The organism is Arthrobacter sp. JZ12, assembly GCF_035189165.1.
Classification (GTDB): domain Bacteria; phylum Actinomycetota; class Actinomycetes; order Actinomycetales; family Micrococcaceae; genus Arthrobacter_D.
Genome location: NZ_CP045246.1, coordinates 1,430,526 through 1,545,251, shown reverse-complemented (window position 1 = coordinate 1,545,251; position 114,726 = coordinate 1,430,526). Strand labels below are relative to the sequence as shown.

Sequence of the window (114,726 nt, the reverse complement as noted above, 5' to 3'; positions counted from 1 at the left end):
GTCCGCCGCACAATTCCAGGATGGGAACCCGCGAATGCCGCAGGCGCTGAAACGACAACTTGGCGGGTTCGACGCCACCACCGTCGGCATCGGTTCCATGATCGGCGCCGGTGTCTTCGTCGTCTTCGCACCGGCCGCAGCTGCCGCCGGTCCCCTGCTGCCGATCGCCGTCGTCCTGGCAGCCATCGTCGCGTATGCCAATGCCGCAGCCTCGGCGCAGCTTGCCGCCATCCATCCGGTCAGCGGCGGCACCTATATCTACGGACGCAGGCAGCTGGGCGAGTGGCCCGGCTTCCTGGCCGGATGGTGCTTCCTCACGGGCAAGCTCGCCTCCTGCGCCGCGATGGCCCTGACCTTCGGCCTGTATGCCGCGCCTGAAGTGGCCAAGCCGGCGGGAGTCGCCGCCGTCGTCGCACTGACCGTCGTGAACCTGCTCGGAGTGACGCGGACCGCGCTGATGACCCGGATCATCGTCTCGCTGGTGGTTCCCGTGCTGGGCTTCGTAGTGGTCGCCGCCTTCGCCCAACCGGGCGAAGGCGGCACGACGCCGGACTCCCCCGGCACGGGTGTGTTCCAGGCGGCGGCCCTGATGTTCTTCGCCTTCGCCGGATACGCACGCATCGCCACAATGGGTGAGGAGGTGCGTGAACCGGCGCGGAACATCCCCCGCGCCATCTTCGGCGCCCTGGGCTTCACGCTCGCCCTGTACCTGTTTCTGGCCTTTGGGCTGCTGCACGCGGTGGGAGCTGAACGGCTCGCCGCTTCAACAGCGCCCCTGGCGGAGGTCTTCGCAAACGGGAACTTCGCTGCGGGAGAAGCCGTCCCCCTGCTCGCAGTCGCCATCGCGGCGGCGCTGGCAAGCCTCGGCGCGCTGCTTGCCCTGATCAGCGGCATCGCCCGTACTTCCCTGGCGATGGCCCGGGAAGGTGACCTGCCACGGATCTTCAGCTTGGTCTCACGCCGGCGCGCCACTCCGTTCGTCTCAGAACTGGCGATCGCCGCCGTCGTCATCACACTGCTGCTGACAACTGACGTACTCACCGTCGTGGGATTCTCCAGCTTCGGCGTTCTGCTGTACTACGCGGTGACCAACCTCTCGGCACTGACGCTTTCGTCCCGGCCGTGGTACGCGCCCCGCGCGCTCAACATGCTCGGGCTGGCAGGGTGCCTGCTGCTCGCCTTCACCCTGCCCGTTCAGTCTGTGGTGACCATGCTGGTAATTCTCGCCGTCGGCCTGCTGGGCCGCGCCGCCGTGGTGCTGGCACGACGACGGCGCGGTTGAAGTCATTCGCGGAGGCTGCTTCAGCCCTTCGGCAGGACTGCAGGCCACAGGTCCTCGGCCGGGGGGTCCACGACAGCGGATCGGCCGCAACCTGCTCGCCCGATCGGATGTCCTTTACCTCGTGCGTGCCGTCCTCGGCGGTGAACCACACGAAAGGAATGCCGCGGCGGTCAGCGAACTTGATCTGCTTGCCGAACTTCTCTGCGGAAGCCGCAACCTCCACCGGAATTCCCCGCTCCCGCAGGCTTGCCGCCACATCCTGGGCGGCTGACCACGAGTCGTCATTCGCCAGGGTGACGAGTACCGCCGTCGGCACCTGCCGGGAAGCGGACGCGAACTCCTGGCTGAGGATCCTGGTCACCAGTCGGGTGACGCCGATGGAAAGTCCGACGCCGGGGAACGTCCGGTTGCCCTTGCTCGCCAGGGCGTCGTAGCGGCCGCCGGAGCAGATGGAGCCGAGTGACTCATGACCGACCAGCACGGTCTCGTAGACGGTGCCGGTGTAATAGTCGAGGCCACGGGCGATGCTGAGATCCGCGATCACCCGACCAGGCGCGCGCTTGGATGCCTCCCCGATCACCTGTTCCAGTTCGGCGAGGCCCTCATCCAGCAGCTCGTCCTGAACTCCGAAGGCGCGGACCTGCTCAACGAAGGAGGTGTCCTCGGTACGGATGGCCGCGAGGTTGAGCGCCGCTTCCGCTTGCTCGTCGGTCGCGCCCAGCTCACTCTTCAGCAGCGCGGCAACCTTTTCCCGCCCGATCTTCTCCAGCTTGTCGATGCTGCGCAGGACTCCCGGGGTGTCGGTCAGTCCGATTCCCCTGTAGAAGCCTTCGGCGAGCTTGCGGTTGTTGATACGCAGCTGGAAGTCGGGAATGGGCAGGGCACCCAGGGCCTCTGCGATTACCAGGGCAAGCTCGACGTCGTAGCGGAAGGGCAGGGCGCCGTCGCCCACCACATCGATGTCGGCCTGGGTGAACTCGCGCGCCCTTCCCTCCTGCGGGCGCTCGCCCCGCCACACCTTCTGAATCTGGTAGCGCCGGAAGGGGAAGGCAAGATGCCCGGCGTTCTCCACCACGTAGCGGGCAAAGGGAACAGTCAGGTCGAAGTGCAGCGCCAGGGCATCCTCACCGGCCGCGGCCGAGGGCTCGTCCTCCTGTAGTCGTGATACCGCGTAGACCTCTTTGTCGATCTCGCCCTTCCGAAGAAGCTGTGCCACCGTCTCGACTGCCCTGGTCTCGACGCTGGAGAACCCGTGCAGCTCGAAGGTCCGCCTCAGGGTATCCAGGATGTGCAGCTCCACGAGGCGCTCTGACGGGAGCCATTCGGGAAATCCGGACAATGAGGACTTACGTGCCATGCGGCAACTCTCCTTGGGGACGAGGATGCGGGTTCCCCAACCGAGCGGTCCGGGATCAGCGGTGAAGCACGGCAGCTGTCGGTGACTGTGCCTACACTGTCTGCGGCATTCATTTTAGGGGTTCGCTCCGGGGCAGGCTAACCGGCCCGGAGCGTTCCCGCCGAACCCGGGAGGATACGTGGCCGCCGACCGACGCGGACGCGAGATGCGCCGTCAGCTGAGCCAGATCGAAGCGAAACGGGCGCTGGGCCGGTCGCAGCAACAGCGCCGGCGGAGGGACAACCGTCTGGCTGCGCTGGCCGCGGCGGTGGTTTTGGTGCTGGCAGTCGCCCTGCAGGTTTTCTGGTTCAGCTCCAACCCGACGCCTGCGGAGATGGCCGCGCTCGAGGAAGCAGCCGGCGACGCCGAAGCAGCAAGCGCTGAGCCAACGGGAAACGGTCCGAACATCCCCGATCCGTCAACCGCTGAGGGCCGTGTCTTCACCGGAACCCTCGCAACGAGCGCCGGCGAGATTGGGGTGAAGCTCGACGGGAACGTTGCGCCACAGGCTGTTGCGGTCTTCTCCTCGCTTGCGGAGGACGGCTTCTTCGCCGGGAAGAACTGCCACCGGTTGACCACGGCCCCCACCATGGGCGTCCTGCAGTGCGGCTCGGTCAATGGCGACGGTGCCGGCGATCCCAGCTATCTTTGGGGGCCCGTCGAAAACAGTCCGCAGGATGGCTCCTACCCTGCAGGAAGTATCGCTGTTGCCCGTGGATCGGAAACGGACACCAACGGCACGCAGTTCTTCATCGTCTACAAAGACTCGCAAATTCCGCAGAACACCGGTGGATACACCATCATGGGATCGGTGACGTCGGGCCTGGACGTTGTCCAGGAGATCGCCGAGGGCGGTGTCGAGGGCGGCGGGCAGGACGGGCCCCCGGCAACGCCTGTGACGATAGACTCGTTAACCCTGCAGTAATCAGCCAAGCGATAAGTAAGACGGCAGCCCGGCCATCCAACCAGCGAAAGAGTTTTAGCGGTGACAAACAGTCAGAAATCCGACGAAACCCCCGTAACAGAATCCACCGAAGGACAGCCAGAGCCCGCAGAAAGCGCTGCAGCCTCTACGCCGGAGGAGACGCCGGAACAGACAGCCGATTCAGCGGCCGAACCTGCGCAGCAGCCTTCGCCGATCCCAGGCCCGAAGGGTGCAAGCCCCCGGCCAACCCCGGCAGCCCTGGGGCCCCGGCCCAACGGTGCAGCCGCCCCGAGCGTCGTCGCCACTCCCCCGATCCACACCACGCCGCTGTCCGAGGCTGAGAAGTTTGCCCGCGTGGAGGACGACGGCCATGTCTTCCTGATCGTGGACGGCGAGGAATTCGCCGTCGGACAGTACCCCGACGCATCCCGGGAGGAAGCGCTCGCCTACTTCGTGCGCAAGTACGACGAGGTCGCCGGGCAGGTAACGCTCCTGGAGCAGCGCGTGCATGCGAAAGCCCCCACCACCGATATGCGCAAGACCGCTTCCCACCTTCGTGAGCAGATTGCGGAGCGGAAGATGGTTGGTGACGTCCGGGCGCTTGAGGCCCGGCTGGATGCACTGACCTCGCTCGTCACCGAACTCGAAGCCGCTGAGAAGGCAGAGCAGGACGCCGCACGTGCGCGCGAACTGCAGGCGCGGGAGGCGATCGTTGCTGAAGCTGAGGAAATCGCCGGGCGTGATCCCTCCACCGTGCAGTGGAAGGCCAGCAGCAACCGCATGAACGAATTGTTCGAACAGTGGAAGGCTGCGCAGAAGTCCGGGCTGAGGCTCGGTCGCGGTACCGAGGACGCACTCTGGAAGCGGTTCCGTTCCGCCCGCACCGTGTTCGACCGGCACCGCCGCGCATACTTTTCCCAGCTGGACAATGACAACGCTGAAGCGAAGCGCGCAAAGGAAGAGCTGATCCGTCGTGCTGAGGAGCTTTCATCCTCCACGAACTGGGGGCCTACAGCAGCGGAGTACCGCCGCCTGATGGACGAGTGGAAAGCGTCCAAGCGTGCAAGCCGCAAGGACGACGACGCCCTGTGGTCGAGGTTTCGGGCCGCACAGGACACCTTCTTCGCCGCCCGCAAGGCTGCCAACGAAGCCATTGACGAGGAGTACGGCGCCAATCTCGCTGTGAAGGAAGCGCTGCTGGCCGAGGCTCGGCAGTTGTTGCCGGTCAAGGATGCCGGGGCGGCCCGCAAGGCGCTTCAGTCGATCCGTGACCGCTGGGAAGACGCAGGCAAGGTGCCGCGGGCCGACATGGGGCGGATCGAAGCCCGCCTGCGCGAGGTCGAGGATGCTGTGAAGGCCGCTGAAGACGAGCACTGGCAGCGCACCAACCCTGAAACCAAAGCGCGGACGAATAGCGCGCTGAGCCAGCTTGAGAGCACCATCGCCTCGCTCGAAGAGGACCTCGCAGCCGCTGAGAAGGACGGTGACGCCCGTCGCATCACGGCAGCGCGCGAGGCGCTGGACGCCCGCCGCCAGTGGCTGGACATGTTGCAGCGGTCGGCGCAGGACTTCTCCTAGAGTTCTGCAAGAGAGAGTCTGCAAGAGAGAGTCTGCAGGAGAGAAAGTCCCGGCCGAACCGTTATCCACAACGGTCCGGCCGGGACTTTCTCTTTGGTCCCAGGACGGGAAAGCTTGATTCATGCCACTACCGCCAGGAACCGCAACAGGGCTGAGGCCGGGTCAACGAAACCTTTCCATCAACTCCACCGGCGGCGTGCTTTTTCACGGCGGAAACCTATTCACCCATGCCGAACTACAGGCGATGCGTATGGACGGACTGATGACGCATGTGTGTGGCAAGTCCTACGTGCGTACTGACCAACCGGCGACACCGGCCATCCGGGCGCAGTCGGCCATCAACTCGGTACCCCGCTCGCTGCACCGACGCGTCGCGCTGGCTCGCCAGAGCGCGGCCTGGGTCTACGGGTGCGCCCCGGCTCCGGCACTCGTCAGTCTGGTCACCGATCACCGCCGCCGAACCACGGCTCTTCCGGCTTTCAGCGACGCGGTAATGCATCAGGTCACCCTTGGCCCCTGCGATTTGCGGTCAATCGGCGGGGTGGAGGTAACGTCGCCGCTGCGGACAGCACTGGACATCGCAATTCACGGCCAGGACCCATGGGCGGTGGTCGCCCTGCAGAACATCGCAGCTTCGCCGGAGCTGCGATGTCCGCTGCACCTCGTGGTCCTCTCGCTTGAGAGCTCCTCGCGTATCCCCGGAAAGTCGCGAGCTCTTGGCCGGCTGCGGGAAGCGCTACGGGGCGTTAGCTAGATTCGGCGGTTTGCGCCCGTGGTGCGGTAGACGTCGAAGACACCGTCGATGCGGCGCACCGCGTTGAGGATGTGGTTCAGGTACTTGGGATCGCCCATCTCGAAGGCGAACCGGGACATCGCCACCCGGTCAGTGGAAGTGTTCACGCTGGCCGCCAGGATATTGACGTGGTTTTCCGACAAAACCCTGGTGACGTCGGAGAGCAGGCTCTTGCGGTCCAGTGCTTCCACCTGGATCTCGACCAGGAACACGCTGGACTGCGTGGGCGCCCATTCCACATCCACCATCCGGTCGGGCTGGTCCCGCAATTCCACGACGTTGCGGCAATCGTGCCGGTGCACCGAGACACCTGAGCCTCGAGTTACAAAGCCGACGATGGGATCCGGCGGCACAGGGGTACAGCACCGTGCAAGCTTCACCCAAACGTCGCCCACCCCTCGCACCGTCACGCCCGAGTCCGAGAACTTGGGGCGGCGGGGCTGGGTGGAGACCGTGGCCTCGGCGATGTCATCCTCGGCCCCTGCATGGCCCCCCATCAGGGTGATCAGGTGCTCGATGACATTCTGTGCTGAGGTGTGTCCATCGCCCACGGCAGCGTACAGCGCGGAGATGTCGGCGTGCCGAAGTTCCTGGGCAACCGCGGTCAGTGCCTCGTGGGTCATCAGGCGCTGCAGGGGCAGATTCTGCTTGCGCATGGTGCGCGTCAGCTGGTCCTTGCCCTTTTCAATGGCCTCTTCGCGGCGTTCCTTGGTGAACCATTGCCGGATCTTGTTGCGCGCACGCGGGCTCTTGACGAACCCCTGCCAGTCCTGGCTGGGACCGGCGCCCTCCGCCTTGGAGGTGAATATCTCAACCCGGTCGCCATGGTTCAGTTCACTGTTGAGTGGAACCAGTTTCCCGTTGACGCGCGCGCCGATGGTGCGGTGGCCCACCTCGGTATGGACGGCATAGGCAAAATCGACGGGCGTGGACCCCGCGGGCAGGGCCATGACCTCGCCCTTGGGGGTGAAGACGAACACTTCCTGGGCGTTGATCTCGAAGCGAAGGGAATCGAGGAACTCGTCCGGGTCGGATGTCTCCTGCTGCCAGTCCACCAGGCTCCGGAGCCAGCCCATGTCACTGTTGTCGGGCGCGCCTCCTGACCGGACACCGGCGGAATTCTTGTACTTCCAGTGGGCTGCCACACCGTATTCAGCCCGCCGATGCATGTCGTGGGTACGGATCTGGATCTCCACCGGCCGGCCGCCCGGTCCGATCACCGTGGTGTGCAGCGACTGGTACATGTTGAACTTCGGCATGGCGATGTAGTCCTTGAACCTGCCGGGAAGCGGGTTCCACCGCGCATGCAACTGGCCGAGGGTTGCGTAGCAGTCACGCACGCTGTCCACCAGGACCCGCACGCCCATGAGGTCGTGGATGTCGTCGAAGTCCTTCCCACGAACGATCATCTTCTGATAGATCGAGTAGTAGTGCTTCGGCCGGCCGGTGATCGTGGCCTTGATTTTCACCGACCGCAGGTCTTCGTCGATCTGCCCGCGCACCAGGTTGAGGTGCTTCTCCCTTTCGGGCGTGCGGTCCCCGACCATCCGCACGATCTCCTCGTAGACCTTGGGATGCAGGGCGGCGAAGGACAGATCCTCAAGCTCCCACTTGATCGTGTTCATACCCAGGCGATGGGCAAGCGGGGCGAAGATCTCGAGGGTTTCGCGCGCCTTGCGGGCTGAGGATTCCGGGGAGACAAAGCGCCAGGTACGGGCATTGTGCAGCCGGTCCGCAAGCTTGATCACGAGCACCCGGATGTCCTTGGCCATTGCCACGACCATCTTCCGCACAGTCTCTGCCTGTGCGGCGTCACCGAAGGAAACCTTGTCCAGCTTGGTGACGCCGTCCACGAGCATGGCCACTTCCTGGCCGAAGTCCCGGCGGATGTCCTCCAACGTGCAAGTGGTGTCTTCAACGGTGTCGTGCAGGAGCGCGGCCGCAAGCGTAGTGCCGGTCATTCCGAGTTCGGCGAGAATGGTGGCGACCGCTACAGGGTGGGTGATGTACGGGTCGCCGCTCTTGCGCTTCTGCCCGGCATGACTGCGCTCGGCCACCTCATAGGCCCGCTTGATGAACTCCAGGTCTTCTTTGGGGTTGTTGGCCCGCACGGTGCGCAACAGTGGTTCGAGGATGGGCGAATAGCCCGAGGTTGTACCGCGTCCTGCCAGTCGGGCCAGACGCGCCCGGGTGCGCTCGCGCCGGCCGGGCGCGCTGCTGGGCTGGTCGGGTCCGGACAACGACGGCGACGAGCCCGGCCTCACAGTGGCAGGCGCGGCTGCCCTGGCCGTTTGCACGCGCGACTCCATGCCGGCTCCGGTTTGACCGGTGCCGGACGGGCGTCCTGAACCATTGGCTTCAGCCACCCATAACCCCTCTTCTGTTGCAGCTACTACCTACCCCACCGGGTTTGGTTAAGGGCTACAACATCCCACACTCCAGGTTGACTCTCCAAGTTTATCTGCCGCGGGCCCGCGCTGCGGCCCTTTCCCCCGACCGCGTAACGGACGGCACCTATTGAACAACCGATGAAATGTCAGCGGCCCGGCACCAAGGGTGCCGGGCCGCTGATGTGCTGAATTCAGGTACCGGTCGGACTTCGTGTGGCGACCGCTTACGCCCGAACCGTACCTTCGGCTTCCTTGGCCTCGAGCGACCGCCGCTGCAGCACGCGCTTTTCCTGCTTCCGGATCTCGGGTTCCTTCATGCGAAGCATCGCGTACATCGGAGCCGCAATGAAGACCGTAGTTACGGTGCCGATGATGATGCCCACGAAGAGCGCCAGGGAGAGGTCGCGCAGTGTGCCGGCACCGAGCAGCATCGCACCGATGAACAGAATCGCCGCGACGGGCAGGACAGCGACCACGGAGGTGTTGATCGAACGGACCAGCGTCTGGTTCACGGCAAGGTTCACCTGTTCAGCGAACGTGCGCTTCGTGGACACGTCCTGGTCCGCGGTGTTCTCCCGGATCTTGTCGAAGACCACCACAGTGTCGTAAAGGGAGTAGCTGAGGATAGTCAGGAAACCGATGATGGCCGACGGCGTCACCTCGAAGTCCACCAGGGAGTAGATTCCAGCGGAGGTGATCATGACAACCACGAGCGCGGTCATTGCCGCGACGGACATCTTCCAGGTCCTGAAGTAGATCGCCATCAGGAGCGCTGCAAGAACTACGAACACAATCAGGCCGATGACGGCCTGCCGGCTCACGTCCTCGCCCCAGGTGGGTCCGACGAAGTTGGAGGTGACTTCCTCCTCGGTGACCCCGTAGGCGCCGATCAGGGCATCGCGAACGGCCAGCGTCTCATCGTCACTGAGCCGTTCGGTCTGCACGCGCACGGTTTCCGGCGCTATGTTCGTCACGCGGGGAACGGCCTCGGGCACTATCCCGGTCACAGCCTGCTCGCCGGCCGAGATACTCGTGTCCTGCACGTTGGAGACCGTGAACTCGGATCCGCCCCGGAAGTCGATACCAAGGTTGAACCCACCCTTGATGACGGGGATCAGCAGGGACAGCAATACTGCGGCCCCGGCGATGATGAACCACAGGTTGCGCTTTCCCACGAAGGGGTAGGACCGCTTGCCGGAGTAGAGCTCATTGCCGAATTCGGCGAAACTGAAGCGGCTCATCGCTTGTCCCCTTCCTCGGGTCCGTGTCCGCGTGCGGAGACGGTTTCCTGCTGTCCGTCACCCGCAGGTGCCCCATTGCTTTTCTGCTCGACCTTCTGCTGGGCCGCCTTCTCCTGGGCAGCCTTCTGCTCAGCCAGGCGCCGTTCGGCGATCGTCATCCGCCGTTCAGCCTCTCCCGCTGCAGCCTTGTTGCGCCCGCGCAGTTCTACTGCCGGTCGTTCAACCGGCTTGTGCCGCACACGACCGGCGCCGCGGTACAGGGGCAGCGCACCGAGCCTGGTCGGGTCCAGGCCGGACCAGCGGTGGCCCTCGCCGAAGAAACGCGTCATCGCGAGCAGGCGCATGGTCGGGTGGGTGAACAGGAACACCACAATGAGGTCGGCGATGGCTGTCAGACCGAGCGTGAAGGCGAATCCACGCACGTTTCCGACCGCCACGAAGTAGAGCACGACGGCGGCCAGGAGGTTCATTGCCTTGGACGCCAGAACCGTACGCTTGGCCCTGCGCCAGCCGTTCTCGACGGCGGATACCAGGCCGCGTCCGTCTCGGAGCTCATCACGGATGCGTTCGAAGTAGACGATGAACGAGTCGGCTGTCTGGCCGATGGCCACGATGAGACCGGCCACACCTGCCAGCGACAGGCGGTAGTTTTCCGTCCACCCCAGGATGCAGATGGCCAGGTAGGTCAAGCCGCCTGCCACGACGAGTGATGCAATGGTCACAAGCCCAAGCATCCGGTACTGGAACAGGGAATAGACGGCAACAAGCACAAGTCCGATGACGCCGGCGATCAGGCCCAATCGAAGCTGGTCGGCGCCGAGCGTTGCCGAGATCTGCTGTTCACTCTGGATCTCGAAGCTGATCGGCAGCGCACCGTACTTCAGCTGCTCGGAGAGCGCGGCTGCGGACTCTTCAGTAAAGCTGCCGCTGATCTGCGGGCGCCCGTCTGGGATCACCGCGTTGGTGGTCGGGGCAGACACGATGACGCCGTCGAGCACAATGGCGAACTGGTTCCGGGGATCTCCGGCTCCGATGGCGAACAGACGCTCGGTTACGGCGCGGAACGTCTCGGTTGCCTCATCGTTGAAGTCGATGTTGACAACCCACTCATTCAGCGACTGGCCCTGGGCGCTGCGTGCCATGCCATAGTCGGCCGACTCGATCTCGGTCCCACGCACCTCGACGGGGCCCAGGATGTACTTCCCCTGGGTATCGGGCTCGCACGCAATCGTCGGTTGGTCGCCCGCCGCGGGCTCGACCGCGGGCTCCAGCGCTTCCGGGCTGGTGCAGTCGGTTGCCTCAAACTCCTGCAGGAGCTCGGCGGTGATCCAGTTGGGGTCGCTCGCGTCGGTGGGCTCAGCGCTCGGGGTGGGCAACTGGTCTTCCGGGGTGGGAGTCTGCGCTGCCGGAGCCTGTCCCGGTCCGCCGAAAAGGACCGGACGGAACTCCATCTGCGCGGAGGCCTGGATGAGCTCCCGGGTTTCCGGTTCGGGGATGCCGGGAAGAGCGACGATGACATTCTGTCCCGATTGGGTACTGATCTCCGCTTCGGCGACGCCGCTGCCGTCGACGCGCTGGCGGATAATCTCAACCGCCTGGTCCAGCTGTTCGGGGGTGATCTCGCCTGTGCTGCTGCCCTGCACCTCAGGGGCAAGGATCATCTGGGTGCCGCCCTCGAGGTCGAGGGCGAGCTTTGGGGTCCAGCTGGCGTTGCTCCAGAGCGAGCCGCCGCCAAGCAGCAGCGCGAGGAGTGCAAAGACTACGCCAAGCCAAACGAGAGTCCGTTTGGCCGCCGAGCCCGGGCCGGTTCGTGCCATGGTAGGTGAATCCTTCAGGTGTTGGATCGTCGGAACGAAGCCGCCGACAGGCAGCGGCTGTCGGTTTACTGGTCCTTGTCGTTACGCTCGCGGTCGTTGCGGTCGCGTTCCCGAGCGTTCTCGCGGTTGAGCCGCTCCACGGTTTCCTCGGGGGTCTCCTGGTGTACGGGTCGCTCAGTGTCAGCATCCGCGGGATGGGTCAGTGAGGATGCGTCATCGGGAACAATTCCAGGCTCCTCCGCGGCCGGCTCGGGAGTGACCACCTTGCTGAGCGTCTGCGAGTGCACCGTGGCGGTCACGCCCGGTGAGATCTCGATGAGGGCCTTGTTGTTGTCCTCATCGAGGGAGACGATCGTGCCGAAAAGGCCGAAGTTGGTCATCACCTCGGTGCCGGGAACCATCTGCGTCCGCTGCTCAGCAACTTCCTGCTTCATCTTCCGCTGCTTCCGGAACATCGTGAAGATGAGGAAGATGAGGGCGAGCGGGAGAAGCAGGCTGAAAATATCGAAACCCCCGCCTGCCGGCTGGGTGGACTGGGCAACTACGTTTGCGAGCACAGAGAAGATCCGTTCCTAAGTTGGTCAGCGCGGCCGGAATACATGTATGTACATCCGACGCCGGGTCCGCGGCCAAGGCGCGATTCGCCGGGTAACTCCCTCTACCGTATTGGTTGGGGGCCGAATCCACGACAACAATCGCGCGGTGTGCCGCGCGTCATATCAGTTTACGGGCATTCCGGCCCGAACAAGCACTAGCGCTTGTTCCTGCTCCACTCCGTCTCGTCACCGAGTTCCCCGTCGTGCTCTTCCTGGTACACCGAAAACAGGTCCTCGGGCATCGCGGCCGCGACGGTCGGCGGCATCATCAGTCCCAGATGCTCCCACGCAGCAGCTGTCGCAATCCGTCCGCGCGGGGTACGGCCGAGCATGCCTTCGCGGACCAGGTAGGGTTCGGCAACAGTCTCGACGGTTTCAGGTTCCTCGCCGACAGCTATAGCGAGGGTAGACAAACCGACAGGTCCTCCATTGAACTTGGTCACCAGCGCGGTCAGCACGGCGCGGTCCAGCCGGTCAAGGCCCTTTGCGTCAACCTCGTACATGTCCAGCGCCGCACCGGCACTGCCGGCATCGATGACGTCGACGGCGTGAACCAGTGCCCAGTCGCGAACCCGCCGCAGAAGACGGTTGGCGATACGGGGTGTTCCCCTGGATCGGCCGGCAATCTCCGCAAATGCCGCCGAGTTGACCCGCATGTCCATCATCATGGCCGAACGGCGCAGCACCAGTTCGAGCTCCTCGGTGGAGTAGAACTCCAGATGCCCGGTGAAGCCGAACCGGTCGCGCAGCGGTCCCGGCAGGAGCCCGGCCCGTGTTGTTGCCCCGACAAGGGTGAACGGCGGGAGGTCCAACGGAATGGCGGTGGCTCCGGGCCCTTTGCCCACCACGATGTCTACCCGGAAGTCCTCCATGGCCATGTAGAGCATCTCTTCGGCCGGCCGGGACATTCGGTGGATTTCATCGAGGAACAGCACCTCGCCGTCCGTCAGTGAGGACAGGATCGCGGCAAGGTCCCCCGCGTGCTGGATCGCCGGGCCGGAGCTGATACGCAGCGGCGCGTTCATCTCGGCGGCAATGATCATTGCAAGAGTGGTCTTGCCCAGTCCGGGCGGACCGGACAGCAGGACGTGGTCCGCGCTGCGCCCCCTCAGGCGCGATGCTTCCAGCACCAGGGACAGCTGCCGTCGCACACGAGCCTGTCCCACAAAATCGTCAAGGTTCTTCGGCCTGAGCGCCGCTTCGACTGCGCGATCCTCAGGATCCACCGCGGGAGAGACCAGCGGCTGTTCGTTGTCCGCCGCCATCAGCCCACCGACGTCCGGGCAGAGCTGCGGGCGCCGTCCTGGCCGAGCCTGCGCAGGGTGAGCTTGAGGATTGATCCGACGTCACCGGAGGCTGCGGTCTCCGGTGATTCCTTGATCGCCGCGTCGATGGCCGCACCCGCGTCCTTCTCCGACCAGCCCAGGCCCATCATCGCGGCAAGAACTTGACCCTGCCACGCATTCCCGGGCGTAGCCGGAGAGCCGGATTCCAGCGGAACCAGCTTGTCGGCGAGCTCAAGAACAATGCGTCGGGCTCCCTTCGGGCCGATACCAGGCACCTTGCTGAAGGCCTTGTCGTCACCCGATGACGCCGCTATCCGGATGGCTTCCGGGGTGTGTACCGCAAGAACAGCAAGCGCTAGCCGCGGCCCCACTCCGCTCACGCCCAGCAGGGTCTCGAAAACCTCGCGCTCCTCGGGCCCCGCGAAGCCGAACAGCGTCATTGAATCCTCACGGACGATCAGCGCGGTGGATACAGTGGCCTGCGCGCCAACATGCAGGCCGGAAAGTGTCTGCGGCGTGGCCTGGACCTGCATGCCGAACCCGTTGACATCGATGACGGCGGAATGAAGGCCCACGTGGCTGACGGTTCCGGTCAGAGAGCTGATCATGCGCTGGTGCTCCAAGGTAAGGCTTGACGATGCAAGAAGTGGGTGCGGGAAGTCGTGTGAATATCACCGAACATATCTACGAATGAGCCTACGGCACCGTCCCACAAAAGATGAGCGCCACACCGGCCGCCGGTGAATCCGGAGATTTAGCGCCGCCGTCGTGCTTTTGCTTCCGCTTCCGCCCACAACCGCTGCGCGGGGGTCTGCCCCGAACCGCCCTGCGCGCGGGCCGTGGCGGAAGCTCCGGTCCGCCAGGCATGCGTGATCGCCAGGGCAAGCGCGTCTGCAGCGTCCGCAGGAGTGGGCGCGGTTGTCAGCCGAAGGATCTTGGTGACCATCTTGGTGACTGCGGCCTTGTCCGACTGCCCGTTTCCGGTGACCGCAGCCTTGACCTCAGTGGGCGTGTGCAGCGCGACCGGTATGCCGCGTCGCGCGGCTGCAGCGATGACGACGCCGGACGCCTGTGCGGTGCCCATCACGGTGCTCACGTTCAGCTGGCTGAAAACGCGTTCGACGGCGAGGACCGCCGGTGAGTGGGAATCCAGCCAGGATTCAACGGACTCCGCGATCATGAGCAGCCTGCGGTCCAGGCTGACGTCGGCGGGTGTACCTACTACGCCGACGGAAACGAGGGTAGCGCGCCGGTTCGGCTCCACGTCGACCACCGCGAGGCCGCAGCGCGTCAGTCCCGGATCCACGCCCATGACCCTGAGAGTCACGGCGCGGATCCGGGGAAGGCCGAACTAATCGTCGCTCTCCAGCTGGGCGAGTACGTCATCGCTGAGATCAGCGTTCGAGTACACGTTCTGGACGTCGTCAAGGTCCTCGAGAGCATCGACGAGCTTGAGGAACTTCCGTGCAGCGTCGGCATCCAACTCCACCTGCATGGAGGGAACGAACTCGACCTCGTCGGTCTCGTACTCGATCCCGGCATCCTCGAGACCGGCGACGACGGCGCGCAGGTCGGTGGGCTCGGAGTGAACGTCGAAGCTGTCACCGGATTCCTTGACCTCCTCGGCCCCCGCGTCGAGGACCGCCATGAGGACATCGTCCTCGCTCAGGTCCTTCTTCGGCAGCGACACGACGCCCTTGCGCGAGAAAAGGTAGGCAACGGACCCGGGATCGGCCACGGTACCGCCGTTGCGGGTGATGGCAACGCGCACCTCTGATGCGGCGCGGTTCTTGTTGTCGGTCAGGCACTCGATGAGCAAAGCCGAACCCTGGGGACCGCGTGCTTCGTAGATGATCTCGGAGTAGTCAATGACCTCACCGGTGAGGCCGGCGCCGCGCTTGATCGCACGGTCGATGTTGTCATTCGGGACCGAGGTTTTCTTGGCCTTCTGGACGGCAAGTTCCAGCGCGGGGTTACCTGAGAGATCTGCCCCTCCTGCGCGGGCAGCAACTTCGATGTTCTTGATCAGCTTGGCGAAGGACTTGGCGCGCTTGGCATCAATGACCGCCTTCTTGTGTTTGGTGGTAGCCCATTTAGAGTGCCCCGACATGCTCTGCCCTTCTCTTTGCGATCATGGATAGGAAAAGCTCGTGAACGCGGTGCTCGCCTGTGACTTCCGGATGGAAGCTCGTGGCCAGCAGGTTTCCTGAGCGAACTGCAACAATTCTAGCGACCGGCCGTGCATCGGCCTGCCCGACGCCGTGCTCGGCGGGGGGTGTCTCCGGCGCATCCACCTGCGCGAGGACCTGCACGGACTCTCCGACCTTCTCCACCCAGGGAGCGCGGATGAAGACCGCATGAACAGGATCCGGGCTGCCGGGAAGCTCTGCGAACGCGAGATCGGTCTCGAAGGATTCACGCTGCCGGCCGAAAGCGTTCCTGCGCACCACGATGTCCAGCCCGCCGATCGTCTGTTGAGGGCTGCCCGACAGGTCGAGGGAAGGATCGGCGATGGTGTCGGCGAGCATGATCATTCCCGCACAGGAACCGTAGACAGGAAAGCCGTCCCGGACTCGTTCACGCAGCGGTTCGGCAAGGTCGAAAGCGCGGGTCAGCTTGTCCATCGTGGTGGACTCGCCCCCGGGAATGATCAGTCCTTCGATGTCTGCCAACTCTGAAGGGCGGCGGACTGCCGTTGCTGATCCGCCCAGGGATTCAATCACCCTCATGTGTTCGCGGACGTCACCCTGCACTGCCAGGACGCCTACGCGCAGCGGGTTGTCCGCAGATGTATTTGTGGAAGTCACCGAACTATTCTAGTTTGGCCGTGCGCAGCGCCCGAATTCGAAGACCGGCCGGCTGAGCGGCACTCCCGGCCCGGCCCGGAAGGCAAGCGCGTATGCCGGTTGAGGAACCAAATCGCGATAAGTTAGACGTCATGTCTGGTCTGTCTAGCTTGAGCGTGCCCCTGGGCAAAGCAGTCCGAGCCCTGTCACGCCTGCGCGGCGGCGGCTCTGCCTTCCCCGGCCTGGTGGTGGAACGGATCGACCCCGGTTTCATGGCGAGGGCACTACGGGACCTGCCCCGCGGCGTCGTCGTTGTCAGTGGCACCAACGGCAAGACAACCACCACCAAGATGGTGGTGGAACTGCTTGAGGGTCAGGGCCTGAAGGTGTTCACCAACCGGACGGGAAGCAATTTCACCCGCGGAGTGGCTGCCGCCCTGTTGGGTGACGTGGACTGGCGCGGCCGCTTGAAGGCCGACGTTGCCGTACTTGAACTCGACGAGGCCCACGCCGTCCACTTCGTGAACCTGGTTCCACCGACCCACTGCCTGCTCCTGAATGTGCTGCGCGACCAGTTGGACCGGTTCGGCGAAATCGACAAGACCACCAGACTGCTTGAGCAGATTGCGGTCAAGACCACGGGCACGGTAGTGCTGAACCGGGAGGATCCGCGCGTCGCTTCAATCGCATCTTCGGTGAAGAACGCAACGGTTGCCTACTTCGGCCTCAACGAGGGTCTCCGGGACACGTTCCCCAGCGACGACGAGCTTCGGGGTGCAACCGGCACGGCACCGGCCTCGCGCCTGCCGGCAGACGTGGTTCTTGAGACCGTCGACTCGAACACGGCGTCCTTCTCGATGGACGGAGAGTCGAGCACCGTCGAACTGAGCCTCCGTGGTGTCTACAACATCTTCAACGCTGCCGCCGCCCTTGCCATGGCTCGGGTGGTCCTGGGCAAGGACGCCCGCCGGGAAGCGTTGCTCAATTCCCTGGCCGCGGTTGAGCCGGCCTTCGGCCGCGGTGAGTCGCTGGTGGTTGACGGGCAGCCGCTGGAGCTTGTGCTGGTGAAGAACCCCAGCGGGTTCCGGCTTGGCCTCAAGTCCTTCGATGCCACCGGTTACGCAACCATGATCGCCATCAACGACAACTACGCCGACGGCAGGGACATGTCCTGGCTCTGGGACGTCGATTTCGACACCCTTCGTGAAGCCGGTGTTGACATGGTCAGCGGCGTGCGCGCATATGACATGGCCCTGCGCCTGAAGTACGACGACGTTTCGGTCGCCGACATCGACACCGACACCGGTTCCGCGCTGCGCACCTTCATCCACAGCGCGAAGGGCCGGCCCAAGCGGATCTTCTGCACGTACACCGCCATGTTGGCAATACGCAGGGATCTGTCCCGAATTACCGAAGTGAAGGTGGTGTCATGACCCACGACGCTCCAACGAGCAAGGGCACAATCCGCATCCTGCAGCTCTATCCCCGGGACATGAATATCTACGGAGACTGGGGTAACGTCCTGGTTCTCAAGCAGAGACTGGCGTGGCACGGCTACGAAGCCGAGGTGCTTGAACACAACGCCGGCGACGCCTTCCAGGAGGATGTCGACATCCTTATCGGCGGCGGCGGACAGGACAGCGGGCAGGTGGTCATCCAGGAGGACCTCCAAGCCAACGCCGCGCGCCTGCGTCGACTGGCGGAAGACGGCGCTCCGATGCTGGTGATCTGCGGCCTCTACCAGCTGTTCGGAAAGTTTTTCAAGACCCATGACGGGATGCTGATTCCCGGGATCGGCATCCTCGACATCGAGACCCACGGCGGCAGCGAACGGCTGATCGGCAACGTGGTCGCCAACAGCGAGGAGTTCGGGGAAATCCACGGCTACGAGAACCACAGCGGCCAGACCTACTTGGGCCCCGGCGTCCGGCCGCTCGCCACGGTCACGAAGGGCGAGGGCAACAACTCGAGTGAAGACCATGAGGGTGCCCGGTACCGGAACATCGTGGCCAGCTACCTGCACGGCTCCCTGCTGCCGAAGAACCCTGCCATCGCAGACTTCCTCATCCGCGAAGCCGCGATCCGCAAGTACGGCTCGTTCGAGCCCGGCAACCTGGACGACAGTCTGGCCGAACTCGCCCGCAAGCACGCCGGCGCACGTCCCCGCTGAGGGAGCAGAAATCTACTTCTCCTCGGACACCGTCCACTGGCGCGCACCGTGGTCGGCTGCTCCATAGGTCTCCACCGTCGCGAGAGTGCGCGCTTTCACGGCTGCTTCATGCTCCGGCGTCGAGCAGGAGCCGGGCTCCTGGTCCGGGGCCAGCGAACACCACCGGTACGGGTCGCGGACGATCACCGAGGGAACCCATGCCAGGTCGCTCACGGTCCATTCGCCTGACTCATCGGCCGCAAACTGGGCCCGGATGGTGAGTCCCTCATTGTTCACGTCGTAGACCGGCGATAGCTCGGTCACGCCATTGCCCAGCCCGTAGACGATCCAGGTGTCGTTGTAGTACTCGATCGGCAGCACCGAGTGCGTGTGGTGGCCATAGATGAAATCGACAGCGCCGCTGTCAGCGAGCGTATGCGCAAGATCGACTTGCTGCTGATTGGGCAGCGAGGCGTATTCGTCGCCTGCGTGAATAGCGGCAATTACGACGTCGGCGCCCTCCTCGCGTGCGCGCTCTGCCTTTTCGATCATGGTCGCGGCGTCCAGCATGTCCACCTGCCAGGGGAACTCCGGCACCAGTCCGTTCAGCCCGTAGGTGGCCTCGATGACTGCCACACGGGCAGCGGGAGTCTCGAGGATCATCAGTTCCTGAGCCTCCTCCTCGGTGCGGTAGGACCCTGTATGCTCCAGGCCAAGCCTGTCGAGTGTGTCCAGCGTGCGCACCAGGCCCTCTGTCCCGGCATCGATCGTGTGGTTGCTAGCCGTAGTGCAGGCCTGGTAGCCCACCGCCTTCGCGGCGTCCAGGATCTGCGGCGGGACGTTGAACATCGGGTAGCCGCTGTACGGGCCTTCCGGCGTCGCGACGGGTGTCTCCATGTGGCACATGGCGATGTCGCTGGCTTCGATGTAGGGCCGCTGGGCGGCAAGCAACGGTTCGAAGTTGAGGGTTCCTTTGCCGGTCTCCTGCGCGTCCACGGCCGCCTGGTCCCACAGTTGCGGGTGGACCAGCAGGTCTCCGGAAGCCATGAAGGAAAAGCACCGGTCGGTGGGGCAGTCGGGACCCTTGCCGGGCGTCGGCTCGGGCGAGGGTTCAGGAGTAGGCGAGGCGGACGTCGTCGTCGCCTCCGGGCTGGTTGAGCCCTCAGGGGTACCGGATGAGCTTCCCTCGACGGTGCGGCCCTCCCCGGCCCCCATGCAGCCTGAGCAGGCCAGCGCGAGCGCGAGCCCCAGCGCCGCCCATTTCCCGGTGGTCTTCCCCCGAACAGCCATCGTTCTCCTCCCTCGTACGGTGCCCCTTCATGATAGGTGCGGGATCGGTTATTTCCGGTGATGTTGTGGAAGAGGTGCCGCCCGCTGTGCCAAGGTTGGTTTCCATGAGCAACCCTTTTGCAAGTCCCAGCACGCTCCCCTACCAGTTGCCTCCGTTCGCCGAGATCCGGGAAGAGGATTTTTTGCCCGCCTTCGAAGCCGGGATGAGCGAACACCTTGCCGAGATCGACGCCATCCTGGCTGGTAGTGAGCCGGCAACATTCGACAACACGATCGTTGCCCTCGAGCTGGCCGGACAGACCCTGCGCCGGGTTGCGCTGGTGTTCCATAACAACTCGTCGGCCCACGCCACCGAAGGAATTCAGGCGGTGGAGCAGGAGATCGCCCCGCGGCTGGCGGCGCACCAGGACGCCATCAACCTCAACGCTGCATTGTTCGCGCGGGTTTGCGAGGTTGATACCGCCGGGTTGGATGCCGAATCTGCACGGCTCGCCGATGAGTACCGGAAGCGCTTCATCCGTGCCGGAGCCCAGCTCGACGAGGTAGCCCAGCAGCGCCTTCGCGAACTCAACAGCGAACTGTCACGCCTGAGCACGGAGTTCGGGCAGCGGCTCCTTCGGGACACCAACGACTCCGCGCTGCTGGTGGAGGATCCTGCCCAGCTCGACGGGCTCTCGGGCGACGACCTGGCCGCGGCGGCAACTGCTGCTGAGAACGCCGGCCATCCGGGAGGCTACCTCCTGACCCTGATTCTGCCCACCTCCCAACCCGCAATGGAGGTTCTCACCAATCGCGAGACACGGCGGCGGCTCCACGAGGCATCGATCAGCCGCGGCTCGCGCGGAAATGAGAACAACACCGTGTCGGTGGCAGCACAGATGGCTGCCCTCCGTGCTGAGCGGGCCGCCCTCCTCGGTTTCGGGAACCACGCCGAGCTGGCCACCGACGACCAGACGGCACCGTCGCTCGAGGCGATTCACGACATGCTCGACAGGCTCGCCAAGCCTGCGGTGAGGAACGCCCGGGCGGAGGCCGAGCTCCTTGAGAAGGCCGCCGGGCACCCGATCGAGGCATGGGACTGGGCCTTCTATTCGGAGAAGGTCCGCGCGGAAAAGTTCGACGTCGACCTTGCAGCGTTGCGCCCCTACTTCGAATTGGATCGCGTGCTGACCGACGGCGTCTTCTTTGCGGCTAACCGCCTCTACGGGCTGACGTTCCACGAGCGGGAGGACCTGCAGGGCTACCACCCCGAAGTTCGGATCTGGGAGGTCCGTGAGGAGGACGGCACCGGTCTTGGCCTTTTCCTCGGCGACTACTACACGCGCGACACCAAGAACGGCGGCGCGTGGATGAACTCCTTCGTGGAGCAGTCCCGGCTGGAAGGCACCCGCGCCGTCGTCGTCAATAATCTGAATGTCCCTCGCCCGCCGGCGGGCGAGCCCACCCTCCTGACCTATGACCAGGTTCGGACCGCCTTCCATGAGTTCGGGCACGCGCTGCACGGGCTCTTCTCCGATGTGACCTATCCGCTCTTCTCCGGGACCAGCGTTCCGCGCGACTTCGTGGAGTACCCGTCCCAGGTGAACGAGATGTGGATGCTCTGGCCCGAGGTGGTCCGGAACTACGCGCGCCACCACCAGACGGGCGAGCCCCTGCCCCAGGAGACGATTGACAAGCTCGTCGCTGCCCAGCAGTGGGGCGAAGGTTTTGCCACCACCGAGTACCTCGGGGCCGCGCTGCTTGACCTCGCCTGGCATGAACTGCCGCCCGGGACGCACATCGAGGACCCGCTGGCCTTCGAGAAGCAGGCGCTGCACGACGCGGGCGTGGACTTTGCGCCCGTCCCTCCCCGATACCGCACCGGCTACTTCAAGCACATCTTCGCGGGCGGCTATTCCGCTGCCTATTACGCCTACATCTGGAGCGAAGTGCTCGACGCCGACAGCGTCGAATGGTTCAAGGAGTCCGGCGGCCTCACCCGCGAGAACGGCGAACACTTCCGCAGGACCCTCCTCTCGCGGGGTTACAGCATGGACCCGCTGGAAGCCTTCGCGTCCTTCCGGGGGCGCGCTGCCAGCATCGACCCGCTCCTTGAGCGGCGCGGGCTGACTGACCAGTCATGACGACGATCGCCGGTTGCCAGCGGCTGCAGCGGGCTTGGTTTGCCGCTCTCGCACAGGCGACCGGCGGCCGCACCTTCTCGACGCACGGATGTGACTGGATCTGGCTGCCGGCGCGTTCGGAGCTCATGTTGATGTTTCCTACGGTCCTGTCCGGCGCAGGTCTGCGGCCAGGGCTGGCGGAGGGTGTTCGGCTGGGTGCGCGGACGGTCGGCGTGTGGCTCAATGCAGCGGTACGCGCACCGGAGCTTGCATCGTTCGGCTTCGAACCCGGGTGGCAGCCCTGGTGGATGAGCGCACCAATAGACGCAGACGCCGTGACCGGATGGGCGGCGGTGCCGGGATCGGCGACGGCCGAGGTGTCGGTCCTTCCGAAGGTGTCCGAATTCGAGGGCCACGTGCTGCCGAACTCGCGATAGCCCGAAGCGAACCGGCGCGCGCCTGGCACGCACTCGCCCGGGTTGGTCAAAAACCGGTGGGCGCTGCCTACTCCTTCTTCGACAGTGCCGCAGATAGCGGCACCCTCGGTGGGATCTTCAATATGGAGGTTGCTGCCGTGCATCGGAGGCGGGGTATCGGTACAGCCCTGCTGGCCGCGGCGACACAGTGTGCCGCTGACGCAGGTGCCACCGAGCTTGCACTCAACGCCACTCCCGAGGGCTACGAACTGTACTCCCGTCGCGGGTTTGAGCTCATCGGCCGGGGCTCGACCTGGTGGCTCCACCTGAGCTAGGGCGGGGGCCACTCCACAGCCCCGGCTTCGGCTGCCCCCATTGACTCGACCGTGGCTTTGGTGCGGGCGCGGCTGGCTGCGTCCTCCTCCGGCGAGACGCACGACTCGCCCGAGGCTGCCATCTCGTCGAGCCGGTACTGCGCCACCGGGCACCAGCGGTGTCCGGGGCCGTTCCAGGTGGCAGGCAGCCAGCGAAGCTCACGCACCTGCCACGCGCCGTCGTCGTCCTGCTGGAAATCCACCCCGACCATCAGGCCTTCGGTGTCAGGATTGTGGGCGTCAGGTGGGCCGCGATCGTGTTGCCCAGACCGTAGACGATCCAGACGCCGTTGTACTTCTCGATCGGCAGTACCGAGTGGCTGTGGTGTCCGTAGATGAGGTCGAATTCGCCGCTGTCCACGAGCGCATGCGCAACCTCCTGCTGCTGCGCGTTGGCGTAGTTCACATACTCATCACCCGCGTGGACGGCCGCCAGTACGACGTCGGCGCCCGCCTCACGGGCCTGCCTTGCCTTCGCGATCATCGCCGCCGGGTCCAGCGGGTCGACCTGCCAGGGATGCTCCGGAGCGATTCCGTTGAGTGAGAAGGTCCCGGTGACTACGGCGACGTGCGCCTCGCCGGTGTCCAGCACGAGCGGCTGTGCAGCTTCCTCCGCGGTGCGGTAGGAACCGGTGTGCGCCAGGCCGGCACTGTCCAGGGTGTCGAGAGTGCGGGTGACACCGATTGTTCCGGCATCCAGCGTGTGGTTGCTCGCCGTGGTGCAGGCGTCATAGCCAAGAGCCGCAACTGCTTCGGCTACCTGGGGCGGAGCGTTGAAGACCGGGAACCCGGCAAAGGGACCGGCAGGATCGGCAAGGGGCGTCTCCTGGTGGCAGATCGCCAGATCCGCCGGGTCCACAAACTTTTCCTGAGCCGCGAGCATAGGGACGAAGTCGAGGCTCCCGCCGCCGTCGTACGCTGCCTGCTCCCAGAGACCCTCGTGAAGCAGGAGATCACCTGTGAGCACCACGGTAGTGCAACCGTCGCCCGGGCAGGCAGGCTGCGTCGGTTCGGTCTCGGGAGCGGCAGTGGCTGCCGTAGTCGGGGATGCAGTAGGTGAGGGCGACGCAGTACCCCCCGGGGTGCCGGGCGAGGCAGTCTCGCCCGGTGTGCCGGGCGACGGGTCGGCGCCGGAGTCCGGCGCCGGCGTCGAGCAGGCCGAGGCGCCCAGCACCGCTGCCAGCACCACTGCGTTCCGGCGTCTGCCGCCCAATGTAGCCACAGTGCCAGCGTAGACGCATCCGTAAACGGCGGAAGGGCCGGACTTTCGTCCGACCCTTCCGACTAAACCCTTACGACCGGGCGGTGCTCAATAAGCAGGGAGCTCTACCAGCCGCGCTCGGCGAGGCGGTGAGGCTGCGGAATTTCGTCGACGTTGATGCCGACCATCGCTTCACCCAGACCGCGGGAGACCTTGGCGATCATGTCGGGATCGTCGTGGAAGGTGGTGGCCTTCACGATGGCCGCGGCACGCTCGGCCGGGTTGCCGGACTTGAAGATGCCGGATCCGACGAACACACCGTCGGCGCCCAGTTGCATCATCATGGCGGCATCAGCCGGAGTTGCGATACCACCGGCCGTGAAGAGCACTACCGGCAGCTTGCCGGCGGCGGCAACTTCCTTGACCAGTTCGTAGGGAGCCTGCAGTTCTTTGGCGGCAACATACAGCTCGTCCTCGGGCATGGAGGTCAGGTGGGCGATCTCGGCGCGGATCTTGCGCATGTGCATTGTCGCGTTGGAGACGTCACCGGTGCCGGCCTCGCCCTTGGAGCGGATCATCGCCGCGCCCTCGTTAATGCGCCGCAGCGCCTCACCGAGGTTGGTGGCACCGCAGACGAAGGGGACAGTGAATTTCCACTTGTCGATGTGGTTGGTGAAGTCGGCCGGAGTCAGAACCTCGGATTCGTCGATGTAGTCGACGCCGAGGGACTGCAGCACCTGCGCCTCAACAAAGTGGCCGATGCGGGCCTTCGCCATCACTGGGATGGAGACGGCGTCGATGATTCCGTCGATCATGTCCGGATCGGACATACGGGATACGCCGCCCTGCGCGCGGATGTCGGCGGGCACGCGCTCGAGGGCCATCACGGCGACGGCGCCGGCGTCCTCGGCGATGCGAGCCTGCTCCGGGGTGACAACATCCATGATGACGCCGCCCTTGAGCATTTCGGCCATGCCGCGCTTGACCCGGCTGCTGCCGGTCACGGGCGCGGTGGTCGAAGTTTCTTCAACAGTGGACACAGTTTGGCCCCTTGGGTAGAGAAAAGATGACAATCCATGATACGCCCGCGGATGCCCCGAAAGCGCCGGTCGGAAACTGCACGTAACACCGCCGGTGCTGTGCAGGTGGACAGTGTCCCTTTTCGATGGAGCCTGCCTGATCAGGCAGCGGCCGCCTGCACCCTCACAGCCATGATCCGCTGGATGATCGTCACGACGCTTGCCAAGGCCAGCAGGACGAGGACAGCCAGCAGCACACCTTCCGGCAGCCCCAGCCCGGTCAGGCCGGTGACGACGAGCACCGAGACCAGCCGCTCGGCGCGTTCGGCGATCCCCACGTTGGCGGAATACCCGAGGGACTCGGCCTTGGCACGCGCATAGGAAACAATCATGCCGAGCACCAGGCAGGCCAGCGCGGAAACGGCGATTGCGCTGTTGTCCCCGCCCTGGAAGAACCAGATGGCGACGCCGGCGAACACCGCGCCGTCGGCCATCCTGTCCAGGGTCGAATCAAGGAAGCTGCCCCAGGAGCCGCTGCGTCCCTGAATACGCGCCATGATGCCGTCGAGGACGTCCGAGAACACAAAAAGGGTGATGAACAGCGTGCCCCAGAACAGTTCGCCGAGCGGGTAGAACAGAAGGGCCCCGCCGGCCACGCCTACGGTCCCGACGACGGTCACCGCGTCGGGCGAAACACCCCACTTGAGCAGGATGTTGGCAAGGGGGGTGAACAGGGAGGTGAAGAATGTCCGGGCATACCTATTCAGCATGGCTGTCCGCCGATCCGGCTACGGCCGCCGCAGCCTCATCCCAGGCCGCCGCAAGCTGCGTCCGTACCTCGTCGAGGGTCTGCGTGATGGCCTTGGTCTGCGCAATGATGGGGAAGAAATTGCCGTCGCCGCTCCAACGCGGAACCACGTGCTGGTGAAGGTGGGCCGCAATGCCCGCTCCCCCTGTGACGCCCTGGTTCATGCCCAGGTTGAAGCCGGTGGGCCGGGCGACGCTTCGCAGGGCGTGCATGGCCGCCTGCGTGAGCTGCCCGATCTCAACCGTCTCCTGGTGGGTGATGTCGGTGTAGTCCGGCACGTGACGGTATGGGCACACCAGCAGGTGACCGGGGTTGTACGGGAACAGATTCAGGACGACGTAGGCGCTTTCCCCCCGGTGCACAATCAGGGACTCCTCATCGGAACGCTGGGGAGCGGCGCAGAACGGGCAGTCCTCCTGCTTGTTGAACTGCCCCTGCCCGCCCTTTATGTAGGCCAACCGGTGCGGCGTCCACAGGCGCTGGAACGCGTCGGGAACTCCGGGCAGCTCAAAGCCGTCCGTTATCTCCCCGTCTTCGCGATGAAGTTCTCCAGCGCCCACGTCGTTGTGCATCCGGCGTTACTGCTCCCTGTTGCGAACTGCTTCCACAATTCGCTTCACGGCTTCCTCAACCGGCACCTGGTTGTCCTGGCTGCCGTCGCGGAAGCGGAAGGACACGGCACCGGCGTCGACGTCGTCACCTCCGGCGATCAGGACGAAGGGAACCTTCTCCTTGCTCGCCGTACGGATCTTCTTGGGGAACCGGTCAGAGCTGATGTCCACCTCGGCACGGACACCCTGCGCACGAAGCTTGTCGACGACGTCGTACAGGTAGTCGTTGAAAGCGTCGGCTACCGGAATGGCAAGCACCTGGACGGGGGCCAGCCAAGCAGGGAAGGCTCCGGCGTAGTGCTCGGTGAGAACGCCGAGGAACCGCTCGATGGAACCGAACAGTGCGCGGTGGATCATCACCGGCCGCTGCCTGGACCCGTCTGCCGCCTGATACTCAAGCTGGAAGCGCTCCGGCAGGTTGAAGTCCAACTGGATGGTGGACATCTGCCAGGTCCTGCCGATCGCGTCGCGCGCCTGCACCGAGATCTTCGGCCCATAGAAGGCGGCGCCGCCCGGATCAGGCACCAGGTCCAGCCCGGAGGCTTCCGCTACCTCGGCCAGGGTGCGGGTTGCCTCCTCCCAGGTCTGGTCATCTCCGACGTACTTCTCCGGGTCCTTGGTGGACAGTTCCAGGTAGAAGTCATCGAGCCCGTAGTCCTTCAGCAGCCCGAGGACGAAGTTGAGCGTCGTGGTGAGCTCATCCTTCATCTGTTCGCGGGTGCAGTAGATGTGGGCGTCGTCCTGGGTCATGCCGCGCACACGCGTCAGGCCGTGCACCACACCCGACTTCTCATACCGGTACACCGAGCCGAACTCGAAAAGCCGCAGGGGCAGTTCCCGGTAGGACCGTCCCCGCGACCGGTAGATCAGGTTGTGCATGGGACAGTTCATCGGCTTCAGGTAGTAATCCTGGCCGGGCTTGCGGACCTTGCCCTCGTCGTCGAGCTCGGCATCCACGTGCATCGGCGGGAACATGCCGTCGCGGTACCAGTCCAGGTGGCCTGAGACCTCGTACAGGTGTCCCTTGGTGATGTGCGGCGTGTAGACGAACTCGTAGCCGGCCTCGACGTGCCGCTGGCGTGAGTAGTCCTCCATCGCCTTGCGGATGATGCCGCCCTTCGGATGGAACACGGGAAGGCCTGAGCCCAGTTCGTCCGGGAAGGAGAACAGGTCCAGTTCGCTGCCAAGCTTGCGGTGGTCCCGGCGCTCGGCCTCCGCCAGCCGCTCCTGGTATGCCTTCAGGTCATCCTTGGTGGGCCACGCGGTTCCGTAGATACGCTGCAGCTGCTTGTTCTTCTCGCTGCCGCGCCAGTAGGCAGCGGCCGACCGCGTGAGCGCGTAGGCGTTGGAGATGAGCTTGGTGTTGGGCAGGTGCGGACCGCGGCACAGGTCCTTCCACACAATGTCTCCGGACTTGCGGTCAACGTTGTCGTAGATGGTCAGCTCACCCGCGCCGACCTCCACGGAGGCGCCGTCGTCGTCGGTGATGTCTCCGCTACCGCCCTTGAGGCCAATGAGTTCCAGCTTGTAGGGCTCGTCCTTCATCGCCTCACGGGCCTCGTCTTCCGTCACTACCCTGCGCTGGAACAGCTGGTTGGCGTTGACGATCTTCAGCATCATCTTCTCGAGCTGCTTCAGATCTTCGGGGGTGAACGGGTCGTTGACGTCGAAGTCGAAGTAGAAACCGTCCGTGATGTACGGGCCGATGCCAAGGGTGGCGTCCGGACGCAGCTGCTGCACTGCCTGCGCCATGACGTGGGCGGCGGAGTGCCGCAGGACGTTCAACCCATCCGGGGAGCTGATGGTCACCGACTCCACGGCGGCGCCGTCCTCGAGCTCACGGCTGAGGTCCCACAGCTCGCCGTTGACCCGGACTACGACGACGTCGCGCTGCTCGGCGAAGAGGTCGGCACCCGTGGTCCCGGTGGTCACCCGCTGCTCTTCGCCGTTGACGATGAGGGTGATGGAAGGGGGCGCTGACACTGGGGTCTCCTCTGGATATGGGCACTGCTTGGGTTCGGCACCGCTGTTTCGCACCGATCGGTCAACCGTACCGGCGAATGGAAGTCAGGGACGGCCCGACACTCCCCGCCGCGGTCTCCTCGATGGTATCCGCTGCGCGATCTGCCAACCAACCAGCACAGGCCGGGAATGTAGCGTGCGGCGCCGACGTTACATACGGCGATACATCCCAACCCAATAAGGAGCGCTGTGGACTACACACCAGCCGCCGGCACCATCACCATGTTCTCCACCACCTGGTGCGGATACTGCCGCAGGCTTAAGTCCCAGCTCGATGCCCAGGGCATCGGCTACCAGGAAATTAACATCGAAGAGGTCGAAGGAACGGCTGAACTGGTCGCGTCCCTGAACGGGGGCAACCAGACGGTGCCGACCGTCATCTTCCCCGACGGCAGCTCGGCGACCAACCCCTCGGCCGCTGAAGTGAAGGCTCGCGTAGGGGCTTGATGTTCCCGCCCGGACGCCGGGTGTCCGTCAAATACGACAACGTCAGACGCGGTGCATAAGCTGGAGTCGTCTCAGAACCCAGCGATAGGACAAGTAGTTTTATGGCACACAGCGTCAAGGCCGTCGTCGTTATGGAGAAGGACGCACCGGCGTCCGTAGTCACAATCAACGTTCCGGATCCGGGTCCGGGAGAGGCGCTGGTCGACATCCTGACCTGCGGCGTCTGCCACACGGATCTGCACTACAAGCAGGGCGGCATCAGCAATGACTACCCCTTCCTGCTGGGGCACGAGGCAACGGGCGTGGTCAGCGCTGTCGGCCCGGACGTCACCAACGTTGTACCCGGCGACCGGGTAATCCTCAACTGGCGCGCAGTCTGCGGCCAGTGCCGGGCCTGTGAACGCGGCGAAGCCCAGTACTGCTTCAATACGGCGAACGCCACCCAGAAGATGACCCTGGAAGATGGCACCGAGCTCTCACCCGCGCTCGGGATCGGCGCCTTCGCAGAGAAGACCCTGGTCGCGGCGGGACAGTGCACCAAGGTTGATCCTTCGGCCGATCCGGCCGCGGTGGGTCTCCTCGGCTGCGGGATCATGGCCGGCATCGGGGCGGCCATCAACACCGGAAACGTCCGCCGCGGTGACTCCGTGGCAGTCATCGGGTGCGGCGGTGTGGGCATCGCCGCCATCGCAGGAGCCAAGCTCGCGGGTGCAACCCGCATCATCGCCGTGGACATCGACAGCCGAAAGCTGGACCTAGCGCTGGGTCTCGGCGCCACTCACGCAGTGAACTCGAAGGAGACCGATCCGGTCGAGGAGATCCGGAAGCTTACCGACGGATTCGGCGCCAACGTGGTGATCGACGCCGTCGGGCGCCCGGAGACCTACAAGCAGGCGTTCTACGCACGGGACCTCGCCGGCACAGTGGTACTGGTGGGCGTGCCCACACCGGAGATGACGCTGGAACTGCCCCTCCTTGATGTGTTCGGCCGCGGCGGCTCGCTGAAGTCCTCCTGGTACGGCGACTGCCTGCCGTCAAGGGACTTTCCAATGCTGGTGAGCCACTACCAGCAGGGCAACCTGGACCTCGACGCCTTCGTGACGGAGCGCATCAAACTGGACCAGGTGGAAGAGGCATTTACGAAGATGCACGACGGCGTCGTGCTGCGTTCAGTGGTGGAGCTCTGATGGGCGCGCGGATCGACCACCTCGTCACTTCGGGAACGTTCTCGCTCGACGGCGGAACCTGGGACGTGGACAACAACGTCTGGATCATCGGCGACGAGACGGAGTGCATCGTCATCGACGCTCCCCACGATGCGAACGCCATCGTCGAGGAGATCAACGGCCGCCAGGTGCGGGCCATCCTCCTGACCCACGGGCATGATGACCACATCAGGGCCGTGGGTGACCTTTTCGACGCCGTCCGCGCGCCGATCTACCTTCACCCGGATGATCAGATGCTGTGGAACGCGGTCTACGCGGACGCCGCGCCCACGCGACCCATCGCGGACGGCGATACGTTCACGGTGGGCGGGGTAACGCTGGAAGCTATCCACACCCCGGGCCACTCCCCCGGTTCCGTGTGCTTCTACCTGCCCGACGCCGGCGTCCTTTTCAGTGGCGACACGTTGTTCCGCGGTGGTCCGGGAGCTACAGGCCGTTCCTACAGCGACTTCCCCACCATCATCGAGTCCATCCGGACCAGGCTGCTCACTCTGCCTCCGGACACGGTGGTGCGGACCGGCCACGGTGATTCAACCAGCATCGCGGAAGAAGCGCCGCACCTTGAGGAATGGATCGCCAGGGGTCACTGAGCGCGCCCCGCGGGGGCTATAGTCCCTCGAGAACATCGGTGAGAAGCGTGGCCCTCGGCTTCGTCGGGGGCCACGCGATCATCATGCTCTCCCGGCTCACCGTCCGCTCCCACTGCTGGTCCGAGCGGTCCAGCTCATAGATCACATGACGCTGGCTGCGGTGCTCCTTCAGTCCGGCAACAATGCGGTGCGCCACGGAGAAGTATCTACCTCCACTCCGATCGTCTCGTCCGGCACTCCTCATGTGATAGACGCGCGTCGGATCCCACGGACCCAATCCGATAGCAATGTGGTTCGGATGTCCGGTGATGCCGCCCGGCCCGAAGGTGGCGACGACGTCGGGAACCTCCTCGCGCATGATCGCAGCCAGCCTCGCGACCAGCTCGTCGAAGGCAACGTCCGCAACCGCGCCGTCGTCGTAATCAAGCCAGTCATGCCTGCGGGGATCAGCCGCGTGCAAGGCAACGGTGCCGGCGAGACCATAGGCGTCGTCGTCGGGATGGGCAACTACCAGCATGAGGGTTCTGGCGGCGCTGGAAGCCATGGCTCACATAGCTCCGCGCCTGGAAGCAATCCAGAGCAAGCGACGGATCGTGCCGATGCTACTGGACGTCCAGCACGGTCTTGATCCAGCCTTCTTCCCGCCGGTCAAAGGTACGGTAGGCGTCGATTGCAGCGGTCACCTGCTCGTGCTGGGTGATGAACTTGGTGGGATCGAACGCGCCGGTAGCAACGAGGTCCACCAGCGGCGGCGTCACTGACTTGTGGTTGCAGTTCCCCATCCGGATGGTGAGGTTCTTGTTCATGGCCTGGCCAATTGGAAAGCTCGTCATTGTGGGTGGGTAAACGCCGATGATGCCCATCCGACCATGCTTCGCTACCGATTGGATGGCCCACTGGACAGCCTGGCTGGGCGCGTCTCCCGGCACCCAGTTACCGCCCTGGACGTTGGTTTGCGGAGCGACCTGGCTGAGCTCCTGCTCGAATTGCTCCCTTTCATCAGTGGACGGGGCTGCCGGACCGGACGACGGCGCCTGCGCGTCGACACCCACAGCGTCGATGACTGCGTCCACGCCGCCGCCTAGCGTTGCCTCCTGCAGCACTTCCACCGGATCCTCCCGATTGAAGTCAATGACTTCGGCGTTCTGTTCCAAAGCGGCGACCAACCTTGTTTCCACGCCATCGATGGCCCAAACGCGTGCTGCGCCCTGACGGAAAGCGGAGGCGACGGCCAGTTGACCAACGATTCCGGCACCGAATACGGCAACTGTGTCTCCCCTCCGAACGCCGGCAAGTTCCGCTCCAAACCACGCCGTGGGGAAGATGTCGGACAGCAGGATCGCTTGGTCGTCAGATACCTGTTCCGGCAGGGGCACCAGTGTGTTGTTCGCGAAGGGCACGCGGGCATACTCGGCCTGCAGTCCATGAACGGGGCCCGTAGCCTGAGGCCCGCCGAAGAAGCTCGTTCCCGCCTGCGGACCGTTTGGGTTCGAGACATCGCACTGCGCGGTGTGGCCCTGGCGACACTGCGGGCATACTCCGCAGGACATGGTCGAGCAAACGATTACTCGGTCGCCTGCGCTGAAGCCGCGCACGCCGGGGCCGGTCTCCTCAACCACCCCGACTGCTTCATGTCCCAGGATGGTCCCTTCCCGCATTCCCGTCATTGTTCCCCGGACAAAATGCAGGTCGGTACCGCAGATTGCACTGCGAGTGATCCGGACAATCGCATCATTGGGATCCTTGACGGTAGGTTCCGCTACGTCGTCGAGGCGAACATCGCCCTCGCCATGCCACACAACAGCCTTCATGGTCCTGCTCCTTCGAGGTGCTGGAGATGAAAAGCGGCAGGCGCCGCTGTTGTGCCACGCTACGGATTGCCAGTCCGGACCACAAGGTCAGGAGGCTTAGGATCTGAAAGGCATCTCCTGAGCCTAGCGCGCCGCCTCGTCGTACACGGCGACTACCGCGTCGGACACTTCGTCCACCGTGAGCCCGGGAAGGAGATCGTCGGCGGCGCCGGCCGTGGCAGGATCCCACGACAGCCCGAGCGCGGCGTACGTGTCTTCGAGTACCGCGCGGATGGGTTCCGAATTCTCGACAACGACGACGGACGAGAACAACCAGGCCCCCGAGATGACCCGTTGGGCCGTGCCCACCAGTTTGATCTGCACAGCGCCGTTTCCGTGCACGCTGAACTCGCCGGGACAGTACTCGCCCGGGATTTCGCCGACCGCCGCGTCCACGCCCACCTTCCGCAGCGCGGCCGCAAGGATTTCCCCCAGCAGGCCGAAACGCACGCGGGATCCGGCAATCGCGTCCTCGTGGGATTCGATGTGGTCCACGATGAGGCATCCCGGGTGGTAGGCGGCCGCCCTTCCACCGGCCTTGCGGATGAGCGGTTCGAAGCCGTGCCGGCGGGCAGCTTCACTGGCCGCATGGAATCCGGGCAACCGGGCGTCCCGCTGCCCGAAAGCCACTGTGGGGCTTGGCCGATAGAGCCGAAGGGTCGGTGGAAGCTCTCCGGCGGCGGCGGCACGGAGGAGCTCCAGCCCGCGCTCAAGGTCGGCAGCGGCGCCCCTAGACGGATCCCGCACCAGCGCCAGCGGACCGTTCGACCAGGCCTGCGTGCTCATCCCGACCGGGCTCCTGTCCATGCGTTCAGCAGTTCTTTCCCTCAGTTATAGCGCTGGGCCACCGACTGTTCATACTTCGATAAGGGCCTCGACCCGAACGGCGTCGCGCTGGTCACAGTTCCCTGATTCAGGCTGTAATGTCCGCCGCTGCGTCAGCCCTCGATGGGAGAATGCCTCAGTGACACTCCATGCTCCCCAATTGCCAGGGCTCTCAGCCGCGCCCCCGACACGGACGCTCATCGATATTCTCACGGCTACGGCTGAGGTCCACCCGGACGCTTACGCACTGGACGACGGCGACAACCGACTGACGTACACCGAACTGCTCGATGCCGTGCGGGCGGTTGGACGGAAACTGCATGCCAAGGGGCTGGGCGCGGGCGACCGGATCGGCATCCGCATTCCTTCGGGGACCGCTGATCTGTATATCTCGATTCTCGCCACCCTGATGATCGGCGCAGCGTACGTGCCTGTGGACGCCGACGACCCGGACGAGCGGGCCAGGCTGGTGTTCAGCGAAGCGGGCGTGGCCGGCGTAATCCTGGCCGACGGCCGGATCAAGGTGCACAAGGACCGCAAGGGCCCGTTTGCCGCGCCGCGTCAGCCCCTTCCCGACGACGACGCGTGGATCATCTTTACGTCCGGCTCCACCGGAACCCCCAAGGGCGTGGCCGTCACCCACCGTTCTGCCGCAGCCTTCGTGGATGCTGAAGCCCGGATTTTCCTGCAGAAGGAGCCCGCCGGACCCACTGACAGGGTTCTCGCCGGACTGTCGGTCGCGTTCGATGCCTCCTGCGAGGAGATGTGGCTGGCATGGCGGCATGGCGCATGCCTGGTACCGGCTCCCCGGGCACTGGTACGCACTGGCATGGACCTCGGGCCGTGGCTTGTCACCCGCGGCGTTACGATCGTGTCCACTGTGCCCACGCTCGCCGCGCTGTGGCCGGTTGAAGCTCTTGAATCGGTGAGGCTCCTCATCTTCGGTGGTGAGGCCTGCCCGCCCGAGCTCGCCGCTCGGCTGGCCGATGGCGAGCGGGAGGTCTGGAACACGTACGGACCCACCGAAGCAACGGTCGTCGCCTGCGCTGCGCCGCTGACCGGCACCGGCCCAGTCCGGATCGGGCTGCCGCTTGACGGCTGGGACCTGGCCGTGGTCGATACCAACGGCATCCCGGTTGCCGAGGGTGGAATTGGCGAGCTGATCATCGGGGGCGTTGGGCTTGCGCGCTACCTGGACGCCGGCAAGGACCGCGAGAAGTACGCTCCCTTCCCGACGCTCGGCTGGGAACGCGCCTACCGTAGCGGTGACCTTGTCCAGTTCGAGCTCGAGGGGCTCATTTTCAAGGGCCGGGCTGATGAGCAGGTGAAGCTCGGGGGGCGCCGAATCGAGCTCGGCGAAGTGGATGCGGCCCTCCAGGCCCTGCCCGGTGTTTCCGGTGCGGCGGCTGCGGTCAAGGACACTGCTGCCGGCACGCAGGTGCTGGTGGGGTACCTTGTTCCGGCCGCCGGTGCACTGGATCTCATGGCCCTGCGTGAGCAGCTGACCGCGTCGCTTCCAGCTCCGCTCATCCCGCTGCTGACCGAAACCCATTCCCTGCCCACCAAGACCAGCGGCAAGGTGGATCGCGCAGCCCTCCCCTGGCCGCTGCCGGGCGCCCAGAACGACGACGACGCCGCGAGCCTGGATCTCGACGAGACCGGCAAGTGGGTGGCAGACCAGTTCGCGGCGGTCCTGGGCACCTCCGTGACCTCGCTGGACGCAGACTTCTTTGCCCACGGAGGCGGAAGCCTGTCCGCCGCGCAACTGGTGTCCGCGCTCCGCCGACGCAACCCGACAATCACCGTGGCTGACATCTACGCCCACCCCCGCGTCGGCGCCCTTATCGACCTCGTGCGGCAGTCCGACACGGGAGACGGCGACGCTCCCCCTCGGCCCGTCGCCCGCACGCGGCGCAAGGCCCAGATCTTCCAGACCGTTATGGGTGTGCCGCTGCACATCCTGGTGGCCATGCGCTGGCTCACCTACCTCATGGTGGCCAACAACCTGCTAGCCGCGTTCGGAGTCTTCACCGGCCCGCTTTCGGTTTCCTGGTGGTGGATCGCAGTGAGCTGGGCAATCTTTGTCAGTCCCTGTGGCCGGATGGTGATCGCTGTCTGTGCCGCCAAGCTGCTGCTTCGCGGAGTGGGACCGGGGAGCTATCCCCGCGGCGGCCGGGTTCACCTGCGGCTCTGGCTCGCAGAGCAGATCGCCGATATGGCCTCAGCAGTCAGCCTCGCCAGCGCCCCATGGATCACCTACTACGCACGTGCGCTGGGGGCGAACGTGGGGCGGGACGTGGACCTGCACTCGGTTCCGCCCGTGACGGGCATGCTCAACCTGGGCAGCGGAAGTTCGGTGGAACCCGAGGTGGACCTTTCCGGGTGGTGGGTGGACGGAGACCTGGTCCATATCGGACGAATCAGCATCGGAACAGGGGCGACGGTCGGAGCCCGGAGCACCCTCATGCCGGGCGCGAAAGTCGGGTCCGGAGCAGTCGTGGCGCCCGGCTCCGCAGTTTCGGGCAAGGTGAAGCCGGGCCAGCACTTCTCCGGCTCGCCAGCGGCGCGTGTGGGGAAGGCGCGGCAGGAATGGCCTGCCCTGCCCTCTCGACGACGTCCCCTGGGCTTCGTAGCCTACGCGGCGGGATCCATCGCCCTGGCCGGCATACCATTTGTCGCGGCCGCAGTAGCGGTCCTGCCGCTGGTTCCGGCTCTGGAGGGCCTGACCACCTTCTCCGAAGTATCCCCGCAGATCCTTCTGCAGCTCCCACTGGCCGCTGCCCTCTGGTTCCTGACTCTGATGCTGTTGGTCCTGGTGACCGTACGCCTGCTGGGTCTCGGATTGCGCGAGGGCTGGCACCCTGTACGCAGCCGCATCGGTTGGCAGGTCTGGGCTACGGAACGGGTGCTCGATCTGGCCCGGGACCTGCTCTTCCCGCTCTATGCCAGCCTCTTCACCCCCGTGTGGCTCCGCCTGCTGGGCGCAACGGTGGGCCGTCACGTCGAAATCTCGACCGTGCTCCTGGTGCCGAAAATGACGACGATCGGTGACGGCGCCTTCCTGGCTGACGACACGATGGTGGCCTCGTACGAGCTCGGCGGCGGGTGGATGAAGATCGCGCCGGCCAAGATCGGCAAGCGGGCCTTCCTGGGGAATTCAGGCATGACGGGCGCAGGCCGCCGGGTGCCGAAGAACTCGCTGGTCGCAGTCCTGTCCGCCACCCCGGCCAAGGCCAAAGCCGGCACGTCCTGGCTCGGCTCCCCACCTGTCCGCCTACGCCGGACGCAAATGCTCGCCGACGAGGAGCTGACTTATGCTCCATCGACCCGCCTCCGCGTAGCCCGTGGTGCCTGGGAAGTCACGCGCTTCGCCGCAACCGTGCTCACGGTCGCTATCGCGGGGCTGGTCCTGTTCCTGCTCGACCTGATTGCCCACCAGTGGGGCTACGGCGTGGCGGTTCTGGCCGGTGGCGCTGTGATGATGCTGGCCGGCGCAGTGGCGGCGGGCAGCGCCGTCGTCGTCAAGTGGCTGCTGATCGGCAGAATCCGTTCAGGTGAGCATCCACTGTGGAGCTCGTTCATCTGGCGGAATGAGGTGGTGGACGCGTTTGTGGAAACTGTGGCGGCACCGTGGTTCGCCCGGGCGGCCAGCGGCACGCCGGCGCTGGTGTGGTGGCTGCGGGCACTGGGCGCGAAGATCGGCCGCGGGGTCTGGTGCGAAAGCTACTGGCTGCCCGAGGCTGATCTGGTGCACCTGGGCGACAGCTCCACCGTGAATCGGGGGTGCGTCGTCCAGACTCACTTGTTCCATGACCGCGTCATGGCTACGGACACCGTAACGTTGGAGGACGGCGCGACCATGGGGCCGCACGGAGTGATCCTTCCCGCTGCCCGGCTCGGCGCAGGTTCCACGGTAGGGCCCGCATCGCTTGTCATGCGGGGCGAGACTGTTCCGGCCGGCAGCTACTGGATGGGCAATCCGGTGAGCCCCTGGAAGCGCGTCCAGTCCCAGCCTCCGGAAGCAGATCCGGCAGCAGATAAGGTCTTGGTTTCCTGATGGCACAACCCACCGACAGTCTTCCCCAAGATGCAGGGAACGCCCTCGTCGACCCGTATGCTCCCCGGCACGGCAGCTGGGACTACTCGGTCAGCTCGTACGACATCGAGCTCGAGTACAGGGTGGCCAGTAACCGGCTGGAGGGTCGGGCAGTTCTCACCGGCGAGGTGAGCGGGGCACCGTCGGACAAGCTGCGCACGCTGGTGCTCAACCTTGACGGACTGCGCGTTGCCCGCGCCGTACTGAACGGCGAGCGGGTGCGCAAGGTGGGAACAGCCAACGGGCGCCTCACCGTGACCCCCGCCGAACCGCTGGCCGGCGGTAGCCACTTCACGCTAGAGGTCAGGTACGGGGGCAACCCGGCGCCCATCTCCGGCACCTGGGGCGATGTTGGCTGGGAGGAACTGACGGACGGCGTTCTGGTTGCAGGACAGCCGACGGGTGCACCGTCCTGGTTCCCCTGCAATGACCACCCCCGCAGGAAAGCAGCCTTCAGGATCAGCGTGACGACGGACGCCGGGTACCGGGCCGTGTGCAACGGCGAACTGACCTCCCACACCGTCAAGTCCAGCCGCGAAACCTGGGTCTATGAGACCGACGCTCCCATGGCCACCTACCTCGCCACCGTGCAGATCGGGCGCTACGGGCTGGCACAGCTCGACGACGGCGGCACCGTGCCTCAGTACGTCGCCGCGCCTTCCGCCCTTCTCCCCGCGGCACGCAAGGCGCTGGCGCGGCAGGGGGACATGATCGACGCCTTCTCGCGCCGATTCGGGCACTACCCCTTCTCGACCTACACCGTCGTGGTTGCGGACGACGTACTCGAGATTCCGCTCGAAGCCCAAACCCTATCGGTGTTCGGCCGCAACCACCTCAGTGCTGAGTGGGAAGCGCAACGCCTTGTTGCCCATGAACTGGCGCATCAGTGGTTCGGCAACTCCGTGACTGCCTCCTCCTGGCAGGACATCTGGCTGCATGAGGGATTCGCCTGCTACGCCGAGTGGATCTGGTCGGAAGAGTCCGGATCCCTTACTGCCGCAGCCCGCGCCGAGCAGGCCTGGCAGCGGCTCGCCTCAGCAAAGCAGGACCTCGCGATCGGTGCACCCGGCGCCGCTGACATGTTCGACGACCGGGTTTACAAGCGCGGCGCCTGCACGCTCCACGCTCTTCGCATGGTGGTGGGCGACGAGCTTTTCTTCCGGACGTTGCAGTACTGGACCTCGCAATTCCGGCACGCGAACGTGAGTACGGTGGACTTCGTCAGTCTTGCCGACGAAGTGTGCGCAGGCCTGGACGGGTTCGATGCGGCCGCCCTGCTCCAGCCGTGGCTGTACCAGGCACGGCTTCCGGCCTTGCCTTGATGGAGCACCTCCCTGATGGAGCATCGCCTTGATCGAACACTCCTGATCGAGCCCGCTACCGACCTCGGGCGAGCGCGACGACGAAACCCTGCGGCAGCCCCAGTTCTTCGGGGTCCAGATTGGAAACCGAGTAGCTGCAGGATTCCACCGTCACCGTATCGGCGAGTACATCGACCTCTCCGGGTTCAATGAGGAGTCCGGTGCCGGCCGCCTTGAGGACGGCCTCCTTCCGGGACCAAAGGACTGCGCGCACGTCCGGCCGCCGGTCCTCATCCGCGGCGCGGACGGCAGCGCGTTCGGCCGGCGTGAAGATGTCCAGGTCCAGCCCGTTGCCCTCAAAGCGGTCAATCTGTTCAAGATCAATCCCCAGGGATTGCTGGGCGCCGGACCTGTCAAGTACGGCGACAGCCCATCCGCCGCTGCGGCTAAGGCTCACGGAGACCGGAACCTCCTTACTGCCGACGAAGAATCCGGGCCTTCCATGGTTATCCTCGGCGCATGCAGGGCAGACTGAGCGCGAGACCAGCCTCCCGGCGGGTTCCCCCGACGCGCGGCTCACAAGCCCGCGCAACCAGGAGCGGCCTGCCAAGAACCGATGCCGTACTGCAGGGTCCACCAGCATCCCGCCGCGAACGCGTTCGCCGTCGTCCAGCTCTTCGACAGGATGTCCGTCAAGCCGGACGGCATGAATCTCCATAGGGTCAGCGGCCGCCGTCGATCCGCCGGCTGCGCTGCTCAATGCCCGGCCCGCCGTAGGGGTAGTCCGCGAAATCGGGAGCGCTTACTTCGGACAGACGCTGGACGTCCTCGGGCGACAGCTGCAGAGTTGCCGCCGCAAGGTTGTCGGCCAGCTGTTCCGTGGTGCGCGCGCCGAGGATGACGGAGGTAACCGCAGGCTGCTGTTCTACCCAGGCGAGCGCCACCTGTGAGGCGCTGACGTCCCGGGCGTTGGCGATCTCAAGCACGACGTCGATAATCGCCCACGTGCGCTCCTGCGCATTGCGCTTCTTCCACGCCTCCATGCCGCGTTCAGGGTTCTCGCCCAGCCTGGTGGCCCCCTGCGGGGCGGTATCCCGAAGGTACTTGCCGGTAAGCCAGCCGCCGCCCAGCGGTGACCAGGGCAGGAGCCCCATCCCGGCGTCGAGCGCAGCGGGCACGATCTCCGCTTCGATCCCCCGGACCAGGAGGCTGTACTGGGGCTGCAGGGTGACCGGCAGGTCCCATCCGCGCGCACGGGCAATCCCCACAGCCTTCGTCAGTTGCCATCCGGTGTAGTTCGAAAAGCCGTAGTAGCTGATCTTGCCGGCGGCCACAGCGTCGTGCAGGAAACCCAGCGTCTCCTCCAATGGAGTGAGCGGATCCCAGGAATGCATCTGGTAGAGGTCGATGTGGTCCACGCCCAGCCGCTTGAGCGAAGCGTCCAGGGCCAGCCGCAGGTGCCTGCGGGAGAGCCCGAGGTCGTTGACGTCCTTGCCCATCGGGAAGCGACCCTTGGTGGCGAGAATCATCTCCCCCGCCGCGGCGCTTTTGGTCAGCCACCGTCCGATGATCTCCTCGGACGCCCCGGCCGTATAGACATCGGCGGTGTCGATGAAGTTGCCGCCGGCGTCCGCGTAATCGTCGAGGATGCCGTGGGACGTTGCCTCATCGGCTTCCGCGCCGAAGGTCATGGTGCCCAGCGCGTAGGTGGACACGGAGGTTCCGCTGCTGCCGAGTTTCCTGTACTGCATGCCGCTCCTGACTTGTGCTTGGTTGTTCCTGCTTGGCCTGTTCCTCGTCGGTATGCCTACTCGCTTACCGTCACTCCACGCCAGAACGCTACGTGGTCCTTGATGTTGGCTGCTGCATCCTTGGGCGCCGGGTAGTACCAGGCGGCGTCCGGGTTGGTCTCGCCGTTCACCTCCAGGGTGTAGTAGCTTGCCTCGCCTTTCCAAGGGCAGGTGCTGTGGGTGTCGCTGGGACGGAGGAACTGCTCCTTCACGCTTTCCTTCGGGAAGTAGTGATTCCCCTCGACCATCTCGGTCGAATCGGACTCCGCGATCACCTGATTGTTCCAGACTGCCTTGGGCATGATCTTCCTCGATTCTGTGCACGGCTTCGCGCTGGTTGCGCTGGAAGCGCGATACAGGGACAACGACGGCGCCGCCTGCCCGATTCCCTCAGGGAAGCTTCCGGAGGGTCAGGATCTGTTCGCTGCGGCCGAAGGGCCCGTCGAGGTCGTGGAGTACGGCGGAAGTAAGGCCTACCCCGTCGGTCCCGAACGTGACCCGGGTGTCCAGGCCAAGCCACCTGCCGGAAGGTTGGCGGTGAATGTGGACCTGCAGGTCCACATTCGGGAAGGCCCAACTCCCCTTCCCCGGACGGACGCGCGTTGCAACTCCGTTGGCCGTGTCGATCAGCCCGGTGAGGCGCGCCATGTCCGACGACGGCTCCCCCTCCACCAGCGCGTGTCCGGTACGCAGCCAGACGCGCGCCCTGCCGGGGCGGCGCTCCGGAAGATTGCGTACCTCAATGGACTGGATGTACCCGCCAGGCCACTCCGCGGCGGCATCGTATGCTTCTGCATCGTCCGGTCCGGGCATCGTTTCCTCTTCCACTGCCGCGACCGAGGCAGTGTCGCTGGTTGCCAACCTCCATGCGCGGGCACGAATCGCAGTCCTGCCGCCGTGGTTCATCTCCGCCTCGAGCAGCTCGATGGTGCGACCGGGACGGACCATTTGCGCCGTGACCTCGATCGTGTCGAGCGGGATGAGTCCGAGGATCTCGTACGAGATTCGGGCGATCCGGAGGTCCTTCCGAGGCTGGAACAGTTCGAGGCAGTGGGCTATCAGGCCGGACGCCGGCGCCATGTGCTGTTCGTGCGTGTTCCAGGCTCCCTGGGCGTGAATCGTGGCCTCGAAACGGCCGCCGCCAAGGTTGCGGTAGTAGGAATCTGCCATGCACGTATTGTGCATCGTCCAGCGGTGTGAAATTACCAAGCAGGCTTAGTAGGTCTAGAGTGCTGACATGAGCTTCAATGACAACGCACAGTTTGACCCGTCCCGTGTGAGCGACCGTCGGGGCCGCGGTCGGGGTGTAGCCATCGGTGGCGGCCTCGGCGGCGGGCTCATTCTCCTGCTGTCACTGTTCTTCGGGCCGGGCGTCGTTGACCAGTTGGGGCTGGACGGCAGTGGTGGCAGCGCTCCCGGAATCGGCGCGAACGAAGACCCTGCCATCGAATCCTGCAGGACAGGCGAGGACGCCAATGAGCGGCTCGACTGCCGCATCCTGGGGACGGCGGAAAGCCTGGACAGCTTTTGGGGGCCGTACCTTGAGCCCTACGGCGTGCAGTACACACAGCCGGGCGTTGTCCTGTTCAGCGGTCAGACGAACACCGGTTGCGGGGCGGCGACCAGCGCAGTCGGGCCGTTCTACTGCCCGGCGGATGAGCAAACCTACTACGACACCGCGTTCTTCGACGATCTGGTGGCACGATTCGGGGCTTCCGGAGGTCCGCTCGCCCAGGAGTACGTGATCGCCCACGAGTTCGGGCATCACGTCCAGAACCTGACGGGCACGCTGGGTGCTTCACAGCAGGACCCGCGGGGCGAGGAATCCGGCGCTGTCCGTGTCGAACTGCAGGCAGACTGCTACGCAGGCATGTGGGCGGCGCACGCGACGAGCGTCCCCGATCCTGAATCGGGTGTGCCCTTCCTGCGCGAGTTCACCCGGACGGACCTACAGGACGCTCTGTCGGCGGCGTCGGCCGTAGGAGATGACCGCATCCAGGAATCAACCACGGGGCAGGTCAACCCCGAGGTCTGGACCCACGGCTCCAGCGAACAGCGTCAAACCTGGTTCCTCCGGGGTCTCGAAACCGGCGACATTGAAGCGTGCGATACTTTCGCAGCACGGGACCTCGACAACCCCTAGGTCCCGCGCTTCCCGGCCTGTACTAGCTTAGGTGCCGCAGAACGTGCGGTAGCATCCGAAGGTTGGCGGCGCAGCTACGGCATAGCGTTCCAAACCGGGACGCTCGGTAAAGGGATCGCTGACCGCCGCCAGCAGCCTCTCCATCGGGCCGACGTCGCCCTCCACCGCACTGGCGAGAGCCTCCTCGACGAGGTGGTTGCGCGGAATGTAGACAGGGTTCACGCCGTCCATGGCGTCTGCATCCGGGCTATGGGCGAGCCACTTCGCGAGCCAGGCATCAAAGCGGTCCGGCTCGCCGAAGAACGCACGAGCTGTCTCGGCGTCCCCACGGGCAGCTGCGCCGAGACTCCGGAAGAGGGACGTGTAGTCGACCTGCTGCTCCTGAAGCAGGGTGAGCAGGGTGTCGGCGAGCGCTGTGACCGCGTCGTCGTCGACGTCGTCCGTGAGACCGAGCTTGGCGCGCATTCCCGCCAGCCATGCGCCGCTGTAGAGGGCAGGGAACCTGCCCAGCGAGTTCTCGGCGAGCGCAACCGCCTCATCCAGGTCTTCGGCGAGTAGCGGCAGAAGCGTCTCGGCGAAGCGGGCAAGGTTCCATTGCGCGATGACGGGCTGGTTGCCGTAGGAGTAGCGGCCCATGGCATCAATCGAGCTGTAGACAGTGGCCGGATCGAACGTATCCATGAAGGCGCAGGGGCCGTAGTCGATCGTTTCCCCTGAGATGGTCATGTTGTCGGTGTTCATCACACCGTGGACGAAGCCCACCAGCATCCAGCCGGCAACCAGTGATGCCTGTGCTGCGATAACGCGGTCCAGCAGATCCAGGTACCGGTTGGGGCTCCGAGTAGCCTCCGGGTAGTGCCGGTTGATGGCGTGGTCGGCGAGCCGCCGTAGGAGATCGGCGTCTCCGGTGGCGCGCGCGTACTGGAAACTCCCCACGCGCAGGTGGCTCGAGGCTACCCGCGCAAGCACGGCGCCGGGCAGCATCTCCTCACGGCGCACCATCCCGCCGGTGCCGACGACGGCGAGCGAGCGCGTGGTGGGAATGCCGAGAGCGTGCATGGCCTCGCTGACTATGTATTCGCGCAGCATGGGTCCGACTGCTGCGAGGCCGTCGCCGCCGCGGGCAAACGGAGTACGGCCTGATCCCTTGAGGTGGAGGTCGCGACGTTGGCCGGAGGGATCAACGATCTCACCGAGCAGCAGAGCGCGGCCGTCACCCAGGCGGGTGAAATTACCGAACTGGTGACCGGCGTACGCCTGTGCAACCGGGTTGGCGTTTTCCGGCAGGCCGTTACCCGTCAGAAGTCCTATGCCCCCGGACGTGCGCAGGAACGCGGGGTCCAGTCCGAGGTCAACGGCCAGCTTCTCGTTGAGGATGATGAGAGTCGGATCGGACACCTTCCCCGCATGCCAGGCGACGGCCATATCCGGCAGATTGGCAGCGAAGGTGGATTCCAGGGTGATCGGCAGTGTGAGTACAGCAGTCATTGCTGGATACAACGGAAGTGTCGCCGTCGTTATTCCTCAATCTGCTGCTTTGTCCCGGCGGAAAAAATATCGCTTTCCGAAAGTGGCGGGCGTATTTTTGAAGTATCGCGGCGACCGGCTCCGCGGCCGGTTGTCGCCTTGGCCAGGAGTGGAAAAAGGAGCCGGACATGTCCATCTTCCGACGCAAGGGCGCCACCTTCGAACGCAAGCAGGCAGCTGCGGCGTCTGCCAGCCAGAAGGACTTCCGAGAGGGCTACGTGCACGTCCAGGGCGACGAAAAGAAAGCCAATGAACTGGCAATGCGGGCCTACGGGGACAAGGACGGGGACGGCAAGCCCGACGTACCGTTCATGCCGTTCCCGGGATAGTGCCCCTAGCCGCCCGGATTAGCGGTTAGACCCTCAGCGGTTAGCAACGAGGCCCTTGCGGGAGTCCTTGCCGGTTCCCGCATGTGCTGCGGCTTCTTCCCGGCGTTCCGACCAGACCGTTGCTACGCGGTGGCCGGGATTGAGATAGGCGTGATTATCCGAAATGACTGCTTCCGCACTCTTTGTTGAAACCGACCACGTGCCCCCGCACGTCCTGCACCGCATCTGCCCCATGATTCGCCCCTTGTTCTGCCCCGCTCCCATCAGCAGGTAACTTCAGGATCCGCCGACCATCAGGCGCGGTCAATGGCTTTCATCCACTCTTGAGATAAACCAGAAGTGCCCTTGATTTTGGTGTAATCCAGCAGGGAGAAGGCTCGTTTCCGACACATCGGCCAGATGAAGTCTGTACTTCACCTGACTGCCGTAGCATGAGCGCGTCCATCCGCTCCTACCCAACCTCGGGGGAATCATGACTCATCCGCAGTACCAGGCGCCCGGCGTACCCGGCGCCGCGTCCGAACCGCCGCTCTGGGCACCCTACTACGGCGCACCGTTCAAGGTCGCTATACAGCGTTTCTTCAAGAAGTACGCAACCTTCCACGGCCGCGCCAGCCGCAGCGAGTACTGGTGGTGGGCGCTTGTCTCCGTACTGGTGAGCTTCGTCATCAACATCATCTCGGGCGCAGGCGCCGCAGCAACCACTGACCTTACAACCGGAACCGGCGGTGCCGGCAGCATGTTCGGGATCATCCTCGGATTCCTCTGGTTCGCTGCAACGATCGTCCCGTCCCTGGCACTTGTGGTCCGTCGGCTTCACGACGTCAACCTCAGTGGCTGGTTCCTCCTGGTGGTGTTGGTACCGTTCCTGGGCGCCATTGCACTGATCGTGATGATGATCCTGCCGTCCAACCCGGCCGGACAGCGCTACGACCGCCCTGAGGGCCAGCCGGTCGGATACTGATCTTCTTCGCGGCTGATCTCAATCATGAAAGAACCCCGGAAGGAACTTCCTTCCGGGGTTCTTTTGCGTCCGCCGGCACAGCCGATGCCATGCAGGACTTGAACGACCTCTACGGGAACACCGCCGTTGAGACCCTTAGGCGGCTTGAGCTTCCCAGACCGTGATGGTCCGATGACCGGGATTGAGGTAGGCGTGGTTCTCCGCGATGACCGTCTCGGTCTTTTCGGACGAGACCGACCACGTCTGCCTGCAGGTCTTGCACCGGATGTTTCCCATATCCGTTCCCTCCATCGGCTGTGCTGCTGTCATCCCAGCATTGGGCAGGCGAATTCGGGGTCAAGGCGGTTCGCCCATTCATGAGACATACTTGTCGGGACCTTGAAGTTACCTTGCAGTAAGGCCTCATTTCCGACGAGAACAGGTACATGCGATGCCCGAAGGTGATACCGTGTTTCGGCTCGCCGTGCGGCTGCGGAAGGCACTCGACGGGCAGATGCTCAGCCGCGGGGACCTCCGCGTTCCCGCACACGCCACCGAAACCCTCGACGGCATGCGGATCCTCGAGCATCAGACGCACGGCAAGCACCTTCTCACCCGGTTGGACGCCGGCCTCACTCTGCACACGCACCTGAAGATGCAGGGCTCCTGGACGATTACTGCCGCTGGGCGCCGACTACCCCGCACACTATTGCCGGAGGTCCGGGTACTCCTTGAGGTTGGAGGTGGACCCACCGTGTACGGCTTGAACCTGCCGGTCGTCGACCTCCTTCCCACCAGGGCCGAGGCCGACGTCGTCGGTCACCTTGGCCCCGATCCGTTGAGGGAGGACTGGTCAGCGGACGAAGCCGTCCGGCGGCTGCTGAGCGACCCGCTTCAGCGCGTCCCGGCTGCGCTCCTTGAGCAGCGCAATATCGCGGGCCTCGGCAATCTCTGGGCCAACGAGCTGTGCTTCCTGCGTGGAATCCACCCTGACACTCTCATCGGCGATGTGGACGTTCAGGCACTGGTGAGCCTCGGAGCACGCTGCCTTCGCTTTTCGGCCACCCAGCCCGGGGCGCTTCAGGTCACCACCGGCAACAGGCGTAAAGGTGAGCAGCACTGGGTAGCCGGCCGGGCAGGAAAGCCATGCCTGCGGTGCCGCACCACCATCGTCGTCCGCGCCGAGGTGCCGGGCGATCCGGGCCGTCGTCGTACGTGGTGGTGTCCGCACTGCCAGCCGGAACGGAATTGAATGCGCCGGTAGACCGGTGGTTACGCTGGGCAGATGGCAACCGTTCTTCTCGTGCGACATGGGCGCACCACTGCGAATGCGTCCGGGCTGCTGGCAGGTCGTGCCGACGGCATCGAGCTCGACCAGATTGGGCGTGACCAGTCTGCCGTAACCGCTGAGCGGCTAGCGGCCGTGCCCGTTGTCGGCGTGGTGTCCAGTCCGCTTGAGCGCTGCCGGCAGACCGCCCACTTCATCGTTGAGAGGCAGACGGGCGCCCCGCAGGGTCAGGACGGGATTGAATTTGATCCGGATCTGACGGAATGCGATTACGGCCAGTGGCAGGGCCGGACGCTTGAGGACCTCGCAACCGAGAAGCTGTGGCCGATTGTCCAGTGTCAGCCCTCTGCCGTCACCTTTCCCGGCGGTGAATCGATGGCTGCCATGCAAGCCCGGTCCGTGGCGGCGATACGACGCCGTGATGCCGGCTTCGAGGCTCAGCATGGCCCGGAAGCGGTGTGGGTGGCGGTGAGTCATGGCGACATCATCAAGTCGGTACTCGCCGACGCGCTCGGGATGCACCTTGACCTGTTCCAGCGCATCAATGTGGGCCCCGCGTCCGTGTCGATTGTGAGGTATGGCGCCAGCCGTCCGACGGTTTTCGCGACCAACACCGAGGCCGGGGACCTGTCCTGGCTCTCCAACAGCGCCGGCTCCGAGGATGCGCCCGTGGGTGGTGGCGCGGGACACGCGCCACCACCCAGCCGGTGAGCCTAAGATAGTCGCATGCCTCCTACCGTTCACGACTTCGCGTGGCCTGACCGTGTGGTCATCGGCACCATCGGCGTCCCGGGAGCCCGCACGTTCTACCTGCAGGTGCGCACGGGTAAGCAGATCGTGAGCATCGCCCTTGAGAAGCTGCAGTCTGCGCAGCTCGCCGACAAGATCGACGAGGTGCTCGACCAGCTTCTCACCGTTGACGGGAACCCGTTCAGCGTCCCCACGAGCACTCCCCCCGAACTCATCGACGATGACCAGCTTGAGCCGGTTCAGGAACAGTTCCGGGCAGGGATCATGAGTTTGGGGTGGGATCCAACGACGGCGCAGATTGTCCTCGAGGCCTATCCGCTCACCGATTTGGAGGAGGACGCCGAAGGTGAGGTGGTTCTCGACGAGGCCGATGTGTCCGAGGTACTGCGGGTGCGCATGCCGGTCGGCACCGCCCGTGCCTTCGCCAAGCGCACCCGGGAAGTGGTAGCTGCCGGGCGCCCCATCTGCCCGCTCTGCGGTGAGCCTATCGACGCCGACGGACACATCTGCGCAATCTCCGAGTCCTGATGTCGGCACCCGACCTCGTGGCTGCCGAGCTGACTCTCATCGGCCGCATTACGACGGCGTCGAACGCCACGTTCGTAGGCAGCATCGACGGCGCGATGGTGGTGTACAAACCGATCGCAGGCGAACGACCGCTGTGGGACTTTCCCGACGGTGCGCTCGCCTACCGCGAGGCGGCCGCCTACCTGGTCTCCGAGGCCTTCGGTTGGAACATCGCACCCCGCACCTGGCTGCGGGATGGCCCGCTGGGGGAAGGAATGGTGCAGCTGTGGCAGGAGGCAGATGCCGCCCAGAATGCCCTGGACCTGGTTCCAACCGACAACGTACCGAAGACCGGCTGGAAGCAGGTTCTCGAAGGTCAGGATGAATCAGGCCGAATGGTTGCCCTCATTCACGAGGACTCCCCCGCACTTCGCCGCATGGCGGTGTTCGATGTGATTGCCAACAACGCCGACCGGAAAGGTGATCACATCCTTCCGATGCCCGACGGACACCGGTACGGCGTGGATCATGGGCTCACCTTCCACAGCGAGCACAAGCTGCGCACGGTGCTGTGGGGCTGGCTTGGGGAACGGCTCAGCGACGAGGAACTCGACGGCGTCGACCGGGTGAGCGAGGCTCTGCGCGGTGAGCTGGGCCGAGACCTAGCGGACCTGCTTACCGCTGAAGAAATAGCTGCGCTCGCCGCTCGTTGTGACCGGTTGCGCGCGAAGGGGCGCTTCCCGGGTCCCAGCGGCGATATGCCGGCGGTTCCATGGCCTCTGTTCTAATACGAAATAATCAGCAGGCTTCCTATCTGAGTGGACGCTTGTTACGGTTAGGTCACGGAAGGCCGGAAACCCGGCGGATCGTTGACGAAGGAGAACAGCATGATTTCCGAAAACAACATTTCCCAGATCCTTGAAGCTGGCGGAAAGGTAATCGACAGCGACGGCGACAAGATCGGTTCTGTCGGACAGATCTACCTGGACGACCACACCAACAACCCGAGCTGGGTCACAGTCAACACCGGACTGTTTGGCTCGAACGAGTCTTTCGCACCGCTCGAGGGAGCCACCCTTGAAGGCAACGACATCCGGGTGGCCCACCAGAAGGCAAAGGTCAAGGACGCGCCGAACGTGGCACCTGACGGACACCTGAGCGAGCAGGAAGAGGCTGAGCTTTACCGCTATTACGGCCTGGCTAACGGCTTCGGCAATGTTGAATACAGCAACGGCGAGCACACCAGCGGTGAAACCTTCACCGGAACCGCTGGGACCACCGGGAACTTCGAATCGGATCGCGCCACCGTCGGTCACGACACCTCCGGCCCGACCACCGATGACGCCATGACCCGCTCCGAGGAGCAGCTCCGCGTCGGTACCCAGAGCGTCGAGACCGGCCGGGCACGCCTGCGCAAGTACGTTGTCACCGAGAATGTCACGCAGACCGTTCCGGTGCAGCGTGAAGAGGTCCGGATCGAACGCGAGCCGATCACGGATGCCAACGTGGACGCAGCCTACGACGGCCCTGCCATTAGCGAGGAGGAGCACGAGGTCATCCTCCACGAGGAGCGTCCCGTCGTCGCCAAGGAGGCCGTGCCGGTCGAGCGCGTTCGCCTCGATAAGGAGACCGTTACGGAGCAGCAGACGGTGAGCGAGGAAGTTCGTAAGGAACAGATCGACACCGACGACGTCGAAACCACTCGCGACGGACGTATCTAGCCTTCGCGCTCCAACCCATCGTCTGAAGACGTAGTCAGGCCCGCAGCTCCAACTGGAGCGGCGGGCCTGACGCTTACCCGGATGGGAACCGGGGGGACCGAATGAGTCGCGGCGCGACGACCGGCAGCCGCTAGGATGGCGCCGTGAAGCTTCTTCTCACCTCGGCAGGCGTCACCAACACAACAATCCTCGCTGCGCTGGAAGAACTTATCGGCAAGCCGATCAGCGCGTCCACGGCACTGTGCATTCCCACCGCCCAGTATGGTCACCCGTGGGTGGGTCCCGGCGTCAGGGCATGGGAATTCATCAGCGGAAAGTCCGAGAACCCCATGGTCGACCTGGGGTGGAAGTCAGTCGGCGTGCTGGAATTGACCGCGCTGCCGAGCATCGATGAAGAGCGGTGGAAGCCACTCGTACTCGAGACCGACGTATTGCTCGCGGCGGGCGGTGACGCCCTATACCTGAATCACTGGGTGCAGCAGTCGGGGCTGGCCGAGATGTTTCCGTCGCTGACAGGTACCGTGTGGGTTGGAATGAGCGCCGGCAGCATGGTGATGACTCCTCAAATCGGCCGAGAATTCATCGGCTGGAAGCCGACGACGGGCGGCGATAGCGCACTGGGAATGGTTCACTTCTCGATTTGCCCGCATCTCGCGCCTGATGGTGCACCCGGGAACTCCCTCGCAGCAGCAGAGAAATGGGCTGCCGGTATACGCCACCCGTCCTACGCCATCGATGATCAGACGGCCATCAGCGTGACCGATGATGCCGTGGACATCATTACAGAGGGCACCTGGCGGTACTTCCCGAAGGGAGCGGCCCACGGCTGCTGACTCGACTCAGGAATCAGCGTACGTACTACAGTTGATGCATGGCTCCCAGCCGCCATCCGCTTGACGAACTGCGCGAAACCATCGGGCATCTGGCCGATCAGCTCAAGCTGCCCGGCTCCGAGCGCGTCGACGACCTGGTCGGCGATCTCATCGGTCCGAGGTCCGGGCCGGCCCGACCACTCTCCGACGTGCAGGCCGAGCTCGACTCGCTGGTCGGGCTGGAGAGCGTAAAGGAACAGGTCCGGGCGCTCGTGGCGCTGCTCCAGGTCCAGGCCCGCCGTAAAGCGCACGGTTTGCCGGAGGTCGCAACCTCACAGCATCTGGTGTTCCTAGGAAACCCTGGCACAGGCAAGACCACCGTCGCACGGCTCCTTGCCGAGATGTACCGGGCGGTTGGCCTGCTACAAAAAGGCCATCTGGTTGAGGTCGACCGTTCAGGCCTGGTCGGGCAGTACGTTGGTGCCACCGCCATCAAAACAGATCGGGTGATCCGGCGTGCGCTAGACGGCGTCCTGTTCATCGACGAGGCCTACGCGCTGGCGCCCGAGGACGGCCGCACGGACTTCGGACCGGAAGCTATCGAGGTCCTGCTCAAGCGGATGGAGGACCACCGCCACCGCCTGGTGGTGATCGTTGCCGGGTACCCGCGGTTGATGGAGTCTTTCCTGCTCTCGAACCCCGGACTACGCTCGCGGTTCGCTCGAGAGATCACGTTCCCCGACTACTCAGTCGACGCACTCCAGACCATCTTCCACCAGATGCTGGCCCAGCACGAGTACACGCTGGAACCGGGTGCGGACCAGGTGCTGCGCCGTATCTTCACCGGGCTTCACGCGGGCGAGGACTCCGGCAACGCACGCTTTGCCCGCACCCTATTTGAGCAGGCGCTCAACCGCCAGGCGTTGCGGCTGTCCCTCAATGAGAATCAAAGCCTCGACGCACTCGACCGTGAGGCCGTCATGACGCTGACGGCGGACGACCTTGTTGAGGCCGCACAGGCTCTGGGTGAGGAACCGGAACCGACGCCAGAGCCGAAGCGGGACCAGCCGCGCTGGTGGCGCTGGCTGATGGAGTGAGCGCGTGGAGTGAGCGCGGAGGACGCCTCGAGCTCACGCGAAGTCAGACGGGAGGATCGCCTCAAGGCAGTCGATGGTGCCCTCGCGCAGCCCTTCATCGTCATTTGCCGGGTAACCGGTAGCGGCGAACACCTCAGCGACGTCGCTGCTGGCATCCCGGTCGGGCTTGTCCTCGTCGTCCAGGCGAAGGACGGTGAAGTTCAGCGGCCTCCCCTGCTTCATCCGGTGTTCAGCCAGGCGGACCAGACCTTCAGCTGCCTTGCGGCGCGAGGTGAAGAACTGGCCGGCGGCGCTGCCGATCTTTACTTCCCACAGCGGCTCAGCTTGGGCCGTGCCTGCGGTGTCGAACGCTTGTGCTGTCATGCCCACTATGTGTGCGGCGCATCGCTGTTGGTTACCCAACTGGGCGGCAAAACAGATCACATTTTAGACAAAACCCGTCGCACTCCGCATCCACCGGGAGCGGGGTGATTGACGAGGCCCGTCAGGGGTCAGTTCTTGCGCCTCCGCGCTGCCGTTACGGGCACACACCCCCATGCCATTGCGAGCACACCGGCGACGACGAAAACCACGCCGATCAGCCACACCGCGTCCTTCCAGAGGAAAGCGCCGGCTGAGAGCGCGCCCATGAAGCGCCCGAAGTCTTCGGGGAACTCGGTGATGCTTCCACCGTCACCGAAGTTCCAGAGCACGATCCCCAGCATCGTGGCTCCGAGGCCGCAGAAGACGAACGCGGTTGTCGGTGCTCGTTGTTCGGCGGCTACCGATTCGATGTGCGAACCGCTCGACACAACGCTGGGTGCCCGCAGGGACAAGATCGGCAGAGTCAGGATCATGCAAGCGAAGAGCGCCACACCCATGCCTGCTGCCCAGCCTGCGAACGGGATGAGGAGCAGCTGGATGCCAAGACCCTCGGACCAGTAGTGGTGGTTTCCGCCGTTGTTTTCGGCTGCGTTCTCGATCATTTGTCGCATGCCAGGGAAGATCAGGGCGATTCCCTGGACGGCTGCGATCGGAACAACTACGAGCCCTGGTGCAATCAGGAAGGCCGATGCCAGTCGCATCATCACCGACCCCGTGCTCGTGTTGCGGCGCAGCGCCGGCTCTAACATGCACCAGCCGGCATAGACCATCGGGGCGGCAAAGATGAGGCTTCCTCCGAAACGATCGCCTCTAGCGTCCGCCATGCCGTCAAAGACTCCCCACACACCGGCAGCAACGGCAATGACCAGTACCGCCGAATTGACCCCGGTGATGAGTGATCGAAGTTCCGCGCGCCACAGACCGGTGTCATTCCCTGATACTTCTTGCTGCTCCTGCTGCGTCATTTCGTCCCCCATGACCGCCACGCTACCGCACGCCGCGATGAGCTAAACGCAGAAGAGCCAGTAGGCAACTCGCCAACTAGTGGTGGAGTTGCCTACTGGCTCCTGGTGGAGGATCTAGAAGTCCCAGTCCTCGTCTTCGGTGTTCACGGCCTTGCCGATGACGTACGACGATCCCGAACCCGAGAAGAAGTCGTGGTTCTCGTCCGCATTCGGTGACAGCGCAGACAGGATGGCCGGGTTCACATCGGTCACGGAGGACGGGAACATCGCCTCGTAGCCCAGGTTCATCAGGGCCTTGTTGGCGTTGTAGTGCAGGAACTTCTTGACGTCCTCGGACAGGCCGACGCCGTCGTACAGATCGTGCGTGTACTGCACCTCGTTCTCGTAGAGCTCGAACAGAAGCTCGAAGGTGTAGTCCTTGATCTCCTGGCGGCGCTCCTCGGACACAGTCTCCAGTCCGCGCTGGAACTTGTAGCCGATGTAGTAGCCGTGCACGGCTTCATCCCGGATGATGAGGCGGATCAGGTCGGCCGTGTTTGTCAGCTTGGCCCGCGAAGACCAGTACATGGGCAGGTAAAAGCCCGAGTAGAACAGGAAGCTTTCCAGCAGTGTCGAGGCGACCTTGCGCTTCAGCGGGTCGTCACCCTGGTAGTAGTCCATTACGATCTGAGCCTTCTTCTGAAGGTTCTCGTTTTCTGTGGACCAGCGGAACGCGTCGTCGATCTCCTTGGTGGAGCATAGCGTCGAGAAGATCGAGGAGTAGCTCTTCGCGTGGACGGCCTCCATGAACGCGATGTTCGTGTAGACCGCTTCCTCGTGCGGAGTGAGCGCATCCGGAATCAGCGAGACCGCGCCCACGGTTCCCTGGATGGTGTCCAGCAGGGTCAGGCCCGTGAAGACGCGCATGGTGAGCTGCTGCTCCTGGGGCGTCAGGGTGTTCCAGGACTGGACGTCGTTGGACAGGGGCACCTTCTCGGGCAGCCAGAAGTTGTTGACCAGACGGTTCCAGACCTCTACGTCCTTGTCGTCCTGAATACGGTTCCAGTTGATCGCCTCAACGTGCGACAGCAACTTGACCTTCTCGGTCATGGTGACCCCTTGTCCTGATTTGGCTGGAACTGCCTGTGGGCAGTGTCTTCATCTATAAATGTACGACGACGGCGAGCCGGCTTTCGTACGCCGGCCCGCCGACGTCGTCGTTGGCTTTTTTGGTGCCTAGAGCATGCAGCTGACGCAGCCCTCAACCTCCGTGCCCTCCAGCGCGAGCTGGCGGAGCCGGATGTAGTAGAGCGTCTTGATGCCCTTGCGCCATGCGTAGATCTGCGCCTTATTGATGTCGCGCGTGGTGGCGGTGTCCTTGAAGAACAGCGTCAGCGACAGGCCCTGGTCTACGTGCTGCGTGGCCGCGGCGTACGTGTCGATGATCTTTTCGTATCCGATCTCGTACGCGTCCTGGTAGTAGTCCAGGTTGTCGTTGGTCAGGTACGGCGCCGGGTAGTAGACGCGGCCGATCTTGCCTTCCTTGCGGATCTCGATCTTCGCCGCTACCGGGTGGATGGACGAGGTCGAGTTGTTGATGTAGCTGATCGATCCTGTGGGCGGCACGGCCTGGAGGTTCTGGTTGTAGATACCGTGCTTCATGACGGATGCCTTGAGTTCACGCCAGTCATCCTGCGTGGGAATGTGCACGTCCTTGAACAGCTCGCGTACCTTCTCGGTCTGCGGTACCCACTGCTGCTCCGTGTACTTGTCGAAGTACTCCCCCGACGCGTACTTGGACTTCTCGAAACCACCGAAGGTACGGCCGGTCTCGATTGCAAGCAGGTTCGATGCCCGGACAGCGTGGTAGGCGACGGTGTAGAAGTAGATGTTCGTGAAGTCCAGGCCCTCTTCGGAGCCGTAGTGGACCCGCTCCCGCGCCAGGTAACCGTGCAGGTTCATCTGCCCCAGGCCGATGGCGTGCGACGCGTCATTGCCCTTCGCGATGGAAGGCACCGAGGTGATGTTGGACATGTCGGAGACCGCGGAGAGCGCGCGGATGGCGGTCTCCACCGTGGAACCGAAGTCAGGAGAGTCCATGGTCTTCGCGATGTTCAGCGAACCCAGGTTGCAGGAGATGTCCTTGCCCGTGTCGGCGTACGACAGGTCGTCGTTGTAGGTGGTGGGCTGCGAGACCTGCAGGATCTCCGAGCACAGGTTGGACATGATGATCTTGCCGTCGATCGGGTTGGCCCGGTTCACCGTGTCCTCGAACATGATGTACGGGTAGCCCGACTCGAACTGGATCTCGGCAAGCGTCTGGAAGAACTCGCGGGCCTTGATCTTGGTCTTCTTGATACGCGAATCATCGACCATCTCGTAGTACTTCTCCGTGACGGAGACGTCCGAGAACGGCATGCCGTAGACGCGCTCGACGTCGTAGGGCGAGAACAGGTACATGTCCTCGTCCTTCTTCGCCAGTTCGAAGGTGATGTCCGGGATCACGACACCCAGTGACAGGGTCTTGATGCGGATCTTCTCGTCGGCGTTCTCACGCTTGGTGTCCAGGAAGCGGTTGATGTCCGGGTGGTGCGCGTGCAGGTACACCGCACCCGCACCCTGGCGTGCGCCCAGCTGGTTGGCGTAGGAGAAGCTGTCTTCGAGGAGCTTCATCACGGGGATGACGCCGGAAGACTGGTTCTCGATCTGCTTGATCGGCGCCCCTACCTCGCGGATGTTGGTCAGCGCAAACGCGACGCCGCCGCCGCGCTTGGACAGCTGGAGCGCAGAGTTGATGGACCGTCCGATGGACTCCATGTTGTCTTCGATGCGCAGCAGGAAGCAGGACACCAGTTCTCCACGCTGCTTCTTGCCGGCGTTGAGGAAGGTAGGAGTGGCGGGCTGGAACCGGCCATCGATGATCTCGTCCACCATGCGGGTGGCCAGTTCCTCGTTGCCCCGGGCAAGATGCATGGCAACCATGCATACACGGTCCTCGTAGCGCTCAAGATAACGCTTGCCGTCGAAGGTCTTCAGCGTGTACGAGGTGTAGAACTTGAACGCGCCGAGGAAGGTCTCGAACCGGAACTTCTTCTGGTACGCCCGCTTGAACAGGTCGCGGATGAAGTTCATGGTGTACTGATCGAGCGTCTCGCGCTCGTAGTACTGGTTCTTCACCAGGTAGTCGAGCTTCTCCTCGAGGTCGTGGAAGAAGACGGTGTTGTTGTTGACGTGCTGAAGGAAGTACTGGTGCGCTGCTTCGCGGTCTGCCTCGAACTGGATCTCGCCCTGCGGACCGTAGAGGTTCAGCATGGCGTTGAGCTCGTGGTAGCCGAGTCCCTTGTAGCGCTCGGGAAGTGCGGGTGCTTCTGGTTCAGCGACTGTCATGTCCAAAACTCTTCCAATCCGTGGGTGACCCGGTCGACGTCCTCGGACGTCCCCATAAGTTCGAAACGATAAAGCACGGGAACACCGCACTTCGCCGCGACAATGTCGGCGGCAAGGCAGTAGGTATCCCCGAAGTTGGTGTTGCCGGCGCCAATGACGCCTCGAAGCAGCAGGCGGTTCTCTTCGATGTTGAGGAACTTGATCACCTGCCGGGGCACAGCCCCCTTCCCACCAGTCCCCCCGTAGGTGGGCAGGACCAGTACGAAGGGCTTCAGCGCCCGCAGTGTGTCATCCCCGGTAAGGAGCGGAAGACGCGCAGAACGGACGGGCAACTTGCTGACGAACCGGTGCGTGTTGTCCGACGCCGACGAGAAGTAAATCAACGACGCGTCGGTTTCCACCGGCTCCCCAATTGCCCGCCCGTAGGCGCTTCTGCTGATGGTTGGTGTTGTCATTCTGACCACATCCGCCCTCTCACGGAGGGAAAGCGAGCTTGCGGGCCCCTAGGCTACGGAAGTAACCGAACCCTGGGCGATCTCGTTGATCTTGTCGGGACGGAATCCGGACCAGTGGTCCTTGTCGGTGATCACGACCGGTGCCTGCATGTAACCGAGGGAACGCACGCGCTCAAGGGCGGCCGGATCCTGTGAGATGTCAACGCTCTGGTAGGCGATGCCCTTCTTGTCGAGGGCCCGGTAAGTGGCGTTGCACTGTACGCATGCTGGCTTGGTGTAAACCGTGACGGTCATGTCCCTAACTCCCCTTGTGAAGTGCTGCTAATCCGGCCAATGTTGGTGGGCTACATGCCGCTGCTCAGACCATTCATGGTCGGGCGCGGGAACTGCCTCGCCAGCAAGTAATTCGATATCTAGATACTACATCTAGTGCAGCGCAGTGGCGCCGACCCCAAGATGATGTATTACAAGTATGTCATTTGTGCCCCGATTAGTCCACACGAAATCCACACTCCAGGCCCTCCGCGAAGGGCGGGATTGCGCGGATTCAACGTCTCCCGTCCACAGCCTGTGGAGCAGTTCCGCACAGAAAAACTTCTCCCCGTGTCGCGTTGTCGTCGGCGTGTCGCGGCCTGCCGACGACTGCGTGAGAGGATGACGACGTGGTCAACCCCGTTCACCTGCGGACCCTGCTCGAGGTCATCCGGCACGGCTCATTCGCCTCGGCCGCCACCCGGCTGGGCTACACCGCTTCGGCCGTCTCCCAGCAGATGTCGGCCCTCGAGCGGGACACCGGCGTCACGCTATTCACCCGCTCCGCGCGGAGCGTAGTACCAACCGAGGCCGCCATCGTCATGTCCCGGCACGCGGGCAAGGTGCTGACCGATATAGACACACTCCTAGCCTCCACGGCGAAGGCGGGCGCAGCCGTTTCCCAGGAGTTGCGCCTGGGCATCTTCCCTAGCCTGGCCACCTTCGCACTCCCCCGGCTGGTCGGCACGCCGCAGTGGAAACGTCTGGGAATTAACCTGAAGGTCTTTGTCGGAGAGCCGGCCCAGACCATCCACGGCCTGCGGACCGGCGGCGAGCTCGACCTCGCGCTGGTATTCCAGGTTGGGCAGGGAGGACTTGCCTGGCCCTCGTCAGTCAGCCGCCAGTGGATCGGAGACGATAACTTCCGGGTGGTGTTACCCGCGGCCTGGGGAATCGCCGAGGGGTCAACGGTCTCCGCCGGCCAGCTCGCCGACATGCCCTGGATTATGCACCACCCAGGAACCTCGGACGCCACCGTCATCGAGCGCCTGTTCGCCAGCTGCAACCTGCACCCCCACGTTGCCGCCTACTGCGACGACTTCAACGCGAGCCTGGCAATGGCCGCCGCGGGAATGGGGGCGGCGCTGGTTCCTGAGCTGGCCATGCTGAGCGCGCCGGAGGGAGTCGTTGCCTTGGACGTGCCTGAGATTCGCCTGGCACGCAGCATCTTCGCCCTGCAGATCGCGGGCAAGCAGACAACCCAGGTCCGCCTGTTCATGGATCAGCTTGCCGATGTCCTCAAGGACCGGCAGATTGCCCCTCGCACCAGCCGTCGGCCGGCCTAGTACAGCAGGAAAGCAAAGCGCGGACCGGAAAATCCGGCCCGCGCTTCAGCGGTTATGAGGGCTGCTACGAAACCGATGCCCCAAGCTGTGCCCGTACGGCAACGGCAGCGTTCACGAGGTTCCGGAGGGACTCCTCGGTCTCCGCATAGCCGCGGGTCTTCAGGCCGCAGTCCGGGTTGACCCAAAGCTGGCGTGCCGGAACGTGCTGCACTGCCTTCTCCAGAAGTTCCACTACTTCCTGCTCAGCCGGTACACGCGGAGAGTGAATGTCGTAGACACCGGGACCAACGCCGCGCTTGAAGCCGTGCGCCTCAAGGTCGTGCACAACCTCCATGCGCGAACGTGCGGCTTCGATCGACGTGACGTCGGCGTCAAGGCCGTCGATCGCGTCGATGATCGCACCGAACTCGGAGTAGCACAGGTGGGTGTGGATCTGCGTGGACGGAGCAGCCGACGCCGTTGACAGCCGGAAGGAGTTGACGGACCACTCAAGGTACTCGGCCTGGTCCTCCTTGCGAAGCGGCAGCAGTTCACGCAGTGCCGGCTCATCCACCTGGATGACCTTGATGCCTGCTGCTTCGAGGTCGCTCACCTCGTCACGGAGGGTCAGGGCCACCTGATTGGCGGTGTCGCCAAGCGGAAGATCGTCCCGGACAAATGACCAAGCCAGGATGGTCACCGGGCCGGTGAGCATTCCCTTGACCGGCTTCCCGGTCAAGGACTGTGCATACTCCGCCCAGGGAACGGTGATCGGCGCGGGCCGGCTGACGTCGCCCCAAAGAATGGACGGCCGCGTGCAGCGCGAGCCGTAGGACTGTACCCAGCCGTGCACGGTCACGTCGAAGCCGTCCAGGTTCTCCGCGAAGTACTGAACCATGTCATTGCGTTCGGGCTCACCGTGCACAAGCACGTCGAAGCCGAGTTCCTCCTGCAGGTCGATCACACGCTTGATCTCGTCCTTCATCAGCTGCTCGTACTGCTCGGCGGTGAGGTCGCCCCGGTTGGCGCGGGCGCGGGCGGAGCGCACCTCGGCGGTCTGCGGAAAGGACCCGATGGTGGTGGTGGGCAGGGCGGGGAGGTTCAGGGCACCTTCCTGCGCTGCCTGCCGGTCTGCGTAGTCGCCTCGGGCAAAGTCCGACGGCGTCAGGGCAGCAGCGCGCTCCCGCACTTCGGTGCGGTTCACACCGGGCGCGCCGGCGCGGGAGGCGAGGACCTCGTCTGCCGCGGCAATGTCCGCGTCGATGGCGCCCGGGTGACCGATTGCCCGGGACAGGGTTACCACTTCGGCCACCTTCTGGTCGGCAAAAGCCAGCCAGCTGCGCAGTTGCGCATCCAATTGCTGCTCGTCTTCGACGTCGTGCGGTACATGCTGCAGGGAAGTAGAGGTGGCGACCGCCAGCGTCTGCACACCCGCTTCGAGTTCGGCGACCTTGTACGCCGCAGCTCCAAGATCGGCCTTCCAGATATTGTGGCCGTCGACCACACCGGCTACCAGCACGGTCGCTCCCAGGTTCGCAAGCTCCGCCGGAACGGGCACTGCGCCCTTGAAGACATCGATGTGCAGGGCGTCGATTCCGGTTCCTGCCAGCACCGGCAGCAGCGACCCGAGGGAGCCGTACTGGGTGGTGACCAGGATGGAGGGGCGGTCAGCACCGGCGGTGAGGGCGGCATAGGCGCGCTCGACGGCGGCAGCCAGCTCCGTTTCGGCGATTGCCTGGTCGGCGACCAGGGCAGGCTCCTCGAGCTGCACCCAGTCGACGCCGGCTTCGGCCAGCCTTCCCAAAAGCTCAACGTACAGGGGAAGCAGGTCATCGAGGCGGCTGAGCGGATCGAAACCGGCGGGCGCCTCATCGGCAGCCTTGCTGAGCAGGAGGAAGGTCACGGGACCGATCAGGGTGGGACGGACAGCGAAGCCGGCTTCGGCCGCTTCGGCCACGTCGCGCAGGATCCAGTCGTTGGCGAGCGAGAAGGCTGTGTCCGGTCCGATTTCCGGAACCAGGTAGTGATAGTTGGTGTCGAACCACTTCGTCATTTCCAGCGGCTGGCGTTCCTTGTCGCCGCGGGCGAGCGTGAAGTAGGCGTCGAGGCCGAGCGAGCCGTCGGCGTCGTACAGGTCCTTGAAACGCTCCGAGACGGCACCGAAGGTCACGGCGGTGTCGAGCACCTGGTCGTAGAGGGAGAACGACGCCGGGATGGAGTAATTGCCGGCTTCGAGGCCCAGCGTGGCCAGCCGCGCATAGGTGTCGGTGCGCAGCTGTGCTGCTGTCGCCTCAAGTTCGGCAGCGGAAGTACGTCCCGCCCAGTAGGCCTCGACAGCCTTCTTGAGTTCGCGGCGTCGGCCGATCCGGGGGTATCCGACAATGGTGGCTTTCGGGAATGCAGTGGTCATGAGGAATCCTTTGTCTGGCTCTTGGTTACGTATGTTCAGGCGGTGCGTCCGAGCCCACCGGGGATGGGAGGACGTCGAAGCTGGAGGTTGTCGAGCACGTCGAGGGCAGCTGCGTGCTCGTTGAAGGTGTAGAGGTGGATGCCGGGCGCGCCGGCGTCGAGGGCTGCGTTGGCAAGATCGACCGTCGCCTGCACGCCGATGCGGCGGCGGGCGCCGTCGTCGTCCGCGGCAGCCAAACGGTCGCGCAGCCGGTGGTCCATCTCTATCCCGGCCAGCTCGCTCAGTCGGTCGAGCCGGCGAACGCTGGTGAGGGGCATGACGCCGGGGATGATGGGCATCTCCACCCCTGCCCGGCGCGCTGCTGAAACCAGGCGCTCGAAGTGATCCGGAAAGAAGAAGACCTGCGTGATCGCGAAGTCGGCACCGGCGGCCTGCTTGGCCAGCAGCGCTTCGACATCGTGGTCGAAGCTGGGTGACTCCGGGTGCTTCGTTGCGTAGGCCGCCACGCCGACGGCCAGGCGGCCGGCGCACAGGTGCGCCGTTCTCCGGCGCTCGGCGGTCCGGATCAGTTGCACCAGGTCACTGGCGTAAACCAACTCGCTGTGTCCGGAGGAGTCCTGCGGCTGATCACCACGCAGTGCGAGGATGCCCCGGACACCGAGGGTGATCAGTTCATCCACAAGGTTGAACAGGTACTCCCGTGTGTTTCCCACACAGGTGAGGTGGGCCAGCGGCTTCAGGGAAGTTTCGGCCAGAAGCCGGCCGAGGAGTTCGACGGCGGTGTCCCGGTTGGATCCGGAGGCTCCGTACGTGACCGAGACGTAGTCCGGGCTGGTTTGCTCCAACTCGCGGATGGTCTGCCACAGGGTCTCCGCGGCGCTGCTGCTCCGCGGGGGAAATAGTTCGTAGGAAAGGGCTGGGTACGGCTCGGAAGCCGGGGGCCCTACGGTATGCGCTGACTTTGCGGGTGGGGACATTCGTATCCTCGATCGTTAGGACATCCGGCTCCGCCATGGAGGCACGACCGCCGTACCTGCATGCTGCTGGTTGGGCGGAAAAGCCGGTATGAAATAAGGAAAGGCGCAGGAAGGATTCACGCACCGCGCGGCCGCGCGGCAGGCACTCCTGCGAAACAAATGTCAGGCCCACATGGGGGCACCCACACTCCCTGACTGGGAGTCGCTGACCCGTTACGGAAGTAACTTGTGGTGAACGTTACGGCACGTCCCAACAAGCGTTCAAGAAATGTTGCACGCCAGCGAAACATTTCGCCAAGGGCCGGAAAGGCCGCGTTCACCGGGCTCTCATATTCGGTTGCAATACTGAAGAAATGCCAAGCCTGCTGACTGGATCACAACTGCAGACGCGTGCCAGGCACCTCATCACCCACGGACGCCTGCTACTCGCCGTGAAAGCGGCCCTCGCAGCAGGAATCGCGTGGTGGCTGGCCCTGAAGGTTCCAGGGGTGGCTGCACAATATCCCTATTACGCTCCGCTGGGCGCTGTGGCCTGTATGTACCCGACAGTGGCGGGGTCGGCCCGCCAGGGCTTCGAAACCCTCCTCGGCCTGGCCGTAGGGTTTGTGATCGCCGTCCCGGTCATCCTCATTGGAGATGTCTCCGTGGTGGCGGTTGCCGCCGTCGTCGCTTTGGGTGTCCTGGCCGCCGGGATGCCCAAGCTGGGCGCAGGGCAGGACTGGATTCCGATCGCCGCCCTGTTTGTGCTCCTGCTCGGCGGCGACAATCCTCAGGAGTACTCCTTCGGCTACCTCATCCAGATGCTGGTGGGCGTGGTGGTGGGCATCACCGTCAACATGCTGCTCTTTCCGCCGCTGCATCTGGACGGAGCGATCGCCGGGCTGAAGAATTTCCGCGACACGCTGGCACTCCAGCTGTCCGACATGGCGGCCGCCATCGGCGAATCCTGGCCGCCTGAGCACGAAGAATGGTCCCAGCGCGAGAGCCGCCTCGGCGAGCTTGGCCAGGAAGTGCGTTCTGCCGTGCAGCTCGCCGACCGCAGCCGTCACGGAAACATACGACGACGGCGGCACCAGCGCGATCTGACCGCCGACTACCATTCGCTTCAGGCGATGGAACGCATAGCATTCCATGTCCAGAACATGACGGAAGTGCTCGCCGGAGCGATCTGGCGTACCCCGGAGGCCACTCCCCTGCCCCCTGCCCTCGTCGAACCGCTGGGAGAGGCACTAGGCCGCACCGCTGAAGCGGTCGCGGACTGGGATTCCGAGGGATCGAAGATGACTGCCGCCGAGGAAGCCGTGGAAAACCTAATGCAGCAGATCACCGCCAGCGCCGCCGCCGAAGATCGGGTCCAGGCCACTGCCAGCCTCGGCATGGACCTGCGCCGCATTCTCCTGATCGTGCGCGCCGAGTCAGGCCCCGGGTCGGAGACCGTCGATCAGAACGCAGCGGCATAGATCGCCGGATGGTCGATGGCGGTTCAGGCCTCGTCTTCGGGATCGATCCGCATGGTGCCCTCCACGATCCCCAGCTTGCTCAGCTGCTCGGACATGCCGGCGCCGTCGCGAGCGTAGATCCACGGGATCCCCGGCGTGGAACCGGCCGGGTTGGCCTTAGAACGCCCACCCGCCAGCACCGCCTCACTGGTGGATAGTTGCCGGATGGCGATCGCCCGCACATTGGCCGGGTGGTTACGGGCGAATTCCGCGTAAATGGCCTCGTCATGCTGGCCGTCGTCGCCGATGAGCAGCCACTTCACGGACGGAAATTCCTTCGCGAGCCTCTCAAGCGAGGACCGTTTGTGTTCCTGCCCGCTTCGGAACCAGCGGTCCCGGGTTGGACCCCAATCCGTGAGGAGCTTCGGTCCGGCCGGGTACAGGTTCCTGGACAGGAAGCGTGTGAGCGCCGGCGCAACGTTCCACGCACCGGTGGACAGGTAGAGCACGGGGGCGTTGGGGTGCTTGCGGACAATCCGCTCCATCAGGACCGACATGCCGGGAGTCGGCGTCCGGGCATGCTCGTCGAGGACGAAGGTGTTCCAGGCCGCCAGGAACGGCCGCGGGAGCGCTGTGACCATGACGGTGTCGTCGATGTCGGACACGACGCCGAAAGCCACGCCGTCCTCAACCACTCGCACAGGCGCCTCAGCCACCACTGAGTCGCCCGACTTCAGCCGCACGGTGTGCCAGCCCGGCTCCAGCTTCGCTTCGATGTGCACGTCGATCACGCCGCCTCGGTCGGCTTGCACGACGGCGCTGGTACCGTCGACCTCCAAGGTCACCGTGGCATAGCGCACCGGTGCGCTGATGAAGTTACGCCACCCTCTCAGGCCCTCCTTGATGGGCTTCATGGTTTCCTTGCCTGTGAGCGGCTTCAGGTCGCTCGGATTGGACAGCACCACGCGCCCGAGCACCCGGATCCAGCTTGTGGTTCCATAGCCGGTATAGGGAATGATCGTCTCCACCCGCCCGCGATGCTCCGCGATCCGCGTCTGCATCGCATGCCAGGTGTCGCCAATCATCAGCCCCAGGTGCGTGCGCTCGTGAACCCCGGCCTCATGCGGCGGCAAGGGGGTGGAAGATGCCTCGTCGGTTGCCATGCGACCAGTCTTGCATGAGCGTGCGGGTGACCGCAGGTCCCCGCGGCGTTCGTTGCGTGCTTCGAGGTCAGCTTCCTGGCGCCATGATTCAGGCCGGAGCCCACGCCCGCTTCTCGGCACGCTCCCAAACGGTCACCGTCTGGTGACCGGGGTTCAGGAAAGCATGATTCCGTGAGGTGACCGCTTCCGCGGTTTTGGATTCGACCACCCATGTACGTTGGCATTGACGGCACCGCATTGACCCACTCATGATTCCCCACTCGCTTCATGCTGCACCGGCCCACGTCTCTGTGACGCTCAGCGCTGTTTCAGTGATTGCTTCGTGCTTGATGTTGAGTTGCCTGCCGTCAATTCTGTACCCGACCCGCCGCAGTATCAAGGCTTTCATCAACCGAATAGATAAACCTTTCCTGCCTTCAAACTGTCCGGCGACCGCGGTCAATGCACCTTCCAGCGCTTCCATGGGAGGATCGTCGGGTGGCCGATCGACTCATGCTTCTCGACACTCCTTCCCTCTATTTCCGCGCCTTCTACGGCTTGCCGGACAGCCTGAAGGCACCGGACGGCACTCCGGTGAATGCAGTTCGCGGCCTGCTCGACATGATTGCCCGACTCGTCACCGACTATGAACCCACGCATTTGGTTGCCTGCTGGGATGATGACTGGCGCCCCCAGTGGCGAGTGGAACTCATTCCCAGCTACAAGGAACACCGAGTGGCGCGGAAAGTGGCAACTGGTCCGGACGTGGAAGAAACACCGGCCGGTTTGGTGGCCCAGCTTCCGCTCATCCGAGAGGTGCTTGCGGCCCTCAATCTGCCGATCGTCGGTGCTGCCGACCATGAAGCGGACGACGTGATCGGCAGCCTCGCAAGCCAGGCTGCCATGCCCGTGGACATCGTCACCGGCGACCGGGACCTGTTCCAGCTCGTTGACGACGAGCGCGGCATCCGCGTGCTCTACACCGCGCGCGGGATGAGCAAGCTTGAGCTCGTGACTGACGTGACCGTCGTCGGCAAGTACAAGGTCCTCCCCAGTCAGTACGCGGACTTCGCCGCGCTCCGTGGCGATACCTCTGACGGTCTACCTGGCGTTGCCGGCATCGGCGAGAAGACGGCCGCAAGCCTGCTCAGGGAGTTCGCCGATCTGGAGGGCATCCTCGAAGCGAGCCGGGAGCCGTCGGGGGCGATGTCCGCGTCAGTACGACAGAAGCTGGCGGCGGCAGCGGATTATCTGGCCGTCGCGCCGCAGGTGGTGAACGTGGTGCGCACCCTGGACCTTGGTTCCTTCGAGCAACGGGTCCAGCCGCTCGACGACGAGCAGGAAGAAACGCTGAAGAAGCTGGCCGATACGTGGAACCTGGGCGGCGCCGCTGACCGTGTGCTCAAGGCCTACGCAGCCCGGGGCTGAGGGAAGGGCCGGCACTTCGCCACCAACAGCAAAACCCCCGGGTTTCCCCGGGGGTTTTCTTGGTGGAGCTGAGGGGACTCGAACCCCTGACCCCCTGCATGCCATGCAGGTGCGCTACCAGCTGCGCCACAGCCCCAAACTCGCCTCTCCAGCCGTTCAGAATCCTTCTCGAATTCCTCTCCGGATCTCCCCGACCGGCCGAAGCAACTTGTCCAGTGTAGACAATTTTCGCGCCGCCGCAAAATCGGCTCCTGCGGGGCTTCTCAGCCCTCCAATGGAGCGGACGGCATCGAAGCCAAACCGACATTGTGCTCAGTCAACTGCCAGCGAACCGGCCCCGACGACGACGGACTCAACTCCTCCAGGACAGACCAGTGGCAGTTCGCCACGCCAGCAAGTGAACCCCAGAGTTCGGGAGGGATGCCCATCAGCGCGGCGAGTCCGGCGCGGATAGCACCTCCGTGGCTCACCACAATAACGGTCTGTCCGGGTTCCAGCCGGGTAACGGCGTCGAGCACGCCGGCCTTCATCCGCTCGCCGACGGCGAGCCTGCTCTCTCCCCCACCCGCCGTCACGTTCGGACTGCCCTCGTGCCAGGCTTTCTGGTCCCCGGGATAGCGGCGGCTGATCTCGGCGAACTCGAGGCCCTGCCAACGCCCGGCGTAAGTTTCCCGGAATCGAGCGTCAGGTTCCGCCGGTACTCCCGTCGCAACACACAGGGCTGCGGCAGTGTCACGGGCCCGCTCAAGGTCCGAGGAGACTATGAGCGTTGGCGCAAGATGCCTCAGCTCATAGGCTGCCTGTGAAGCCTGCTGGCGGCCGAGATCGTCAAGCGGGATATCCTCCTGGCCCTGGAACAGGCCGCGCGCGTTCCATTCGGTGCGGCCGTGGCGCCAGAAGACCACGCGGCGCCCTTCGGGTACTGAGTTCCCGGCTGCGCTGTCGACAGCGTGCGGATTCACTCGCCGTCGTTCGAAGCAGCTTCGGCTGACGCGCCCTCGCCGTCGCCGTCGCCCAACTGCAGATCCACCGTCGGGCAGTCTCCCCAGAGCCGCTCGAGGGCGTAGAAGACGCGGTCCTCCTGGTGTTGCACGTGGATTACTACCTCTGCGTAGTCCAGGAGCACCCAGCGGCCCTCGCTTCGCCCCTCACGGCGCACCGGCTTGAGGTCCTGCTTGGCCAGTTCCTCCTCGATGCCGTCGACAATCGCGTTGACCTGCCGCTCGCTGGGTGCGGATGCGACCAGAAACACGTCTGTGATCGCCAGGCGTTCGCTGACGTCCATGGCAATGATGTCCTGGGCAATCTTGTCCGATGCTGCACGCGCTGCGGTGCGTGCAATCGCTATGGACGATTCGGATGCGCTCACTAATCTCCTTGGGTGGAGCCGGCAGCTAGAGGCCGCCGACAATCATCATGATTCCGGTGATCAGGGCGAGTGCGCCCAGACCAACAACTGAATATTGGACAATCCGCATGCGCTGCACACGGGCCAGGCCCGCGGTCATCGCGTCCAGCGGATCGAGTCCGTAGGCACTGCGTGCACGGATCGGCGTAACGCCGTCGGAGCCGGGACGACGCTGTTCCCGCACCATCGCCTCTGCCTGTGCCAGGACTCGCGACCTGCCTGGCGACTCGGGCACGGGCGACGACGACGGCGGCACACTGGGGACAGCAGGCGCCGACACCACAGGGATGTGGGATGTGGACGGCGCGGGCGATGAAGGATCTTCCGCGGGCGCTCGTACAAACTCAACCGGCGACACGATAGACAGGTTGTGTGCCGTGGTCGGGTCATTCACCAGCGGCTTGCGCAGTTGGTTTTCCTGAGTGAGCTGCTGGATCTTTTGGGCCCGCGTATTCAGGATGGCCGCACGTTCGGCCAGGGCCTTTTGCTGGGCCAGAATCTCCAGGTCCACCGAGAACGGGTCGTCCTTGGCTGCCGCTTCCATCATCGCGACCTGGTTCTGGGCCTGTCCGATAATGGCTTCCCGGGCTGCCAACGCCTGTTCGACCGTCATCTCCGGGCCGTCGGTCGCTGCCGGGCCGCCCTGGGAGGCCTGTCCGGAATTGACTGCGCCCTCGGGCTGTCCTCCCGGTGGGACCTGGGCTGCCGCCTGCTGCTGCAGGCGAAGCTGCCGGCGGGTGGGAACCTCTGCCGGTCTCTCCTGCTGCTTGTCCGCCAGTGCCCGGTAATTTCGCAGCATTTCGCGATCGCGCGCGCGCACCTGCGAAAGCCGTTCAGTTGAAGGATGAACCGACGACGGCGCATCGACCGGCGCGTTCGCTGCCCTCCGGCTGCGCCGCTCCCGAACGGGAGTTGCCGTTGCAGCAGGAGCCGGAGCTGGGGACGATACTTCCCCGGGCGACTGCGGCTGGTCCCCGGCAGAAGTCTCGCGCGCGTTCCGGAGCGACCTCCGGCTCTGTGCGGACTCGTGACCGTTACTCATTGCTTTCTCACCCGGTGATTGTCATGTAGTGGTGGATACTTCAGTGTGGACCGTCTGGCCCGCCCCCAATTTGTTCCTGTGGTACAGCCCATGTTTGGCGATGTACTGCACAACACCGTCCGGCACCAGGTACCAGACCGGTTCCCCGTCAGACACCCGCCGGCGGCAATCCGTTGACGAGATGGCCATGGCCGGAACCTCCATGAGACTCACATCGGTACGCCTGGTACTCAGTTCATGGCCCGGACGGGTCACACCTACGAAATGGGCCAGCGACCACAGCTCGTCAACGTCCTTCCACGACAGGATCTGCGCCATCGCGTCAGCTCCGGTGATGAAGAAGAGCTCCGCTTCCGGCCTGGATGCATGCAGATCCCGCAGGGTGTCGATGGTGTACGTGGGCCCTGGCCGCTCGATGTCTACCCTGCTCACGGTAAAGCGCGGATTCGATGCCGTCGCGATCACCGTCATCAGGTAGCGGTGCTCCGCCGGGCTTACTTCCTTCGTGTTCTTCTGCCAGGGCTGCCCTGTGGGCACAAAAACAACTTCGTCCAGGTCGAACGCGGCAGCGACCTCACTCGCGGCAACAAGGTGCCCGTGGTGGATCGGGTCGAACGTCCCGCCCATGACCCCCAGACGCCAACGGGATGATCCGCGGCTGGGAGCATTGGGATTGATCCCATGCTGGGCAGTTGATGAGGGAGGAACGGTCAAGGAAATCAGTGCTGCTGGGAGGCTTCGCCGTGATCGTGCTTGTTGGGGTGCTGCCGGTGCGGATCCGCGTGCTCCCGCACAGCTTCGTGACGGTGCCCCAGGCTGGTGAACGAGATGGTCACGAACATCAGCAGCAACAGCGCACCCATGATGATGGCGCCGTATGCGATGGCCGGCATCGGAAGCTCGGTGTGGTGCTCAGCGGTCTCGGCTGCCACTACTGCAACGTTGAGGATCTGGTTCAGCATTCTTCTCCCCTTGGGAATGAGGTGCGCACGGACTGCACTATTTTACGAGGGCGCGCGTCAGCGCATGATTCCCCTCTATCCTACGCGGTAAACGGAAGGTACTTTCTTCCTACTTCCGGATCTGCCCGTCACCCTGGATGATCCACTTGGTGGTGGTCAGTTCCTTCAGCCCCATCGGTCCGCGCGCGTGCATCTTCTGGGTGGAAATACCCACCTCCGCTCCCAGGCCGAGCTCGCCGCCGTCGGTGAACCGGGTGGAAGCGTTGACGATGACAGCGGCCGAGTCCACGCCGGCAATGAACTGCTCGGAGCGAGAGAGGTTATTGGTGATAATCGCTTCGGTGTGGCCGGTACTCCAGGTTCGGATATGGTCCAAGGCCTCATCCACTGAGTCCACCATCGCCACGGCAATGTCCAGGTCCATGTACTCCCGCGCCCAGTCGTCGTCGTCCGCGGTGTCTGCGGTGACGCCCTGCGGGAGAATGGCCTGGATTCGGCTGTCGGCATGGATCCGCACACCGGCACCCGCCAGTGCAGCCAGCACGGCAGGCGCTGCCTGGGCATCACGGTGGACCAGCAGCGTTTCAACGGTATTGCATACGCTGGGACGCTGCGTCTTGGCGTTGAGCAGGATCTCCACGGCCATTTCCTCGTCAGCGCTCTCATCGAGGAAGATGTGCACGTTACCCTCGCCGGTTTCAATCACCGGAACGGAGGCGTTGGTCACCACGGTCTGAATAAGGTCATGACCGCCGCGCGGGATCAGTACGTCCACCCGTCCGCGCGCCTTCATCAGGACGTTGGCCCCTTCGCGTCCGAACTCATCCACGCTCTGCACCGCATCGGCAGGCAGCCCCGTCCGGTCCAGTACGTCACGGATGATTCCCAGCAGTGCGGCGTTGGTGTTCGCCGCCGCGCTGCCTCCGCGGAGGATAACGGCGTTGCCGCTCTTCAGGGCGAGGCCTGCGATATCAACGGTCACGTTGGGCCGGGCCTCATAAATGGCGGCGACAACACCCAGTGGAACGTGCACCTGCCGGAGGCGGACGCCGTTGGGCAGTGTCTGTCCCCGGGCAATGGTTCCCACCGGGTCAGGAAGGCCGGCCAGATTGTCCAGCGCCGCGGCAAGGCCAGCAATGCGCTCCTCCGTCAGGCTGAGGCGGTCGAGCAGTGCCTTGGAAGTCCCATTGGCCCGCCCTGCTTCCAGGTCCAGTGAATTGGCGCGCAGGATGGCGTCGCGGTTTGCGACCAGCGCCTCACCGATAGCCTGCAGCGCCTTGTCCTTGTGCGCCCGGTTGGCGCGGGCGATGACCCGCGACGCCGTCCTGGCGCGGTCGGCGATGGCGTGCACAGCCTGCTCCACGTTCCCATCAACAGCCAGCGGCTGCGCGGCAGCGGTGCTGTCGGGGATGGCGGGGGCAGTCTGCTGTGTTGTCACGTCAGTCATCCATCCAGTCTAACGAGGACCGGCAGCGAACCCCAGCCGGCTTTACGCGGGCGCAACCGGCTTCAGAACCACCAGGTCGTTCACGTGCACCACGGACCGTTCGTACTCCGGGCCAAGTTCCTTCGAGAGCTCGCTCGTAGACCGGCCGAGCATCCGCGGCAGTTCGAAGGAACTGTAGTTGACCAGCCCGCGGGCAATGACGACGCCGCTGCGGTCCACCATCTCGACCGGATCGCCGGGCTCGAAGTCCCCGCTCACTGAAACAATGCCGGCCGGCAGCAGGGAGCGCCTGCGCTCCCCCACTGCCTTGGCTGCGCCGTCGTCGATCGTCAACGTGCCCTGAATGCGGGCGAGGTGAGCCAACCACAGCAGCCGGATCGGCTGCCGACGACCGCTGGTGCTGAACCAGGTACCCACATCCTCTCCTGCCAGGGCGGCCGCTGCGTTGGCCGTCGAGGTCACGAGGGCGGGGATCCCGGACGCCGCGGCAATGGTTGCGGCCTCCACCTTGGTGACCATGCCGCCCGTGCCCACTCCTGCCTTGCCGGTCCTGCCGATGCTGACGCCCTCGAGATCTTCCGGTCCCCGCACCTCAGGGATACGCTGGGCGCCGTCCTGCGGCGGGCCGTCGTAAAGGGCATCAACGTCCGAGAGCAGGACCAGCGCGTCGGCCTTGACCAGGTGTGCCACCAGGGCGGCAAGACGGTCGTTGTCACCGAAACGGATTTCCGAGCTTGCCACGGTGTCGTTCTCATTGACGATGGGAACAACGCGGAAGTTCAACAACCGCTCCATCGCCCGATGGGCATTGGCGTAGTGGCTGCGGCGCATGAGGTCGTCGAGGGTGAGCAGCACCTGGCTGACGGTGACTCCGTGCGCCCCGAAGGCGTGGGTATAACGGGCCATCAGGAGGCCCTGCCCGACGCTTGCAGCGGCCTGCTGCGAGGACAGCTGGTTCGGCCGGCGCGCGAGTCCGAGAGGCGCGAGCCCTGCCGCAATGGCACCGGATGAGACGAGGATGACCTCCGTGCCCTCATTGTGTCGTGCGGCGAGCACGTCGGAGAGGGCATACAGCGCTTCGTCGGAAATTCCGCCGGAGAGTGACGTGAGAGAGGACGAACCTACCTTGACAACGATTCTCTTGGCCGTGGCCAGTCCGGAACGGGTCTTGAGCGGGCGCTTTTCGGTCATCTATTCCTTCTGTCGGTGTCTACCTTGCGATCTTTACCGGACGAATCGGCTGGCGGCAGTCAGCCCTCGTCGCCGTCGTCGTCGGCTGCCTTGGGCTGGGAGTGCTTGTAGTTGACCGACTCCGTCCAGATGCCGGCCTTCCGCTCCGCCTCCAGCTCGGCACGCGCGGCTGCCCGCGCATCCTTACGGTTCTGGTAGTCCTCGCGCTTCTGTTCCCGGGTGGGCCGTACAAGCTCTTCGAGGCGGACGTCCGTCCCACGCGGCGAAGCGAGCAGCTCGGCTCCGCCGACCATCGTGGGCTCCCAGTCGAAGACGACGCCGTCGCCCTCGCCGATGACGACGGTGTCCCCCGGCCTGGCGCCGGACTTGAAGAGTTCGTCCTCCACGCCCAACTTAGCGAGCCGATCGGCAAGATAGCCAACGGCTTCATCGTTTGTGAAGTCAGTCTGCTTGACCCAACGCTCCGGCTTGTCACCGAGCACCCTGAACAGCGGCTCGAGGTTCTTCTCCTCGCGCCTGATGGTGAAGCCTTTTTCGTTGACGGCACGAGGGCGCAGGACGGTGGGCGTAACTACCGGCGGCGCTGCTTCCAGCTTCGCCCGCGCATCGCGCACGATCTCGGCCATGGCGAACCCCAGCTGCCGCAGCCCCTCGCGGGTGGTTGCGGACACCTCGAATACGCGGTATCCGCGCTTCTCCAGTTCGGGCCGCACGAACTCGGCCATGTCGCGCCCGTCAGGCATGTCCACCTTGTTCAGGGCCACCAGGCGCGGACGCTCATTGAGTGGAACGACCTCTCCGCCGGGACCGGCGTAGCTCATGTCGACGTCGTAGCGCTCCAGCTCGCGTTCAATGATCTCGAGGTCGTTCAGCGGATCGCGGTCGGATTCCAGCGTCGCGCAGTCCAGCACGTGCACCAGCGCGGCGCAGCGCTCCACGTGCCGCAGGAAGTCGTGGCCAAGGCCGCGGCCTTCGCTGGCTCCCTCAATCAGCCCGGGCACATCTGCGATCGTGAAGCGGACATCTCCGGCTTCCACCACGCCAAGATTGGGACGGAGAGTGGTGAACGGGTAATCGGCGATCTTCGGCCGCGCCGCTGACATGGCAGCAATCAGGCTGGACTTCCCGGCGGACGGGAACCCGACCAGTGCGATGTCCGCGATGGACTTCAGTTCGAGCACAATGTCGCGGGCATCTCCAGGGATGCCGAGCAGGGCAAAACCCGGCGCCTTGCGCTTTTGCGAGGACAGGGCGGAATTACCGAGTCCGCCCTGGCCTCCGGCGGCCGCGACGTACTCGGCCCCTGTGCCCACCAGGTCAGCGAGAACCTCACCGTCGCGGGTCTTGACCACGGTGCCGTCCGGGACCGGAAGGATGAGCGTCTCGCCCTTGCGGCCTTCACGCCAGTCCCCCATACCGTTGCCGCCGTTGGTTGCGTGACGATGCGGAGCGTGGTGGTAGTCAAGCAGCGTGGTGGTCTGCGGGTCGACGCGCAGAATGACTGCGCCGCCGTCTCCCCCGTTGCCGCCGTCGGGCCCGCCGAGCGGCTTGAACTTCTCGCGCTTCACCGAGACACAGCCGTGCCCGCCGGTGCCGCCCGATACATGCAGGACAACCCGGTCAACGAAGCTTGCCACGGTCTACTCCTCTTGGAAATGTTCAATCAGTGCCGAGTCTATGCGGCTTAAAAGAAGGTGGGGCGAGCCGTCCGGCTCACCCCACCCGAAAATCTTGTCGCGTTGAAGCGCGGTGCGGTTGCGAGTATTTACTCGGCTGCCGCACCCACAACGTTGACAACGCGGCGTCCGCGGCGGGTACCGAATTCAACGGCGCCGGCCTCGAGAGCGAACAGCGTGTCATCGCCGCCACGGCCAACGTTTGCGCCGGGGTGGAAGTGGGTTCCGCGCTGACGAACGATGATTTCACCGGCCTTGACGACCTGTCCGCCGAAGCGCTTCACGCCGAGGTACTGGGCGTTGGAGTCGCGACCGTTGCGAGTGGAGCTCGCACCCTTCTTATGTGCCATCTGTTATGCCTGCCTTCTTCTCAAAGAATCCTGGAATCAGTAACCGTGTGTGGTTACTTGATGCCCGTGATCTTCACCTTGGTGAGCTCGGAACGGTGACCCTGGCGCTTCTTGTAGCCGGTCTTGTTCTTGAACTTCTGGATTACAATCTTCGGGCCGCGAAGATTCTCGACGATCTCGGCAGTGACAGTAACCTTTGCCAGGTCCTGTGCTGCTGACGTCACCTTGTCGCCGTCTACCAGAAGGAGAGCAGGCAGCTGGAAGCTGGTGCCGGCCTCACCGGGGACGCGGTCAAGGGTAACGAGGTCTCCCACTGAAACCTTTTCTTGGCGGCCGCCTGCGCGGACAATCGCGTACACCACTTGGGAACTCACTTCTCTCGACGATCAAATTTGCATACATTTTCCGGGGAAGTACACCGTTCTCGGCGTATCCCTAAGGGGTGCCTGTGAACTTCCGTCACATCCGCCCACCGAAAAAAGTCATACGAGGGCGCTCGCACCGAAGATCTAGATTACGGCAATTTCGCGGATTCCCGCAAATTGAGCCGCGTCGGCGCGTCGAAAAACTCGTGCTCGTACCAGGCGGAGGCTTCGAAGGCTTCAAGCATAGCCGACCGGTCCTCTTCCGAAGCAGCCGCGAACGCCGCATCCGCGAAGGCGATTGCGCGCTCGGTGGCCGCGGCAAAGGCCGGGTCGGCGTAGGTCGCCATCCACGCTGCGTACGCGTGCTCCTCCGCACCCTCGGACCCCACCCACCGGGAATGAAGCGCGATTCCCACGTGCGCGTACAGCCAGTAGCAGGGCAGCACGGCCGCAACGAGGACGGGGTAGCTCGCATTCCCTGCGGCCGCCAGCAGATGGTCAACATACGCCTTGGTAACCGGGCCCTGACCGGCGTCAAGGGTGCGGCCCGAGAGCCAGGTGCGGTGCAGTTCCGACTCAACCTCCAGGCAGTTCTGCGCGGACGCAGCCCAGAAGAGCTGCTCGGCTTCGCTTGGAGCGAGGGAGCTTGCCCTGGCCAGAACGCGCGAGTAGCCCCGGAGGTACAGAGCGTCCTGCTCAAGGTAGTAGGCAAACTGGTCGGCGGGTAGCGTACCGTTGCCCAGCGCCGTTACGAAGCTCAGGGACTCAACCGCCGTGCGGGTTCGGGTGGTTCGCTCCCAGGCCTGCTCGCTGAACGGCCTGGTATCGCCCGGCTGCTTGCCGGCGGAGGAACCGGCCGAGGAACCGGCGGAGGAACCGGCGGAGGAACCGGCGGAGGAACCGGCGGAGGGTACGAAGGAATGGAAGTGGTGGATCGGTCCGTTGCCGTGACCCACCTCCAGTTCGCCGGCCCGCTCAAGGGCACCCTGCAGCCAGTTCTTGACCGATCGCAGGGACTGTTCCCAGTTGCCGGTCTGTGCATGGACTGTGGCCAGGGCAGCAGACAGGGAGCAGCCGGTTCCGTGAGTGTGCCGGGTCTGCACGCGGGGTCCGCCCACAACCGTAACGACGGCCGTACCCGCGGAGGGATCAACCAGTGCGTCCGGGCAATCGGTTCCGGCCAGATGGCCGCCCTTGACGAGCACCGCTGTGCCGGTGGACAAAGCAAGCCGTTCGCCCTGCTTCAGGGCAGCCTCCCAGTTCGCAGCGACGGGTTCGTTGACCAGCACAGCGAGTTCGGGAAGGTTCGGCGTCACCAGATCGGCCAGCGGAACCAGCCCGCGCAGGGCTTCCTCGGCGTCGGCTGCCAGAAGGCGGTCTCCGCTGGTGGCCACCATGACCGGATCAAGCACGACGACGGCACCCGCCACGAGCGGGAGCCACTCCTTCACCGTGTGGATGGTCTGCGCATCCCCCAGCATGCCGATCTTCACCGCATCGATTACCACGTCGTCGCTGACGGCGCGAAGCTGCTCCTCAAGGAATGCGGGCGGCGGGGTATGCACGCTTCGCACACCAAGGGTGTTCTGGGCAACGAGCGAGGTAACAACCGCCATGCCGTACCCGCCCTGGGCACCGATGCTCTTCAGGTCCGCCTGAATCCCTGCTCCGCCCGTCGGATCAGTCCCCGCAATACTCAGCACGCGCGGAATGGTGGTCACCCGCACGGGCTGTGCAGGGTTTTCCCGGTTCCCGTGGTTCTCAGGGCTTTCAATGTCTTCTGGGTGCTGCACGAGCGTGCGAATACTCATTCGCGACATCCCTCCGCTAGGCCAAAGGCCGCCGGGCGGCGGCCATCTCTAGATCAGGTTCAACGCGTCTCATCTCAGCCGGAAAGGACCGGCACCGCGTGTCACTTCGCCCCACCCTACCCCGCCCCGATGGTGGCGACCGACATTTCCGCCCACATATGACAGCGGCCGCTCCCATACCGGGAGCGGCCGCTGGCGTAGCTGGGTAGAGCTGGTACTAGAGCTCCGAAGCAGGAACCCCTACCCCGAGGATCGTAGGTTCCTCGGTAGTCTGCGGCTTCGGCGCGGGCGTGTGCGCGCGGGCTACATGCTGTGTTCCCGCCGCATGCTGAACCTCCGCCTCGGCAGCCCGCTCGATAGTCGATGTGGCGGCCGAGCCCTGCGCGCTGCTGGCAGCCCGGTGGCGCCGCTTCCGCCGGCTCGACGACGGAGCTTCAGGCTCCCCCTGCACCGGCTGCTGGGTGGGGCGTGCCTGTTCCTTCTCAACCTCGGCGGCCGGCTCTACCGGCTCCCCGGGCTCCACCGACGCAGTTGCGGATGCGTCATCCTGTGCTGCCGAAGGGAAGCGGTTGAAGGCTTCCGTGAGGCTCTCCAGCGTCAGGCGGGGCTCCTCGCGAACGGGAGCAGGAACACTCTCACCGCGCGGAAGGCTCACCTTCTCCCCATTTATCGTCAGGACAGCCGCAGAGGACGCTGCCGGCTCAACCGGATGATCTTCGTGTTCATGTGCTGCATGGGTGGCAGCAGCGATGTTGGCCAGGGCGGCACGGGCAGCCTCGGCACGCGCCTGCCGTTCGGCGTCGTCGGACTTCTGCTCCGGTGCCGGTGCCTGCTCCTCCTGCTGCTGGTTCCGCGCCCGGCGCTTGCGCTCGCTGCGGGATATCTTCTCCTGGCGCAGGTGCTGCTGGTGGTTATCAGGCGAGACTGCGTGGCGACGGTGCTCGACCGGCTCGTCATGGGTGACGACGCCGCGTCCGCCACAGTGCTCACAGTTCTCACCGAAGACCTCAAGCAGGCCGGTGCCCATGCGCTTCCGTGTCATCTGGACCAGGCCGAGCGAGGTCACCTCGGCAACCTGGTGCTTGGTGCGGTCGCGTCCGAGGCACTCGACCAGTCGGCGCAGAACCAGGTCACGGTTGGCTTCAAGCACCATGTCGATGAAGTCGATGACAATGATGCCGCCGATGTCACGCAGCCTCAGCTGGCGCACAACTTCCTCGGCGGCCTCGAGGTTGTTCTTGGTCACCGTCTCTTCGAGGTTGCCGCCGCTGCCGGTGAACTTTCCGGTGTTGACGTCGACGACGGTCATCGCCTCAGTCCGGTCGATCACCAGCGAACCGCCGGACGGGAGGAACACCTTCCGCTCCAGCGCCTTGTGGATCTGCTCATCGATACGCCGCGCAGCGAAGATGTCTTCATCCACGGTCCATTTCTCGAGCCTGCCCACCAGGTCGGGGGCAACGTACATGACGTAGGCCTCGATGGTGTCCCAAGCCTCCTCGCCGGAGACGATCAGCTTGGAGAAGTCCTCGTTGAAGACGTCGCGGACCACCTTGATGGTGAGGTCGGGCTCCCCGTACAGCAGTTCGGGAGCGAGCGTCTTGGTTGATGCCGCCTTACCCTCGATCGCTTCCCACTGGGAACGCAGGCGGTTGATGTCGTGCGTGAGCTCCTCTTCGCTGGCACCCTCTGCGGCGGTGCGCACAATGACGCCTGCATTCTCGGGCAGGCGGTCCTTGAGGATGCGCTTGAGCCGGTTGCGTTCGACGTCGGGTAGCTTCCGCGAGATGCCGGTCATCGATCCACCCGGTACGTACACGAGGTAGCGGCCGGGCAGGGAGATCTGGCTGGTAAGGCGGGCGCCCTTGTGGCCCACCGGGTCCTTGGTGACCTGGACCAGTACCGAATCACCCGACTTCAGCGCCAGCTCGATGCGGCGCGGCTGGCCGTCCAGCCCGGCGGCGTCCCAGTTCACCTCACCGGCGTACAGCACCGCGTTGCGCCCGCGCCCGATATCGATGAAGGCTGCCTCCATGCTGGGCAGGACGTTCTGGACCTTGCCGAGGTACACGTTCCCGATCAGGGAGTCCTGCTGAGTCTTGGAGACGAAGTGCTCTGCCAGCACGCCGTCCTCCATGACGGCGATCTGGATCCTGTCGTCGCGCTGGCGGACGACCATCTGGCGGTCGACGGACTCGCGCCGCGCCAGGAACTCGGCCTCGGTGATGACGTGGCGGCGACGGCCGGAGTCGCGTGATTCACGGCGGCGCTGCTTCTTCGCCTCCAACCGCGTTGAGCCCTTCACGCTGGTGACGCGGTCGGACACGGCTTCCTGGCTCTGGCGCGGTGCACGAACACGCGTCACGGTGTTCGGCGGATCGTCATCCTGCCCGCCGGTCAGTTCCAGGTCCTCATCACCGCGGCGACGACGACGACGGCGGCGCGACGTCACCGATTCACCCTCGTCCGGCGATTCGCTGCTCTGCGGCTTGGACTCCGATTCCGTGCCTTCGCCCTCGCCTGAGCGGTTCCGGTTCCTGTTGCGCCGGCTTCGGCGGCGGCCGCGGGACTCCTCGTCCCCGTCAGAGTCTTCGGTGTCGTCCTCGACCGGAGCAGCCTTGGTAGCGGCGCGCGGGACGACGGCAGTCAGGTCCGGTGCGTGGAAGAGCAGCGAGACGGGCGAGTCCGGGACCGTGAAGGGTTCGGGCACCTGAGCGGAGGCAGCAGCGGTCTTGCCTGCCTCGTCCGCCGCATCTGTTTCCGGCACCTCGTCAGTTCCGGACATCTCCGCCGCTGTCGCTTCCGCCTCGACACCGCCGGATCCAGTCGTGCGCACGGCTTCTTCGTTTTCCTGCGCGGGTTCCGCAGTTCCGACCGGTTCTACGGACAACGGTTCTGCGGGTGCTGCATCGGCAGGGACTGCAGCCTTGTTCGAGCGGGATCGCGATGAGCGGGTGCGTCGCGTCCGCGCCGGAGTGTCCTCGTCGGCGGATCCTTCAGCTGCCTCCGGCTGCGCTGCTTCGGGGATTTGCGCTGCTTCGGTTGCTTCGGTTGTCTCTGCTGCCTCTGGTGCTTCCGGTGCGGCATCTGCCTTCCGTGCCCGACGGCGACGGGTCGGCGCTGCTGCGACTGCATCAGTACCAGCACCAGTACCTGCATCAGCAGTAGCGGACGCATCAGCAGCGGCTTCAGCAGCCGTACCGGCATTCTCATCAGTGCGTGCAACTGCCGCGCCGGCTGCGTCGCCGTCAACAGCCGCTGGCTCCGCCGCGGTCACGGCTTCGGTGCCCTCGACGTTTGTCTTGCGGGTTCGCCTGGCGCGCACCGGCTTTTGAACTAGCGTCCCGCTTTCCTCCTGGGCTTCCGCCTCGCCGGTTGCGGCAGGCGCCGCCGCTTCGGAGATCACAGGCGAGGGAACCAAGTCCGAGGCTGCGGCGTCGTCGGCCTTCCTGCGACGGGTGCGCACTGGCTTGCGGGCCGGCGCTTCCTGCCCTGAGTCCTGTGCCGGGGCTTCCTGCGGGGCCCCGCTTGTCAGAACCTCTGCGGAATCTGATGCGTTGATATCCATATTCGGCTGTGCTCCATCCTCGCAGAACGCCGTCCACATTCCGGCGCCCCGAGGCACTTGGTCGGATGTCCGCGGCCGTTGTGCTCGCGCCACCCGGAAGTCGTTATCTTGTCGTTCGAGGTCGCACCATCAATGGGGCGCGGCATCACTCGAAGACCAGTGGCGCTTTTCCTGCCCGGCCGCTGAAGCCAGCGCGGGTTCTGCCCGGCGGATCCTGCGGTGGTCAGCTGTAGTGCCACAATCCGCAGGAGCATCGCCGGCAGTACGGGAAGCCTGTCACTGGACCAGTGCAGAAATGTGGTTCCTGCACCAGCCACGTTCATTGTCTCACATGCCTGTCTCTGACCGCGGTGCAGGGCGCTAGACTCGCTGGTGGCGACAGCGAGGAGGACCAATGGCAGGCAGCGCCCGCGGCGGGACAGCCCCTGGGGCAGCAGACGGAAACCCGGCACGTGAGGGCTCGGTCCCCGCTTTCGCTATGGACCGGGGAATCGCCTGGGTCCTTGCGGTGTGCGGGCTCGTCGGATTTCTCGCCTCGGGTCAGCTTGTCCTCGAACGCTTGGCCCTCTACGCAGACCCCAATTACGTAACCTCGTGCGACATCAGCCCGTTCGTCTCATGCGGTGAGGTGTTCCGCACGTCGCAGGCTGCCCTGTTCGGCTTTCCCAATCCGCTCATCGGAATTGTTGCCTTCCCAGTGGTGATCACCACGGCCATGGCGCTGTTCTCCGGTGCGCGCTTCGGCCGGTGGTACTGGCGCGGGCTGCAGGCCGGCGTGACGCTGGGCTTCATCTTTGTGATCTGGCTCTGGAGTCAGGCCCTCTTCGCGATCCACATCCTGTGCATCTACTGCATGGTGGTGTGGGCAGCCATGATCGTGCTGATCGTCCTGCTCACCACGCGCAACGTGATCCGCGGCGACCTGCCGGCACCGGCTGCCCTTCGCCGCTTCCTGGCTGAATGGGCCTGGCCGCTCACGGTCCTGCTCCTGGTGGCAACTGCTGCCTCGGTGTTCTTCAGCTTCTCCGCCGCGTTCCTCGGCTGAAAAGGGCAACACGGTCAACACGGTGAACAGCGGGACGGAGCTGTCCCGGATCGGGCATCAGAGCTTGGGAAGCTGACCGGTCGCCGTCGGTACCTCGCCCGGCAGCGGACGGGCAACGGGAACCTTGGTGCCGAGCACCTGTTCCACGATGTCCTGTGCCACCTTGCGAGGAGTCAGACCGACGCGTTCCATCACCTCGCTGCGTGAGCCGTGATCGAGGAACTCAACCGGCAGTCCTACCTCGTTGAGCGCGGTGTCCACTCCAGCCGAGCGCATCTCCTGGCGGATGCGGGAACCGACGCCGCCTGCTCGAACTCCGTCCTCGATAACGACGACGATGCGGTGCTCGGCAGCCATCCGGATGACCGACCGCGCAACGGGCAGCACCCAGCGCGGATCGATGACGGTGGAGCTGATCCCCTGCGCACCGAGCCGGTCGGACACGTCAAGGGCAAGTTCGCTCATGGCGCCCACACTGACAATAAGGACATCGTTCTGACTCGACCCGGCCGGCCTGCGACGCAGGACGTCCACACCGTCATCTAGCCGCTCAATGGCTTCCACCTCGTGTCCGACGCTACCCTTCGAGTAGCGGACTACGGACGGCGCGTCGTCGATCGCCACGGCCTCGCGCAGTTCCTCCCGCAGCCGGGTGGCGTCGCGGGGGGCGGCCAGGTGCAGGCCCGGCACGATCTGCAGCATCGACAGGTCCCACATCCCGTGGTGGCTTGCCCCGTCCGGACCGGTGACGCCTGAGCGGTCGAGCACGATTGTGACCCCCGCCTTATGCAGGGCGACGTCCATGAGGAGCTGGTCGAAGGCTCGGTTCAGGAAGGTGGCATACAGCGCAACCACGGGGTGCAGGCCGCCGAAAGCCATCCCGGCTGCGCTGGTGAGGGCATGCTGCTCGGCGATCCCGACGTCGAACACGCGGTCCGGGTGCCGGGCAGCAAACTTGTGCAGCCCGACCGGGATCAGCATGGCGCCGGTGATGCCGACAATGTCCTTGCGCTCATCGGCGATGGCCGCAATCTCATCTGCGAAGACCGAGGTCCAGGACTGCACTCCCCCGCTCTCGACCGGTTCCCCGGTCTCCGGGTCGATGATCCCCACAGCGTGGAACTGGTCAGCCTCGTCGGCCCGCGCCGGGGCGTAGCCGTGGCCTTTCTCGGTGATTGCGTGCACGATCACCGGACCGCCGTACTTTTTCGCCTGGCTGAGGGCATGTTCCACGGCCGCGAGGTCATGGCCGTTGATAGGGCCGATGTATTTCATCCCGAGGTCCTCGAACAGACCCTGCGGCGCCCACCAGTCCTTGACGCCCTTCTTGGTGGCGTGCAGGCTCTTGTAGGCGAAACGGCCGAGGGAGCCGCCGTTCTGCAGCTTCCGCTTCCACCAGTCGAGCGTTCCCTCATATACGCGGTGGGTGCGCACGGTATCGAGCGTCGGGCGCAGCGACGCAAGGTAGTCGGCAACTCCGCCGATAGTGGGAGCGTAGGAACGGCCGTTGTCATTGACCACGATGACAACGCGCCGGCGCTTGTCCGCCGCAATGTTGTTGATCGCTTCCCACGCCATGCCGCCGGTGAGCGCGCCGTCACCGATGACGACGACGGCGGTGCGGTCGTTCTCTCCGTTGAGGACGCGCGCCCGGGAGATACCGTCGGCCCAGGAAAGGGAGGATGACGCGTGCGAACTCTCCACGATGTCGTGCACTGACTCGGAACGGGACGGATAACCTGACAGCCCGCCCTGCTGCCTCAACGAACCGAAGTCCTGGCGGCCGGTGAGGAGCTTGTGCACATACGACTGGTGCCCGGTGTCGAACACGATGCTGTCGCGCGGCGAGTCGAAGACGCGGTGGATCCCGATGGTCAGCTCGACAACGCCGAGATTCGGCCCGAGGTGTCCGCCGGTGCGGGAAACCTTGCTGATGAGGAAGGTGCGGATTTCTGCTGCCAGACGTGAAAGCTGTTGTCCTGACAACCTGGTGAGGTCCTGTGGGCTATGGATGGTCTCCAGGAGTCCCATCGTGCCTCCTTCTGCGTCTCGGGCACCGATGCGGGGTGTAACTGGCTGTTAACTCTAACGTGGCACACCGGCATCAGGTGCCGGTGTGCCACGTTTACGCCGCAACACGCCGCACCCGGGTGACCGGGTACGGCCTGTTCGTGGGAATCCGGGTGACGAGGAGCCGGCTACCTGACCGCCGTCAATTGCCGCAGAACATACTGCAGGATGCCGCCGTTGCGGTAGTAATCCGCTTCTCCCGGTGTGTCGATACGAAGGACCGCATCGAAGGACACCGGCTCGCCGTCTTCCTCCGGAACCGCAGTCACCCGAACCGTTGCCGGCGTGGTGCCGTTGTTGAGTTCAGTGACGCCCTCGATCGAGAACGTCTCGGTACCCGTCAATCCGAGGGACTGGGCGTTTGCGCCCGACGGAAACTGAAGCGGGAGCACGCCCATCCCGATCAGGTTGGAGCGGTGGATACGCTCATAGCTTTCGGCGATGACGGCCTTCACGCCAAGCAGCGCAGTGCCCTTCGCAGCCCAGTCGCGCGAAGACCCGGACCCGTACTCTTTGCCCGCAAGGATCACCAGCGGAGTGTCGGCCGCCTGATAATTCATCGCAGCATCGTAGACATAGGTCTGCGGGCCACCGGTCTGGGTAAAGTCGCGGGTAAATCCGCCCTCGACGCCGTCCAGAAGCATGTTCCGCAGGCGGATATTCGCGAATGTTCCGCGGATCATTACCTCGTGGTTGCCGCGGCGGGACCCATAGGAGTTGAAGTCTTTTCGTGCCACCCCGTGCTCAAGAAGGTAACGGCCCGCCGGGCTGTCCGATTTGAAGGATCCTGCGGGACTGATGTGGTCGGTGGTCACGGAATCGCCCAGCCGGGCGAGCACGCGTGCTCCCTCGATGTCCGATACCGGCTCAGGCTGCGCCTGGATGCCGTCGAAATATGGGGGCTTGCGCACGTAGGTGGAGTCTTCATCCCACTCGAAGGTGCTGCCCTCCGGAGTGTCGAGCGCCTTCCAGCGTTCGTCCCCGTCGAAGACGCCCTCGTAACCCTTCGCGAACATCGACTCGTCGATCGAGGAGTCGATGACCTGCTGGACCTCGGCGGGGCTCGGCCAGATGTCGCGGAGGAAAACATCCGCACCCGACTCGTCCTGTCCGAGCGGATCCTTCTCAAAATCGAAGTCCATGGAACCGGCCAGGGCATAGGCGATCACAAGCGGAGGCGAGGCCAGGTAGTTCAGCTTCACGTCGGGGTTGATACGCCCCTCGAAGTTGCGGTTGCCCGACAGCACCGCCGCGACCGAGAGGTCGTTGGAGTGGATGGCATTGGATATCTCCTCCTCGAGCGGACCGGAATTCCCAATGCAGGTGGCGCACCCGTATCCGACGATGAAAAAACCGAGCTTCTCGAGATACGGCGTGAGACCCGACTTGTCGTAGTAGTCGGTGACGACCTTCGATCCGGGAGCCACTGAAGTCTTTACCCAGGGCTTCGAGGACAGTCCCCTCGCCACGGCGTTGCGTGCAAGGATCGCGGCAGCCAGCATCACCGACGGGTTCGAGGTGTTGGTGCACGAGGTGATCGAGGCAATAGTGACCGCTCCATGATCCAGGACGAATTCGCGCCCGTCGGCCATGGTTACCTCAACCGGCCTTGAGGGGCGGCCGTTCGCGGAGGAGGCGGCAGAGTGCTTGACCGTGGACGTCATTGCGGGGACATCGGAGGCAGGGAAAGACTCCTCCAGGGCCTCATCCAGTGCGGCCTCGTTGGAGTTGGTGACGTAGTTTTGGATGTCCTTCCGGAACTGCTCCTTGGAAGCCGTCAGCTCGATGCGGTCCTGCGGGCGCTTCGGTCCCGCGATGGAAGGCACAACCGTGGACAGGTTCAGTTCCAGGTATTCAGAAAACCGGATCTCGCGCGACGGATCGTGCCAGAGGCCCTGCTCCTTGGCGTAGGCCTCGACGAGGGCGACCTGTTCCTCGCTGCGTCCGGTGAGGCGCAGATACTCAACGGTGACGTCATCAATAGGGAACATCGCTGCGGTGGAGCCGAACTCGGGGCTCATGTTGCCGATGGTGGCGCGGTTGGCCAGCGGTACCTCGGCCACGCCCTCGCCGTAGAACTCGACGAACTTGCCGACGACGCCGTGCTTGCGCAGCATCTCGGTGATGGTCAGTACGACGTCGGTCGCGGTGGCGCCGGCGGGAATCTCACCGGTGAGCTTGAAGCCGACAACGCGGGGGATGAGCATGGATACGGGCTGTCCGAGCATGGCTGCCTCGGCCTCGATGCCGCCGACACCCCAGCCGAGCACGCCCAGGCCGTTCACCATGGTGGTGTGCGAGTCCGTGCCCACACAGGTGTCCGGGTAGGCCCGGAGCACCTGGCCGTCCTCGGTTTCCACTTGCCGGGTCATCACGGTGCGGGCCAGGTATTCGATGTTTACCTGGTGGACAATACCGGTTCCAGGTGGGACCACCTTGAAGTCGTCGAAAGCGGTCTGTCCCCAGCGCAGGAACTGGTAACGCTCGCCATTGCGCTCATACTCGATCTCCATGTTCCGCTCAATGGAGTCCGCGTTGCCGAAGACGTCGATCTGCACAGAGTGGTCAATCACCAGCTCGGCCGGCGCCAGGGGATTGACACGTGCAGGGTCTCCGCCGAGTTCCTTGACAGCCTCACGCATCGTCGCGAGGTCGACCACGCAGGGAACCCCGGTGAAGTCCTGCATGATGACGCGCGCCGGCGTGAACTGAATTTCGGTGTCAGGCTGGGCCTCAGGGTTCCAGCCGGCCAGGGCACGGATTTGTTCGGCGGTGATGTTTGCGCCGTCTTCGGTGCGCAGCAGATTTTCAAGCAGGACTTTGAGGCTGTAGGGCAGGCTCCGGGCGCCCTCGACCGCATCCAGACGGAAGATCTCGTACCTGGTTCCAGCGACATCCAGTACGCCCCTGGAACCGAAGCTGTCCACACTACTCATGTCGGGACTCCTCTCGCGGTCTGCAACCTTTGTAACCCTTAGTCGGCCGTTGTCATCCTAGTGTCGAGCCGCCGTTCTATGCCGGGCGAAGAACCGCGACTGACTCCATGTGGTGGGTGTGGGGGTAGAGGTCGAGGACGCGAAGGGACACCAGGTCCCATCCTGCATCGGTGAAATAGCCCGCGTCCCGTGCGAACGACGCCGGATCGCACGACACATAGACGGCAACCTTCGCGCCGGTGCCGGTGATCGCCCGGACCACTTCCCTGCCCGCTCCCGCGCGGGGCGGATCGAGCACGACAGCGTCAAGATGGGGACGCCGTTCGCGTAGCACCCGCTCAACCTTGCCCTGCACAATATCGACCTGTGTCCTGCCGTACAGGTTCCTTCGGGCGTCCCGGCTTGCCGCCGGTGATCCCTCGACAGACAGGACATGGCCGGTCTCGCCGACCTGCGCGGCCAGTGCCGCGGTGAAAAGGCCGGCACCGGCATACAGGTCGGCGACGCGCATGCCTGCAGCCGGCTCCAGCCCCTCTAGGACGGCATCCGTGAGCACCCCGGGTGCGCTGCGGTGAATCTGCCAGAATCCCTCCCCCGTCACGCGGAAGCTGTGCGCGCCAACGACCTCACGCACCCAGGTGCGTCCGCGCAGACGTTGAAGAAGTCCCTTCTCGGGGTTCCAGGTTGCCACGGACGCACCAGGGATACGTTCGGCCAGTGCCCGGAAGTGCCGGTCCGCGGGATCACCGGTGGTTCGAAGCAGCACCAGCGGCTCATCGTCGCCCGACGCGGCCGCCACCTCCACACCTTCCACGCCCTGGAAGCTGGTTTCCCACAGCGCCAGCTTGTTGATCGACGGCACGGCCAGCGGCATGTCAGCCACCGGAACCAGGGCAGTCGACCGGTGCTCGTGCATAGCGAGATGACCGCCGGGATCGACGGCGAAACCGACCCGTGTGCGCCAGCCCAGTCCGTCGGGAGCTTCATCCGGAACCGGTTCCACCGTGACAGACCGCTCGATCGTGCCCAGCCGCGCCAACTGCTCGGAGAAGATACCCGCCTTCAGACGGCGCTGCGCGGACAGTTCGATATGCCCGAACTCCGCGCCGCCCACGGGGCGGGTGCCCCGCAGACCTGCGAGCACAGCATCCGCGAGCGGCCACGGGTGATTGACCCGGTCGGGCGAGGCGCTGATGATGTCGGTGGCGTCAGCGCGCCAGAAGCGGGCGTCGTCGTCGTACTCGGTGAGACGGGCCTTCACCACCTCGCCCGGCAGGGCATGGCGGACAAAGACAACCCGGCCTTCATGGCGGGCAACACAGTGCCCGCCATGGGCAGCCGGGCCGATGGACAGTTCGATTTCTGGAGTCTGGGTCACCTTAGATCCTGGAATTTGCGCGCCGCATCCGAGGACGCGAGCTGCCATGGGACGCTCGCGACCATCACGCCCGGCTCGAAATGGAGCCGGGTCTTGATGCGCAGCGCGGTCTGGTTGTGGACAAGCTGCTCCCACCACTTCCCCACCACGTACTCGGGAATGTAGACCACGATCAGGTCACGGGGAGAATCGCGCCGTATGGACTTGATGTAGTCCATGATCGGCTGGATGGTGTCACGGTAGGGCGAGGCGAGGACTGTGATCGGCACCGGAACCTCGAGCCGGTCCCAGTCGGCGAGGGTGCGCCGGGTTTCCTCCGGGTCCACGTCCACCACGATCGCGTCCAGCTTGGAGGGACGCGATGCGCGAGCGAAAGCAAGTGCACGCAGTACGGGCTTCCGTACATGGGACACGAGGATCACTGCGTGCACGCGCGACGGCAGGGCGCGTACGGCGGAGGCGTCGTCAATCGCCAGTTCGCGCGCCACCTGGTCGTAGTGGGCCTTGATGCTCAGCATGACGGCGATGAGGAGGGCGATTGCGAGGACGGCGATCCAGGCGCCGAATTCGAACTTGGTCACCAGCACCACCACAAGAACCGCAGCTGTCAGGACGAAGCCGATCGAGTTGATCGCGCGGGACTTGTTGATTCGCCAGCGCAGCTTTCGGTCGACGGTGCTGCGGAGTTCGCGGGTCCAGTGCTTGATCAGGGCCAGCTGGGTAGCGGTGAAGGAAACGAAGACACCGATGATGTAAAGCTGGACAAGCTGCGTGACGTCCGCGCGAAAAACCAGAATGAGCAGGATGGCGCCGGCACCGAGGGCCATGATGCCGTTGCTGAACGTTAGGCGGTCGCCGCGGGTGCTCAGCTGCCGGGGCAGGTATCCGTCCTTGGCGAGGATGGACGCCAGCGACGGGAACCCGTTGAAGGCCGAGTGCGCCGCAAGCAGCAGGATCAGGCAGGTAGCGGCCACCAGCACGAGGAAGGGCAGGGTGCCGCCGCCGAAGATGGTCGTTGCCAGCTGGCTGAGGACGGGATTCTGGACGTAGGAGTCGGCTACCGGCTCACCTTCCAGCAGCAACTGCTCCTGCGGGTTCTGCACCACATGAACGCGGGTGGCATTGGCCAGGTAGATGACGCCGGCCGTCATGAGCGAGGCCACGACCCCGAGGATGAGCAGGGTGCTCGCCGCGTTCCGCCCCCGCGGCGGCCTGAAGCCGGGCACGTTGGCACTGGGCGCTTCCACACCGGTCAGGGCGGCAGCGCCGGAGGAGAAGGCACGGAGAATGAGCAGGGCACCGGCAAGACCCACCAGGCCCGTCTCGAACGCCGGGTCCGGGATGATTTCGAACCGTGCGCTCGGGGCCTCCTGCAGGGTGCCGGTAAGCCGCTGAACGATGCCAGTGACGCAAAGCACCAGGATCCCGGCCATGAAGACGTAGGTGGGCACTGCCAGCACTCTTGCGTCGCGGGTGAACCCGCGCAGGTTAACAATGACCAGGACGACGACGCCGGCAATTGCCAGTGCGCGCTGGCTCCCCGCCAGCGCCGGTGCCAGCGAAATGAGGTAATACGCGGCGGCAGAAACCGACACCGCAACCGTAAGGACGTAATCCACCATGAGTGCAGCGGCCACCGTGACCCCCGCGCGGTCACCCAGGTTCCGCCGTGCAATCTCATAGTCGCCGCCGCCCGACGGGTACGCGTGGACGGACTGCCGGTAGGAGGCGATGACCACCAGCAGCACGACGATGACGGCAAGACCCACCCAGGGGGAAACGGCAACGGCGGAGACTCCCGCAAGCGCCAGCGTGAGCAGGATCTCGTCCGGAGAGTAGGCCGTGGACGAGAGAGCATTGGTCGAGAAGAGAGGCATCGCAATCTTCTTCGGCAGGGCTTCCTGCCGGCGCCGGTCGTTCCGGTACGGCTTGCCCACCAGCATGCGCTTGGCGGCCTCGAAGAAAGTCAGCACAGCCCACAGACTAGCGCGTTTGTACCGCCCCTCCTCCACTAGGCTTGAGGGACAATCAGCATGGTGAAGGAAGCAGGAGCGGCGCTGTGGCGCATTTCGTAATCATGGGCTGCGGCCGGGTGGGCGTGAGTCTGGCGCACACCCTGGACGATTCCGGCCACAGTGTGGCGATCATCGACCAGGACGACCGCGCCTTCCGCCGGCTGAGGGGATCGTTCGGCGGCCGCAAGGTGACGGGTGTGGGCTTCGACCGGGACACCCTGAAAAGCGCGGACATCGAGAACGCCTATGCTTTCGCTGCCGTCTCCAGCGGCGACAATTCAAACATCCTCGCAACCCGGGTTGCCCGGGAGATTTTCCATGTACCGCATGTGGTTGCCCGGATCTACGACCCTGGACGCGCCGAGATCTACCAGAGGCTGGGCATACCGACGGTTGCTGCGGTGCGTTGGAGCGCCGACCAGGTTCTTCGGCGGATCCTTCCGGAGCAGACCATCAGCGGCGACTTCCGTGAGCCCTCGGGACGGCTGATCCTCGGTGAGCTCGCATTGCACGAGGGCTGGCTGGGCAGGTCCATGAGGGAGATTGAGGCAGCAGCCGGAGTCCGGGTTGCGTTCATCACCCGCTTTGGAGAGGGAATGCTGCCCGCACCGGGCACCAGTTACCAGGAGGGCGATATTGTGCACGCCATGATGGAAACCGCGGCGACTGATGAAGTGGCCCGGGTGCTCTCGAAGAAGCCGCAGGAGGAATCGGCGTGAAGGTAGTCATCGCCGGCGCGGGAAGCGTCGGGTCTTCGATCGCACGGGAACTGCTGTCCAACAATCACGACATCCTGCTGATCGACGAGAAGCCGGAGGTTGTCGGGCGCAGCGGACTGAAGGGTGCACGCTGGCTGATCGGCGACGCGTGTGAGCTCACAACCCTCAAGGACGCGAAACTGGAGGAAGCCGACGTCGTGGTCTCGGCCACCGGCGACGACAAGGTCAACCTTGTCGTCTCCCTGCTCGCCAAGAGCGAGTTCGGAGTCGGGCGCACGGTCGGCCGCGTGAACAACCCGAAGAATGACTGGATGTTCGACGACTCCTGGGGTGTCGATGTCGCCGTCAATACACCGAGGCTCATGACCGCCCTGGTCGAGGAAGCCGTGGAGATCGGCGACCTGGTGCGTCTGCTCACCCTGCAGACAGGAGTGTCTGCGATCGTTGAGTTCACGGTCCCCCACGAATCCGCCCTGATCGGACGGACGCTGGGTTCCATCGACCTTCCCCAGGATTGCACCGCTGTAGCCATCCTGCGGGACGATGCCCCCATCACCCCGAGCCCGGATGATGTGGTGGAGGCCGGGGACGAACTGTTCTTCGTGGCGGCCATCGCAGCCGAGGACGCGCTCCGCGCAGCGCTCTCGCCGGAGAGCTAGCTCAGGCGGGAGGATCCTGCTGCTTCTGCGCATCCGGTCGGGAGACCAGCCAGGCAAACCATAGGCCGAGCGCATAGAGCGGTACACCCATCGCGACGCGGGTTGCTCCGAGGGCGGCAATGTTGTCAGCCAAATAGAGCGGGACCTGGACAATCAGCCTCAGGGCCAGCACCGCAATGATGAGCCAAGTGGCCAGCGAATACGCACGGACGCGGGAAGCGTGCTTCCGCCAGTCCACCCCTTCGCCTCGGATGAATCCGAACAGCAGCCCGGCCAGCGGCCAGCGCACCGCGATGGAGATAACCATGCCGAGGATGTAGGCCGCGTTGGTGATGAAGCCGGGCAGGAAGAAATCTTCCGCGTTCCCTGTGCGGTTCGCGACGAAGGCACAGATCGCAACACCGACCAGCCCTGAGATCGCCTGTGTGAGCGGAGTCCTGGAGACCAGGCGCACCACCGTGAAGATCGCCGAGACGGCAAGCGCAGCCACCAGGGAAACCTGGAGGTCCCGCGTCACCGTGAACACTACGGTGAAAAGCAGGCCCGGCAGAATGCTCTCGGCGAGCCCGCGAACGCCGCCGATCGACTGCAGAACGTCTATGCGGCCGCTTTCGTCCTGGCGCACACCGGCTTTTGCCGCGTACTGGCCGGCAAGTGCGCCCATCCCCTGGCCCCCGTCGGAACGAGCCGGCTCGTCGGGTGCGGTCGGGCGTTCGTTGTCGGCATGATCCTCAATGGGCTGGCTCACAATGACTCCTCACGACGGCCGATGATCTCGTACCGCGGGTTATGGACGGTAGGTATGCCGTCAACCGTGCTGACTGTTCCCTCGAACGCCAGGGTTATGCCCGGATCCACCCCGGAGATTTTCCGCTGTCCGGTCCACACCAACCGGACATGCGTCCCGATCTGTCCCGAACTGCCACTCGCCGACGCATCTTCGTTTAGGGCGACCATTGCTGCGAAGCGTGCCGCCTCGCTGCGCGGGAAGATGGTGATCCGCTCCACAAAACCCCGTCCGGCTATGCGGCCGCGGCGAGGAAGGGGTCTTGCCGAAGGTTCCGGGGCTGCGTCAGCCAATATGCGTTATCTCTGGACCTCGCCGGAGCGGATCATCACCGAGCCTCTTGGGTTCCTCCGGCTGCTGCTTCTTGCCTGCAGCGTCCTTGGGCAGTCGGAGCTGTAGCAGCTCCCGCGGCGGCAGCGGATGGTCACCGCGCACCACAACAACGTTGCGGAAGAGGCGCTCTACCGGTTCAGCAGCCTGGGGATCCATGGCAGCCGGCCCACCGAAGACGCCGCGCAGGAACCATCTCGGCCCGTCCACGCCCACGAAACGGGCAACCCGGAAACCCGGCCGGCCGTCCGGCGTCTGGGCGGGCAACTTCGCAATGAGTTCGGTTCCGAACTCGCCGGCTCGTTCCTCCACGGTTCCACCCTGCGATCCGACCGAGGCGGCGATCTGGCCCCTGATCTCGTCCCAGAGGCCCTCTGACCGGGGAGCTGCGAACGCTTGAAGCTGGAGGTTCGAGCCGTTGATATCCAACGTCACCGCAATGACCCGCTTGGTCCGCTCCTCCACTTCGAGGCGCAGCTGCAGGTTCTCGGTGGCGGCAATGCGCAGTGCACCGAGGTCGACGTAGCCTTCGGGCGTTTCCTTCTCGGACACGTCGAACGGACCGGTGGCGGCGCGGCCGCTTACGGCCGGAGTTTCCTCGACGGCTTCAACCTGCCCGTCCTGGTCCTGCCCGTCCTGGTCCTGCCCGGTGACGGGAGCCTCAGCGGCGCTGCTCGTTTCCTGGTTCTTCTTTCGGCGCCCGAAGATCATGATCGGGTTCCTCCTTAATGTTCGTCGGCAGCGTACCGCTGCCAGTGGGATGCGTCAGTTCGCTTAGATGCCCGGAACCGGCGCAAATCCTCCAGTTGATCCGAACCCTCCGGATCCCCGCACTGAGTCCGGAAGTTCCTCCACCTGCACGAAGGTGGCATGTTCCACCTTCTGAATGACCAGCTGCGCGATCCGGTCGCCACGGCGGAAAGACAGCGCTTCTGAGGAGTCGGTGTTGAGAAGGGTGACGGCAATTTCACCGCGGTAGCCGGAGTCGACCGTACCCGGAGCGTTCACCACGGTGACCCCGTGCTTGGCCGCCAGACCCGATCGCGGGTGGACGAATGCCGCGTACCCGGCAGGGAGCGCCAGTGACACCCCGGTGGGGATCAGGGCGCGCTGGCCGGGCAGGAGTTCGAAGTCGATGCGTGTACGAAGGTCCGCGCCCGCATCGCCGGGGTGGGCGTAGGCAGGGGGCTCAAGTCCGTCGTCGAGCATCTTTATCTGCACGGACAAGGCTTCCGCGGTATCCAGCACGTTTTCTCCTGCACAGTTCCTGGTCGTAGCGGGCACAGCAGATGCACGTCCGTACGTACAGCGCTGAAACTGCGGAACACCGCAGCCCGTTTGCTCCATTCACTCTATCGCTTTCACGGGCCGCGGAGCTTCCGTGCGCCAGGATGAAAAGCACCCTGAAAGGTGCTTAGCTAGCTGTCATGCCTACAGGATCTGCCACTGACCCGGTTCTCTACGAAGAGAAGCTGTGGCCCGCACCGTGGATCTGGATTGTCGTGGCCGGGGCGGCGGTTGCTTCCGTCTTCACCTTCATTCCGATCAGCATCGGCGCGGGCATCGCCGCCGCCGTCGTCGTTGCAGCCATTCTGACCACCCTGCTGGTGCTGTCGACTCCGAGCATCCGCGTAACGGCCACTGAACTGCAGGTTGGCCGCGCGCAGATTGAGCGAAAGTATCTGGGACCCGTAGAGGCATACTCCGGTGCGGAGGCGACGGAGCAGCGCGGTCCGAAGCTGCACGGCAAGGCCTACCTATGCATCCGGGGCTGGATTTCGCCGGTCGTGAGGATCAGGATCGATGATCCCGAAGACCCGGTTCCTTACTGGTTAACCTCAACGAGGCGGCCCGAACAGCTGAAAGCCGTCCTGACCGCCCCGGTAGAGGGAGCGTAGTGCGGACACGTCCGCAGCCGGGTTCCTAGCCTTCGCAATCCTTGCAGTAGGCCAGCCCGTCCTTCTCCTTCGCGATCTGGGACCGGTGGCGCACCAGGAAGCAGGAGGCGCAGGTGAACTCGTCTGCCTGTGCGGGAAGAACCCGGACCAGCAGCTCCTCGCCCGAGAGGTCGGCGCCCGGAAGTTCGAACCCTTCCGCAGCATCGGCCTCGTCTTCATCGACAACCGCGGACTGCTTGTCCGTGCGCCGAGACTTCAGCTCCTCAATAGAGTCTTCGCTGAGCTCGTCGTCGGTCTTCCGCGGCGCATCGTAGTCTGTCGCCATAGTTAGTTGTTCACGCTCCGGTGGATATCTAGGGATGAAAGTCTTGCCGGTTGAACAGGTGCCCGAAGATTACCGGCTCCTGTTTCGTGTACACAACGCCGAGATGACCCGATTTGTGCCCGTACCGCAGAGATTGTTGCCGATCATGCCGGGAAAAGCGAATCGGAACCCGCGCACCCGAACCGGCCCGCTCCGGCCTTCATACACAACTTCCGCGCCACACCAAGGATGAAGTAGGAACCTGCCCTTCTGGATGGCAGAGTTTCACCGAAAGCAAAGTATGTCGGCTGGAGGGTTTTTCATGCAGGAGCTACGGCTGGTGGGCGTGGATGAGAACGGAGGTCATCTGCTGTTGGGCGGTGAGGGTGGAGCCTCGTTCCGCCTGCCAATCAACGAGGCGCTGCGGATGGCGAGCACTCGGCCGTCCCCGCGTCCAGTACGTCAGGAAACCCCGGGGGGAAAACCCACAGGCAGTGACGGGCAGCAAAAGCGTTCGTCGTTAAGTCCCCGCGACATTCAGGCCCGGATCCGCGGCGGAGCCACTGCCCAGGAAATCGTCGACGAAACGGGCGTCGAACTGCAGCATGTCCTGCGCTACGAGGGTCCGGTACGGGCCGAGCGGGACTACATGGCGCAGTTGGCCCAGCGGGTTGAGGTTTCCTCTCCCCTACCCTCCCACGACGGCTACCGCTCGGCCTTCGGTGACAATCCGGCGCAACTCGACGACATGGTCCGCTACCGTCTCCAGGCGTTCGGCGTTGATCCCGACACCGCGGAGTGGGATGCCTGGCGCAAGCCTGATGGACTCTGGACCGTCGTCGTACGCTTTGAGCTCCCCAGCGGCGCTGCCGCCTCGGTGGGTGAGGAACCGCCCGCCCAGTGGACGTTCAACCCTTCCCGGCGAACCATCCTGAACGCCAACCGCTGGGCGCAGGTGCTCAGCGAACTCGAACCTCTCGATGGCCCTCTGCCCTCCCGCCGGCTCAGCGCCGTTGCCGACCGCGTCTTCGATTTCGAAGCGGACGCGGTCGGAGAAGAGGCCCCAGACGCAGACCCGGACGAACTGCTGGATGTCCTTCGCTCGCGCCGGGGACAGCGGCTGGGTGCCGATGAGGATGCCGACGATGCGCTCGCCCTCATGCTAGCTAAGGGCCACATTCCGGCTGCCCATCCCCGCCCCGGCCACGGTGAGACCGATCCAGCGGAGCACGCCGAGGAGCGGCGGCCGTTCCCGGGACTGAGCCTCGCACCGTCGATCCTCGAAGACCATCACCACCACGATGACCAGTACGACGACGGCACCCCCCGCCTGTTCGAAGGTGTCAGCACGGACACGCGTGAGATCAGCGTGATCGCCCGGCCCGCCACGCTGAGCGAGCCGAGCGAAGCCGTGGAAAAGGAAGCCGCTAAGCAGGAAGCCCAAAACCAGGAAGCCCTGGAACGTGAGGACCGGGAGGACCGGGAGGACGAGCCAAATGCAAGCCGGACGGCCTCCGACCCTGTTCAGCCTGCGGGCGATGCAGCCCGGCGCGCGGAGTCTCCCGCGGACAGGAAGATCCGCCCGCGGCGCTCGAGCGTGCCGAGCTGGGACGAGATCGTCTTCGGGACCAAGGGCGACTAAGCAGCCGTCCGGCGTCGTCGTTGCCTGACGGCCCAGGCAGGTTTACAGCAATGCGGCGGCGGGATCAAAGGGAAGCGGATTATCGCTTCCAGCATGCCGTCGCGCGGTCAATGCGGTAACCCTGCGCATGTGATGACGGCGGCACAGGGTCTCGTAGCCGATCACCGGACCCGCGGGTGCATCCAATGCCTCCAGGCCGCCGCCCGTCAGGCGCTCCTGCCCGGGATCGGTGTCCGGAACGGGCTGTTCGACGTCGCCCACCACCATTTGCTCGCCTTCCACGACCATGACGCCGTCAACGGTCCGGGCATTATGGGTAGCGCGCCGCCCGCACCAGCACAGCGCTTCGACCTGCAGCACCTGCGTTCGGTCGGCGAGTTCGATCAGCCGTCGGGAACCGGGAAACAGTTGCGTGCGGAAGTCCGAAGTGATCCCGAACGCGAAGACGTCGATGTCCATGTCGTCGACAATGCGCGCCAGCTGTTCGATCTGCTCGGGCGTATAGAACTGGGCCTCATCGCAGATGAGATAGTCCACCCGGGTTCCATGCGTCCTCCGCCGGACGATCTCCTCCCAGAAATCTGTCTCAGGGCGCACTTCGACTGCACGCGTCATCAGCCCCAGCCGGCTCGAAATGACCGACTCCCCCGCACGGTCATGCGAACTGAACAGGAGCCCGCCCCTGCCGCGGGCGCTGTGGTTGTGGTCCATCTGCAGGGCGAGGGTTGATTTCCCGCAGTCCATGGTGCCTGAGAAGAAGACCAGTTCCGCCATTCCTCAGCGCCCCACGATGCGGGAGGGACCGGGGCCGGGCTTGCGAAGCGTCAGCAGCGGCACCTCTCGCTCGGCCCGGGTGATGGAGCCGTGCTGGCCGACCACCTCCAGCGCAGAGGCAGGAACCCTCCGTGTGTCGTAAAACGCCACCGGTTCCCTTGCGGCGATCAGGACATCGCCGATACGGCGGGCGACGTCGGGCGCCACCTCTCCGAAGAGCCCGGCGGTGACTGCCTCCGCACGGGTGAGGACCCATGCCCGCCCGCCGTGGGCGTCGCGCCATGCGCTGACCAGGCGGGAGGCGGCGGCCTCGGACAGGTCGTCCTCGAGATAGAGGTGGACCATACGCGGTTCACCTCCGGTCAGGGCCACGCCGTCCAACAAAGCAGTATCGCCGGCGAAGTCGATGTGCTGGGCGGGGGTTACGTCGACCATGCCGTGGTCGGCGGTCAGCAGCAGCAGGGTGTCCGCGGGAACCTTCGCTGCCAGAGAACGCATGGTCCGGTCCAGGTCTTCCAGGCGGTCACCCCATTCGGCGGAACTGCAGCCGGAGCGGTGCCCGGTCTTGTCCAGTTCGTTCAGATACAGGTACACCAGCGACCGGTCAGGGCCGGACAGCGCCTCGCATACCGCCTGCACCCGGGCCTCGGGCGTACTGCCGGCGACGTACTTTCCTCCACGGAGCGCCGCGCGGGTCAGTCCGGAACCATCGAAGCGGGCAAGGCCCACACTGGTTACCGGAAGTTCGGCCGAGACACGTTCGAACAGGGTGGGATGGGGCTGCCAGCGTTGCGGCTCCACCCCGGGGTCCCAGCCGCCCAGCATGTTGACGATCCGGCCCTGGCCCGGGTCCAGCACGTCATAGCCGACCAGGCCGTGCTGACCGGGCGGCAGGCCGGTACCGAGCGAGGCGAGAGCTGCCGCCGTCGTACTGGGAAACACCGATCCAAGCTTTCGCGACGAATCCAGGAACTGGCGCAGGAAGGGTGCGTGGCCGGAGCGCTGGCGCAACAGCGATGCGCCGAGCCCGTCCACAAGTACCACGCACACCTTGCGTGCGGCAGGAAGCTCAAGGGCGTTCGTGAAGCCGGGAAGCCCGAGAGCGGCGGCTGAACTGGTGAACACCTCGGCAATGGTGGAGCGTCCGTAGGCGGGTGCGGCAGGGAGCGGTTCCCGGTGAAGCGATGGCGCGGTCACGTGCTGGGTTACCGCCCGTGGTGCGCGCGGCTGAAGCGGGTGGCCAGGCCCGGCTGTCGGCGGTTCCCGGCGGGCGGATTGACGACGACGCCGGCAACTGCCGGGTTGGCGGTGCTCACCGTGCGAAGGGCGCGGGCGAAGGCTTTGGCGTTCTGGACAGCCTGAAGGCCGTCAGCTTCCGCGCTGACGCGCAGCACGATGTCTTCCTGAGCGATGGTTCCGGTGTAACCGTGGTCTGCCTCGCACTGCGGATCTCCGCAGCTCGCCGGCCCCATATCCAGCCGCTGCCCGCCTGACCAGGCGATACCGAGGGTCAGCTCCCGAGCCGGGTCGGAAGGCTTGTAGTTCTGCGGCTGGGAGTAAAGGTAGCTGAGCACCACCGAGCGGATCTGGCTCACCGGCACCGATTCAGTCGAGACCTGCGCCGTAACCTGCTCCCCGGCGTCGTCATGCTGCTGGTCATCGACGTGGGTGACCACCAGCATGTCGTCGGTCAGTACCAGTACGGTGATGTGCCGGCGCACCTCCGTGCGCTCGAAGTGGGTTTCCAGGTGAACCACGTGGGACAGGGGTTCGCGTCCGTCGAGTGCGTCGTGGACAACATCGGCGACGAGGCGCGGGTAGAAGCCGGCTCGTTCGAGGGAGGCATCCAGGTCGCGGCGTTCCGCCGACAGCGATGGAGTCATGGTTCCAGTGTGACTTATGGCGGCGTCGCTCACCTAACCAGCAATGCTTTATCCGGGCCCTTCAGTCCCTTAGTGCGCGGCGGGCACTGTCGGTGCGCTGCTGCGGGTTGCCCACGCTGACTTCTGCGTTCAGCACAGCGAGCCCGTCGGGAGAGACCAGCACGGGGTTGAACTGCAGCAGCGCGATTTCAGGGTGCCGGTCCTTCAGCAGGGCTACACGCAGGAGCAGGTCCTCCAGCGCCGCAACGTTTACGGGCGGCAGGCCCTGATATCCGAAGAGGCGTCGGCTGGCGCGCGGAGTCCTCACCAGCTCCGCGGCGTCCACGGTGGTCAGAGGCGGGATTCCATGGGCCCAGTCATCCAGCAGGTTCACGGCGTCGCCGGCCATCCCGAACGACACCACCGGACCCAGGAGTGGGTCCTCGATGGCCCGTAGGACGCAGGCCTGTCCGGCCGGCGCCATGGTCTGCACCTCAAGGCCCGGGGCGCCGAAGATCCGCAGTTCGTTGCGCATCGCCTCGACGCCGGCGCGGAGCGAGGCCGCGTCGGGGACATTGAGCCGTACTCCACCGAAATCGAGTCGGTGCCGCAGGTTCTCGTCAACGGTCTTCAGCGCAACGGGCCATCCGACGGCGTCGGCAGCCAGCACCGCCTCTTCCGTTGTCTCGAACGGGATCGAGCGCAGTACGTTGATCCCGTAACTTCCCAGGAGCCGCCCGGTCTGCTCGCCGTCGAGGCGGCGCAGCCCGACGTCACGGATCCCGGACAGGACGCTCGTAAGGAGGGTCGCGGCGTCGTCCTCGTTGACGCCTGCCGGCTCTGCGAACACACCGTGTTCGGCTTGCCGCCACCTGCTGTAGCGTACGACGGCGGCCAGGGCCGACACTGCCCCGCCGGGACTGGAGAAACACGGCACGCCGGTTCCTGCTTCGTCGCCAGACACCAGGCCCTCCAGCTGTTCGGCTGAATCCAGCACCCCGGTGAAGCAGGCGACCACCGGCTTGCCTGCAGCGCTTCCGCACTCGGCGAGCACCGGGAGAATCTGCTCGGAAGTCAGTCCCACGGCCGGGATGAGCGTCAGGATCAGCGAATGAACCGTGGCATCCTCAAGCGCTTCGGTGAGCGCCGCTTTCAGCTCAGGCAGGGCGACGGACTGCCCGGCGTCCAGGTCCAGATGTGCGTTCAGCCGGACGACGTCGAGGTCCTGGGCCTGGGCGGCATCGGCGACGACCTTGCCCAGCGCAAGCGAGTTGCTGAAGACGGCAACCCCCGATCCGCCGGGGATCGGTTGGCCCACCACGATCTGCGCTACGTCCATGAGCTGCTCGGTGGTCTCGACGCGGATTACGCCGGACTGGCGGAGCATTGCGTCCAGCGCGCCTCCCGGCGCCTGGGTTGTCCGCACCGCGTGACCGGGCGGAAGCTGGAGTCCCATCACGTCGGACTTGGCAACGATCACCGGCTTCATCCGTGAGAGCCTGCGCGCAATGCGCGAGAACTTCCGGGGATTACCCACTGACTCCAGGTAAAGGGCCACTGCCCGGGTGCGCGGGTCGTCCTCCCAGTACTGCATGGCGTCATTGCCGGAAACATCGGCACGGTTACCTGCCGACAGCCCGGAGGACAGCCCCAGCGCACGGCGCGCGGCCGCGGCGTGCAGCATGACTCCGATGGCCGCCGACTGACTGAACAGGCCCAGACCTCCCGGCCGCGGAAGCGCCGGAGCCATCGAAGCGTTCAGGCGAACGGCGGGATCGGTGTTGATGATGCCCAGGGAGGCGGGACCAACCACCCGCATGCCGTAGGAGCGGGCGCTGTGCACCAGCTCCCGCTGGCGGGCCAGCCCCTCGCCGTCGTTCTCGGCGAAGCCGGCGGTTGCCACCAGCAGGCTCTTCACTCCTGCACGTCCGCACTCCTCCACCACCGCAAGCACGCTTTCATACGGCACAGCGATGACAGCGAGGTCAACCGGGCCGGGCACCTCGCCGATCGAGCCGTAGGCAACCATGCCGTTCAGTTCGAACGCCTCGGGATTGACTCCGGCCACCGGCCCGGTGAAGCCGCCCTCGACGATGTGCTCAAGCAGCGAGTACCCGACACTTCCCCAGCTGCGGCTGGCACCGATGACGGCAACAGACGACGGCGTCAGAAGGGTCTGCATGCTGCGCGCCTCGGCGCGGTGTTCCCTGGATTCCATGACTGCGCGGGACCGGTCGGTGGGGTCGATGTCGAAGCTCAGTTCAACCACTCCGTCGTCGAAGCGGCGGTCCACCTCGTAGCCCGCCTCGGCGAAGACCGTGATCATCTTCCGGTTCTCGGGCAGCACCTCGGCGGTGAAGCGCTGGATCCCGTTTTCCCGCGCGGCCGCCGCGAGATGCTCCAGCAGGATGGAGCCCAGGCCCCGGCCCTGGTATGCGTCGGCGATGTTGAAGGCCACCTCGGCCTCTTCCGGGTCGTCGAGGCGGTCATAGCGGCCGATACCGATGATCCTGCCGCCTCGGGTCACCACGAAGGCCACCCGGCTGACATAGTCCACCTCGGTGAAGCGCTTGAGTTCGCGCTCGCTCAGGGAGGACTTGTAGGTGAAGAACCGGAGGTAGATGGAGTCCTGCGACTGGCTCATGTGAAAGGCCTGAACAGCGTCCGCGTCGGCCGGTGAGATGGGCCTCAGGTGCCCGGTCGACCCGTCCCGCAACACGACGTCGGCCTCCCAATATTCAGGGTAAAGTTCTTCAGCCGCCATAGACTCACACTAACGGGCGGGTCCGGCTCACGTCAGCCTGCCCCGCCCTGTCCGCCCCAACGACTGAGTCACACTCCGCACGCCGTGCGACGCGGTCGCCCTTTCAAGACCACCCGCTGAAGGACCACAGGAACCATGGCCAGGCGCCAAGCCACACCCCCGGACGAGAACTACACCGAGAACATCATCGATATTGATGTGACCTCCGAGATGGAAGATTCCTTCCTGGAGTACGCCTACTCGGTGATCTACTCGCGTGCGCTGCCTGATGCCCGCGACGGGCTTAAGCCCGTCCAGCGGCGAATCCTGTACATGATGACCGACATGGGCCTGAGGCCCGACCGGGGGCACGTCAAGTCCGCCCGCGTGGTGGGCGAGGTCATGGGCAAGCTCCATCCGCACGGTGATGCCGCGATCTACGACGCCATGGTCCGCATGGCGCAGAACTTCTCGCTCCGCCTGCCGCTCATCGACGGCCACGGCAACTTCGGCTCCCTCGACGACGGTCCCGCCGCCGCCCGCTACACGGAGGCGCGGCTCGCGGCCGCGGCCCTCACCATGACGGACCACCTCGGTGAGGACGTCGTCGACTTCGTCCCGAACTACGACAACCAGCTGACCCAGCCCGAGGTGCTGCCGGCGGCGTTCCCGAATCTCCTGGTCAACGGGGCCACCGGCATTGCCGTCGGCATGGCAACCAACATGGCGCCGCACAACCTGGGCGAGGTGATCGCCGCCGCGCGTCACCTCATCGACAACCCGGAAGCCACGCTCGACGACGTGATGCGCTTCGTTCCCGGGCCTGATCTTCCCAGCGGTGGAAAGATCGTGGGACTGGACGGGATCCGCGATGCCTATGCAACCGGACGCGGGTCCTTCAAGACACGGGCGACGGTTGAGGTCGAGCAGCTCTCGGCGCGGCGCACCGGGCTGGTGGTGACCGAGTTGCCGTACATGGTCGGGCCGGAGAAGGTCATCGAGAAGATCAAGGACGCCGTGACAGCGAAGAAGCTGCAGGGTATCTCCGACATCGTCGACCTCACTGACCGCACGCACGGCCTGCGCCTGGTCATCGAGCTGAAGAACGGTTTCAATCCGAACGCCGTGCTTGCGCAGCTCTACCGGTTCACGCCGATGGAGGACTCGTTCGGCATCAACAATGTCACCCTGGTGGACGGCCAGCCGCGCACGCTCGGCCTGATCGAGCTGCTGCAGGTGTACATCAGCCACCGCATCTCCGTGGTGCGGCGGCGCACCTCCTACCGGTTGGGCAAGAAGAAGGACCGTCTCCATCTGGTCGAAGGCCTGCTGATCGCGATCGTCGACATCGACGAAGTGATCCAGATCATCCGTTCCTCGGACGAGGCGGCCGCTGCCCGCGAACGGCTGATGGCTATCTACGACCTCACCGAGATCCAGGCGAACTACATTCTGGAGCTGCGGCTGCGCCAGCTCACCAAGTACTCCCGGATTGAGCTGGAGAAGGAGCAGGAAGAACTCCAGCGGGAGATCGCGGAGCTGGAGGAAATCCTCGGGTCGGAGCAGAAGCTGCGGCAACTGGTTTCGGATGAACTCGGCGACGTAGCCGAACAGTTCGCCACGCCGCGGCGCACAGTGCTGCTCGAGTCCGAAGCGACAGGGCCCCTGAACGGCACGGCGCTGCCCGCTGCGACGGGGAACGGCGCCAAGGCGCCGCTTGCTCTGGAGATACCCGACGACCCGTGCTGGGTCATTCTGTCCACCTCCGGCCAGCTGGCCCGCACAACCGGCCGGGAGCCGATGACCGACGGCGGCCAGCGCGTCAAGCACGACGCATTCGCCTCGGTGGTCGCCACCACCGCCCGCGCGGAAATCGGTGCTCTCACCTCGGCCGGCAGGATGCTCAGGCTGCAGGTCGTGGACATGCCGGCCCTGCCGCCCACGAGCGGGATCCCCAACCTCTCCGGCGGCGTCGCGGTCAAGGAGTTCATCACGCTTGAGCGCGGGGAGGTCCTGGTGGGCCTGGTGCCGCTGGACAAGTCATTCGCGCTGGGCACCGCGCAGGGCGTCGTGAAGCGGGTGGTTCCCGAGTACCCGCTGAACCGGGACGACTGGGAAGCGATCACCCTCAAGGCCGGCGACAGCGTGGTGGGACTGGCTCAGGCGGAGGACGACGACGACCTCGTGTTCATCACGCGCGGCGCCCAGCTGCTGCACTTCCCCGCCTCGACGGTCCGCCCGCAGGGCCGCCTGGCAGGCGGCGTGGCCGGTATCAAACTCGGAGAGAACGACGTCGTTATCTCCTTCGGCGCGGTGCGCGCCGAAGACGCCGCCGCCGTCGTCGTTACCATCGCGGCGGGAAGCGAGTCGCTGCCGGGGACGGTACCCGGCTCGGTCAAGGTGACGGAGTTCGCCGAGTACCCGGCCAAGGGACGCGCCACCGGGGGTGTGCGCGCGCACCGGTTCCTGAAGGGCGAGGATCACCTGGTGCTCGCGTGGGCAGGCCATGGTCCGGCGCGAGCAGTATCCAGCACCGGCGTGGCACGTGCGCTGCCCACGGAACACGGCAGGCGGGACGGTTCGGGAGTTGCGCTGTCGCAGCCCGTTGATGCGGTCGGACCGAACCCGGCCTAACGCAACTCTCCCGGCGTACGCGGCTTACCCCGGCCTAGCTGAGGACCTTCTCGAAAGCCATGGAGCGGCGGGTGGGCGTGTAGCCCATCCGCTCGTAGAGGCCAAGGGCGCCGGACGGGTTCTCAGTGTCAACGCCGAGGCCGGCGTGCTCCATGCCGTCGGCCTTGAACCGGCGCATCGCCTCGGCGAGCAGCGCGGGGGCAAGCCGTCGACCGCGCCACGCGCGGCGCACCCCGAGCAGCTCGGTGTAGCCCTCGATGAAACCGACCAGTTCCTTTGACTCGGGGTCGTAGCTCGAAATCTCGTAGGCAGCCACCTCGCCCGAGGACTTGTCGATCACGGCGAGGCTCCAGTCGGGGCGGAACTCCGGGTGGGTGACCGTGAACCGCCAGCTCTCCTCGTCCCGCGGCTCACTCCCCCAGTGGTCCTGGAAAGCTTCATTGTGCGCCAGCCGCATGGACTCCGAGATGTCGTCGCTGAACGCGACGATTTCGAACTCCGGATCGAGATCAACCTCTGGTATGTCCTCGGCGAGGTCCCTGGTCATCTCGGTGAACCAGCGCACCACAGTGGCGCCCGAGGATTCGAGCAGCGCGCGATGCCCGGGGTTGCTCTCCTCCACGTAGGCCCGGATGAAGCCGTCCGGAATACCGGCGTCGGCCTGGCGTTTCCGCGCTCGTGCCACCTGCCATTCGTGGATTGCCGTGCCGATTCCGCGCCGCCGCCATGCAGGGTCAACGCCGCCGAAGACGTGGACCATGTTCGAGCCGGCGTTCGCGCTGATCCGGCCGAAGGAACGCGGAGTGCCTTCGCCGTCAACCCCGAGGATGGTGTCCAGGACGGGATTGTTCTTCTTGGCAGCCAGAACCTCTTCCAGGTCGGCACGCTGTTCGATCCAGTCCGGTTTGTCCTCCACCGCCATGCGGCGGAGCAGGGCCTCCCAGCCGTCGAGATCGGCATCGGTAATCGCGCGCCAGCTCAGCTGCTGGTCGGCCGGTATCAGCTCAGGCGTAGGCATGCTCCCAGCGTAGGTGATCGCCGGCCGGGCCGGCGCCCAGCTCCACGCCGGTGTCGCAACGCCGTGCCTCGGTCCGGTCGTGGGTGACCAGGAGAACCGGCCGGTCGCCCAAACCGCGCCGCAGGTCCCCCATCAGCCGGGCGGCGCCGTCGGCGTCGAGATGCGCGGTGGGTTCATCGAGGATCAGCACCGGGGCGCGCGTCAGCAGTGCCCTGGCTACCGCAAGGCGCTGGCGCTCGCCGCCCGACAGGCGAATGCCGCCTGGTCCTATCCGAGAGTCGAGTCCGCCGGTTCGCCCGCGGACGGTGCGCTCCAGACCCACCGACTCCAGGACCCGCCAGAGTTCGTCGTCGGTCACTGCTGCTCCGGCATCGCGTGCCAGCAGGAGGTTCGCACGAACGGTGGAGTCGAACAGATACCCTTCCTGCGGGCACCATGCCGCGGCACGTCCGTTGGCACCGGCGAGCGCAGGGTTGATCAGGTAACGGCCGCGACTTAGTGGAAGGAACCCCAGCAGTGCGCCGATGAGGGTCGATTTGCCGCTGCCGGAGGGCCCCGTGAGCGCTGTCCAGGTCCCCTCCCGCAGCTCGAGGGTGACACCGCTGACCACGTCCTTTCCCGGTTCGTAGCCGACGGACGCCTCCCTGAGTGCAAGCACTGGTGCTTGCGTACCTGTCGAAGCTTCCGGGGTGCGCCCCGCCGGGCGGCCCTGACCCGCTGCCAGCCGCAGTTCAGCATCAATACGGCGCGCAACGGTCCCGAGCGGTCCCCACTGCTGCACCGCCGCAACGCCAAGCGCGAAGGGTTCCATCAGTGCCAGCTGCATGAGTACGACGACGGCCACCAGCTCTGCCGGCAGGCCACCGGACTGCGCCAGTATCCCCAACGCGGCTGTTCCACACGCCAGGATCACCAGCGCCTGCCCGGCGCCGCCTGCCCAGAGGCTGCGGCGGAGGGCGCGGGCCGCCCGGTCGTCAAGCCGGGCAAGCCGGTCGAGGGCCCGCCGCGCCCTGCCGTTCGCCGAGACGTCCGGGGCCGCGCGCAGGAGCCTGCTCGTCTCGTTCAGAATCGCTGCCCGCACTTCGATTCCGGCTGCACCGGCTGATCGTTCGGCGACGATGGCAGCGGCAGGAGCGGCGAGGAGCCCTGCGGCAACCGCCAAGGCCTGCCAGCCGAGGGCTGACGGAAGGATGAGCGCTGTCGTGAGAAGGGCTGCCAGTCCGGTCAGGATTGCGGTAAGTGGTGGGAAGACGGCCCGCGCCGCGCTGTCACGAAGCTCGTCGACGTCCCCTACCAGCCGCTCCAGCCCGCCCGAGCCGCGGGACAGGGAGCGCCAGGACTGTGCTCGCTGCAACAGGGTCCGCCACAGGCGCAGTCGTAGGGCCTCCGCGGTGTGCAGGATGCTTTCGTGCAGCCACAACCGTTCGCAGTACCTCAACAGGGACCGCCCGATCCCGAAGAACCGGACACCGACAATCGCGGTCAACAGATAGAGAATGGGCGGTTGTTCCCAGGCACGCACGATCAGCCAGCCGGACAGGGCGGTCAGGGCAACGGCAAACGCGGATGAACCCGTACCGAAAGCCAACGCGGCGAGGAACCGCGGGGACCAGGGCCTCACCAGTGCCAGGGCGGTCAGGGCGGCACGTAGGGGCGTCAGGCCCCGCGCTTCATCCTCGTCCCCCTTACTCTGCCGCACGTCCCGGTCGTTGCCGGCCGTGAGTATTTCAACTCCTTCAGAAGTATCCCGGGCATCGGTCCGGTCCATGCCCTCAGCATCTCGCGGCGAAACAATGCCGAGCGGAGCAGCGCCGAGCGGTACAACAGGTACAACACAATCGGCGAGCCGCGCGGTTGCGTCATCGTGAGCGATGAGGATGACGGTGACCTTTCCGCTAAGGCCGGTGATCGTGCGCCGGATGATGTCCGACGTACGGTCGTCGACGTGCGCGGTCGGTTCATCCAGCATCAGCGTGCCGCCATCCTGCACCCGCAGCAGAGCGCGCGCGACCGCCAGTCGGCGGAGCTCGCCCGGACTCAGCTCGCCCGTCGACTTGTCGAACAGGTGCGCCCCACCCACGACGGCGAGCGCATCCAGTTGTTCGGCACTGCTGAGCGGGTGCCCTGCATAGAAGTCCAACTCTTCGCGGACCGTGTTGAACAGCGGCTCGGGGTGCTGCGGCACCCAGGCAACCGGTGCCTCCGGCGCAACAAGCTCACCAGACACCGCCACACCGGGTTGCGGCAGTCCGGCGAGGAGCCCCATCAGGGTGGACTTGCCGCTTCCGCTGGGGCCGGTGATGGCCGTGATCCTGCCCGGCGCAAGTGTGAACGTTACGTCCTGCAGCACCGGTTCCGATGCGCCGGCATGGCGCACGGTGAGGTTGACCGCCCCCGCGTGGCGAGCGCCGTCGTCGGCTGCTGTTGTTACTGGCACTGACGTGCGCGGCGCATTGAGGATCGAACGGACCTCGCGCCCGACCGCCAATCCGTCGTCGCTGGCGTGGTGCGCGGCACCGACGTCGCGCAGCGGCAGGTAGCACTCGGGGGCAAGGATCAGCGCGAGCAGCCCCACCTCCAGTCCGACATCTCCATGAATCAGCCGCACCCCTACAAACACAGCCACCACGGCAACCGAGATGGTGCTGATCAGTTCGAGGGCAAGGGAGGAGAGGAAAGCAACCCGCAGCGTCTCCATAGTGCGCTTGGAGTATCCGGCGCCGATGTCCTGCAGCGCGCGGGTCTGGGCTGAGGCGCGGCCGAGGCCCACCAGCGCGGGCAGCCCCCTGGCGAGCTCGAGCAGGTGGTCCGACAACCGGTCGAGGGCGGCCCGGGCCTCGCTGGTGCGTTCCTGGGTGTGCCAGCCGATCAGCACCATGAACACAGGTACCAGGGGGATGGTCAGGACGATGACGACGGCGCTGACCCAGTCGGCGCTGAGGATCCGTGCCCCTATCAGCAGCGGGACTATGGCGCAGGTTATCAACGCCGGCATGTACTGCGTGTAGTACTTGTCCAGGCCGTCGAGGCCGCGGGTCAGCAGGACGCTCAGCGCTCCCGCGCCCTGCGTACGGTCCCCGGGCGCGCCGTCGATAAGTACCCGTTCGAGGGTTTCCCTCCGCAACCGCTCCTTGACGCCGTTCGCCAGGCGCAACGCGGTGGCCTGCTGGCCCCACGCCGTCCCCGCGCGGAGCGCTACCCCTGCGGCTCCCAGCACCAGCAAGGCTGCGTCGGGCACGCGTCCCTCGGCAACTGCCGTGATCCCGCGGGCGATCGCCTCGGCAACCAGGAGCAGTCCGGCAGCCTTGAGCGCGGCAAGGACTCCCAGCACGTAGATGGGTCCGGCGGGTGCGGAAGCCCCGGCCGGTCCGCGCGCGAGCAGGCGGTTGATCACAGCGGGCTCACTGCGTGCGCCTCGGGGATGCTCTGCTCGGTGACGCGGTTGCGGAAGACCCAGTAGGTCCATCCCTGGTACGCGAGGACCAGCGGGACGCCGACGGCGGCAATGATGCTCATCAGGCCCAGGGTGTAGGGCGAACTCGAGGCATTTTGCACCGTCAGGCTGAATCCGTCACTGACGGTCGAGGGCAGCACGAGGGGGTAGAGCGAGCCGAAGATGCAGGCCAGCGAAGCGGCCAACGACACTCCCAGCCACACGAAGCCCCAACCGTCGCGGGCTGACCGTTCGGCGAACCAGGAGGCCGTCGCGGCAACCACCGCAATCGCGAGGGCAAGAGCCGTCCAGAGCGTACCGCCGTCGACAAACACGCGCGCAGCCCAGGCCAGCAGCGGCAGGATGCCCACCGGCAGCAGGCGGATCAGCAGCCTGCGGGCCCGCTCGCGGATGGGACCATGCGTCTTCAGGACAAGGAATGCCAGTGCGTGGACAACGCAGAACAGCACGACGGCGGCCGTACCGAGGAGCGCGTCGAAGCTCACCCAGACGAACGGTCCTCCCACCCGGTCACCGTTCGCGTTCAGCGGCAGTCCTGTGGTGGTCAGCGCCAGGGCGGTTCCGATGCCTGCGGCGGAGGTGAAGGAACCGAGGAAGATCGCCAGGTCCCAGCGGCGACGCCACTGCTCATTGTCCATCTTCCCCCGGTATTCGAAGGCGACGGCCCGGAAGATCAGCGCCAGCAGCACCAGGACAAAGGGGATGTAGAGGGTCGAGAGGAGGGACGCGTACCAGAGCGGGAAGGCTGCGAGGGTTGCGCCGATCGCCGTGATGAGCCAGACCTCGTTGCCGTCCCAGACGGGCCCGATTGTGTTGAGCAGGACCCTCCGTTCCCGGTCCGTGCGCGCGAAGGTCTTCATGAGCATGCCCACGCCGAGATCGAAGCCCTCAAGGAAGAGGTATCCGGTCCAGAGCACGGCGATGAGGATGAACCAGATGGTAGGGAGGAGCTCGGTCATGCGGACACGTCCCTTTCTAGGGCTGGAATGCGGTTCGTCGGGTCAGTAGGCGAAGGCGAGGACATCGTCGTCGTCCTTTCCGTTCGGTTCCTCGTCCTTGGCATGGACCAGTTCAGGCATGGCGGAGGCCACGCCGCCGCGCACATAGGTGAAGAGCAGCTTCACCTCCACGACCAGCAGGACCGCGTAGACGAGGGTCAGGGCAACCAGCGAGAAAACCAGTTCCGCCAGGGACACGCCAGGAGAAACGGCTGCGGCGGTGAACATGAACACGCCGTCGATGCCGCTCGGATCGGGGTTCGGCGCCACAACGAACGGTTGGCGCCCCATCTCGGTGAAAATCCAGCCCGCGGAGTTCGCACCGAACGGAGCAAGGATTCCGAAGACGGCGAGGCGCATCAGCCAACGCGATTCGGGGACAGTGCCCTTGCGCAGGATCCAGAACGCCACGAGGGCAGCGAACGCCGCAACGGCACCGAAACCGATCATGATGCGGAAGCCCCAGTACGTCACCTCCATCACCGGGAGGTAGTCGATCGCCATCCCGGCGCGCTCGCCGTACGCGGGGTCGTTCGGCAGGGTTTCGCCGTACTGCTCCTGGTATTCAGGCAGCAGCGTGTTGACGCCCTTGACCTCTGTGGTGAAGTCTCCGTTGGCCAGGAAGGACAGGAGCCCGGGCACTTCGAAGACGGCAACGATGTCGTCGCAACTCTGCGAGCCGATGTTCCCGATCGACAGCACCGAAAAACCGGTACCGTCGTGGCACGCAGCTTCGGCCGCCGCCATCTTCATGGGTTGCTGCTCGAACATCAGCTTGGCCTGCAGGTCGCCGGACACAGCGGTGCCGGCGAAGGAGATCAAAGCGACGACGGCGCCGATGCGCGCTGAGCGCAGCCAGACCTGGTGGTCCACTGCGCCGCGCGAGCGGGCGTCATCCGACCCGACGATGACCATGCCGTCGTCGTCGACCGTGTCCAGACCGTCATGGCGGCGCTTCCACAGGTGGTACCAGGCGATCCCCAGCAGGAAGCCGCCGGCGACCGCCAGGGCACCGAACACCGTGTGCACGAAGGCCACTACAGCGGTGTTGTTGGTGAAGACTGCCCAGGCGTCGACCATACGAGCGCGCCCGTCGACCAGTTCCACGCCGACCGGATGCTGCATCCAGGAGTTGGCAACGATTATGAAGTAGGCGGAGAACACGGAAGCCAGCACCGCCGCCCAGAGAGAGCCGAGGTGCAGGATCCCGGGCAGCCGCCGCCACCCGAAGATCCACAGGCCCAGGAATGTGGACTCCACGAAGAACGCCAGCAGGGCCTCCATCGCCAGCGGCGCCCCGAAGACATCGCCGACAAAGCGGCTGTACTCGCTCCAGGCTAGGCCGAACTGGAATTCCTGCACCAGCCCGGTGGCCACGCCCATAATGAAGTTGATCAGGAAGAGCTTGCCCCAGAACTTCGTCATCCTCAGGTAGTGCTCCTGGCCGGTGCGGTACCAGAGGGTCTGCATGACCGCGACCACGAGACCGAGCCCGATGGTGAGCGGCACCATCAGGAAGTGGTAAACCGTTGTGATTCCGAATTGCCAGCGGGCTATCTCTAGTGCTTCCACGGGTCCTCAATTCCTCCGAGCACAGTATTCCGAACTACTTCTACGTCCTGTAGAACTTGTTCTTCTACACATCGTAGAACAATTTCGGAGAGGTGTTCTACGTGGCGTAGAACCTCACGTAAAAAAGTTGTAGATTAGAAGGAGCCGGAACCGGATCTGCTCCCGCAGGTGCCCGGTGAACCGGCAGGAAGATCAACAAAGGAATAGGAATGGCCACGCTAGGTGAACTCGAACGCGCAGTGATGGACCTGCTGTGGGGCACCCAGGAGGCCATGACCGCCAACTCGCTCCGGGATGCACTGGCTCTCGCACCGGAAGGCACTGCCGAGGGCAAGGAACTGGCGGTCACCACTGTGCTGACCGTACTGTCCCGACTGGAGAAGAAGGGGCTCGTGGAGCGGGAGCGTGACACCCGTCCGCACCGCTACCGCGCCGTGACCTCCCGCGAGGACCACACAGCCGAGCTCATGCACGAAGTGCTCGTCACTGCACCCGACCGTGAGGCGGTACTCGCGCGCTTCATCGGCAGCGTCTCCGAGAGCGAGGCACGCACGCTCCGGCGGCTTCTGGGCAGCAGCTAGCTCCCATGTTCTGGGCCTCCCACTTCTTGGCCGCGCTCGCCGTCGTACTGGCCTGGCCTGCTCCGATAGCTCTCTCGCGCGCACAGTGGCCGGCCCGGTCCCCCTTCACCGCCATGATCCTCTGGCAGGCAATCGCTCTTGCCGGCGGCCTCTCCATGATCGGAGCCATGCTGGTGTGGGGCCTCGAGCCGCTCGGAGACAACCTGATCGAGGCGCTGCGCGGCCTGTGGGACGTGATGGTGCACAACCGCCCGGCCGACACACTGGGCCTGGTTCACGTCTTCGCCCTCAGCGCGGCCAGCCTGCTGACCGCACACCTCGTGTTCACACTGCTGATCACCTACGCGCGGATTACCGGACAACGACGGCGGCACCGGAATCTGCTGAACCTGCTCAGCTCCCCCTCACTGGATAACCCGTCCACCCTGGTGATCAAGCACCCGACGCCGGTCGCCTACTGCCTGCCCGGCGGCGCACGATCCGTCACCGTACTCTCTGACGGACTTATGGGGCTGCTCTCGGAAGAGGAACTTCGAGCCGTCCTGGTACACGAACGCGCCCACCTGAGCCAGCGGCACCATCTGCTCCTGTGGGCGTTCGCCGCCTGGCGCGCTGCACTGCCCTGGCTGCCGACGTCGAAGCTTGCCCAACAGGCAGTTAACGGGCTCATCGAGATGCTCGCGGACGATGAAGCCGTGAAGCAGGTGGATCAGGCGGTCCTGGTTCAGGCAATCGCCGTCGTCGCAACCGGCTCCCACGGCCCCGCTGCGGACAGCCCGAAGCGGATGGTGGAGGGCAACGACATCGGGCCGGATCCGGAGCAGGATGAGAACCTCCAGTCCACCGTCCAGCGGCTGCGGCGCCTGGTGGAACCCCAGCCCCCGCTGACCGCGGCCCAGACTTTCGGGGCACTGGCCAGTTCGGCGCTGTTGCTCACGGTTCCGACCGTACTGCTGATTGCCCCCGGCCTTTTCGGGTAGGCGGATACCAGCCCTCAGGCGTCGATGCGCTCCCGGTCCAGCGACGCTGCGCCGGCCACGATGAAGTCCTTGCGGGGCGCAACGTCGCTTCCCATGAGCAGGTCGAAGACCCGCTCGGCGGCTTCGGCCTCCTGAATACGGACGCGCCGGAGAGTGCGGTGGCGCGGATCCATGGTGGTTTCCGCGAGCTGTCCCGCATCCATTTCGCCGAGTCCCTTATAGCGCTGGATCGGCTCCTTGTAGCGTCGGCCCTCCTGCTCCAGCCTGGAAAGCAGCCGATGCAGTTCCTGGTCCGAGTAGGTATAGACGGTTTCGTTCGCCTTGCTTCCGGCGCTGACGATCTCCACCCGGTGCAGGGGCGGCACGGCTGCGAAGACGCGGCCGGCGTCGACGAGCGGGCGCATGTACCGGAAGAACAGGGTGAGCAGGAGCGTGCGGATGTGCGCGCCGTCGACGTCGGCGTCCGTCATCAGGATGACCTTGCCGTAGCGCGCAGCGTCCAGCTGGAAGCTGCGGCCTGATCCCGCGCCGACCACCTGGATGAGGGCGGCGCACTCCGCGTTGGAGAGCATGTCGCCGACGGACGCCTTCTGGACGTTCAGGATCTTGCCCCGGATGGGAAGCAGCGCCTGGTAATCGGATGATCGCGCAAGCTTCGCCGTTCCCAGCGCGCTGTCGCCCTCGACGATGAAGAGTTCCGAGCGCTCGGCGTCGTCAATCCGGCAATCAGCCAGCTTGGTGGGCATGGACGATGTCTCCAGCGCGTTCTTCCGCCGCTGGGTTTCCTTGTGGACGCGCGCCGAAACGCGGGACTTCATCTCCGCTACGACCTTCTCCAGGAGGAGTGAGGACTGCGCCTTGTCCGCCCTCGCGGAGGAGTTCAGCTTCGCCGTGATCTGGTTCTCGACGACCTTCGCGACGATGGCCCGCACCGCGGAGGTGCCCAGGATTTCCTTCGTCTGGCCTTCGAACTGCGGTTCGGCCAACCGGACAGTCAGGACGGCGGTGAGGCCGGCGAAGACATCGTCCTTCTCGAGCTTGTCGTTGCCCGCCTTCAGCTTTCGCGCGTTAGCTTCGACAACCTTGCGGAAGGTCTTCAGCAGCGCCTGTTCAAACCCTGCCTGGTGGGTTCCGCCCTTCGGGGTGGCAATGATGTTGACGAAGCTCTTCACCGTGGTGTCGTAGCCGATGCCCCAGCGGAGGGCGATATCAACCTCGCAGTCCCGTTCAACTTCGGCGATGCGGCTGTGTCCGTTCTCATCGAGCACCGGCACGGACTCCTTGAACCTGCCGGACCCGTGCAGCCGCCATACATCCGTCACCGCATGGTCTATAGCGAGGAATTCCACGAACTCTGAAATTCCGCCGTCATGGTGGAAGACTTCCTCCACCACCCCGTCAGTGCCGGGCAGCCCGCGCTCGTCGCGAAGGGTGATCCGAAGGCCCGGCACCAGGAAGGACGTCTGCCGCGCTCGCGCCTGCAGTTCCTCGTAGGAGAACTTCGCATCCGGGGTGAAAATCTGGCGGTCGGCCCAATAGCGGATCCGGGTGCCTGTGACGCCACGTTTGGCGCTGCCCACGACTTCCAGGCGTGAGCTGTCGACGAAGGGGGCGAACTTTGCGGATGGCGAGGGTTTGCGTTCATCGCTGAACCGTCCGGGCTCACCCCTGCGGAAGGACATCTGGTAGGTCTTCCCGCCGCGGTCCACCTGCACGTCAAGGCGGGCGGACAGCGCGTTCACCACGCTTGCTCCTACGCCGTGGAGACCGCCGGAAGCGGTGTAGGACCCGCCACCGAATTTTCCGCCTGCATGAAGCTTGGTGAAGACAACCTCGACGCCGCTCAGGCCGGTCTTGGGTTCGGCATCCACGGGGATTCCCCGGCCGTCGTCGTGCACCTCAACCGATCCGTCAGCGTGAAGGATGACGGTGATGTTCTGTCCGTGTCCGGCAAGCGCTTCGTCGACGGAGTTGTCGATGATTTCCCAGAGGCAGTGCATAAGGCCCCGGGAGTCGGTGGATCCGATGTACATTCCGGGGCGCTTGCGCACAGCCTCCAGTCCCTCAAGCACGGAGAGATGGCGGGCTGTGTATTCAGAGCTGGGGGCCACGTTTCTTGGAAACTCCTTGGCAATACCGGTTGAAGCTGCGACCGGGAACGGTGCACCCGACCAAGCATATTCCGTTGCTCCGACAAGCCAGGACAGGCGTGCCGCGCACCCGTCAAGCTCTTCACGAGGTTCATGCCGGTGGTACGCGCTCAGCGAAAGCAGACCAAGCCTGCGAAGAAACGGCTCCGAATAGTGGTTATATGAACTACAGGAACCACTAAGGAGGCATCCATGACAACAGCTACAGCAAGCCGCGAGCTGACCGCACTGCATCGGTGTGACCGCTGCGGAGCCCAGGCCTACGTACGCGCGGTTCTCTCCTCCTCCGGTGGTGAGCTTCTCTTCTGCGGCCATCATGCCCGCGCGGTGGAAAGCACTCTTCGTCCTCAGACCTCAGAGTGGCAGGATGAGACCGCACGCCTGAACGAGAAGGCCAAGAGCACGGTAGAGCCGTAGGCGCCTGCCTCCCATCAGGTATCCGGGTAAAGCCGGACCACCGATGGGCAGTGGCAATAGGCTAGCCAGTAACGAGTAAGGGACCCCCTCCGCGGAGGGGGTCCCTTACTCGTTAAGTTATTCGCTGAGCCGAGCCGGTCCAGGGCGGACTAACCTGGACCGGCTCGATCCTAGTCGAGGTAGTCGCGCAGAACCTGCGACCTGGATGGGTGACGCAGTTTCGACATGGTCTTCGACTCGATCTGACGGATCCGCTCACGGGTTACCCCGTAAACCTTGCCGATCTCATCCAGCGTCTTCGGCTGGCCGTCCGTCAGACCGAAGCGCATGGCGACCACACCGGCTTCGCGCTCGGACAGGGTGTCCAGGACGGAGTGCAGCTGTTCCTGCAGCAGGGTGAAGCTCACGGCATCAGCCGGAACCACTGCCTCGGAGTCCTCGATGAGGTCACCGAATTCGGAATCTCCGTCCTCGCCAAGCGGCGTGTGCAGGGA

The 114,726-nt window shown here is 65.0% G+C and carries 104 protein-coding genes, 1 tRNA gene and 1 riboswitch (1 of these 106 cut by a window edge); of the genes, 37 read left to right on the top strand and 68 right to left on the bottom strand.

Going from position 1 to position 114,726, the window contains the following annotated elements; genetic code table 11:
• Positions 1-34: 34 nt before the first annotated feature.
• A complete protein-coding gene (locus GC088_RS07140; RefSeq protein WP_323961698.1) occupies positions 35-1,282 on the top strand; it encodes an APC family permease in 1,248 nt (415 codons plus the stop codon).
• On the opposite strand, the gene hisS is transcribed toward GC088_RS07140, so the two are convergent.
• Complete coding sequence (gene hisS / locus GC088_RS07135) at positions 1,182-2,639, bottom strand: histidine--tRNA ligase (RefSeq protein WP_323961696.1); 1,458 nt, start codon at positions 2,637-2,639, stop codon at positions 1,182-1,184. The genes GC088_RS07140 and hisS overlap by 101 nt on opposite strands.
• 178 nt (positions 2,640-2,817) lie before the next feature.
• On the opposite strand from hisS, the gene GC088_RS07130 reads away from it, so the two are divergent.
• The 3 genes from GC088_RS07130 (at position 2,818) to GC088_RS07120 (ending at position 5,935) form a co-directional block, all read left to right on the top strand.
• The gene (locus GC088_RS07130) at positions 2,818-3,603 is read left to right on the top strand and encodes a peptidylprolyl isomerase (protein ID WP_323961695.1); all 786 of its coding nucleotides are present in this window, start codon (positions 2,818-2,820) and stop codon (positions 3,601-3,603) included.
• 60 nt (positions 3,604-3,663) lie between these two features.
• The gene (locus GC088_RS07125; protein WP_323961693.1) at positions 3,664-5,181 is read left to right on the top strand and encodes a DUF349 domain-containing protein; all 1,518 of its coding nucleotides are present in this window, start codon (positions 3,664-3,666) and stop codon (positions 5,179-5,181) included.
• Between the two features lie 121 nt (positions 5,182-5,302).
• Complete coding sequence (locus tag GC088_RS07120) at positions 5,303-5,935, top strand: hypothetical protein (RefSeq protein WP_323961691.1); 633 nt, start codon at positions 5,303-5,305, stop codon at positions 5,933-5,935.
• Here GC088_RS07120 and GC088_RS07115 read toward each other — a convergent pair.
• From GC088_RS07115 to pdxT, 9 genes are all read right to left on the bottom strand, one after another.
• Positions 5,932-8,283: a RelA/SpoT family protein gene (locus tag GC088_RS07115; protein WP_323961985.1), complete on the bottom strand. Its 2,352-nt coding sequence runs from the start codon at positions 8,281-8,283 to the stop codon at positions 5,932-5,934. The genes GC088_RS07120 and GC088_RS07115 overlap by 4 nt on opposite strands.
• A gap of 305 nt (positions 8,284-8,588) precedes the next feature.
• Positions 8,589-9,605, bottom strand: coding sequence for a protein translocase subunit SecF (gene secF / locus GC088_RS07110; RefSeq protein WP_323961689.1), 1,017 nt, complete (start codon positions 9,603-9,605; stop codon positions 8,589-8,591).
• Positions 9,602-11,422 (bottom strand): protein translocase subunit SecD, encoded by a 1,821-nt coding sequence (gene secD, locus GC088_RS07105; protein WP_323961688.1) that lies wholly within the window; start codon positions 11,420-11,422, stop codon positions 9,602-9,604. The genes secF and secD overlap by 4 nt, the downstream gene beginning before the upstream one ends.
• Before the next feature lie 65 nt (positions 11,423-11,487).
• Positions 11,488-11,979, bottom strand: coding sequence for a preprotein translocase subunit YajC (locus tag GC088_RS07100; RefSeq protein WP_323961687.1), 492 nt, complete (start codon positions 11,977-11,979; stop codon positions 11,488-11,490).
• 194 nt (positions 11,980-12,173) lie between these two features.
• Positions 12,174-13,283, bottom strand: coding sequence for a Holliday junction branch migration DNA helicase RuvB (gene ruvB / locus GC088_RS07095; protein ID WP_323961685.1), 1,110 nt, complete (start codon positions 13,281-13,283; stop codon positions 12,174-12,176).
• Positions 13,283-13,912 (bottom strand): Holliday junction branch migration protein RuvA, encoded by a 630-nt coding sequence (gene ruvA / locus GC088_RS07090; protein WP_323961683.1) that lies wholly within the window; start codon positions 13,910-13,912, stop codon positions 13,283-13,285. Before ruvA ends, ruvB begins: the two co-directional genes overlap by 1 nt.
• 146 nt (positions 13,913-14,058) lie before the next feature.
• Complete coding sequence (gene ruvC / locus GC088_RS07085) at positions 14,059-14,631, bottom strand: crossover junction endodeoxyribonuclease RuvC (RefSeq protein WP_323961681.1); 573 nt, start codon at positions 14,629-14,631, stop codon at positions 14,059-14,061.
• Positions 14,632-14,655: 24 nt separating this feature from the next.
• Positions 14,656-15,414, bottom strand: coding sequence for a YebC/PmpR family DNA-binding transcriptional regulator (locus GC088_RS07080; RefSeq protein ID WP_323961680.1), 759 nt, complete (start codon positions 15,412-15,414; stop codon positions 14,656-14,658).
• Positions 15,398-16,033, bottom strand: a complete 636-nt coding sequence (gene pdxT, locus GC088_RS07075) for a pyridoxal 5'-phosphate synthase glutaminase subunit PdxT (RefSeq protein WP_416377524.1) — start codon at positions 16,031-16,033, stop codon at positions 15,398-15,400. The genes GC088_RS07080 and pdxT overlap by 17 nt, the downstream gene beginning before the upstream one ends.
• Positions 16,034-16,242: 209 nt before the next feature.
• On the opposite strand from pdxT, the gene GC088_RS07070 reads away from it, so the two are divergent.
• Positions 16,243-17,523: a Mur ligase family protein gene (locus tag GC088_RS07070; protein ID WP_416377504.1), complete on the top strand. Its 1,281-nt coding sequence runs from the start codon at positions 16,243-16,245 to the stop codon at positions 17,521-17,523.
• Positions 17,520-18,260 (top strand): type 1 glutamine amidotransferase, encoded by a 741-nt coding sequence (locus GC088_RS07065; RefSeq protein WP_323961677.1) that lies wholly within the window; start codon positions 17,520-17,522, stop codon positions 18,258-18,260. Before GC088_RS07070 ends, GC088_RS07065 begins: the two co-directional genes overlap by 4 nt.
• 12 nt (positions 18,261-18,272) lie before the next feature.
• Here the strand turns inward: GC088_RS07065 and GC088_RS07060 are convergent, their stop codons facing one another.
• Complete coding sequence (locus GC088_RS07060) at positions 18,273-19,529, bottom strand: CapA family protein (RefSeq protein ID WP_323961676.1); 1,257 nt, start codon at positions 19,527-19,529, stop codon at positions 18,273-18,275.
• Positions 19,530-19,633: 104 nt separating this feature from the next.
• Between GC088_RS07060 and GC088_RS07055 the strand changes: the two genes are divergently transcribed.
• From GC088_RS07055 to GC088_RS15465, 3 genes are read left to right on the top strand one after another with little or no spacing between them, the layout of a single operon-like run.
• Positions 19,634-21,652, top strand: a complete 2,019-nt coding sequence (locus GC088_RS07055) for a M3 family metallopeptidase (RefSeq protein ID WP_323961674.1) — start codon at positions 19,634-19,636, stop codon at positions 21,650-21,652.
• Entirely contained in the window at positions 21,649-22,068 is a 420-nt protein-coding gene (locus tag GC088_RS07050; RefSeq protein ID WP_323961672.1) for a hypothetical protein, read from the top strand. The genes GC088_RS07055 and GC088_RS07050 overlap by 4 nt, the downstream gene beginning before the upstream one ends.
• A 56-nt stretch (positions 22,069-22,124) precedes the next feature.
• Complete coding sequence (locus tag GC088_RS15465; RefSeq protein ID WP_416377503.1) at positions 22,125-22,382, top strand: GNAT family N-acetyltransferase; 258 nt, start codon at positions 22,125-22,127, stop codon at positions 22,380-22,382.
• Here GC088_RS15465 and GC088_RS07040 read toward each other — a convergent pair.
• On the bottom strand, positions 22,379-22,633 hold the full coding sequence (locus GC088_RS07040; protein ID WP_323961670.1) for a hypothetical protein: 255 nt from the start codon (positions 22,631-22,633) through the stop codon (positions 22,379-22,381). The two genes, GC088_RS15465 and GC088_RS07040, sit on opposite strands and share 4 nt — an antisense overlap.
• Positions 22,633-23,388 carry a CapA family protein gene (locus GC088_RS07035; RefSeq protein WP_323961668.1) on the bottom strand — a complete coding sequence of 252 codons (756 nt, stop codon included), beginning with the start codon at positions 23,386-23,388 and terminating at the stop codon, positions 22,633-22,635. Before GC088_RS07035 ends, GC088_RS07040 begins: the two co-directional genes overlap by 1 nt.
• Here GC088_RS07035 and GC088_RS07030 point away from each other — a divergent pair.
• Positions 23,381-23,656, top strand: coding sequence for a hypothetical protein (locus tag GC088_RS07030; protein WP_323961666.1), 276 nt, complete (start codon positions 23,381-23,383; stop codon positions 23,654-23,656). The genes GC088_RS07035 and GC088_RS07030 overlap by 8 nt on opposite strands.
• A gap of 91 nt (positions 23,657-23,747) precedes the next feature.
• Here the strand turns inward: GC088_RS07030 and pdxS are convergent, their stop codons facing one another.
• The 4 genes from pdxS to thrS form a co-directional block, all read right to left on the bottom strand.
• On the bottom strand, positions 23,748-24,596 hold the full coding sequence (gene pdxS / locus GC088_RS07025) for a pyridoxal 5'-phosphate synthase lyase subunit PdxS (RefSeq protein ID WP_416377523.1): 849 nt from the start codon (positions 24,594-24,596) through the stop codon (positions 23,748-23,750).
• A gap of 206 nt (positions 24,597-24,802) precedes the next feature.
• Complete coding sequence (gene pgsA, locus GC088_RS07020) at positions 24,803-25,411, bottom strand: phosphatidylinositol phosphate synthase (protein WP_323961664.1); 609 nt, start codon at positions 25,409-25,411, stop codon at positions 24,803-24,805.
• Positions 25,401-26,021 carry an HIT family protein gene (locus tag GC088_RS07015; protein WP_323961663.1) on the bottom strand — a complete coding sequence of 207 codons (621 nt, stop codon included), beginning with the start codon at positions 26,019-26,021 and terminating at the stop codon, positions 25,401-25,403. Before GC088_RS07015 ends, pgsA begins: the two co-directional genes overlap by 11 nt.
• Before the next feature lie 6 nt (positions 26,022-26,027).
• Complete coding sequence (gene thrS, locus GC088_RS07010) at positions 26,028-28,043, bottom strand: threonine--tRNA ligase (protein WP_323961661.1); 2,016 nt, start codon at positions 28,041-28,043, stop codon at positions 26,028-26,030.
• 228 nt (positions 28,044-28,271) lie between these two features.
• On the opposite strand from thrS, the gene GC088_RS07005 reads away from it, so the two are divergent.
• The 3 genes from GC088_RS07005 to GC088_RS06995 all read left to right on the top strand — a co-directional run bounded on the left by GC088_RS07005 (position 28,272) and on the right by GC088_RS06995 (position 30,345).
• Complete coding sequence (locus tag GC088_RS07005) at positions 28,272-28,529, top strand: mycoredoxin (protein ID WP_323961659.1); 258 nt, start codon at positions 28,272-28,274, stop codon at positions 28,527-28,529.
• A 101-nt stretch (positions 28,530-28,630) separates the two neighbouring features.
• On the top strand, positions 28,631-29,716 hold the full coding sequence (locus GC088_RS07000) for an S-(hydroxymethyl)mycothiol dehydrogenase (RefSeq protein WP_323961657.1): 1,086 nt from the start codon (positions 28,631-28,633) through the stop codon (positions 29,714-29,716).
• Positions 29,716-30,345, top strand: coding sequence for an MBL fold metallo-hydrolase (locus tag GC088_RS06995; RefSeq protein ID WP_323961656.1), 630 nt, complete (start codon positions 29,716-29,718; stop codon positions 30,343-30,345). Before GC088_RS07000 ends, GC088_RS06995 begins: the two co-directional genes overlap by 1 nt.
• A 16-nt stretch (positions 30,346-30,361) precedes the next feature.
• Here the strand turns inward: GC088_RS06995 and GC088_RS06990 are convergent, their stop codons facing one another.
• The 3 genes from GC088_RS06990 to GC088_RS06980 all read right to left on the bottom strand — a co-directional run bounded on the left by GC088_RS06990 (position 30,362) and on the right by GC088_RS06980 (position 32,981).
• Positions 30,362-30,889: a PIG-L deacetylase family protein gene (locus GC088_RS06990; protein ID WP_323961654.1), complete on the bottom strand. Its 528-nt coding sequence runs from the start codon at positions 30,887-30,889 to the stop codon at positions 30,362-30,364.
• A 58-nt stretch (positions 30,890-30,947) separates the two neighbouring features.
• On the bottom strand, positions 30,948-32,156 hold the full coding sequence (locus tag GC088_RS06985) for an alcohol dehydrogenase catalytic domain-containing protein (protein WP_323961653.1): 1,209 nt from the start codon (positions 32,154-32,156) through the stop codon (positions 30,948-30,950).
• Between the two features lie 123 nt (positions 32,157-32,279).
• On the bottom strand, positions 32,280-32,981 hold the full coding sequence (locus GC088_RS06980; protein ID WP_323961652.1) for a lipoate--protein ligase family protein: 702 nt from the start codon (positions 32,979-32,981) through the stop codon (positions 32,280-32,282).
• A gap of 178 nt (positions 32,982-33,159) precedes the next feature.
• On the opposite strand from GC088_RS06980, the gene GC088_RS06975 reads away from it, so the two are divergent.
• Positions 33,160-37,077, top strand: a complete 3,918-nt coding sequence (locus tag GC088_RS06975) for a Pls/PosA family non-ribosomal peptide synthetase (protein ID WP_323961651.1) — start codon at positions 33,160-33,162, stop codon at positions 37,075-37,077.
• Positions 37,077-38,438, top strand: coding sequence for a M1 family metallopeptidase (locus GC088_RS06970; RefSeq protein WP_323961650.1), 1,362 nt, complete (start codon positions 37,077-37,079; stop codon positions 38,436-38,438). The genes GC088_RS06975 and GC088_RS06970 overlap by 1 nt, the downstream gene beginning before the upstream one ends.
• A gap of 55 nt (positions 38,439-38,493) precedes the next feature.
• On the opposite strand, the gene GC088_RS06965 is transcribed toward GC088_RS06970, so the two are convergent.
• The 4 genes from GC088_RS06965 to GC088_RS06950 all read right to left on the bottom strand — a co-directional run bounded on the left by GC088_RS06965 (position 38,494) and on the right by GC088_RS06950 (position 41,377).
• Positions 38,494-39,135, bottom strand: coding sequence for a 4'-phosphopantetheinyl transferase family protein (locus GC088_RS06965; RefSeq protein WP_323961648.1), 642 nt, complete (start codon positions 39,133-39,135; stop codon positions 38,494-38,496).
• A gap of 4 nt (positions 39,136-39,139) precedes the next feature.
• Positions 39,140-40,168 (bottom strand): aldo/keto reductase, encoded by a 1,029-nt coding sequence (locus tag GC088_RS06960; protein WP_323961647.1) that lies wholly within the window; start codon positions 40,166-40,168, stop codon positions 39,140-39,142.
• 56 nt (positions 40,169-40,224) lie between these two features.
• On the bottom strand, positions 40,225-40,509 hold the full coding sequence (locus GC088_RS06955; RefSeq protein WP_323961645.1) for a DUF427 domain-containing protein: 285 nt from the start codon (positions 40,507-40,509) through the stop codon (positions 40,225-40,227).
• An 88-nt stretch (positions 40,510-40,597) separates the two neighbouring features.
• Positions 40,598-41,377 (bottom strand): thioesterase family protein, encoded by a 780-nt coding sequence (locus GC088_RS06950; RefSeq protein ID WP_323961643.1) that lies wholly within the window; start codon positions 41,375-41,377, stop codon positions 40,598-40,600.
• A 67-nt stretch (positions 41,378-41,444) separates the two neighbouring features.
• Here GC088_RS06950 and GC088_RS06945 point away from each other — a divergent pair, with 67 nt between their 5' ends.
• Positions 41,445-42,350: a KPN_02809 family neutral zinc metallopeptidase gene (locus tag GC088_RS06945; protein WP_323961642.1), complete on the top strand. Its 906-nt coding sequence runs from the start codon at positions 41,445-41,447 to the stop codon at positions 42,348-42,350.
• Between the two features lie 27 nt (positions 42,351-42,377).
• Here GC088_RS06945 and GC088_RS06940 read toward each other — a convergent pair whose 3' ends face one another.
• Positions 42,378-43,838, bottom strand: coding sequence for a protein adenylyltransferase SelO (locus GC088_RS06940; protein ID WP_323961641.1), 1,461 nt, complete (start codon positions 43,836-43,838; stop codon positions 42,378-42,380).
• Positions 43,839-44,005: 167 nt separating this feature from the next.
• Between GC088_RS06940 and GC088_RS06935 the strand changes: the two genes are divergently transcribed.
• Both GC088_RS06935 and GC088_RS06930 read left to right on the top strand, forming a co-directional pair.
• Complete coding sequence (locus GC088_RS06935) at positions 44,006-44,206, top strand: hypothetical protein (RefSeq protein WP_323961640.1); 201 nt, start codon at positions 44,006-44,008, stop codon at positions 44,204-44,206.
• Positions 44,207-44,678: 472 nt separating this feature from the next.
• A complete protein-coding gene (locus GC088_RS06930; RefSeq protein ID WP_323961639.1) occupies positions 44,679-45,170 on the top strand; it encodes a DUF805 domain-containing protein in 492 nt (163 codons plus the stop codon).
• A 135-nt stretch (positions 45,171-45,305) separates the two neighbouring features.
• Here the strand turns inward: GC088_RS06930 and GC088_RS06925 are convergent, their stop codons facing one another.
• Positions 45,306-45,479: a hypothetical protein gene (locus tag GC088_RS06925; protein ID WP_323961638.1), complete on the bottom strand. Its 174-nt coding sequence runs from the start codon at positions 45,477-45,479 to the stop codon at positions 45,306-45,308.
• 121 nt (positions 45,480-45,600) lie between these two features.
• Between GC088_RS06925 and GC088_RS06920 the strand changes: the two genes are divergently transcribed.
• The 7 genes from GC088_RS06920 to GC088_RS06890 all read left to right on the top strand — a co-directional run bounded on the left by GC088_RS06920 (position 45,601) and on the right by GC088_RS06890 (position 51,324).
• Complete coding sequence (locus GC088_RS06920; RefSeq protein WP_323961636.1) at positions 45,601-46,401, top strand: DNA-formamidopyrimidine glycosylase family protein; 801 nt, start codon at positions 45,601-45,603, stop codon at positions 46,399-46,401.
• Positions 46,402-46,434: 33 nt separating this feature from the next.
• Positions 46,435-47,148: an Rv2135c family putative phosphatase gene (locus GC088_RS06915; RefSeq protein ID WP_323961635.1), complete on the top strand. Its 714-nt coding sequence runs from the start codon at positions 46,435-46,437 to the stop codon at positions 47,146-47,148.
• 15 nt (positions 47,149-47,163) lie between these two features.
• Complete coding sequence (locus tag GC088_RS06910) at positions 47,164-47,715, top strand: Rv2134c family protein (protein ID WP_323961634.1); 552 nt, start codon at positions 47,164-47,166, stop codon at positions 47,713-47,715.
• On the top strand, positions 47,715-48,482 hold the full coding sequence (locus GC088_RS06905) for an Rv2133c family protein (RefSeq protein WP_323961633.1): 768 nt from the start codon (positions 47,715-47,717) through the stop codon (positions 48,480-48,482). Before GC088_RS06910 ends, GC088_RS06905 begins: the two co-directional genes overlap by 1 nt.
• A gap of 99 nt (positions 48,483-48,581) precedes the next feature.
• A complete protein-coding gene (locus GC088_RS06900) occupies positions 48,582-49,415 on the top strand; it encodes a YsnF/AvaK domain-containing protein (protein ID WP_323961632.1) in 834 nt (277 codons plus the stop codon).
• A 143-nt stretch (positions 49,416-49,558) separates the two neighbouring features.
• Positions 49,559-50,248: a Type 1 glutamine amidotransferase-like domain-containing protein gene (locus tag GC088_RS06895; protein WP_323961630.1), complete on the top strand. Its 690-nt coding sequence runs from the start codon at positions 49,559-49,561 to the stop codon at positions 50,246-50,248.
• Positions 50,249-50,286: 38 nt separating this feature from the next.
• A complete protein-coding gene (locus GC088_RS06890; protein ID WP_323961628.1) occupies positions 50,287-51,324 on the top strand; it encodes an AAA family ATPase in 1,038 nt (345 codons plus the stop codon).
• Positions 51,325-51,357: 33 nt separating this feature from the next.
• On the opposite strand, the gene GC088_RS06885 is transcribed toward GC088_RS06890, so the two are convergent.
• From GC088_RS06885 to nrdH, 6 genes are all read right to left on the bottom strand, one after another.
• Positions 51,358-51,687, bottom strand: coding sequence for a hypothetical protein (locus GC088_RS06885; protein ID WP_323961626.1), 330 nt, complete (start codon positions 51,685-51,687; stop codon positions 51,358-51,360).
• A gap of 128 nt (positions 51,688-51,815) precedes the next feature.
• The gene (locus GC088_RS06880) at positions 51,816-52,664 is read right to left on the bottom strand and encodes a hypothetical protein (RefSeq protein WP_323961624.1); all 849 of its coding nucleotides are present in this window, start codon (positions 52,662-52,664) and stop codon (positions 51,816-51,818) included.
• 102 nt (positions 52,665-52,766) lie between these two features.
• Positions 52,767-53,741, bottom strand: coding sequence for a class 1b ribonucleoside-diphosphate reductase subunit beta (gene nrdF, locus GC088_RS06875; RefSeq protein WP_323961622.1), 975 nt, complete (start codon positions 53,739-53,741; stop codon positions 52,767-52,769).
• A gap of 126 nt (positions 53,742-53,867) precedes the next feature.
• A complete protein-coding gene (gene nrdE, locus GC088_RS06870; RefSeq protein ID WP_323961621.1) occupies positions 53,868-56,018 on the bottom strand; it encodes a class 1b ribonucleoside-diphosphate reductase subunit alpha in 2,151 nt (716 codons plus the stop codon).
• The gene (nrdI, locus tag GC088_RS06865; protein WP_323961618.1) at positions 56,015-56,473 is read right to left on the bottom strand and encodes a class Ib ribonucleoside-diphosphate reductase assembly flavoprotein NrdI; all 459 of its coding nucleotides are present in this window, start codon (positions 56,471-56,473) and stop codon (positions 56,015-56,017) included. Before nrdI ends, nrdE begins: the two co-directional genes overlap by 4 nt.
• A 48-nt stretch (positions 56,474-56,521) precedes the next feature.
• Positions 56,522-56,767, bottom strand: coding sequence for a glutaredoxin-like protein NrdH (gene nrdH / locus GC088_RS06860; protein ID WP_323961616.1), 246 nt, complete (start codon positions 56,765-56,767; stop codon positions 56,522-56,524).
• A gap of 368 nt (positions 56,768-57,135) precedes the next feature.
• Here nrdH and GC088_RS06855 point away from each other — a divergent pair, with 368 nt between their 5' ends.
• A complete protein-coding gene (locus tag GC088_RS06855; RefSeq protein ID WP_323961614.1) occupies positions 57,136-58,071 on the top strand; it encodes a LysR family transcriptional regulator in 936 nt (311 codons plus the stop codon).
• Positions 58,072-58,135: 64 nt separating this feature from the next.
• Here GC088_RS06855 and metE read toward each other — a convergent pair whose 3' ends face one another.
• Together metE and GC088_RS06845 are read right to left on the bottom strand one after the other, a co-directional pair.
• The gene (gene metE / locus GC088_RS06850; RefSeq protein WP_323961612.1) at positions 58,136-60,460 is read right to left on the bottom strand and encodes a 5-methyltetrahydropteroyltriglutamate--homocysteine S-methyltransferase; all 2,325 of its coding nucleotides are present in this window, start codon (positions 60,458-60,460) and stop codon (positions 58,136-58,138) included.
• 35 nt (positions 60,461-60,495) lie between these two features.
• The gene (locus GC088_RS06845; protein ID WP_323961611.1) at positions 60,496-61,437 is read right to left on the bottom strand and encodes a methylenetetrahydrofolate reductase; all 942 of its coding nucleotides are present in this window, start codon (positions 61,435-61,437) and stop codon (positions 60,496-60,498) included.
• 353 nt (positions 61,438-61,790) lie between these two features.
• Here GC088_RS06845 and GC088_RS06840 point away from each other — a divergent pair, with 353 nt between their 5' ends.
• The gene (locus tag GC088_RS06840; RefSeq protein ID WP_323961609.1) at positions 61,791-62,897 is read left to right on the top strand and encodes an FUSC family protein; all 1,107 of its coding nucleotides are present in this window, start codon (positions 61,791-61,793) and stop codon (positions 62,895-62,897) included.
• A gap of 23 nt (positions 62,898-62,920) precedes the next feature.
• Here the strand turns inward: GC088_RS06840 and GC088_RS06835 are convergent, their stop codons facing one another.
• Together GC088_RS06835 and GC088_RS06830 are read right to left on the bottom strand one after the other, a co-directional pair.
• Positions 62,921-64,039, bottom strand: coding sequence for an App1 family protein phosphatidate phosphatase (locus GC088_RS06835; protein ID WP_323961607.1), 1,119 nt, complete (start codon positions 64,037-64,039; stop codon positions 62,921-62,923).
• A 265-nt stretch (positions 64,040-64,304) separates the two neighbouring features.
• Complete coding sequence (locus GC088_RS06830) at positions 64,305-64,502, bottom strand: hypothetical protein (RefSeq protein ID WP_323961605.1); 198 nt, start codon at positions 64,500-64,502, stop codon at positions 64,305-64,307.
• 14 nt (positions 64,503-64,516) lie between these two features.
• Between GC088_RS06830 and GC088_RS06825 the strand changes: the two genes are divergently transcribed.
• Positions 64,517-65,446 (top strand): 5'-3' exonuclease, encoded by a 930-nt coding sequence (locus tag GC088_RS06825; RefSeq protein WP_323961604.1) that lies wholly within the window; start codon positions 64,517-64,519, stop codon positions 65,444-65,446.
• A 60-nt stretch (positions 65,447-65,506) separates the two neighbouring features.
• Here the strand turns inward: GC088_RS06825 and GC088_RS06820 are convergent.
• The 13 genes from GC088_RS06820 to GC088_RS06760 all read right to left on the bottom strand — a co-directional run bounded on the left by GC088_RS06820 (position 65,507) and on the right by GC088_RS06760 (position 79,266).
• Positions 65,507-65,582, bottom strand: a tRNA-Ala gene (locus GC088_RS06820).
• Between the two features lie 127 nt (positions 65,583-65,709).
• On the bottom strand, positions 65,710-66,408 hold the full coding sequence (locus GC088_RS06815; protein WP_323961603.1) for a histidine phosphatase family protein: 699 nt from the start codon (positions 66,406-66,408) through the stop codon (positions 65,710-65,712).
• Positions 66,405-66,815 carry a ribosome silencing factor gene (gene rsfS, locus GC088_RS06810; RefSeq protein WP_323961601.1) on the bottom strand — a complete coding sequence of 137 codons (411 nt, stop codon included), beginning with the start codon at positions 66,813-66,815 and terminating at the stop codon, positions 66,405-66,407. Before rsfS ends, GC088_RS06815 begins: the two co-directional genes overlap by 4 nt.
• 25 nt (positions 66,816-66,840) lie before the next feature.
• The gene (locus GC088_RS06805) at positions 66,841-67,896 is read right to left on the bottom strand and encodes a hypothetical protein (RefSeq protein ID WP_323961600.1); all 1,056 of its coding nucleotides are present in this window, start codon (positions 67,894-67,896) and stop codon (positions 66,841-66,843) included.
• Between the two features lie 21 nt (positions 67,897-67,917).
• Positions 67,918-68,523 carry a nicotinate-nucleotide adenylyltransferase gene (gene nadD, locus GC088_RS06800; protein ID WP_416377522.1) on the bottom strand — a complete coding sequence of 202 codons (606 nt, stop codon included), beginning with the start codon at positions 68,521-68,523 and terminating at the stop codon, positions 67,918-67,920.
• A gap of 92 nt (positions 68,524-68,615) precedes the next feature.
• Positions 68,616-68,858 (bottom strand): hypothetical protein, encoded by a 243-nt coding sequence (locus GC088_RS06795; protein ID WP_323961598.1) that lies wholly within the window; start codon positions 68,856-68,858, stop codon positions 68,616-68,618.
• A 109-nt stretch (positions 68,859-68,967) separates the two neighbouring features.
• Positions 68,968-70,305, bottom strand: a complete 1,338-nt coding sequence (locus GC088_RS06790; RefSeq protein ID WP_323961596.1) for a glutamate-5-semialdehyde dehydrogenase — start codon at positions 70,303-70,305, stop codon at positions 68,968-68,970.
• Positions 70,306-70,347: 42 nt separating this feature from the next.
• Positions 70,348-71,496 carry a glutamate 5-kinase gene (gene proB / locus GC088_RS06785; protein ID WP_323961594.1) on the bottom strand — a complete coding sequence of 383 codons (1,149 nt, stop codon included), beginning with the start codon at positions 71,494-71,496 and terminating at the stop codon, positions 70,348-70,350.
• A gap of 59 nt (positions 71,497-71,555) precedes the next feature.
• Positions 71,556-73,133 carry a GTPase ObgE gene (obgE, locus tag GC088_RS06780; RefSeq protein ID WP_323961592.1) on the bottom strand — a complete coding sequence of 526 codons (1,578 nt, stop codon included), beginning with the start codon at positions 73,131-73,133 and terminating at the stop codon, positions 71,556-71,558.
• 128 nt (positions 73,134-73,261) lie between these two features.
• Entirely contained in the window at positions 73,262-73,522 is a 261-nt protein-coding gene (rpmA, locus tag GC088_RS06775) for a 50S ribosomal protein L27 (RefSeq protein WP_323961590.1), read from the bottom strand.
• A gap of 53 nt (positions 73,523-73,575) precedes the next feature.
• Positions 73,576-73,884 carry a 50S ribosomal protein L21 gene (gene rplU, locus GC088_RS06770; protein WP_323961978.1) on the bottom strand — a complete coding sequence of 103 codons (309 nt, stop codon included), beginning with the start codon at positions 73,882-73,884 and terminating at the stop codon, positions 73,576-73,578.
• Positions 73,885-74,036: 152 nt separating this feature from the next.
• Positions 74,037-75,698 (bottom strand): bifunctional hydroxymethylpyrimidine kinase/phosphomethylpyrimidine kinase, encoded by a 1,662-nt coding sequence (locus tag GC088_RS06765; protein ID WP_323961588.1) that lies wholly within the window; start codon positions 75,696-75,698, stop codon positions 74,037-74,039.
• A riboswitch (TPP riboswitch) is annotated at positions 75,690-75,807 on the bottom strand. (Overlaps the previous gene by 9 nt.)
• A gap of 108 nt (positions 75,808-75,915) precedes the next feature.
• The gene (locus tag GC088_RS06760) at positions 75,916-79,266 is read right to left on the bottom strand and encodes an Rne/Rng family ribonuclease (RefSeq protein ID WP_323961586.1); all 3,351 of its coding nucleotides are present in this window, start codon (positions 79,264-79,266) and stop codon (positions 75,916-75,918) included.
• Between the two features lie 394 nt (positions 79,267-79,660).
• Here GC088_RS06760 and GC088_RS06755 point away from each other — a divergent pair, with 394 nt between their 5' ends.
• Complete coding sequence (locus GC088_RS06755) at positions 79,661-80,311, top strand: vitamin K epoxide reductase family protein (protein ID WP_323961584.1); 651 nt, start codon at positions 79,661-79,663, stop codon at positions 80,309-80,311.
• A 57-nt stretch (positions 80,312-80,368) separates the two neighbouring features.
• Here GC088_RS06755 and dxs read toward each other — a convergent pair whose 3' ends face one another.
• The 4 genes from dxs to GC088_RS06735 form a co-directional block, all read right to left on the bottom strand.
• Entirely contained in the window at positions 80,369-82,342 is a 1,974-nt protein-coding gene (gene dxs / locus GC088_RS06750) for a 1-deoxy-D-xylulose-5-phosphate synthase (RefSeq protein WP_323961583.1), read from the bottom strand.
• A 167-nt stretch (positions 82,343-82,509) separates the two neighbouring features.
• Positions 82,510-85,317 (bottom strand): aconitate hydratase AcnA, encoded by a 2,808-nt coding sequence (acnA, locus tag GC088_RS06745; protein ID WP_323961581.1) that lies wholly within the window; start codon positions 85,315-85,317, stop codon positions 82,510-82,512.
• Positions 85,318-85,393: 76 nt separating this feature from the next.
• Positions 85,394-86,695 carry a class I SAM-dependent RNA methyltransferase gene (locus GC088_RS06740; RefSeq protein ID WP_323961579.1) on the bottom strand — a complete coding sequence of 434 codons (1,302 nt, stop codon included), beginning with the start codon at positions 86,693-86,695 and terminating at the stop codon, positions 85,394-85,396.
• The gene (locus tag GC088_RS06735) at positions 86,692-88,638 is read right to left on the bottom strand and encodes an APC family permease (RefSeq protein ID WP_323961977.1); all 1,947 of its coding nucleotides are present in this window, start codon (positions 88,636-88,638) and stop codon (positions 86,692-86,694) included. The genes GC088_RS06740 and GC088_RS06735 overlap by 4 nt, the downstream gene beginning before the upstream one ends.
• A gap of 116 nt (positions 88,639-88,754) precedes the next feature.
• Between GC088_RS06735 and GC088_RS06730 the strand changes: the two genes are divergently transcribed.
• Both GC088_RS06730 and GC088_RS06725 read left to right on the top strand, forming a co-directional pair.
• Positions 88,755-89,429, top strand: coding sequence for a potassium channel family protein (locus GC088_RS06730; protein WP_323961577.1), 675 nt, complete (start codon positions 88,755-88,757; stop codon positions 89,427-89,429).
• The gene (locus tag GC088_RS06725; protein ID WP_323961576.1) at positions 89,426-90,088 is read left to right on the top strand and encodes a potassium channel family protein; all 663 of its coding nucleotides are present in this window, start codon (positions 89,426-89,428) and stop codon (positions 90,086-90,088) included. Before GC088_RS06730 ends, GC088_RS06725 begins: the two co-directional genes overlap by 4 nt.
• Position 90,089: 1 nt before the next feature.
• On the opposite strand, the gene GC088_RS06720 is transcribed toward GC088_RS06725, so the two are convergent.
• From GC088_RS06720 to dut, 4 genes are all read right to left on the bottom strand, one after another.
• The gene (locus tag GC088_RS06720) at positions 90,090-90,752 is read right to left on the bottom strand and encodes a DUF3159 domain-containing protein (protein WP_323961976.1); all 663 of its coding nucleotides are present in this window, start codon (positions 90,750-90,752) and stop codon (positions 90,090-90,092) included.
• 80 nt (positions 90,753-90,832) lie between these two features.
• Positions 90,833-91,168: a hypothetical protein gene (locus tag GC088_RS06715; RefSeq protein WP_323961574.1), complete on the bottom strand. Its 336-nt coding sequence runs from the start codon at positions 91,166-91,168 to the stop codon at positions 90,833-90,835.
• Positions 91,161-91,916 (bottom strand): DUF3710 domain-containing protein, encoded by a 756-nt coding sequence (locus GC088_RS06710; RefSeq protein WP_323961573.1) that lies wholly within the window; start codon positions 91,914-91,916, stop codon positions 91,161-91,163. The genes GC088_RS06715 and GC088_RS06710 overlap by 8 nt, the downstream gene beginning before the upstream one ends.
• Before the next feature lie 63 nt (positions 91,917-91,979).
• Positions 91,980-92,414: a dUTP diphosphatase gene (dut, locus tag GC088_RS06705; RefSeq protein WP_416377521.1), complete on the bottom strand. Its 435-nt coding sequence runs from the start codon at positions 92,412-92,414 to the stop codon at positions 91,980-91,982.
• Between the two features lie 218 nt (positions 92,415-92,632).
• Between dut and GC088_RS06700 the strand changes: the two genes are divergently transcribed.
• Entirely contained in the window at positions 92,633-93,103 is a 471-nt protein-coding gene (locus GC088_RS06700) for a DUF3093 domain-containing protein (protein WP_323961570.1), read from the top strand.
• Positions 93,104-93,128: 25 nt separating this feature from the next.
• On the opposite strand, the gene GC088_RS06695 is transcribed toward GC088_RS06700, so the two are convergent.
• Positions 93,129-93,428 carry a DUF4193 domain-containing protein gene (locus tag GC088_RS06695; RefSeq protein WP_167992509.1) on the bottom strand — a complete coding sequence of 100 codons (300 nt, stop codon included), beginning with the start codon at positions 93,426-93,428 and terminating at the stop codon, positions 93,129-93,131.
• Positions 93,429-93,729: 301 nt separating this feature from the next.
• Here GC088_RS06695 and sepH point away from each other — a divergent pair, with 301 nt between their 5' ends.
• On the top strand, positions 93,730-95,049 hold the full coding sequence (gene sepH / locus GC088_RS06690) for a septation protein SepH (protein WP_323961569.1): 1,320 nt from the start codon (positions 93,730-93,732) through the stop codon (positions 95,047-95,049).
• Positions 95,050-95,091: 42 nt separating this feature from the next.
• On the opposite strand, the gene GC088_RS06685 is transcribed toward sepH, so the two are convergent.
• The 4 genes from GC088_RS06685 to GC088_RS06670 all read right to left on the bottom strand — a co-directional run bounded on the left by GC088_RS06685 (position 95,092) and on the right by GC088_RS06670 (position 100,449).
• Entirely contained in the window at positions 95,092-95,823 is a 732-nt protein-coding gene (locus tag GC088_RS06685) for a thymidine kinase (RefSeq protein WP_323961567.1), read from the bottom strand.
• Between the two features lie 3 nt (positions 95,824-95,826).
• Complete coding sequence (locus GC088_RS06680; protein WP_323961565.1) at positions 95,827-97,020, bottom strand: alkaline phosphatase family protein; 1,194 nt, start codon at positions 97,018-97,020, stop codon at positions 95,827-95,829.
• Positions 97,021-97,028: 8 nt separating this feature from the next.
• Entirely contained in the window at positions 97,029-97,706 is a 678-nt protein-coding gene (locus GC088_RS06675) for a DUF5998 family protein (protein ID WP_323961562.1), read from the bottom strand.
• A gap of 61 nt (positions 97,707-97,767) precedes the next feature.
• Positions 97,768-100,449 carry a bifunctional acetate--CoA ligase family protein/GNAT family N-acetyltransferase gene (locus tag GC088_RS06670; RefSeq protein WP_323961556.1) on the bottom strand — a complete coding sequence of 894 codons (2,682 nt, stop codon included), beginning with the start codon at positions 100,447-100,449 and terminating at the stop codon, positions 97,768-97,770.
• A gap of 135 nt (positions 100,450-100,584) precedes the next feature.
• Between GC088_RS06670 and GC088_RS06665 the strand changes: the two genes are divergently transcribed.
• Complete coding sequence (locus GC088_RS06665; RefSeq protein WP_323961554.1) at positions 100,585-103,062, top strand: DNA gyrase/topoisomerase IV subunit A; 2,478 nt, start codon at positions 100,585-100,587, stop codon at positions 103,060-103,062.
• A gap of 34 nt (positions 103,063-103,096) precedes the next feature.
• Here the strand turns inward: GC088_RS06665 and GC088_RS06660 are convergent, their stop codons facing one another.
• The 4 genes from GC088_RS06660 to GC088_RS06645 are packed head-to-tail and all read right to left on the bottom strand — an operon-like array spanning position 103,097 to position 110,104.
• Positions 103,097-104,080, bottom strand: coding sequence for a GNAT family N-acetyltransferase (locus GC088_RS06660; RefSeq protein ID WP_323961553.1), 984 nt, complete (start codon positions 104,078-104,080; stop codon positions 103,097-103,099).
• Entirely contained in the window at positions 104,067-107,474 is a 3,408-nt protein-coding gene (cydD, locus tag GC088_RS06655; protein WP_323961552.1) for a thiol reductant ABC exporter subunit CydD, read from the bottom strand. Before cydD ends, GC088_RS06660 begins: the two co-directional genes overlap by 14 nt.
• Positions 107,471-108,493 (bottom strand): cytochrome d ubiquinol oxidase subunit II, encoded by a 1,023-nt coding sequence (cydB, locus tag GC088_RS06650; protein ID WP_323961551.1) that lies wholly within the window; start codon positions 108,491-108,493, stop codon positions 107,471-107,473. Before cydB ends, cydD begins: the two co-directional genes overlap by 4 nt.
• A 42-nt stretch (positions 108,494-108,535) precedes the next feature.
• The gene (locus GC088_RS06645; protein ID WP_323961550.1) at positions 108,536-110,104 is read right to left on the bottom strand and encodes a cytochrome ubiquinol oxidase subunit I; all 1,569 of its coding nucleotides are present in this window, start codon (positions 110,102-110,104) and stop codon (positions 108,536-108,538) included.
• A 209-nt stretch (positions 110,105-110,313) separates the two neighbouring features.
• Between GC088_RS06645 and GC088_RS06640 the strand changes: the two genes are divergently transcribed.
• Positions 110,314-110,685: a BlaI/MecI/CopY family transcriptional regulator gene (locus GC088_RS06640; protein WP_323961548.1), complete on the top strand. Its 372-nt coding sequence runs from the start codon at positions 110,314-110,316 to the stop codon at positions 110,683-110,685.
• A 5-nt stretch (positions 110,686-110,690) separates the two neighbouring features.
• Positions 110,691-111,665, top strand: coding sequence for a M56 family metallopeptidase (locus tag GC088_RS06635; protein WP_323961546.1), 975 nt, complete (start codon positions 110,691-110,693; stop codon positions 111,663-111,665).
• 14 nt (positions 111,666-111,679) lie between these two features.
• On the opposite strand, the gene GC088_RS06630 is transcribed toward GC088_RS06635, so the two are convergent.
• Entirely contained in the window at positions 111,680-113,776 is a 2,097-nt protein-coding gene (locus GC088_RS06630; RefSeq protein ID WP_323961545.1) for a DNA gyrase/topoisomerase IV subunit B, read from the bottom strand.
• A 231-nt stretch (positions 113,777-114,007) separates the two neighbouring features.
• Here GC088_RS06630 and GC088_RS06625 point away from each other — a divergent pair, with 231 nt between their 5' ends.
• Entirely contained in the window at positions 114,008-114,232 is a 225-nt protein-coding gene (locus tag GC088_RS06625) for a DUF7455 domain-containing protein (protein WP_323961544.1), read from the top strand.
• 170 nt (positions 114,233-114,402) lie between these two features.
• On the opposite strand, the gene GC088_RS06620 is transcribed toward GC088_RS06625, so the two are convergent.
• A protein-coding gene (locus GC088_RS06620) for an RNA polymerase sigma factor (protein ID WP_323961543.1) crosses the window boundary here: on the bottom strand, positions 114,403-114,726 show its final stretch. The gene runs 924 nt beyond the window's last position; only the last 324 of its 1,248 coding nucleotides appear in the window; its start codon lies off the right edge, out of view; the stop codon is at positions 114,403-114,405.

Coding starts and splice junctions, on each gene's coding strand:
- GC088_RS07140 (WP_323961698.1), top strand. CDS start 35: ATGCCGCAGGCGCTGAAACGACAACTTGGCGGGTTCGACGCCACCACC.
- hisS (WP_323961696.1), bottom strand. CDS start 2,639: ATGGCACGTAAGTCCTCATTGTCCGGATTTCCCGAATGGCTCCCGTCA.
- GC088_RS07120 (WP_323961691.1), top strand. CDS start 5,303: ATGCCACTACCGCCAGGAACCGCAACAGGGCTGAGGCCGGGTCAACGA.
- GC088_RS07115 (WP_323961985.1), bottom strand. CDS start 8,283: ATGGAGTCGCGCGTGCAAACGGCCAGGGCAGCCGCGCCTGCCACTGTG.
- secF (WP_323961689.1), bottom strand. CDS start 9,605: ATGAGCCGCTTCAGTTTCGCCGAATTCGGCAATGAGCTCTACTCCGGC.
- secD (WP_323961688.1), bottom strand. CDS start 11,422: ATGGCACGAACCGGCCCGGGCTCGGCGGCCAAACGGACTCTCGTTTGG.
- ruvB (WP_323961685.1), bottom strand. CDS start 13,283: ATGGCGGCGGACAACGAACAGCCGCTGGTCTCTCCCGCGGTGGATCCT.
- ruvA (WP_323961683.1), bottom strand. CDS start 13,912: ATGATCAGCTCTCTGACCGGAACCGTCAGCCACGTGGGCCTTCATTCC.
- GC088_RS07080 (WP_323961680.1), bottom strand. CDS start 15,414: ATGTCGGGGCACTCTAAATGGGCTACCACCAAACACAAGAAGGCGGTC.
- pdxT (WP_416377524.1), bottom strand. CDS start 16,033: ATGAGGGTGATTGAATCCCTGGGCGGATCAGCAACGGCAGTCCGCCGC.
- GC088_RS07070 (WP_416377504.1), top strand. CDS start 16,243: ATGTCTGGTCTGTCTAGCTTGAGCGTGCCCCTGGGCAAAGCAGTCCGA.
- GC088_RS07065 (WP_323961677.1), top strand. CDS start 17,520: ATGACCCACGACGCTCCAACGAGCAAGGGCACAATCCGCATCCTGCAG.
- GC088_RS07060 (WP_323961676.1), bottom strand. CDS start 19,529: ATGGCTGTTCGGGGGAAGACCACCGGGAAATGGGCGGCGCTGGGGCTC.
- GC088_RS07055 (WP_323961674.1), top strand. CDS start 19,634: ATGAGCAACCCTTTTGCAAGTCCCAGCACGCTCCCCTACCAGTTGCCT.
- GC088_RS07050 (WP_323961672.1), top strand. CDS start 21,649: ATGACGACGATCGCCGGTTGCCAGCGGCTGCAGCGGGCTTGGTTTGCC.
- GC088_RS07040 (WP_323961670.1), bottom strand. CDS start 22,633: ATGGTCGGGGTGGATTTCCAGCAGGACGACGACGGCGCGTGGCAGGTG.
- pdxS (WP_416377523.1), bottom strand. CDS start 24,596: ATGGCCGAAATGCTCAAGGGCGGCGTCATCATGGATGTTGTCACCCCG.
- pgsA (WP_323961664.1), bottom strand. CDS start 25,411: ATGCTGAATAGGTATGCCCGGACATTCTTCACCTCCCTGTTCACCCCC.
- GC088_RS07015 (WP_323961663.1), bottom strand. CDS start 26,021: ATGCACAACGACGTGGGCGCTGGAGAACTTCATCGCGAAGACGGGGAG.
- GC088_RS07000 (WP_323961657.1), top strand. CDS start 28,631: ATGGCACACAGCGTCAAGGCCGTCGTCGTTATGGAGAAGGACGCACCG.
- GC088_RS06995 (WP_323961656.1), top strand. CDS start 29,716: ATGGGCGCGCGGATCGACCACCTCGTCACTTCGGGAACGTTCTCGCTC.
- GC088_RS06990 (WP_323961654.1), bottom strand. CDS start 30,889: ATGGCTTCCAGCGCCGCCAGAACCCTCATGCTGGTAGTTGCCCATCCC.
- GC088_RS06985 (WP_323961653.1), bottom strand. CDS start 32,156: ATGAAGGCTGTTGTGTGGCATGGCGAGGGCGATGTTCGCCTCGACGAC.
- GC088_RS06980 (WP_323961652.1), bottom strand. CDS start 32,981: ATGAGCACGCAGGCCTGGTCGAACGGTCCGCTGGCGCTGGTGCGGGAT.
- GC088_RS06970 (WP_323961650.1), top strand. CDS start 37,077: ATGGCACAACCCACCGACAGTCTTCCCCAAGATGCAGGGAACGCCCTC.
- GC088_RS06965 (WP_323961648.1), bottom strand. CDS start 39,135: ATGGAGATTCATGCCGTCCGGCTTGACGGACATCCTGTCGAAGAGCTG.
- GC088_RS06960 (WP_323961647.1), bottom strand. CDS start 40,168: ATGCAGTACAGGAAACTCGGCAGCAGCGGAACCTCCGTGTCCACCTAC.
- GC088_RS06955 (WP_323961645.1), bottom strand. CDS start 40,509: ATGCCCAAGGCAGTCTGGAACAATCAGGTGATCGCGGAGTCCGATTCG.
- GC088_RS06950 (WP_323961643.1), bottom strand. CDS start 41,377: ATGGCAGATTCCTACTACCGCAACCTTGGCGGCGGCCGTTTCGAGGCC.
- GC088_RS06945 (WP_323961642.1), top strand. CDS start 41,445: ATGAGCTTCAATGACAACGCACAGTTTGACCCGTCCCGTGTGAGCGAC.
- GC088_RS06940 (WP_323961641.1), bottom strand. CDS start 43,838: ATGACTGCTGTACTCACACTGCCGATCACCCTGGAATCCACCTTCGCT.
- GC088_RS06935 (WP_323961640.1), top strand. CDS start 44,006: ATGTCCATCTTCCGACGCAAGGGCGCCACCTTCGAACGCAAGCAGGCA.
- GC088_RS06930 (WP_323961639.1), top strand. CDS start 44,679: ATGACTCATCCGCAGTACCAGGCGCCCGGCGTACCCGGCGCCGCGTCC.
- GC088_RS06925 (WP_323961638.1), bottom strand. CDS start 45,479: ATGACAGCAGCACAGCCGATGGAGGGAACGGATATGGGAAACATCCGG.
- GC088_RS06920 (WP_323961636.1), top strand. CDS start 45,601: ATGCCCGAAGGTGATACCGTGTTTCGGCTCGCCGTGCGGCTGCGGAAG.
- GC088_RS06915 (WP_323961635.1), top strand. CDS start 46,435: ATGGCAACCGTTCTTCTCGTGCGACATGGGCGCACCACTGCGAATGCG.
- GC088_RS06910 (WP_323961634.1), top strand. CDS start 47,164: ATGCCTCCTACCGTTCACGACTTCGCGTGGCCTGACCGTGTGGTCATC.
- GC088_RS06905 (WP_323961633.1), top strand. CDS start 47,715: ATGTCGGCACCCGACCTCGTGGCTGCCGAGCTGACTCTCATCGGCCGC.
- GC088_RS06900 (WP_323961632.1), top strand. CDS start 48,582: ATGATTTCCGAAAACAACATTTCCCAGATCCTTGAAGCTGGCGGAAAG.
- GC088_RS06890 (WP_323961628.1), top strand. CDS start 50,287: ATGGCTCCCAGCCGCCATCCGCTTGACGAACTGCGCGAAACCATCGGG.
- GC088_RS06885 (WP_323961626.1), bottom strand. CDS start 51,687: ATGACAGCACAAGCGTTCGACACCGCAGGCACGGCCCAAGCTGAGCCG.
- GC088_RS06880 (WP_323961624.1), bottom strand. CDS start 52,664: ATGGGGGACGAAATGACGCAGCAGGAGCAGCAAGAAGTATCAGGGAAT.
- nrdF (WP_323961622.1), bottom strand. CDS start 53,741: ATGACCGAGAAGGTCAAGTTGCTGTCGCACGTTGAGGCGATCAACTGG.
- nrdE (WP_323961621.1), bottom strand. CDS start 56,018: ATGACAGTCGCTGAACCAGAAGCACCCGCACTTCCCGAGCGCTACAAG.
- nrdI (WP_323961618.1), bottom strand. CDS start 56,473: ATGACAACACCAACCATCAGCAGAAGCGCCTACGGGCGGGCAATTGGG.
- nrdH (WP_323961616.1), bottom strand. CDS start 56,767: ATGACCGTCACGGTTTACACCAAGCCAGCATGCGTACAGTGCAACGCC.
- metE (WP_323961612.1), bottom strand. CDS start 60,460: ATGACCACTGCATTCCCGAAAGCCACCATTGTCGGATACCCCCGGATC.
- GC088_RS06845 (WP_323961611.1), bottom strand. CDS start 61,437: ATGTCCCCACCCGCAAAGTCAGCGCATACCGTAGGGCCCCCGGCTTCC.
- GC088_RS06840 (WP_323961609.1), top strand. CDS start 61,791: ATGCCAAGCCTGCTGACTGGATCACAACTGCAGACGCGTGCCAGGCAC.
- GC088_RS06835 (WP_323961607.1), bottom strand. CDS start 64,039: ATGGCAACCGACGAGGCATCTTCCACCCCCTTGCCGCCGCATGAGGCC.
- GC088_RS06830 (WP_323961605.1), bottom strand. CDS start 64,502: ATGGAAGCGCTGGAAGGTGCATTGACCGCGGTCGCCGGACAGTTTGAA.
- GC088_RS06805 (WP_323961600.1), bottom strand. CDS start 67,896: ATGAGTAACGGTCACGAGTCCGCACAGAGCCGGAGGTCGCTCCGGAAC.
- nadD (WP_416377522.1), bottom strand. CDS start 68,523: ATGGGCGGGACGTTCGACCCGATCCACCACGGGCACCTTGTTGCCGCG.
- GC088_RS06795 (WP_323961598.1), bottom strand. CDS start 68,858: ATGCTGAACCAGATCCTCAACGTTGCAGTAGTGGCAGCCGAGACCGCT.
- GC088_RS06790 (WP_323961596.1), bottom strand. CDS start 70,305: ATGACTGACGTGACAACACAGCAGACTGCCCCCGCCATCCCCGACAGC.
- proB (WP_323961594.1), bottom strand. CDS start 71,496: ATGACCGAAAAGCGCCCGCTCAAGACCCGTTCCGGACTGGCCACGGCC.
- rpmA (WP_323961590.1), bottom strand. CDS start 73,522: ATGGCACATAAGAAGGGTGCGAGCTCCACTCGCAACGGTCGCGACTCC.
- GC088_RS06765 (WP_323961588.1), bottom strand. CDS start 75,698: ATGAGTATTCGCACGCTCGTGCAGCACCCAGAAGACATTGAAAGCCCT.
- GC088_RS06760 (WP_323961586.1), bottom strand. CDS start 79,266: ATGGATATCAACGCATCAGATTCCGCAGAGGTTCTGACAAGCGGGGCC.
- GC088_RS06755 (WP_323961584.1), top strand. CDS start 79,661: ATGGCAGGCAGCGCCCGCGGCGGGACAGCCCCTGGGGCAGCAGACGGA.
- dxs (WP_323961583.1), bottom strand. CDS start 82,342: ATGGGACTCCTGGAGACCATCCATAGCCCACAGGACCTCACCAGGTTG.
- acnA (WP_323961581.1), bottom strand. CDS start 85,317: ATGAGTAGTGTGGACAGCTTCGGTTCCAGGGGCGTACTGGATGTCGCT.
- GC088_RS06735 (WP_323961977.1), bottom strand. CDS start 88,638: ATGCTGGTGGGCAAGCCGTACCGGAACGACCGGCGCCGGCAGGAAGCC.
- GC088_RS06720 (WP_323961976.1), bottom strand. CDS start 90,752: ATGGGCGCACTTGCCGGCCAGTACGCGGCAAAAGCCGGTGTGCGCCAG.
- GC088_RS06710 (WP_323961573.1), bottom strand. CDS start 91,916: ATGATCTTCGGGCGCCGAAAGAAGAACCAGGAAACGAGCAGCGCCGCT.
- dut (WP_416377521.1), bottom strand. CDS start 92,414: ATGCTCGACGACGGACTTGAGCCCCCTGCCTACGCCCACCCCGGCGAT.
- GC088_RS06700 (WP_323961570.1), top strand. CDS start 92,633: ATGCCTACAGGATCTGCCACTGACCCGGTTCTCTACGAAGAGAAGCTG.
- GC088_RS06695 (WP_167992509.1), bottom strand. CDS start 93,428: ATGGCGACAGACTACGATGCGCCGCGGAAGACCGACGACGAGCTCAGC.
- sepH (WP_323961569.1), top strand. CDS start 93,730: ATGCAGGAGCTACGGCTGGTGGGCGTGGATGAGAACGGAGGTCATCTG.
- GC088_RS06685 (WP_323961567.1), bottom strand. CDS start 95,823: ATGGCGGAACTGGTCTTCTTCTCAGGCACCATGGACTGCGGGAAATCA.
- GC088_RS06675 (WP_323961562.1), bottom strand. CDS start 97,706: ATGACTCCATCGCTGTCGGCGGAACGCCGCGACCTGGATGCCTCCCTC.
- GC088_RS06670 (WP_323961556.1), bottom strand. CDS start 100,449: ATGGCGGCTGAAGAACTTTACCCTGAATATTGGGAGGCCGACGTCGTG.
- GC088_RS06665 (WP_323961554.1), top strand. CDS start 100,585: ATGGCCAGGCGCCAAGCCACACCCCCGGACGAGAACTACACCGAGAAC.
- GC088_RS06660 (WP_323961553.1), bottom strand. CDS start 104,080: ATGCCTACGCCTGAGCTGATACCGGCCGACCAGCAGCTGAGCTGGCGC.
- cydB (WP_323961551.1), bottom strand. CDS start 108,493: ATGACCGAGCTCCTCCCTACCATCTGGTTCATCCTCATCGCCGTGCTC.
- GC088_RS06640 (WP_323961548.1), top strand. CDS start 110,314: ATGGCCACGCTAGGTGAACTCGAACGCGCAGTGATGGACCTGCTGTGG.
- GC088_RS06635 (WP_323961546.1), top strand. CDS start 110,691: ATGTTCTGGGCCTCCCACTTCTTGGCCGCGCTCGCCGTCGTACTGGCC.
- GC088_RS06625 (WP_323961544.1), top strand. CDS start 114,008: ATGACAACAGCTACAGCAAGCCGCGAGCTGACCGCACTGCATCGGTGT.